106 protein-coding genes, 2 pseudogenes and 1 riboswitch (1 of these 109 only partly in view) are annotated in these 115,343 nt (G+C 49.4%); of the genes and pseudogenes, 49 read left to right on the forward strand and 59 right to left on the reverse strand.

All coding sequences use genetic code 11. The annotated features are described in order from the left end of the window. Nucleotides 1-886: proprotein convertase P-domain-containing protein (locus tag C2M17_RS14085; protein WP_199776034.1), on the forward strand; the 886-nt coding region annotated here is incomplete at its 5' end. Here C2M17_RS14085 and C2M17_RS15875 read toward each other — a convergent pair. Further along, on the reverse strand, nt 883-1,056 hold the full coding sequence (locus C2M17_RS15875; protein ID WP_158684034.1) for a hypothetical protein: 174 nt from the start codon (nt 1,054-1,056) through the stop codon (nt 883-885). The two genes, C2M17_RS14085 and C2M17_RS15875, sit on opposite strands and share 4 nt — an antisense overlap. 912 nt (nt 1,057-1,968) lie before the next feature. Between C2M17_RS15875 and C2M17_RS14090 the strand changes: the two genes are divergently transcribed. Both C2M17_RS14090 and C2M17_RS14095 read left to right on the forward strand, forming a co-directional pair. Continuing rightward, on the forward strand, nt 1,969-5,466 hold the full coding sequence (locus tag C2M17_RS14090; protein WP_105201360.1) for a S8 family serine peptidase: 3,498 nt from the start codon (nt 1,969-1,971) through the stop codon (nt 5,464-5,466). A 125-nt stretch (nt 5,467-5,591) separates the two neighbouring features. After that, nucleotides 5,592-6,599 (forward strand): proprotein convertase P-domain-containing protein, encoded by a 1,008-nt coding sequence (locus C2M17_RS14095; protein WP_158684035.1) that lies wholly within the window; start codon nt 5,592-5,594, stop codon nt 6,597-6,599. A 22-nt stretch (nt 6,600-6,621) separates the two neighbouring features. Here the strand turns inward: C2M17_RS14095 and C2M17_RS14100 are convergent, their stop codons facing one another. The 12 genes from C2M17_RS14100 to C2M17_RS14155 form a co-directional block, all read right to left on the reverse strand. After that, on the reverse strand, nt 6,622-9,768 hold the full coding sequence (locus C2M17_RS14100) for an HD domain-containing phosphohydrolase (protein WP_105201362.1): 3,147 nt from the start codon (nt 9,766-9,768) through the stop codon (nt 6,622-6,624). Between the two features lie 117 nt (nt 9,769-9,885). After that, complete coding sequence (locus C2M17_RS14105; protein WP_158684036.1) at nt 9,886-10,677, reverse strand: substrate-binding periplasmic protein; 792 nt, start codon at nt 10,675-10,677, stop codon at nt 9,886-9,888. A 180-nt stretch (nt 10,678-10,857) separates the two neighbouring features. After that, a complete protein-coding gene (asd, locus tag C2M17_RS14110) occupies nt 10,858-11,967 on the reverse strand; it encodes an aspartate-semialdehyde dehydrogenase (RefSeq protein WP_105201364.1) in 1,110 nt (369 codons plus the stop codon). 242 nt (nt 11,968-12,209) lie between these two features. Then, entirely contained in the window at nt 12,210-14,909 is a 2,700-nt protein-coding gene (locus C2M17_RS14115) for a TonB-dependent receptor plug domain-containing protein (protein WP_105201365.1), read from the reverse strand. Nucleotides 14,910-15,005: 96 nt separating this feature from the next. Then, nucleotides 15,006-16,607, reverse strand: a complete 1,602-nt coding sequence (locus C2M17_RS14120; RefSeq protein ID WP_105201366.1) for a hypothetical protein — start codon at nt 16,605-16,607, stop codon at nt 15,006-15,008. A gap of 253 nt (nt 16,608-16,860) precedes the next feature. Beyond that, nucleotides 16,861-18,174, reverse strand: a complete 1,314-nt coding sequence (locus tag C2M17_RS14125) for a tetratricopeptide repeat protein (RefSeq protein WP_105201367.1) — start codon at nt 18,172-18,174, stop codon at nt 16,861-16,863. A gap of 46 nt (nt 18,175-18,220) precedes the next feature. Then, entirely contained in the window at nt 18,221-18,826 is a 606-nt protein-coding gene (locus C2M17_RS14130; protein ID WP_105188932.1) for an energy transducer TonB, read from the reverse strand. A gap of 10 nt (nt 18,827-18,836) precedes the next feature. After that, on the reverse strand, nt 18,837-19,247 hold the full coding sequence (locus tag C2M17_RS14135; RefSeq protein ID WP_105201368.1) for an ExbD/TolR family protein: 411 nt from the start codon (nt 19,245-19,247) through the stop codon (nt 18,837-18,839). 48 nt (nt 19,248-19,295) lie between these two features. Continuing rightward, nucleotides 19,296-19,823: a MotA/TolQ/ExbB proton channel family protein gene (locus C2M17_RS14140; protein WP_105188934.1), complete on the reverse strand. Its 528-nt coding sequence runs from the start codon at nt 19,821-19,823 to the stop codon at nt 19,296-19,298. Nucleotides 19,824-19,826: 3 nt separating this feature from the next. After that, nucleotides 19,827-21,146 carry a MotA/TolQ/ExbB proton channel family protein gene (locus C2M17_RS14145; protein WP_442792612.1) on the reverse strand — a complete coding sequence of 440 codons (1,320 nt, stop codon included), beginning with the start codon at nt 21,144-21,146 and terminating at the stop codon, nt 19,827-19,829. Between the two features lie 61 nt (nt 21,147-21,207). Next, on the reverse strand, nt 21,208-21,963 hold the full coding sequence (locus C2M17_RS14150) for a DUF3450 domain-containing protein (protein WP_105201370.1): 756 nt from the start codon (nt 21,961-21,963) through the stop codon (nt 21,208-21,210). A 258-nt stretch (nt 21,964-22,221) separates the two neighbouring features. Beyond that, nucleotides 22,222-22,614, reverse strand: a complete 393-nt coding sequence (locus C2M17_RS14155; protein ID WP_233998006.1) for a DUF3592 domain-containing protein — start codon at nt 22,612-22,614, stop codon at nt 22,222-22,224. Between the two features lie 272 nt (nt 22,615-22,886). Here C2M17_RS14155 and C2M17_RS14160 point away from each other — a divergent pair, with 272 nt between their 5' ends. Beyond that, entirely contained in the window at nt 22,887-23,816 is a 930-nt protein-coding gene (locus tag C2M17_RS14160; protein WP_105201371.1) for a hypothetical protein, read from the forward strand. A gap of 248 nt (nt 23,817-24,064) precedes the next feature. Here C2M17_RS14160 and C2M17_RS14165 read toward each other — a convergent pair whose 3' ends face one another. Beyond that, on the reverse strand, nt 24,065-25,336 hold the full coding sequence (locus tag C2M17_RS14165; protein WP_105201372.1) for a sugar MFS transporter: 1,272 nt from the start codon (nt 25,334-25,336) through the stop codon (nt 24,065-24,067). A gap of 234 nt (nt 25,337-25,570) precedes the next feature. Here C2M17_RS14165 and C2M17_RS14170 point away from each other — a divergent pair, with 234 nt between their 5' ends. Next, nucleotides 25,571-26,020 carry a hypothetical protein gene (locus tag C2M17_RS14170; RefSeq protein ID WP_105201373.1) on the forward strand — a complete coding sequence of 150 codons (450 nt, stop codon included), beginning with the start codon at nt 25,571-25,573 and terminating at the stop codon, nt 26,018-26,020. Between the two features lie 75 nt (nt 26,021-26,095). On the opposite strand, the gene C2M17_RS14175 is transcribed toward C2M17_RS14170, so the two are convergent. From C2M17_RS14175 to C2M17_RS14185, 3 genes are all read right to left on the reverse strand, one after another. Then, the gene (locus C2M17_RS14175; protein WP_105201374.1) at nt 26,096-26,593 is read right to left on the reverse strand and encodes a YcgN family cysteine cluster protein; all 498 of its coding nucleotides are present in this window, start codon (nt 26,591-26,593) and stop codon (nt 26,096-26,098) included. 48 nt (nt 26,594-26,641) lie between these two features. Next, on the reverse strand, nt 26,642-27,631 hold the full coding sequence (locus C2M17_RS14180; RefSeq protein WP_233998018.1) for a lytic murein transglycosylase: 990 nt from the start codon (nt 27,629-27,631) through the stop codon (nt 26,642-26,644). 91 nt (nt 27,632-27,722) lie between these two features. Then, on the reverse strand, nt 27,723-28,004 hold the full coding sequence (locus tag C2M17_RS14185) for a YcgL domain-containing protein (RefSeq protein ID WP_105201375.1): 282 nt from the start codon (nt 28,002-28,004) through the stop codon (nt 27,723-27,725). Nucleotides 28,005-28,185: 181 nt separating this feature from the next. Here C2M17_RS14185 and minC point away from each other — a divergent pair, with 181 nt between their 5' ends. Genes minC through minE form a run of 3 tightly spaced genes read left to right on the forward strand, consistent with a single transcriptional unit; the run spans nt 28,186 to nt 29,973 of the window. Further along, nucleotides 28,186-28,896 (forward strand): septum site-determining protein MinC, encoded by a 711-nt coding sequence (gene minC / locus C2M17_RS14190; protein ID WP_105201376.1) that lies wholly within the window; start codon nt 28,186-28,188, stop codon nt 28,894-28,896. A gap of 5 nt (nt 28,897-28,901) precedes the next feature. Next, nucleotides 28,902-29,711 carry a septum site-determining protein MinD gene (minD, locus tag C2M17_RS14195; protein ID WP_105201377.1) on the forward strand — a complete coding sequence of 270 codons (810 nt, stop codon included), beginning with the start codon at nt 28,902-28,904 and terminating at the stop codon, nt 29,709-29,711. A 1-nt stretch (nt 29,712) separates the two neighbouring features. After that, nucleotides 29,713-29,973 carry a cell division topological specificity factor MinE gene (gene minE, locus C2M17_RS14200; protein WP_105201378.1) on the forward strand — a complete coding sequence of 87 codons (261 nt, stop codon included), beginning with the start codon at nt 29,713-29,715 and terminating at the stop codon, nt 29,971-29,973. A gap of 119 nt (nt 29,974-30,092) precedes the next feature. Here the strand turns inward: minE and C2M17_RS14205 are convergent, their stop codons facing one another. After that, the gene (locus C2M17_RS14205) at nt 30,093-31,265 is read right to left on the reverse strand and encodes a tetratricopeptide repeat protein (RefSeq protein ID WP_105201379.1); all 1,173 of its coding nucleotides are present in this window, start codon (nt 31,263-31,265) and stop codon (nt 30,093-30,095) included. Nucleotides 31,266-31,514: 249 nt separating this feature from the next. Between C2M17_RS14205 and C2M17_RS14210 the strand changes: the two genes are divergently transcribed. Then, on the forward strand, nt 31,515-31,994 hold the full coding sequence (locus tag C2M17_RS14210) for an acyloxyacyl hydrolase (RefSeq protein WP_105201380.1): 480 nt from the start codon (nt 31,515-31,517) through the stop codon (nt 31,992-31,994). A 174-nt stretch (nt 31,995-32,168) separates the two neighbouring features. Here the strand turns inward: C2M17_RS14210 and C2M17_RS14215 are convergent, their stop codons facing one another. The 4 genes from C2M17_RS14215 to C2M17_RS14230 form a co-directional block, all read right to left on the reverse strand. Continuing rightward, nucleotides 32,169-32,786: a DUF1294 domain-containing protein gene (locus C2M17_RS14215; RefSeq protein ID WP_105201381.1), complete on the reverse strand. Its 618-nt coding sequence runs from the start codon at nt 32,784-32,786 to the stop codon at nt 32,169-32,171. A gap of 13 nt (nt 32,787-32,799) precedes the next feature. Beyond that, nucleotides 32,800-33,942: a ribonuclease D gene (gene rnd, locus C2M17_RS14220; RefSeq protein WP_105201382.1), complete on the reverse strand. Its 1,143-nt coding sequence runs from the start codon at nt 33,940-33,942 to the stop codon at nt 32,800-32,802. 47 nt (nt 33,943-33,989) lie between these two features. Then, entirely contained in the window at nt 33,990-35,654 is a 1,665-nt protein-coding gene (fadD, locus tag C2M17_RS14225; protein WP_105201383.1) for a long-chain-fatty-acid--CoA ligase FadD, read from the reverse strand. A 213-nt stretch (nt 35,655-35,867) separates the two neighbouring features. Then, on the reverse strand, nt 35,868-36,734 hold the full coding sequence (locus tag C2M17_RS14230) for an alpha/beta fold hydrolase (RefSeq protein ID WP_105201384.1): 867 nt from the start codon (nt 36,732-36,734) through the stop codon (nt 35,868-35,870). 81 nt (nt 36,735-36,815) lie between these two features. Between C2M17_RS14230 and C2M17_RS14235 the strand changes: the two genes are divergently transcribed. Further along, a complete protein-coding gene (locus tag C2M17_RS14235; protein WP_105201385.1) occupies nt 36,816-38,108 on the forward strand; it encodes an alkaline phosphatase in 1,293 nt (430 codons plus the stop codon). A gap of 94 nt (nt 38,109-38,202) precedes the next feature. Here C2M17_RS14235 and C2M17_RS14240 read toward each other — a convergent pair whose 3' ends face one another. The 4 genes from C2M17_RS14240 to C2M17_RS14255 all read right to left on the reverse strand — a co-directional run bounded on the left by C2M17_RS14240 (nt 38,203) and on the right by C2M17_RS14255 (nt 43,285). Next, entirely contained in the window at nt 38,203-39,369 is a 1,167-nt protein-coding gene (locus C2M17_RS14240; protein WP_105201386.1) for an EAL domain-containing protein, read from the reverse strand. Further along, complete coding sequence (locus C2M17_RS14245) at nt 39,369-40,286, reverse strand: hypothetical protein (protein ID WP_105201387.1); 918 nt, start codon at nt 40,284-40,286, stop codon at nt 39,369-39,371. The genes C2M17_RS14240 and C2M17_RS14245 overlap by 1 nt, the downstream gene beginning before the upstream one ends. Nucleotides 40,287-40,685: 399 nt before the next feature. Next, nucleotides 40,686-41,372, reverse strand: a complete 687-nt coding sequence (gene tsaB, locus C2M17_RS14250; RefSeq protein ID WP_105201388.1) for a tRNA (adenosine(37)-N6)-threonylcarbamoyltransferase complex dimerization subunit type 1 TsaB — start codon at nt 41,370-41,372, stop codon at nt 40,686-40,688. 2 nt (nt 41,373-41,374) lie between these two features. Further along, nucleotides 41,375-43,285: an ATP-dependent DNA helicase gene (locus tag C2M17_RS14255; RefSeq protein ID WP_105201389.1), complete on the reverse strand. Its 1,911-nt coding sequence runs from the start codon at nt 43,283-43,285 to the stop codon at nt 41,375-41,377. A gap of 168 nt (nt 43,286-43,453) precedes the next feature. On the opposite strand from C2M17_RS14255, the gene C2M17_RS14260 reads away from it, so the two are divergent. The 11 genes from C2M17_RS14260 to C2M17_RS14310 all read left to right on the forward strand — a co-directional run bounded on the left by C2M17_RS14260 (nt 43,454) and on the right by C2M17_RS14310 (nt 52,340). Continuing rightward, the gene (locus C2M17_RS14260) at nt 43,454-43,855 is read left to right on the forward strand and encodes a hypothetical protein (RefSeq protein ID WP_105201390.1); all 402 of its coding nucleotides are present in this window, start codon (nt 43,454-43,456) and stop codon (nt 43,853-43,855) included. Between the two features lie 485 nt (nt 43,856-44,340). After that, a complete protein-coding gene (gene hisG, locus C2M17_RS14265; RefSeq protein WP_105201391.1) occupies nt 44,341-45,240 on the forward strand; it encodes an ATP phosphoribosyltransferase in 900 nt (299 codons plus the stop codon). A 6-nt stretch (nt 45,241-45,246) separates the two neighbouring features. Next, a complete protein-coding gene (gene hisD / locus C2M17_RS14270) occupies nt 45,247-46,542 on the forward strand; it encodes a histidinol dehydrogenase (RefSeq protein WP_442792608.1) in 1,296 nt (431 codons plus the stop codon). Between the two features lie 26 nt (nt 46,543-46,568). Next, complete coding sequence (hisC, locus tag C2M17_RS14275; RefSeq protein ID WP_105201684.1) at nt 46,569-47,639, forward strand: histidinol-phosphate transaminase; 1,071 nt, start codon at nt 46,569-46,571, stop codon at nt 47,637-47,639. 26 nt (nt 47,640-47,665) lie between these two features. Beyond that, entirely contained in the window at nt 47,666-48,727 is a 1,062-nt protein-coding gene (hisB, locus tag C2M17_RS14280; RefSeq protein WP_105188956.1) for a bifunctional histidinol-phosphatase/imidazoleglycerol-phosphate dehydratase HisB, read from the forward strand. Beyond that, nucleotides 48,724-49,314, forward strand: a complete 591-nt coding sequence (hisH, locus tag C2M17_RS14285; protein WP_105201392.1) for an imidazole glycerol phosphate synthase subunit HisH — start codon at nt 48,724-48,726, stop codon at nt 49,312-49,314. Before hisB ends, hisH begins: the two co-directional genes overlap by 4 nt. A 9-nt stretch (nt 49,315-49,323) precedes the next feature. Beyond that, nucleotides 49,324-50,058: a 1-(5-phosphoribosyl)-5-[(5-phosphoribosylamino)methylideneamino]imidazole-4-carboxamide isomerase gene (locus tag C2M17_RS14290; RefSeq protein ID WP_105201393.1), complete on the forward strand. Its 735-nt coding sequence runs from the start codon at nt 49,324-49,326 to the stop codon at nt 50,056-50,058. Further along, a complete protein-coding gene (gene hisF, locus C2M17_RS14295) occupies nt 50,040-50,819 on the forward strand; it encodes an imidazole glycerol phosphate synthase subunit HisF (protein WP_105201394.1) in 780 nt (259 codons plus the stop codon). The genes C2M17_RS14290 and hisF overlap by 19 nt, the downstream gene beginning before the upstream one ends. Then, nucleotides 50,810-51,418, forward strand: coding sequence for a bifunctional phosphoribosyl-AMP cyclohydrolase/phosphoribosyl-ATP diphosphatase HisIE (hisIE, locus tag C2M17_RS14300; protein ID WP_105201395.1), 609 nt, complete (start codon nt 50,810-50,812; stop codon nt 51,416-51,418). The genes hisF and hisIE overlap by 10 nt, the downstream gene beginning before the upstream one ends. 144 nt (nt 51,419-51,562) lie before the next feature. Further along, entirely contained in the window at nt 51,563-52,069 is a 507-nt protein-coding gene (locus tag C2M17_RS14305; protein ID WP_105201396.1) for a hypothetical protein, read from the forward strand. A 73-nt stretch (nt 52,070-52,142) separates the two neighbouring features. Then, a complete protein-coding gene (locus C2M17_RS14310) occupies nt 52,143-52,340 on the forward strand; it encodes a hypothetical protein (protein ID WP_105201397.1) in 198 nt (65 codons plus the stop codon). A 3-nt stretch (nt 52,341-52,343) separates the two neighbouring features. Here C2M17_RS14310 and C2M17_RS14315 read toward each other — a convergent pair whose 3' ends face one another. Then, entirely contained in the window at nt 52,344-53,120 is a 777-nt protein-coding gene (locus C2M17_RS14315) for a class I SAM-dependent methyltransferase (protein WP_105201398.1), read from the reverse strand. A 71-nt stretch (nt 53,121-53,191) separates the two neighbouring features. Next, nucleotides 53,192-54,079 carry a LysR substrate-binding domain-containing protein gene (locus tag C2M17_RS14320; RefSeq protein WP_105201399.1) on the reverse strand — a complete coding sequence of 296 codons (888 nt, stop codon included), beginning with the start codon at nt 54,077-54,079 and terminating at the stop codon, nt 53,192-53,194. 128 nt (nt 54,080-54,207) lie between these two features. Here C2M17_RS14320 and C2M17_RS14325 point away from each other — a divergent pair, with 128 nt between their 5' ends. Then, nucleotides 54,208-55,188: a TDT family transporter gene (locus C2M17_RS14325; protein ID WP_105201400.1), complete on the forward strand. Its 981-nt coding sequence runs from the start codon at nt 54,208-54,210 to the stop codon at nt 55,186-55,188. A 111-nt stretch (nt 55,189-55,299) separates the two neighbouring features. Here C2M17_RS14325 and C2M17_RS14330 read toward each other — a convergent pair whose 3' ends face one another. Then, a complete protein-coding gene (locus tag C2M17_RS14330) occupies nt 55,300-55,860 on the reverse strand; it encodes a fasciclin domain-containing protein (RefSeq protein WP_105201401.1) in 561 nt (186 codons plus the stop codon). A 173-nt stretch (nt 55,861-56,033) separates the two neighbouring features. Between C2M17_RS14330 and C2M17_RS14335 the strand changes: the two genes are divergently transcribed. Continuing rightward, nucleotides 56,034-56,870 carry a glycosyltransferase family 25 protein gene (locus C2M17_RS14335; protein ID WP_105201402.1) on the forward strand — a complete coding sequence of 279 codons (837 nt, stop codon included), beginning with the start codon at nt 56,034-56,036 and terminating at the stop codon, nt 56,868-56,870. A 210-nt stretch (nt 56,871-57,080) separates the two neighbouring features. On the opposite strand, the gene C2M17_RS15880 is transcribed toward C2M17_RS14335, so the two are convergent. The 3 genes and pseudogenes from C2M17_RS15880 to C2M17_RS14345 form a co-directional block, all read right to left on the reverse strand. Beyond that, complete coding sequence (locus C2M17_RS15880; protein WP_158683729.1) at nt 57,081-57,245, reverse strand: hypothetical protein; 165 nt, start codon at nt 57,243-57,245, stop codon at nt 57,081-57,083. 55 nt (nt 57,246-57,300) lie between these two features. After that, a pseudogene (locus C2M17_RS14340) lies at nt 57,301-57,525 on the reverse strand (IS1595 family transposase); the annotation flags it as partial. A gap of 86 nt (nt 57,526-57,611) precedes the next feature. Next, a complete protein-coding gene (locus tag C2M17_RS14345) occupies nt 57,612-59,384 on the reverse strand; it encodes a M61 family metallopeptidase (RefSeq protein WP_105201403.1) in 1,773 nt (590 codons plus the stop codon). Between the two features lie 193 nt (nt 59,385-59,577). Here C2M17_RS14345 and C2M17_RS14350 point away from each other — a divergent pair, with 193 nt between their 5' ends. The 7 genes from C2M17_RS14350 (at nt 59,578) to ilvN (ending at nt 66,422) form a co-directional block, all read left to right on the forward strand. Further along, nucleotides 59,578-59,904, forward strand: a complete 327-nt coding sequence (locus C2M17_RS14350) for a hypothetical protein (RefSeq protein ID WP_105201404.1) — start codon at nt 59,578-59,580, stop codon at nt 59,902-59,904. A gap of 25 nt (nt 59,905-59,929) precedes the next feature. Next, a complete protein-coding gene (ppnN, locus tag C2M17_RS14355) occupies nt 59,930-61,273 on the forward strand; it encodes a nucleotide 5'-monophosphate nucleosidase PpnN (RefSeq protein WP_105201405.1) in 1,344 nt (447 codons plus the stop codon). Nucleotides 61,274-61,287: 14 nt separating this feature from the next. Beyond that, nucleotides 61,288-62,091, forward strand: a complete 804-nt coding sequence (locus C2M17_RS14360) for a 5'-3' exonuclease H3TH domain-containing protein (protein WP_233998007.1) — start codon at nt 61,288-61,290, stop codon at nt 62,089-62,091. 60 nt (nt 62,092-62,151) lie between these two features. Then, nucleotides 62,152-62,544, forward strand: coding sequence for a DUF3192 domain-containing protein (locus C2M17_RS14365; RefSeq protein ID WP_105201407.1), 393 nt, complete (start codon nt 62,152-62,154; stop codon nt 62,542-62,544). A 308-nt stretch (nt 62,545-62,852) separates the two neighbouring features. Then, nucleotides 62,853-63,860: an isocitrate dehydrogenase gene (locus C2M17_RS14370; protein ID WP_105201408.1), complete on the forward strand. Its 1,008-nt coding sequence runs from the start codon at nt 62,853-62,855 to the stop codon at nt 63,858-63,860. Between the two features lie 340 nt (nt 63,861-64,200). Further along, the gene (locus tag C2M17_RS14375; protein ID WP_105201409.1) at nt 64,201-65,925 is read left to right on the forward strand and encodes an acetolactate synthase 3 large subunit; all 1,725 of its coding nucleotides are present in this window, start codon (nt 64,201-64,203) and stop codon (nt 65,923-65,925) included. After that, the gene (gene ilvN / locus C2M17_RS14380; RefSeq protein WP_105201410.1) at nt 65,925-66,422 is read left to right on the forward strand and encodes an acetolactate synthase small subunit; all 498 of its coding nucleotides are present in this window, start codon (nt 65,925-65,927) and stop codon (nt 66,420-66,422) included. Before C2M17_RS14375 ends, ilvN begins: the two co-directional genes overlap by 1 nt. 154 nt (nt 66,423-66,576) lie before the next feature. On the opposite strand, the gene C2M17_RS14385 is transcribed toward ilvN, so the two are convergent. The 17 genes and pseudogenes from C2M17_RS14385 to C2M17_RS14465 form a co-directional block, all read right to left on the reverse strand. Next, a complete protein-coding gene (locus C2M17_RS14385; RefSeq protein WP_158684038.1) occupies nt 66,577-66,957 on the reverse strand; it encodes a hypothetical protein in 381 nt (126 codons plus the stop codon). Between the two features lie 104 nt (nt 66,958-67,061). Continuing rightward, entirely contained in the window at nt 67,062-67,280 is a 219-nt protein-coding gene (locus C2M17_RS14390) for a hypothetical protein (protein WP_105201412.1), read from the reverse strand. Nucleotides 67,281-67,666: 386 nt separating this feature from the next. Next, the gene (locus C2M17_RS14395; protein ID WP_105201413.1) at nt 67,667-68,641 is read right to left on the reverse strand and encodes a transposase; all 975 of its coding nucleotides are present in this window, start codon (nt 68,639-68,641) and stop codon (nt 67,667-67,669) included. A 256-nt stretch (nt 68,642-68,897) separates the two neighbouring features. Continuing rightward, entirely contained in the window at nt 68,898-69,173 is a 276-nt protein-coding gene (locus C2M17_RS14400; protein ID WP_105201414.1) for an HU family DNA-binding protein, read from the reverse strand. A gap of 122 nt (nt 69,174-69,295) precedes the next feature. Then, nucleotides 69,296-69,814: a DUF3833 domain-containing protein gene (locus tag C2M17_RS14405; RefSeq protein WP_105201415.1), complete on the reverse strand. Its 519-nt coding sequence runs from the start codon at nt 69,812-69,814 to the stop codon at nt 69,296-69,298. Next, a complete protein-coding gene (locus C2M17_RS14410) occupies nt 69,811-70,311 on the reverse strand; it encodes a chalcone isomerase family protein (protein WP_105201416.1) in 501 nt (166 codons plus the stop codon). The genes C2M17_RS14405 and C2M17_RS14410 overlap by 4 nt, the downstream gene beginning before the upstream one ends. Nucleotides 70,312-70,325: 14 nt before the next feature. Next, nucleotides 70,326-70,835, reverse strand: a complete 510-nt coding sequence (locus C2M17_RS14415) for a DUF2878 domain-containing protein (protein WP_105201417.1) — start codon at nt 70,833-70,835, stop codon at nt 70,326-70,328. Continuing rightward, nucleotides 70,807-72,072 (reverse strand): SAM-dependent methyltransferase, encoded by a 1,266-nt coding sequence (locus C2M17_RS14420; protein ID WP_105201418.1) that lies wholly within the window; start codon nt 72,070-72,072, stop codon nt 70,807-70,809. Before C2M17_RS14420 ends, C2M17_RS14415 begins: the two co-directional genes overlap by 29 nt. Then, a pseudogene (locus tag C2M17_RS14425) lies at nt 72,072-72,784 on the reverse strand (DUF1365 domain-containing protein). The gene C2M17_RS14420 and the pseudogene C2M17_RS14425 overlap by 1 nt, the downstream one beginning before the upstream one ends. Nucleotides 72,785-72,842: 58 nt before the next feature. Continuing rightward, nucleotides 72,843-74,099 (reverse strand): NAD(P)/FAD-dependent oxidoreductase, encoded by a 1,257-nt coding sequence (locus tag C2M17_RS14430; protein ID WP_105201419.1) that lies wholly within the window; start codon nt 74,097-74,099, stop codon nt 72,843-72,845. Further along, a complete protein-coding gene (locus C2M17_RS14435) occupies nt 74,096-74,803 on the reverse strand; it encodes an SDR family NAD(P)-dependent oxidoreductase (protein ID WP_105201420.1) in 708 nt (235 codons plus the stop codon). The genes C2M17_RS14430 and C2M17_RS14435 overlap by 4 nt, the downstream gene beginning before the upstream one ends. After that, nucleotides 74,800-75,228 carry a nuclear transport factor 2 family protein gene (locus C2M17_RS14440; RefSeq protein ID WP_105201421.1) on the reverse strand — a complete coding sequence of 143 codons (429 nt, stop codon included), beginning with the start codon at nt 75,226-75,228 and terminating at the stop codon, nt 74,800-74,802. The genes C2M17_RS14435 and C2M17_RS14440 overlap by 4 nt, the downstream gene beginning before the upstream one ends. Continuing rightward, nucleotides 75,221-76,618: a deoxyribodipyrimidine photo-lyase gene (gene phrB, locus C2M17_RS14445; RefSeq protein ID WP_105201422.1), complete on the reverse strand. Its 1,398-nt coding sequence runs from the start codon at nt 76,616-76,618 to the stop codon at nt 75,221-75,223. The genes C2M17_RS14440 and phrB overlap by 8 nt, the downstream gene beginning before the upstream one ends. Next, on the reverse strand, nt 76,618-77,568 hold the full coding sequence (locus C2M17_RS14450; RefSeq protein WP_105201423.1) for a YbgA family protein: 951 nt from the start codon (nt 77,566-77,568) through the stop codon (nt 76,618-76,620). The genes phrB and C2M17_RS14450 overlap by 1 nt, the downstream gene beginning before the upstream one ends. Beyond that, nucleotides 77,568-78,257, reverse strand: coding sequence for a ChrR family anti-sigma-E factor (locus tag C2M17_RS14455; RefSeq protein ID WP_105201424.1), 690 nt, complete (start codon nt 78,255-78,257; stop codon nt 77,568-77,570). The genes C2M17_RS14450 and C2M17_RS14455 overlap by 1 nt, the downstream gene beginning before the upstream one ends. Then, nucleotides 78,250-78,807 (reverse strand): sigma-70 family RNA polymerase sigma factor, encoded by a 558-nt coding sequence (locus tag C2M17_RS14460; protein WP_233998019.1) that lies wholly within the window; start codon nt 78,805-78,807, stop codon nt 78,250-78,252. Before C2M17_RS14460 ends, C2M17_RS14455 begins: the two co-directional genes overlap by 8 nt. Nucleotides 78,808-79,279: 472 nt before the next feature. Beyond that, on the reverse strand, nt 79,280-79,552 hold the full coding sequence (locus tag C2M17_RS14465; protein ID WP_105214120.1) for a hypothetical protein: 273 nt from the start codon (nt 79,550-79,552) through the stop codon (nt 79,280-79,282). Between the two features lie 305 nt (nt 79,553-79,857). Between C2M17_RS14465 and trhA the strand changes: the two genes are divergently transcribed. Further along, nucleotides 79,858-80,484 (forward strand): PAQR family membrane homeostasis protein TrhA, encoded by a 627-nt coding sequence (gene trhA, locus C2M17_RS14470; protein ID WP_105201427.1) that lies wholly within the window; start codon nt 79,858-79,860, stop codon nt 80,482-80,484. Between the two features lie 3 nt (nt 80,485-80,487). On the opposite strand, the gene C2M17_RS14475 is transcribed toward trhA, so the two are convergent. Together C2M17_RS14475 and C2M17_RS14480 are read right to left on the reverse strand one after the other, a co-directional pair. Beyond that, nucleotides 80,488-80,796 (reverse strand): MGMT family protein, encoded by a 309-nt coding sequence (locus tag C2M17_RS14475; protein ID WP_325050679.1) that lies wholly within the window; start codon nt 80,794-80,796, stop codon nt 80,488-80,490. Next, complete coding sequence (locus C2M17_RS14480; protein WP_105201428.1) at nt 80,783-81,667, reverse strand: LysR family transcriptional regulator; 885 nt, start codon at nt 81,665-81,667, stop codon at nt 80,783-80,785. Before C2M17_RS14480 ends, C2M17_RS14475 begins: the two co-directional genes overlap by 14 nt. Before the next feature lie 122 nt (nt 81,668-81,789). On the opposite strand from C2M17_RS14480, the gene C2M17_RS14485 reads away from it, so the two are divergent. From C2M17_RS14485 to C2M17_RS14495, 3 genes are all read left to right on the forward strand, one after another. Further along, a complete protein-coding gene (locus tag C2M17_RS14485; RefSeq protein WP_105201429.1) occupies nt 81,790-82,875 on the forward strand; it encodes an efflux RND transporter periplasmic adaptor subunit in 1,086 nt (361 codons plus the stop codon). Then, nucleotides 82,876-85,932 (forward strand): efflux RND transporter permease subunit, encoded by a 3,057-nt coding sequence (locus tag C2M17_RS14490; protein WP_105201430.1) that lies wholly within the window; start codon nt 82,876-82,878, stop codon nt 85,930-85,932. It begins immediately after the preceding gene. Between the two features lie 266 nt (nt 85,933-86,198). Then, nucleotides 86,199-87,302: a glycosyltransferase gene (locus C2M17_RS14495; protein WP_105201431.1), complete on the forward strand. Its 1,104-nt coding sequence runs from the start codon at nt 86,199-86,201 to the stop codon at nt 87,300-87,302. 112 nt (nt 87,303-87,414) lie between these two features. On the opposite strand, the gene C2M17_RS14500 is transcribed toward C2M17_RS14495, so the two are convergent. Genes C2M17_RS14500 through C2M17_RS14520 form a run of 5 tightly spaced genes read right to left on the reverse strand, consistent with a single transcriptional unit; the run spans nt 87,415 to nt 91,903 of the window. Next, nucleotides 87,415-87,774 carry a 5-carboxymethyl-2-hydroxymuconate Delta-isomerase gene (locus C2M17_RS14500; protein ID WP_233998008.1) on the reverse strand — a complete coding sequence of 120 codons (360 nt, stop codon included), beginning with the start codon at nt 87,772-87,774 and terminating at the stop codon, nt 87,415-87,417. 52 nt (nt 87,775-87,826) lie between these two features. Next, the gene (locus C2M17_RS14505) at nt 87,827-88,414 is read right to left on the reverse strand and encodes a GDSL-type esterase/lipase family protein (RefSeq protein WP_105201433.1); all 588 of its coding nucleotides are present in this window, start codon (nt 88,412-88,414) and stop codon (nt 87,827-87,829) included. Nucleotides 88,415-88,424: 10 nt separating this feature from the next. Continuing rightward, on the reverse strand, nt 88,425-89,480 hold the full coding sequence (rluF, locus tag C2M17_RS14510; protein ID WP_105201434.1) for a 23S rRNA pseudouridine(2604) synthase RluF: 1,056 nt from the start codon (nt 89,478-89,480) through the stop codon (nt 88,425-88,427). Between the two features lie 42 nt (nt 89,481-89,522). Next, nucleotides 89,523-90,677: an ABC transporter substrate-binding protein gene (locus C2M17_RS14515; RefSeq protein WP_158684039.1), complete on the reverse strand. Its 1,155-nt coding sequence runs from the start codon at nt 90,675-90,677 to the stop codon at nt 89,523-89,525. Between the two features lie 50 nt (nt 90,678-90,727). Further along, nucleotides 90,728-91,903: a DUF418 domain-containing protein gene (locus C2M17_RS14520; protein WP_158684040.1), complete on the reverse strand. Its 1,176-nt coding sequence runs from the start codon at nt 91,901-91,903 to the stop codon at nt 90,728-90,730. Between the two features lie 450 nt (nt 91,904-92,353). Here C2M17_RS14520 and C2M17_RS14525 point away from each other — a divergent pair, with 450 nt between their 5' ends. From C2M17_RS14525 to C2M17_RS14535, 3 genes are all read left to right on the forward strand, one after another. Next, nucleotides 92,354-94,507 carry a M3 family metallopeptidase gene (locus C2M17_RS14525; RefSeq protein ID WP_105201437.1) on the forward strand — a complete coding sequence of 718 codons (2,154 nt, stop codon included), beginning with the start codon at nt 92,354-92,356 and terminating at the stop codon, nt 94,505-94,507. Between the two features lie 144 nt (nt 94,508-94,651). Further along, entirely contained in the window at nt 94,652-95,560 is a 909-nt protein-coding gene (locus C2M17_RS14530) for a hypothetical protein (RefSeq protein ID WP_105201438.1), read from the forward strand. Between the two features lie 53 nt (nt 95,561-95,613). Further along, nucleotides 95,614-96,486 (forward strand): mechanosensitive ion channel family protein, encoded by an 873-nt coding sequence (locus C2M17_RS14535; RefSeq protein ID WP_105201439.1) that lies wholly within the window; start codon nt 95,614-95,616, stop codon nt 96,484-96,486. On the opposite strand, the gene C2M17_RS14540 is transcribed toward C2M17_RS14535, so the two are convergent. Continuing rightward, on the reverse strand, nt 96,483-96,911 hold the full coding sequence (locus C2M17_RS14540) for an Lrp/AsnC family transcriptional regulator (RefSeq protein WP_105201440.1): 429 nt from the start codon (nt 96,909-96,911) through the stop codon (nt 96,483-96,485). The two genes, C2M17_RS14535 and C2M17_RS14540, sit on opposite strands and share 4 nt — an antisense overlap. Nucleotides 96,912-97,071: 160 nt before the next feature. Here C2M17_RS14540 and C2M17_RS14545 point away from each other — a divergent pair, with 160 nt between their 5' ends. The 8 genes from C2M17_RS14545 (at nt 97,072) to C2M17_RS14580 (ending at nt 107,181) form a co-directional block, all read left to right on the forward strand. Beyond that, entirely contained in the window at nt 97,072-98,280 is a 1,209-nt protein-coding gene (locus C2M17_RS14545) for an aspartate aminotransferase family protein (RefSeq protein WP_105201441.1), read from the forward strand. Between the two features lie 24 nt (nt 98,281-98,304). Continuing rightward, on the forward strand, nt 98,305-99,339 hold the full coding sequence (gene astA, locus C2M17_RS14550) for an arginine N-succinyltransferase (RefSeq protein WP_105201442.1): 1,035 nt from the start codon (nt 98,305-98,307) through the stop codon (nt 99,337-99,339). 9 nt (nt 99,340-99,348) lie between these two features. Next, complete coding sequence (gene astD, locus C2M17_RS14555) at nt 99,349-100,809, forward strand: succinylglutamate-semialdehyde dehydrogenase (protein ID WP_105201443.1); 1,461 nt, start codon at nt 99,349-99,351, stop codon at nt 100,807-100,809. Nucleotides 100,810-100,848: 39 nt separating this feature from the next. Further along, entirely contained in the window at nt 100,849-101,652 is an 804-nt protein-coding gene (locus C2M17_RS14560) for a DUF1338 domain-containing protein (protein WP_105201444.1), read from the forward strand. A gap of 301 nt (nt 101,653-101,953) precedes the next feature. After that, entirely contained in the window at nt 101,954-103,324 is a 1,371-nt protein-coding gene (locus C2M17_RS14565) for a sigma-54 dependent transcriptional regulator (RefSeq protein WP_233998009.1), read from the forward strand. A 33-nt stretch (nt 103,325-103,357) separates the two neighbouring features. After that, entirely contained in the window at nt 103,358-104,167 is an 810-nt protein-coding gene (locus C2M17_RS14570) for a DsbA family protein (RefSeq protein ID WP_105201446.1), read from the forward strand. 615 nt (nt 104,168-104,782) lie between these two features. Beyond that, a complete protein-coding gene (locus C2M17_RS14575) occupies nt 104,783-104,962 on the forward strand; it encodes a hypothetical protein (protein ID WP_105201447.1) in 180 nt (59 codons plus the stop codon). 89 nt (nt 104,963-105,051) lie between these two features. Continuing rightward, the gene (locus C2M17_RS14580; protein WP_105201448.1) at nt 105,052-107,181 is read left to right on the forward strand and encodes a hypothetical protein; all 2,130 of its coding nucleotides are present in this window, start codon (nt 105,052-105,054) and stop codon (nt 107,179-107,181) included. Between the two features lie 103 nt (nt 107,182-107,284). Here the strand turns inward: C2M17_RS14580 and C2M17_RS14585 are convergent, their stop codons facing one another. Continuing rightward, nucleotides 107,285-110,377: an NEW3 domain-containing protein gene (locus C2M17_RS14585; RefSeq protein WP_158684041.1), complete on the reverse strand. Its 3,093-nt coding sequence runs from the start codon at nt 110,375-110,377 to the stop codon at nt 107,285-107,287. 88 nt (nt 110,378-110,465) lie between these two features. Continuing rightward, nucleotides 110,466-110,552, reverse strand: a riboswitch (cyclic di-GMP riboswitch). A 528-nt stretch (nt 110,553-111,080) separates the two neighbouring features. Next, on the reverse strand, nt 111,081-112,046 hold the full coding sequence (locus C2M17_RS14590) for a ribonuclease Z (RefSeq protein WP_199776036.1): 966 nt from the start codon (nt 112,044-112,046) through the stop codon (nt 111,081-111,083). Nucleotides 112,047-112,124: 78 nt separating this feature from the next. On the opposite strand from C2M17_RS14590, the gene C2M17_RS14595 reads away from it, so the two are divergent. The 4 genes from C2M17_RS14595 to C2M17_RS14610 all read left to right on the forward strand — a co-directional run. Continuing rightward, entirely contained in the window at nt 112,125-112,382 is a 258-nt protein-coding gene (locus tag C2M17_RS14595; protein WP_105201451.1) for a DUF3081 domain-containing protein, read from the forward strand. A gap of 134 nt (nt 112,383-112,516) precedes the next feature. After that, nucleotides 112,517-114,115 (forward strand): AbgT family transporter, encoded by a 1,599-nt coding sequence (locus tag C2M17_RS14600; protein WP_105201452.1) that lies wholly within the window; start codon nt 112,517-112,519, stop codon nt 114,113-114,115. A gap of 50 nt (nt 114,116-114,165) precedes the next feature. Next, complete coding sequence (locus tag C2M17_RS14605) at nt 114,166-115,146, forward strand: Solitary outer membrane autotransporter beta-barrel domain (protein ID WP_158684042.1); 981 nt, start codon at nt 114,166-114,168, stop codon at nt 115,144-115,146. Between the two features lie 34 nt (nt 115,147-115,180). Then, nucleotides 115,181-115,343, forward strand: the 5' end (the start) of a protein-coding gene (locus tag C2M17_RS14610) for a DUF2254 domain-containing protein (protein WP_105201454.1). 1,217 nt of this gene lie beyond the right edge of the window; only the first 163 of its 1,380 coding nucleotides appear in the window; it begins with the start codon at nt 115,181-115,183; the stop codon falls past the right edge of the window.

A 115,343-nucleotide genomic window follows, 5' to 3' on the forward strand; every position in this document is an offset into this window, starting at 1 on the left:
CCTACACACCACAGGCTCGTCAATCGGCTCACAATGGCAACTTAGCAATCCTCTTTTTTCAAACAACCCATTGCGTCTCGCCTCTCGCACCCAACTGCCCTATGCGGCGAAAAGCATCGATGCCTTGGTTAGCGAGAACATATCCGGTGGTACACCAACGGCCAATGGCGCAGCCAAAACGGATAAGCTAGACCCTAAATTTAATTTGCAGTGTGCCAGTTCGGTGCTCACCATCAACGCCGGTGATACCGCCAAGTTCAATTGCGAAAGCCGTATCATCGATGGTTTTAATGGTACATTGCGTCTTTCCTTAGCCTCCTCACTACCTGGGGCCAAACTATCGCACCGCGAAATCAACGCCGGCATGCCCTTTACCCTGGAAGTGCCAACCAAAAACAAAACCCAGTGGGGCGATTATGTGTTTACGATCACCGCCCATAAAGACAACCAGTTAAAACAACAGTCGGTGACCTTAAAGATTCTGCCTCCAGGCGTGCAACCCTACAGTTTCAACAATGACGAGCCGATGAGCATAGTCGACAATGGTGCCGTTGCTCAAGAAAGCGAGATCTTTGTGCCGCAACAAATGAGCACCTTTTCGTTGGCTGTGGAATTGGCGGTACGCCATAGCTGGCGCAGCGATCTTGCCATCGAGCTGGTCTCTCCCGGCGGCAGTGTGCATAGCCTGCATAACCGTAATGGCGGCTCAGGTGATGATATAAATCAAATCTATAAAATAGACACCTTTAACGGCGAGAATGCATACGGCCCCTGGCGGCTGCGTATTATCGACAAGGCTCCGGGCAATGTTGGTGAACTGCGCAACTGGAAGCTGCATTTAGACGGCTTCAGCAGCCTGCCTCATGGACAGCGCCTACTGCGCTAATCGCACAGGCAGTCGTTGATATCTATGGCATCTATTTGCTCGGACAGTAAAAACTGTTCTGCATAGGCCAGGTAAACGTTTTCGGTTAGGAACACGTTAAACAGGGCCCGGTCGATATGCTCATCGGCTACCATAAAAGCTAGAGAAAACGACGGTACCAAAATTGCCATTGTAGCCAACAGCACTCTGCACAGCGATATCTCTGACGCTAGGTAAGCGGCACCCTCACCTCTGAGGCCTGTGAGCAAGGCCCACAGAATGTGCTGCTGAGCAAATGTTCTCTTTCTAACCTGAATAAATCAATTTACAGTCGGACCTTAAGCAGAGCGCATCCCATGGTCTCTACTTTTTCTTTGTATACAGCCTATACATATGCTCTGCACACTCCCCAAGTAACACTCGAGAAATTAACAGCTATAAAACGCATACAAGCAGAGCGCTACGTGCCCGACGCAAACGACAGATGCACCATTAAAATTCCGTATATTGACATCGGGAATGGATCAGAGCCCGCCATAACGGCCGTTTGATGGTGAATCTCTACCAAGAACGAGAGTTCCCCCCCTCTCTGTGCGGCTTTGCTCTACATACTTTGTATACAACATCCTTATAGGGTGGACGCCGCCACCCAGGCTGCCCGTACATAACCCATATACAATTAAGCTTTTTAATCGCATTCCTAAAGAGAAGAAACGCACCCAGGCATCAGCGCATAAATATCACAAAAAACTGAATAACCATTGGTTTTATTGCACTTTTTTCCTGCCAACAAATCCATTGCAAATTGCACATCAATACATAAGAAACAAAAAAGCCTTCGAAAAACTGAAATTATTTTGCCATCACCCCGTAATAAAAACCCCTTTTAAATCATGCAAAAGTATGTATTTACACACCAATTATAAATAAATGTGAATTTTTTGTTTATTATTTATTGATCATATGCAAATAAAGGCATATAAATATATGCATATGGATACAATAAGTGCGAGCGTGCGACGACTTACAGGGAGAATGAAAATGAAGTGGGTGCGTACAAATAAAACAACCATAAGTTAAATTTACACACAACAGGAGATCAGATGATGAAAACGCCCAAGAAGTCATCTTCCAAATTAATAAACGCCCTAGTAGGTACAACACTACTAGCTGGTATCAGCCCTGTAGCCCTAGCGGTTGCTAAAGCACCGTTCAAAGCAACACCTGACTACGATCAACAATCAGTTATCGTTAAGTTCAAACAAAAAGTAGATAAAAAAGATCGTAAAGACCTTACTCGTAATCTAGGCGTATCTTTCAAAGATAAAAACAACGACGGTGTTGATGACCGTTTACGTAACATTGCCAACGGTCGTCTAGCGGTGCTAGAGCTTGGTCAAGGCCGTAAAGTTGATGCGGTACTTGCCAGCCTTCAAAACCACCCACTTGTAGAATACGCAGAGCCTAACTACATAGTACACACTACTGCAGTTCCAAATGATACTTCATATGCAAGCCTTTACGGCATGCAGAAGATTCAAGCTGAAACAGCTTGGGACTATGTAATCGGTGATTCTTCTGTTGTTGTTGGTGTTATCGATACAGGTTTCGATTTCAACCACCCAGACTTGGCTAACAACATCTGGACCAACCCAAATGAAATAGCCGGCAACGGTATCGATGATGACGGTAACGGTTATATCGATGACATCCACGGTATCTCAGCCATCCTAGACAATGGTAACCCGTCTGACACAGGTTCTCACGGTACTCACGTATCCGGTACTATCGGCGCCAAAGGTAACAACAACCTGGGTGTTGTCGGTGTTAACTGGCAAACCAGCATGGTAGGTTGTAGCTTCCTTGGCACAGGCGGCGGTACTCTAGCCGACGGCGTACAGTGTATCGACTATATGATCGGTCTTAAAAATGCCGGTAACAACGTTCGCGTTCTAAACAACAGCTGGGGTGGCGGTGGTTTCACGCAAACGCTTAAAGATGCAATCACAGCAGCCAACAACGCCGATATGCTATTCGTAGCAGCAGCGGGTAACGACTCTGCTGACATCGACAACGGCGGTTTCTACCCTGCGGGTTACGATGTACCAAACGTAGTAGCAGTAGCTTCAACCGATAGCGCCGACAACCTGTCTGGTTTCTCAAACTATGGTGATCAGCTGGTTCACTTGGCTGCACCTGGTTCATTCATCCTGTCAACTACGCCTAACAACAGCTACGACACCTTCAGCGGTACGTCAATGGCCACACCTCACGTAGTTGGCGCTGCAGCCCTGCTCCTTGCGGGCAACCCGAACCTGACTACATCACAGCTAAAAAGTGTATTAATGAATACAGGTGATACGCTTGCGGCTTTGGCAGGTAAAACCATCTCTGGTAAGCGTTTGAACGTTGCCAATGCACTAATCGATTCGGGCGGCGCGGGTCCTTCTTTCTTCATGGAAGCAACGCCAAGTAAATCAACCATCAACCAAGGCGACAGCCAGGCTTACTCAATCGACCTAGTTGCAGCAGGCGGTTTCAACGGCACAGCAACTATGAGCCTGACCAGCATTCCTGCGCTTAACGCTGACGTGGTCTTCGCACAAAACCCGGTTGCGGGCGACACCACGAACACCATGACTATCAATACGACAGCGCAAACTGCGCCTGGTACGTACAATTTGACTGTCAATGCCACTGATGGCAGCGTGTCTAAGAACATCAACCTAGAGCTGAAAGTATGGCCTCAAGGTACAGTTTCTACTATGCTGACCAACAACGAAATCGTGCCTATCAGCGATGACGATCCTTCAAACCCAGCAACCAGCAGCATCAATGTTCCTTACGACATGACGCTAACTCAGGTTGAAGTGTTTGTTGACATCACACACACTTGGGCATCAGACATGGTAGTGTCTGTCATTTCACCAGCCGGCGAAGAAGTTATTCTGCACGACCGTGCGGGTGGTAACGGCACAGGCCTTGTTGGTAACTTTATTCCTACCGAATACGAGTTGGACAACGCACTGGGTGAGTGGCAACTGAAAGTCGTTGATGAAGTTGCAGGCGACACGGGGGCTATCAACAGCTGGTCACTAAAACTAACTGGCGCACCTACAGCTGGCACAGACTTTGCGCCAAACGTACAGATAGCAACTCCTGCTAACCAGGGCGCATTCTTGAACGGTGAAACTATCAGCTTCAGCGCAAGCTCTAACGACACCGAAGACGGCGACCTGACAGCTGGCATCGTTTGGACGTCAAGCATCGACGGTGTAATCGGTAACGGCACTTCATTCACTAAGTCCGACCTTTCTGTAGGCGACCACGTGATCACAGCGACTTCAACAGACTCTGCCGGCCAAAGCAGCAGTGAAACGGTTGAACTGTCTGTTGCTAACGCTAACACTACGGTAAGCGGTGCAAACAACACAGCAATCGCTATGCCTGAGATGGGTGGTAAAGTCTTTACTGAAATCGACCTGCCTACCGGCGTTGCTATCGATGCAATTGAAGTAAATGTTGATATCTCATTTAACTCAGTTCAATACTTGAACGTATGGCTACAGTCTCCAACTGGCACCACGGTTAAACTGGTAACTTGGCGTCAATTCTGGAACGCAGACCTGGTACACACCTTTACACCGGTTGAGTTTGCAGGCGAGTCAAGCATGGGTACATGGCGTCTGTTTGTTGAAGATACGTCAAGCTACACCATGAACGGCGTACTGAACAACTGGAGCATCTCGGTATCAAACGGCAACGCGGTACTTCCGCCTCCGGCTGAAAACCAAGCCCCAGTGATGACTATCAATGCACCTATGGGTGGCACTAGCTTCAACCTAGGTGACAGCATCACCTTCGACGGTACGGCAACCGACGCTGAAGACGGTGACCTAAGCGCAGGTATCAGCTGGTACGATAACTTCAACGGCCTAATCGGTACTGGTGCTCTATTCAGCATCAACACACTAGGCGCTGGTGACCACATCGTGACTGCTATTGCGACTGACTCACAAGACGCGTTCGACCAGGCACAAGTAAGCTTCACTATCGTAGACGCGCCAGCTAACCTAGCACCTGTAGCTGACTTCACGTTCGCCGCTACTGACCTGGACGTACAGTTCAGCGACCTATCTGGTGACACTGACGGTGCGGTAACAACTCACTCTTGGGACTTCGGTGACGGCGCTAGCTCAACTCTAGCTAACCCTTCACACAGCTACACAGCTGCGGGTACTTACACTGTAACCCTAACTGTAAGCGATGATGACGGTGCCCAGCACTCAATCACTAAAGACGTAACTGTGACTGAGCCTGTACCAGTGCCAACTATCTTTGTACAAGGTACAGCTGAAACCGACGGTAACCGAGTAACAACGGATCTATCTTGGACTGCACAAACTGCAACTGAGTTTGATGTATACCGCGATGGTGCCCTAGTTGCCTCAGCTGTGAGAAAAACAGACTACACAGACCGCTTTAACTCAACCGCTACCAGCTTCACTTACCAAGTATGTGAAACTGGCACTGCCAACTGTTCTTTAGAAGAAACCATCGCGGCTTCTCCTAAGTCAAAAGGCAACGGTAAACGTAAGTAAGCTGTAACCCCTGGAAGGCTCTCTAGAGCCTTCCTTTTTCTTCTTAATTTACGTTTATCTCTAGAGCGTAAATCAACAAGAGAAAATAGGGATTGTATTAATGTTCGAAAACCCGGAGCTTTATTGTGGCTAATCTTTCAACCCTGATCCGCTATCCACTGATAGCAACCGCAACCCTAGCTTGTATGCTGGCAAGCGACGCTGACGTTTATGCGGCACACAATATCGATATCAATGACAGCTATGCGCTACACACCACAGGCTCGTCAATCGGCTCACAATGGCAACTTAGCACTCCTCTTTTTTCAAACAACCCTCTACGTCTCGCCTCTCGCACCCAACTGCCCTATGCGGCAAAAAGCATAGATACCTTGGTTGGTGAGAGCATATCCGGTGGTACACCAACGGCCAATGCAGCTGCCAAAAAGGATAAGCTGGACCCTAAATTTAATTTGCAGTGTGCCAGTTCGGTGCTCACCATCAACGCCGGTGATACCGCCACATTCAACTGTAACAGCCGTATCCTTGATGGTTTTAGCGGTTCCTTGCGACTGTCACTTGCTTCTTCGTTACCTGGGGCCAAACTATCGCACCGCGAAATCAACGCCGGCATGCCCTTTACCCTGGAAGTGCCAACCAAAAACAAAACCCAATGGGGCGATTATGTATTTACGCTCACCGCCCACCAGGATAGCCAGTTAAAACAGCAGTCGGTGACCTTAAAGATTCTGCCTCCAGGCGTGCAACCCTACAGTTTTAACAACGACGAGCCGATGAGCATAGTCGACAATGGTGCCGTTGCTCAAGAAAGCGAGATCTTTGTGCCGCAACAGATGAGCACCTTTTCATTGGCCGTGGAATTGGCGGTACGCCATACCTGGCGCAGCGACCTGTCCATCCAATTGGTGTCACCAAGCGGCAATGTGCATAGCCTGCATAACCGTAATGGCGGCTCAGGTGATGACATAAATCAAATCTATAAAATAGACACCTTTAACGGCGAAAATGCATACGGCCCCTGGCGCCTGCGTATTATCGACAAGGCCCCAGGTAATGTTGGTGAGCTGCGCAACTGGAAGCTGCATTTAGACGGCTTCAGCAGCCTGCCTCCTGGACAGCGCCTACTGCGCTAATCGCTCAGGTAGTCATAAATATCTATGGCATCAATTTGCTCGGGCAGTAAAAACTGCTCCGCATAGGCCAATAAACGTTTTCGGTTAGGAACAAATTAAACAGATCCCGATCGATATGCTCATCGGCCACCATCCTCTTCATGATCTTAAGCGCCTGGGACAAGGTTTTCGCCTGCTTGTAAGGCCTGTCATTGGCCGTTAATGCCTCGAAGATATCGGCAATGGCCATGATCTTTGCCGGCAGCGACATTTGCTCGGCGCGCAGTCCTCGCGGGTACCCCTTGCCATCGAGTTTCTCATGATGACCACCAGCATATTCCGGTACCCGAGCCAGCTCCTGGGGTAAAGGCAAGGTTTCCAACATGCGAATGGTGGTGGTGATATGCTCGTTAATAATGTATCTGTCCTCATCGGTTAAGGTACCGCGCGTGATACTCAAATTGGTGAGCTCGCCGAGGTTTTGCTTATTTTCCGGAACCTTCATATTAAAGCCAAAACCCTTGTCGCGAGCGGCGATATCGCGTTGGCGTTTATAAATGTGCTCAGGTTTATCGCTTAACACGGCTTCAAACCCCGGAGTAAAGGGGGCAAAGTCTTCCATATGACGTTGCTCCGCCGGTGACAATCCCACTCGATCGCTTAGCGTGCGATACCAGGTGCGCTCACTGATCTTGTGTAAACGGGCGATATCTTCCTCGGCCATAGCCTCGCCGCCAATATTGCAGCGGGCGATAAACTCGAAATCATCCATGATCTCTCGACGCTGGCCTTGCCACTTTGACGCCAGTTTCTTTTTGTCCTCTGGAGCTGCTTGTAATGCGTGTAAATAGCTTATTTCGGCGTCACGTAACAGCACCTCAAAACGCATACGTAATTCATGAATGCGGTTGTAGATACACTCAAGCTTTGAGCCCTTATCAACTATGTGCTCGGGCGTGGTGATCTTGCCGCAATCATGAAGCCAGGCTGCCACTTCAAATTCGCGCCATTGCTCCTGGGAGCGAAAGCGAAAGTCGGCGAACACCTGGGTTTGACTCTCATGAGCGTGGTGCGCCAGCATCAGAGCCAGCTCCGGCACCCGGGCACAGTGGCCGCCGGTATAGGGAGATTTTTCATCTATGGCCTGGGCTATCAACTGTATAAAAGAGTCGAGCAGTTCTTTTTGCCCGGCCTCGAAGTCACAAATGGACTCGGACATATTGACCAGAGATTGCGACAGCTGGTGGATTTCTTCTATGTGTGAGGAGACATAATGCACTTCGTTATAGTTGCGATGACTGATCTTTTGGTTTTCTTCGATCAATCGTTGGATCGGACTGGCCATGGCTCGGGCCAATTGGGTGATCAGCAGAAGCACCAGGGCTAACACAGCGAGAGTGATGATAATAGCGTTACGCACATAGGTGTTGAGCTGAGCAAAGGCCTGACGCTCGCTCACCAAAAACGCCAGATACTCACGGCTGTTGCTCTTCATCAAGCCAGTGATGGCGCTAACATATATCAAATGCTGTTCGCCGTTAAGGCTAATGCTGTGCAACTTATTATGGCTGTTAACGTCTTTTGCCAGGGCAAGTATTTTTGGCGATGGTACCTGGGTTAAGGCCTGGGTACCTTGGTGATCTTGGCCGTCAAAGCGCAGCCATTTTTGCTCTAAAGCGGTTAGAATTTGCGGCTCCAGCTCTGCTTGCGCCTTATCTATCAGGGGAATGAGCTCGGCCAAGTCCTGGCGCACAAAATGATGTAAACCAAACTCGGTTCGGCCCTTAAACTCTTCCACTTCGGCACTGCGATGCAGGGTATCGATAAAAAAGTACTTTTCGATATATTGCAACACCACTTTTAGGTCGAACACTGCATCGACCTCACCGCGCTCTAGGGCACGCATGGCCGTCAGCGTATCCTTGTATTCGATAAACTCCGCCTGCGGCAGTTGCTGGCGCAAAAAGCGAGTTATGGCATAACCTTTTTGCGCGGCAATACGCTTGCTTGCCAAGGCCGAAAGTTGCGGCGTCGCTGCCAAGGCAGGATCATCGGTGGCAAACACCACTTCGGGCGCATAATAAGGCCCGGCAAAGGCACCAAACTCTAAGCGTTGTTCGGTCTTCATCAGTCCCAGCAGCATATCAATTTGCCCCTGCTGTAGCTGTGTAATTAGCTCCGGAAAGCTATAGCCGTTGATCAGTTGCAGTTCAATACCGAGCATGGCGGCGATCAACTGCATATGTTCTAGGCCATATCCGCGCGGTTGCCCTGACAGGTTATATTCAAACGGCGGATAATCGTCCATCACCCCGACTCTGAGCGTGCCTATGCTATCCATTACAGCTAGCTCGTCGACCGACAAGGGTATTTTTTCACTCGGGGCAATAACCGGCTCTTCGCTGCCAAGACGCTGCGCTCGCAGTACCCCATTGCCATCGAACATATAGGCCTGCGCGCCCTGTTGGTAACCTTCAATGGCCATATATTGCGCCAACGAGGATAAAATAATGGTGGTGCCAAATACATCCCCTTGCTCACTTCTAATCGAGTAACTGCTGCCCGGCTGGCCGACAAAGCTAAACATGTAGGGTGGCATTTTATGCACGGATTGGCTGCCCGCCTCCTTAAACCAAGGCCGAGCCGTGGCATTATATTGAGTGCTCTGAACCTCACTGTGGCGGATACTCAGGTCGCTGTTAAGATAGCTAATGGTTTGCTCGCGCCCTGCGGCTGCGTCTGTCACCCGTAACAACACCCAGCGGTCACTGGGCGCCGCGCCCCATAGCTGACGCAAGTTCCGGGCCGACTCTAAGTTCGACAGCTCAAGATAATCGCCGTTGGCAAAACCGATAAATAAAGAAAAGACCTTGGGATTGCCCTCCAACAAGCTACTAAAAGCCAACAATTGCTGCTTACTCAGGTGTACGGCACTGAGCTCCCGGTTACCGAAACTATGCTTTAGGCTACGAGCCAGGCCCAGGGCACTTTGCTCCTGCAGCAGTGCCTGCTCGCTGCTATTAGCGGCAATACCCTGAAACTTTTCCTGGGCGCTGCTCTTGGCCAGGTTGTTACTGAATACAAACTGCAGACCAATGGCCACCAAGGCGGTGAAGGCGCAGGCCACGACAAAGGAGGTGATCAGGGTGACACGTATGGTGAAACGGGTTCGTTTGGGAGCAACATCCATAAGTTTGAGCAGTCACACGATAAAAAATTAGCTAGTTCAAGCTTAATACAAATTTGGATTTTTTCTTTAAGATCAGAGCGTCCCAAGGGGATTTGGGCTGAAATCAGGGCAAAAGGATTAGTGCGAGTGGTTTATTTGGCTTGTGCTGTATTTACCTATGATCTCCTCAAGTGCACCGCTGGATTGCAACTGGCCTAACAGCCTGTTGGTGTACATCATGTTTATTTTGCCGTTATCGTTACGGGGAAAACGAAACTGATAGGGCGCGATATGAACCGCAAAGCTCGACTTTATCAGGCCCTTTGTCAGCTCGGGATGCTTGACGGCCAAATAATCGAATACCAGCGCCGACATCACCACCGCCTCAACACCACTGTGCTCGGCGTTTTGCAGTGCTTTAATCATATTCAAATCACTGTAAAAGTTTTTTCGCCTTAACTTGGCTTTATCGAACAAGGGCTCCAGGCTCGGATAGGTATATTCATAGCGTCCCGCTACCAGCAGGGCCTGCTCCCGAGCTTGGGAAAATGCCACGAGCTCATCCAGGCTCTTAAACGCCTGCTCTGAATTGGCGCGCATCACCAGAATATCCTTAACCTCGGCAATAGGCTCACTCCAGTAATAGTTATCACCGTCTTTACACCAGGTTTGCGAGTCAAAAAGGAAATCCAATTGTCCTTCGGCGAGGAGTTTTAAGGAATGGCGGGCATAGGGAGTAGCAACATAGGCGTGATCGCTGGTTCGGTTCATGGCCTTAAGCATATCGGGAATAATGCCCTGCATGGGCTCACCGGTAATGCTAAAAGGCGGAAAATGATCCGGAAAAGCGCCCTTGAGTTCATGGGCAAAACTGGTGTGAGTGGCCAGTACCACCAGCGACAAAAGCAGCGCACTTAACACCTTAGTCATCCTTTCCTTCTTGCCTTCGAGAAAGCGCATCAATTTACCAGTCATAGACAGAGTATATCCCTATGTATCAGACTGTTACCTAGATTTATGCTAGGCGACAATGGGACGATTGTCCACCGCCATCGGGCATTATAAGGCACTAAAAAAGCGGCACTCAGGCCGCTTTTCGGGATTCATTGTTTATCCGCAGATGATCCGCAACATGCGACGCAGCGGCTCGGCGGCTCCCCACAAGAGTTGGTCGCCCACGGTAAAGGCGCTGATGTACTTTGGCCCCATGCTCAATTTGCGAATACGGCCTACCGGAATACGCAGGGTCCCCGCCACATTTACCGGCGTAAGCTCCTTGCTCGATGTCTCGCGGTCGTTAGCAATTACCTCAACCCAGTCGTTATGGGCACCAAGGATCTCTTCAATCTCGCTGACGCTGATATCTTCGCGTAACTTGATGGTTAGCGCCTGAGCATGGCAACGCATCATGCCGACACGCACACATAAACCATCGACGGGAATAGGCTGTTTGCTGGAGCCTAGAATTTTATTGGCTTCAACCTCGGCTTTCCATTCTTCCTTGCTTTGCCCCGACGGCATGGGTACATCAATCCAGGGGATCAAGCTGCCAGCCAGCGGCACACCGAACTGGTCGCAGGCCAAGGAGCCGTCTTGCATTTTAGTCGCAACCTTTTTATCTATATCGAGAATAGCGGCACTTGGGTCTTGCACCTGTTCTGCCACCACATCATGGAGTTGCCCCATTTGCACCAGCAGCTCTTTCATGTTGCGGGCACCGGCACCGGAAGCCGCCTGGTAGGTCATGGGGCTGACCCATTCGATCAAATCGCGTTCAAATAATCCGCCCAGGGCTAATAACATTAAGGAAACGGTACAGTTACCGCCGACAAAGGTTTTAACGCCCTGCTCCAGGCCTTGCTCGATCACATCCTTATTTACCGGGTCGAGCACAATAATGCTTTCATCGCTCATACGCAGTGCCGAGGCGGCATCGATCCAATAGCCCTGCCAACCCTTATCACGCAGGCTTTGGTAAACTTCATGGGTGTAGTCGCCACCCTGACAGGTCAATATGATGTCCATTTGCGCCAGCGCTTCAAGATCATAGGCACTTTGCAATGGCTTAGGGGTACCGGCAATGTCCGGACCCAACTGGCCGGTTTGCGAGGTGGTAAAAAAGGTCACGTCAATATGCGCAAAGTCCTGCTCTTGTTGCATGCGCTCAAGCAGTACGGAACCAACCATACCGCGCCAGCCGACTAGGCCTACTTTATTCATTACTTTTTCCTTTTGAAAAATAAGTTCAACATATTGCGTGAGTCCCCTAGATCCAGAGCTAAGCTCTGAGATGAGTACAGACCTAGGTATGGGCTGACAATAACACTGCTTAGCGCTTTACTCTAGTGGCAGGACTACAACTTAAATTTATTTCATATATTGGGCGGTTTTTTACGCCTGTGACAAGGCTAGGGGCATAAAAAAACCCGGAACTTCCGGGTTTTTAATTTAAGAGTTAAGGGTTAGAACTCGTAAGAGTAACTCAAGCTAAACTCAACGCCTTCGTCCTTAGAACGAACGATAACGTCAGATTGCGTTACTTCAACGTCTTCATCTAGCAGGTTCTTCACCTTAAACTTCACTTTAGAATTAAAGTCTGGGTAGAAGGTGTAAACCAAATCCAATGAGTGGAACGGTTGCTCATAAGCATCATCACGACCATTCACACCGGCTGCCAGAATACGCTCGCCAAACACGTTGTACACCAAGGAAGCACTGTGCATGCCATCGAGTGAATCATAGTTCAGCTGCATATTGACCACGTATTCCGAGTGACCCGTCATACGCTTGGTAGGATTGGTCAAGGTACCCGCAAAGGCCGGATCAATCGAGGCTTCCGAATCACTCAAGGTGATGTTACCACTGGTGAATAGGCCATCGGTAACAAAGGTCAGATCCTGTAACCACTCCGCTTCGATACCATAGACTTCCGCGGTTTCACCGTTTACAAAGGTAGCTGAATAATCTTCATCACCAATCTTTAAGATGGTTTCGATTGGCGCATCGATATCCTTATAGAAGGCCGCCACACTTACCGAGTTACCGGCTTCGCCGTAATACTCGTAACGTAAGTCGAAGTTCTTGATTGGGCTACTCTTTAACCCGGTACGACCAAAGGTACGTATATCCGTTAACGGGTCATAATAGGTGACCGGTACGATTTCACGGAAATCCGGGCGAACCACGGTTTCACCGTAACCGGCACGCACCTGGTAGCTGTCGCTGCCGATATAAGTAAGTGACAGTGCTGGATACCAATCATCTTCGATAATGGTACCTGCTTCGATTTTTTCCGGATCGTAATAGGTATTAAGATCGTCGGCATCGAAGATCAGGCTCGAAGTACCGATTGAGCTTTGCTTAAACTCTTCGTAACGTACACCACCGCTGATACGCAGCCATTGATCATAGAGCACATCGAATGAGGCATAACCGGCATCGATTTTCTGCGCGGCAATATAGTCATCCGCATCAGGCGCTGTTGGCTCGTTAAAATCAACCAGGATAGCGTTATCGTCGATAAAGCCATCGCTTAGGTATGAACTGTTATCAAGCGGACTTTGTGAGCCATCGTTGATTTCAATACCGGCGCCGGCACTGTTGTTGATGGCAAAGCTTGAGGTGTTGAAAACACGGGCACGATCAGAGAAGTCATAACCGGCTTTAAGCTCAACGTCCATTGACTCAAAGCTCAGCGGCAGCGTGAGGTTACCGCCATATGATTTAACGCGTTCTTCCATGTCGGTGTAGGACATGATCACACGGTTATCATCACCGGTAATTTCAGAGCCTGTATAGGCGCCATTGCTGTCATAACGGTCGCGGAATTCAAAGTCGACATTGGTTGGGATGTCCGTAGTCGCTTTTGACTCTGTGTATTGCCAATCCGCGCCAATGCCCCAGTAATCCATAAAGGTATGCTGGCCGATAAACTGAGTCACGTTAAGCTGACGCTCTTCGTAGTTAAACTCATGATTACGGTTAGCGATGCCGTCACCGACTATGGTGTAGGTCGAACTACCCGCCGGGCTTTGTGAAATAGCGATTTCAGACTCGTCTTCGTTATCGACGATGTACATCTGCTGTGCCGACACACTGTGCGTGCCCAAGGTGTAACCAAGACTGAAGGTACCATTGTAACGCTCGTTCTCTATGGTCACTTTTGAGTCTTTAAAGGTCTCAAAGCATGAGCTTTTAACATCGTCGGCACTTTCGAGCTTAGTACTACAATCGCTTTTTACTTCCTTGGCGATAACAGAACTAAAACGCTCTTCGAAATCCCACTCATTGGTATAACCACCAGAGAGCATAAAGCCGATGTTGCCGCCAAAGAATGACTCTTCAAAGCTATCTCCCCAATGAGCTTTAACATTGTACTCTGGGTCAAGAGATTCATCTTTTAGGGCATAATCACGGGGCAATGACTTTAGCAACATATTGTTAATTGCCGTGGCCTGCTCGGCGCGAGAAAGGTCGCCGTCAACCAGGTTATCGCGGTCAACAATATTGCCAATGCTGAAATCACCATGGTAGCGCACAATCGCGTCTTTTAACGCTTGTGGTACGCCATTTTCATTGCGGTTATAAGTGTAACCATCGTCCGCGGCCGTGTTGTAAGCAACACCCAGTTCGATACCTGCGGTAAACTCGCTCGGGGCCGACTTGGTACGAATATCGATATTACCGCCACCAAAGGCTGCCGGCATATCCGGCGAATACGCCTTTTGTACCGCCATACTTTCGATAATGCTGGCCGGGAAAATATCCAAAGGAATAACGTTACGGGTTAAGTCCGGGCTTGGAATATAAGCGCCGTTTAAACGTGCACTTGAGTAACGCTCACCCAGGCCACGTACGTAAATAAATTTACCATCAACCAGGGTCAAGCCGGTTACTCGGCGCAAGGCCGAAGCCGCATCGCTATCACCTGTGCGTGATAATTGCTCGGCACCCAGAATATCGGCAACGAAGGCTTGGTTTTTACGCTCTTCGATCACCGCTGCCGCACTGCCTTGCAAACGCGTACCAACGGCAACCACTTCTTCTAGTTCTTGGTTGTCGGCGCTCTGCACTTCTTCTGCCGCCACTAGGGCGCTAGATTGTGCCAATAAGCCAAGGCCAACAGCCCAAGCTAATTTATCTAGCCTATGTTGTTTTGCCATGTTCTACATCCTAATCAGTTTATACAAAACAGGCGCCCGATGCTTGTTATGCAAGCCCCAAGGCGCCTTCGCTTAAATGTTCAAGGGGTGACTAAATTAGTCTTCAGATGACGCTGTAAGAGCCGCTTCTACCCACTTGTACCAGCTTGAGTCTGTATCTTGATCAGATACCGCGCCGATGTAGTCAACTGAATCGAAGAAAGCACCTAGTTCGCTTAAGTCGTTCGCAGTTACAGTTACGTCTGTTGATGCTGTGTTAGTCGCAAAACCGTTGTCAGCAAGTAGCGCTACGTCATCGGTTAGGATTTGGCTAGCACCGCCGTTTTCGAACCAAGTCGCCTTGCTTTGTGCTGCAAGAGGGCCACCAACAAAGGTGTCAGAGTCAGCAAAGTTTGACGAACATGCCATTACTGAGCTGGTGAAGCTGATCTTGTCTGCTTCTTTTTCACCATCGCTTGAGAACTCGATACAGCTGGTGTTAACAGCGTTTTGCTTAACGATAACAGTATTGAATAGGCGCGCGTTGAACTGGTCGTCGAACTTAAACGCCTGTGAAGGGTCATCATCACGTACCGAGCTAGCATCAGTAGTTACTACAGTTACGTTAGCAATCGTTGGGTTAGAAGGTGCAACCTGGGCAGAAGATGAACCTTTCACACCGTCAGATTCAAAGCCGTTGTTACCCATGTTTACCACGGTACCATCGTTTAGAGTCACTGTGCCGTGCTTAACGAATAGGTACTGAGCCGCACCCTGCCAGCCAGCGTCAAAGTCGAATGAATCGTCTTGCGTGTCTGTTACTACGATGTGCTTAAGCGTTGTTGCACCACCGAAGATTTCAACACCATCGTCGAAGCCCTGGTGAATGTGAATGTAGTCAAACGCAGAGCCTGAGCCTACCGCGTTAAGCGTTAGTGAGTTAAGGTCATCACCTTCACCACCGACACGTGGACCTGAACCGGCATACCAGATTTTCGCCCACTTGATGCTACCACTTGAATCGGCATTGTTGTTACCCCCGTAGTAGCTGGTGATACCTTCAGAAGCAACGTTACAAGTACCGCCATCACGCTCAGCGTCGGTACAGTGGTCGGTGATACCCTGACCATTGATGATGATGCCACCCCAGTCCGCGTAACGTGCGCCGTTACCTGCGCTATCGAAACGATCGAAAGCGTTAGCTGAAGTGAAAGTGATTGGTTTTTCTTCTGTACCTATGGCTTGGATTTTCGCGCCACGAGCGATACGGATAATGGCTTCACCAGATTGGAACGCAAGCGTTGCACCCGGCTTAACTGTCATTGTTGGGCCGTTTGCTGGAACTTCAAAGCCATTTGAAGTATCACCATCTGCACCGATTTGTAGTGCATCAGCAAAAAGGTGAACACCACCTTCAGGCAGCTCTTCAAAGGTAATGTTGCTGGTGATAGAGATTGTTTTGCTTGCGAATGAGTCATTGTATACACAGTCATTACCGCTAGCTGTACCTTCTACCGTACCCGCAGCTGTTTCATAGCTAGCACAAAGAATTTCGTCTTCGCCAGTACCGCCAGAGTTATTATTTGAGTTGTTAACACTGTTGTCGGTATTGGTGCTGTTATCGTTAACCGTAGGGGTGATCTCAATATCGCCACCACAAGCTGCAAGTGTTACAGCAGAAGCCACAAGGCTGACTTTGAAAAAGTCTGAAAGTTTCATCATAAACTCCGTAGTTCAAAAATTTTATATTGTTAGCGCAGTTATTTAGCTGATGGTTAAGATACGGAAGGTTTATGACACTCGGGTGACACAAATTTAAAGAAATGGTTACATTATTAATTTTTATAACTCATTGTAAAAACGAAAAAAGCCACCCTTAGGCGGCTTTGGTGTTGCGATTATATTTCAAGAAAAGGTTATTTTTATTCTAAAACAAAGAAATAGAAATAAAATAATCAAACCCATTTATAGATTATAAAAGCGCTTGTTTTAATGTCTCTGCGTGTAATTTTTCGTTCTTCACGTATTTGATCCATTGTTGGGCTAAACGCTCAGAGCGCTTGTGCTTTTCAGCCTGCTCGAATGCCAAAATAGAGGCATCGAAGTTTTGCAGGTTAAATTGCGCCATCCCCAGGGCCACATAGGCGTTCGACTCAAAGTCCAGTCCACCCTTATCCAGCGCCTCACGGGCGGCATCGGCTGCCTCGGAGAAAAGCTCAAGGTTGATATACACCTCAGCCAGGCGCTGATCATAAATACCCGACCGCTCGGCTGCTGCGGCTTTCTCAAAGAAGCCGATGGCCTTGCGCTCTTCCTTGGCTTGCACATAGGCTTCGGCGATAAAGGCATTGTTTTTGACATTGTCTTCAACCACGCCCTTAGCCTGGGCCTGTTTCATCACCTTGGCCGCTTTGTAGGGCAAGCCGTTAAACATATAGATTTGTGCCAGGTTGCGCAGGTCGCCCTTGGTTTTGAGATAACCCTGCTGATAGGCTGCCTCTATGGTGTCCAACTGGTCTTTTTCGCGCCCTACTTCACCGTACATACCGCTTAGCTGTACCCAGTATTCCGGCTTGTTATATAGGGCTATCATCTTTTCAAGAACGCTGACCACCATTTCCGGCTGCTGCAGCGAGTAGTAAAGAGCACGTTGCAAGACCAGCCAGTTTTCTTTTGGGGTTTTGCCATCTTTTTCGGCCAGGGTAATGGCCGTGTTGATGGCGCCCAGGGCGTCATCATACTTGTTCATCTGGTAGAAGGCCTGAGACTTAAGCACATAATAGCTGTCCGGCTTGGGCTTGGTATTGACCTTATCCCATCTGTTTAAATAGGCAACCGAGCCCTGGTAGTCTTCATTGGCCATAGACAACTGCGCCAACGAGAACAAGGTGCTCAACTGCAACGACTCGGGAATGGCGTCTTCGGCAACCACCTGCTCAAACGCCTTAATGGCTTCGGGCAAACGGTTTTCGTTGTAATAGATAAAGCCGTAGAAGTTATACATCATGGCTTTTTCATAGGCGTTCATGCTTGATGAGCGCTCTTTCACCGAATCCAGTGCCGCCAGACCGCCGGCCACATCGCCGTCATCGGCCATTTTTTGCGCCCGCGCCAGTTGGCTGTACACCTTATCGCGCAGCGCCGGTACGCGCTTGGTTTTAGGCTCGCCTTGCTCGGCATGGGCAGAGGCCAGGGCCACACCCGGGATCATGCTGGCCATGCTCGGCAGCACTAAGGTCGCCGATGTTAAGCCGGCAAAAAGAAACAGTGAGTTCAACGTGTTCATAGTAAACCTCTAAAATCGCAACCTGTGCCCCGCAGGGCACAGTTTATTAACCATTAATCTCGAAGCTGATGCGGTTTTGTACACCGCCTACTTCCACCGCTTCGCCATTGACGATGCGCGGCTTATATTTAAACTTGAGCGCGGCATCCATGGCGGCACGGTCAAAGATTGACTCGGGCTCGGCCTTAAGTACCTTGGGGTCGCGCACCGTGCCCTGCTTGGTTACGGTGAATTCAACGATCACATAGCCTTCAATACCCCGCGACAGGGCACGACGCGGATACACGGGCGACACCTTAACGATAGGCAGGTATTCGCCGTCGCTGCTTTCCAGTGCCAAACCATTACCTAGGTCGACATCGGCGCTGATATCGGCGCTAAAGTCGAAGTTGGCATTGCTGGCATTGGCGTCGCTACTTTGTGTTTGCGGTGACTCAAGCGGCGGTGGTGGCTCTTTGGGCGTAGGTGGCTTTTGCGGTTTACGCTCTTTTTTCTCCACCGTTTCTTCTTGCTTCAGGCGCACGAAGTCAAGCACGTTGCCTTTGGCCGGTTCGGTCATCGCGCCTTCACCGCCGTTGATCAGCGCCTGCATGCCCAAAAACAGCATAAAGGTCACGACCGCGGCGATAATTAAAGCGATTAAATAACGCATCTATCGCTCCTTAGGCTTCTTGCGCGGCGATGGATACATCAAACACACCGGCGGCGCGGGCGGCGTCCATTACCTTGATCAGGGTGTCCGTGGTGGCCTTTTTATCGGCCTGGATCACTACACTGCCCTGTGGGTTTTCCGCTTTTAGGCGCTCGATATTGGCCTGTACCGCACGTACGTCTACCTGGCGCTTGTTGATCCAAATTTCGCCTTCATCGGAAATGGCTACCAAGATGCTGGCACGTTCCTTCTTCACCGCGGTGGCGGCTTCAGGGCGGTTTACATCGATACCCGCTTCTTTAACGAAGGAGGCGGTAACGATAAAGAAGATAAGCATGATGAAGACCACGTCGAGCATGGGCGTCATGTTGATTTCTTCGGCTTCGTCTTCTTGAAAAATTTTACCTAATGGGGCTCTCATTTTACTCTCCTTGCCTGCGCCAAAGCGCAGGCAGATAATCATCGCAACTTAGTGGTCCAGGACCATCTTGTCTTCTAACAATTCGACTTCTCGTTTGGCGCGGCGCTGTAAAAAGGTCGAGGCAAATACCCCGGATAGCGCGCCAACCATGCCGGCCATGGTAGGGATGGTCGCTTTGGACACCCCCGAGGCCATGGAGCGAGCACTGCCGGTGCCGGTAACCGCCATCACATCGAATACCTCGATCATGCCGGTAACCGTACCTAACAAACCAAGCAGTGGACACAAGGCCACCATCACGTTGATCAAAGCCAGGTTGGTGTTTAGCTTCATCCCTGCTCTTGAGATCATCGCTTGGCGAATTTGCTCGGCATTCCAGCTATTGCGCTCCGGACGGTTGTACCAATCGGACCGCACCGATTTTTTGTACTTCACATAACCACCGAAGAAGTACATAAAGCGCTCAAGTATTAGCAACCACATGGCGAAGATGAGGATGCCGATGACCAGGAGAACCTGGCCACCTGTGTCGAGAAAATCACGAATTGCATTGATCCAATCAATCAATAGCACCATGATTTACGCTCCTTTTTCGCTGCGCTCAGCAATCAGGCCGGCACTTTGCTCTTGTAGAATCAACAGCAGGTTCTTAGAGCGCGTGTTCAATAGCGTGTAAAGGAATACAGTCGGAATAGCCACAACCAGACCCAATACCGTAGTTACCAGGGCTTGCGAGATACCGCCGGCCATGAGTTTAGGGTCACCGGTACCAAATAAAGTGATGGCCTGGAAGGTGTTGATCATACCGGTTACCGTACCCAGTAGACCCAGCAGTGGGGCAACCACAGAGATGATCTTAATGAGCGTCAGGTTACGAGTGATCTTCGGCATTTCACGCAAAATGGCTTCCGATAGCTTCAGCTCTAATGTGTCGTGAGCAACATCGGGATATTGATCTTTAACCTTCATCACACGGCCAAGCGGGTTGTCATCACGAGCTACGCTGTCTTTAAGCTGACGACGGATTTTGCCACCGATAAGCATCAGCGAGATAAAGCGCTCAAGGGCGATGATCAGTGCCAAGGCACCTACCGCAAGGATCACATAACCTACCGTGCCACCTTGGTGTACACGCTCTTCGGTATCCGGGGCTTGTACCAATAGGCCCAGGATTGAACCACCTGTTGGGTCAAGGGCGAACTGCACAAAACCGTCTTTTGACTGTTGTAGCTCGGCGGCACTTGAGGTGTAACGGGCAACCGGCTGACGCGTTAGCTCAGACAAGGTGTTGGTTACATTGTTGTATTCAAGGTATTTGCCATCGGCAACCAGGTTAAAGGCACCGACACGCAACACTTCTTTGCTCTCTTTGGCGCCACCGGCGACGATCACTTCGGTGTTAAAGCGTGATACCTTGCCCTGCTCTGTCATTTCGCGCTGTAGTTCGAACCACACCTGCTCGATGTCTTCGATAGAAGCAAGCTTGGAGGTTGAGCCCATTTGCTGCGCGAGATCATCCATAAATACATCACGACCTTGCAGCTCGGCGGAAACCACAGAAGTAGCAAACTTGTTTGAGCTGTCACCGGCCACCTGTTGCAGCACACCGAATAGCTCTTTTAACGTACCCATGCGGTTTTGCAGGGTGTCGCTTAGCTGTGCCAGTTTCACTTCATTGTCTTCAAACGCGGTTTCTAAACGCTCAGACTCTTGCAGCTTGGCGTTACGTGTTTGCTCGGCGCTGCGCAACATTTGTAGTTGCTCGCTTTGACGGGCCAGGAAGGCCTTTTCACGCTCCTCGTTTTCTTGAGACTGAGCAATCTTGCCCTGCTGTAGGGTCTTTAATAATGCGTCCAGGTCCATGGCGTCATTGGCCATCGCCGCGTGCGACATTGCCATAGTGGCCACTAATGCGGCGCTTTGGGTAAATTTTTTCACTAATTTCATCGTCAATACCTTCTTATTCCGCAGCTTGAACAGGCAGGGTTAACATGTCTGGGGCTAACTGCTTACGAGCAATGCGTAAGCCTTTGCTGATTTGGCTAATGCTTGAGTCCGGCAGGTTAACAAAGGCTTTTTGCTCTTTGTCCCAGGCACCGGCTTGCTTGCCATCGCGGGTAAGGTAAATAAGCTCAAGACGACCGATGCGTAGGAAGTCCACTTCACGCTCGGTGCCATTGACATCCAATAAACTGGTGTAGGCTTCGATCGTACGGCCATAGTCCACTTCCACCTGGTAGGCTTCCAGGACACGACGGAATTTTTCGCTCGATGTGACATCGGCGCGATCCATCATTTCGCTCAACTTGGCAATGCGCTCACTACGTTCTTGTGTAAGGAAAGGCACATCCAGAGCAACAAACTGCTCAAGGCCTTCGATCATGCGCAGCATCAGCGGCGTGATTTGACGCTCAATCACCGATACCTGATCCATAGAGGCATTGATATTGGCCATTTCTTCGACCTGATTGGCCACTTGCTTGGTTAGCTGAGCGTTGTACACGCTAAGGCCATCGATCTCTTTATTGAGTGCCTTGAACTTTTGCAAACGGGTTTGCATGTTGTCGGCAATCGTGTCTATTTTTGTTTGAGATTGCGTGGCTATTTGGTTGATCTCACCACTTTTTTGTTTAACTGTCTGAAGTTCATTGGCCATTACCTGTGAGCTGCTCGCAGCCACCAGTGAAGCCAATATCAGGGGTTTAACGCCTTTCATCGCATACACCTTATTTTGAGCTTAATGCTGTACCGGATTTCCGGCACGAATGTAAGATGGGCGAAAGTCTAGAGAACAAAAGTGACAGCCGTGTTGCGCAAATAATACACTTTAGTTACAAATGTCATACAAATGTCTTATACGAATTTGTAATGGCAGGACGGGTGCGCTATTTCCGTATGGGGGACAACTTCTGGCGTCGTCAGGCGCTGAGCGGCGGAAGTAGATTTAGGCGCTTTACTGAGGCGGCGGCTGTGCTTAGCCACCGAGTCCAAAGTATAAGGCAGGAGCCGAAAGGCCAACAAAGATAAGGCCTAGCAGGTAGCCATGGCCCTTGGCCAGGCGGCCATTGGCTTCATCCCCCCGTAGGTATAACACCTCGGCCATATGCCCCACGGGGATCACTTTGCTGTTAAATGACGCTTTTGAGATAACCACAAAACGCTGGCCATTGACTGAATACTCAAAATGCGGCCGATATTGCATGCGTTTGTGTCCATCCGAGTTCTTGCTGAGATACTCATCATAGGCAATTATTTTGCCCTGTGTTTTAAGCGCACTTTTATTAAAACGGTAGTAGTCGAAGAGGATATACGCACCAACGGTAGCAAAGATAAGACCGCCAAATAATGGCACCGGATTAATATTCATCACCTTTTCCCTTTATTATCACGATCAAATTTATATCATTATTTTACAAGCATATGAATTATAGGGGATAACTAGTTATTTTATAATTTAGTATCGTGACAGTGATTTGCACCCTGCTCTCCTTGCCACTATATTCTCTGAGGCTTAGCTCAGCCCTAGAGCTGAATCATTTAAAGACGTATACACATAATCGACGTATTTCTTTATGAGCAGCATTTTCGTTGTTGCGCCTTTGTTCGTTGTTAAAGAAACCAATTCCTAAAGGATATGCAATGAATAAATTAACTATGGTGAGTGCTGCCCTCTGTTTAGCTATGGGAACTTCTGTCTACGCAACTCCTGGAGAGGGTGAGCAAGGCAGTTCCAATGGCCAACCCTTTCAAACCATCAACGAGCGCATCGATATTCTTGAAATGGAATTAGGCGATGCCATTGCCCTTATTAACAACCGCCTGAGTCTCATTGAGCAAGAGCAAATCGAACAGAATATAAAGATCGCCTTTTTAGAATCGAGCATTGCCGCCTTGGAGGTACGCGTTACCACCAATGAAAACGATATTGCCACCTTGACGGTGATTCAAGATTTGCAGGGACAGTTGATTGATGCCTTAAGAACCGATCTGACGGCATTAGAAATTCGCGTAGCGCAAAATGAAAATGATATCGCCGCCTTGGTTTTAGCGGATGCGGCCATGCAGGCACTGATCACCGCCATCCAAGGAGAGATAGTCACCATCAATGCCCGCATTGATGCAAACGACGCCGATATTGCGGTACTGCAACAACGAGCTGACGCCCTTGAGCAACAGTTAGCCCAAGTCACCGCCGAGTTACAAACAAAACAAGCTCGGGTAACGGGTATCTGCGCAGCGGGTTCATCGATTCGTGAAATAGATGCCAATGGCAACGTGACCTGTGAAGCGGATGACGCCAATGCGACCTTCGAGACCTATAGGAGCAGCGGTACGGTGGACGTTGATAGCAGTATTTTCCTTACCAAAACTGTCACTAACAACAGAAGTTGCCTTAGCGGCTATCGTGCCGTAGGCGGTGGCCACTCGGTCAATGGCTCTCTTGGTGTAGGTAACGTTCGTGCGTCCTTCCCAACATCTGACACCAACTGGCGAGTGATTGGCTATTTCGACTCTGCAGGCTCACGCACCCTCACCACTTATGTGGTTTGTGCTCGCATCATGCCATAAGACACGTCATTACCAAGCAGTGTTTCGGTTACAGGAAGACCGCAAACGCGTCATACTCAGTAAAATGCCGGTACATTTTGTACCGGCATTTTCGTGTGCACTTATTAGCTCCCCGCTTTCGCATAAATGGAACGTTCCATTTAATTGTTGCACTATCAGCCTATGAATACGTATTCACAACCGGGTACAAAAAAGCCGACAAGGTTAAACGCTTGTCGGCTTTTTAAGCATATACGCTGGGCTCAAAATCAACTCGCTATCTTGGCGCGCCACTGTCCTAGCAGCTTCGGCAGGCTCATGGCGTACCAAGCAATAAATACATAACAGACCAAAGGCACGTAGAAGCTGGTTTGCAGGCCTATGGTATCGGCCATATAACCTTGCAGTAGGGGCACCAAAGCACCGCCGACTATGGCCAGGCACAACCAACCCGAGCCACGGCTGGTCAAGGAGCTCAGTGAGTCGATAGCCAGGGTGAAGATGGTCGGGAACATAATTGAGTTAAACAAACCAATGGCCAGCACAGACCACATGGCCAATTTGCCGCTACTGTTAATACTGATCACCAATAACAAAATGGTGGCGCAGGCGTTGAATAGCAGCGCCTTATTGGCGGCCACTTTTTGCAATACCGCCGAGCCGATAAAGCGCCCGACCATGGCACCGCCCCAGTAATAGGCTAACAGGTGCGCCGCATCATGCTCTTCCAATCCGGCAATATGGGCTTCACCAAAATAGTTCACCAGGAAGCTGCCAATGGCTACCTCACCACCGACATAACAAAAAATGGCCAGTACACCGAATACCAGGTGTGGCGCCTCGGTCAATGAATGATCCTTGGCTTTGCAGTCATGCTCTTCGCTGTGTGATTCGATACTAGGTAACTTAAGCACCGCAAACACCACAGCAATAGTTAACAATGCAGCGGCCAGCATAAGGTAAGGCACCTTAACACTGTCGGCTGTGGCGGCTTCAGCAGCCAGTGCGGCGCTGCCGCCAAAGAGTAAAAACTTACCAACGATAGGGCCGACCGTGGTGCCAAGCGAGTTCAAGGCCTGTGCCAGATTTAAGCGGCTGGGTGCGGTTTTCGCCGGACCTAAGGCGGCAACATAAGGATTCGCAGAAACCTGTAAAATGGTTACACCCGAGGCCAACACAAACAAGGCGCCTAAGAACAACCAGTACTCATGTACCGCCACCGCAGGGTAAAACAGCAAGCAGCCGGTTGAAGCAATTATCAAGCCGCTGACCACGCCATTTTTATAGCCAAAACGCTTTACCAGATAACCTGCAGGCAAAGACATAATAAAATAGGCACCAAAGAAGCAAAACTGGATCAGCATGGCTTCCGTATAGCTGAGATCGAACACAGCTTTTAGGCGCGGAATAAGAAGGTCATTTAAAACCGTAATAAAACCCCATAGGAAAAACAGGGTGGTCATGGCTGCAAGAGGCAAGGTGTAATTGCTATTTTTTTCTGCCGTTGCAACGTAAGCCTGATTGTTGTTTATCTCACTCACGAATCATTCTCCGTCTACTTGTTGATTTTGATTCTACACAGCAATTTAACAAGGTCACAAAAAAATAACTGGAACGTTCCATTTCAAAAATACAGGACTTGCATCCTGTATTAACCTAAAGCCTAGCCGAGCGCAAATTTGTTGCAGGCTAAAAAACAAGCAATTACAGCTATGCCACCTATACTTGAAAGCGTTTCTTTGCACCGATGCAAAAAACGCAACAGGAGACATAAGATGAACAGATATGCCTTATTATTAAGCGCCATGCTTACCTTTGCCGCCAGCAATGTGCAGGCTGAGCTCGAAGTCTATAAAGATTACGACCTGGGCACATCGATTCTTGAGGTCACCACAGTCAAAGTGGATCCCAATATGGGTGATGTTTACTTAGAAGGGCTGCGTGACACCTGGGTCAAAGCAGTAAAAATGCAAAAAGAGCTTGGATACATTAAAGATTGGAAAATTTATGCCAGTGATTTACCCATCAGTGGCGATTTCAATTTAGTGTTGGTGGTGTGGTTTGAAAATGCCGCCGACCTTGAACCAAACAAGGAAAAGTATCAGGCTTTTATGAAGAAATGGGGCGAGGAAAACCAAGAGAACTCCCGCAAAATTTCCAAAGAATACCCCAAAATCAGATCGCTGACCGGTCAATATCGCATGCGTGAAGTCATTATGAAGTAGGTTAGCATGTCTCGGAAGTGAAGGCCTGCTCCAGCAGGCCGCTTTTCTTTAGCAAAAGGCTTTTAACTCTGTGCCTTAATCGCAATCATAGGTGGGCCAATCGGCGATATGATCTTCAAATTCTTCCAAAGGCACATCCGAGTCTTTAACCGTTTTATTGCGCACGCTTATCCCTGCCGCATGCATTTTCGACTTTTTGCCCTTGTTTAACAGCGGGTGCCAACTGGCAAGCCCCCGTCCCTCTTGCAGGCGACGGTAGCTACAGCTTTTAGGCATAAAGAAGATGTCGGCAATATTGTCCTTGGTCAGCTTAACGCATGAAGGCACTAAGGTTTGACGCTGCTCGTACTGCGTACAGCTACAGGTTTTATTATCCAGATACTGGCAAACGATATTGGTGAAGATCAGCTCTTCGCCGGGACGCAATTGATCCGTGGGGCTAAAGTCATCTTCATCCTCACTGTCGATAAAGGTGTTCAGACAACACTTGCCACAACCATCACAAATGGCTTCCCATTCCTTGTCGCTCATTTGCGCCAAGGTTTTAGTCTGCCAAAATTTATCATCTACCATAAAAAACGCCCCAGTTAATCGGGGCGTAGTATAACAAAGTCGACAGCCTTAGTTAATGGCAGGATAGCCGATACGATCCGATAAATAACCGACGCTGGTGGCGAAGTAATATGAACGGTTCCAGTTCATCAGTGCCTTGTAATTGTCATAGGCCAGATACATGCGACCATTGATATCGTCGGGCATAACCAGAGCAGCGGTGATATCACGCTGTGGTAAATCCTTACCATCCATGCGTCTTAGACCTAACTCTTGCCACTGACTTAGAGAGCGCTCCGAGTCGGACCAGTGCTGCAGCCATTGTTTATGAGTGCGGGTACCGCGCTGCAACACGGCTTGGGTATCGAAATTCGCTGGCAACTTTACTTGGCGACCCCAGGTCAGCTCGTCATTCCAGCCAACGCTCTTCAAGTAATTGGCAATAGAGGCAAAGGCATCTTCTTCGGTAGTCCAGATATCCTTGCGGCCATCGCCGTTATAATCCACCGCGTAGGCATTAAAGGAGGTTGGCATAAACTGGGTTTGCCCCATGGCACCGGCCCAGGAGCCCTTAAAGTGTTCCAGGTCGATATGCCCTTCTTTAAGGATATCGAGTGCCGCCCATAACTGGCTCTTATACAGGGCTTCACGACGGCCATCAAAGGCTAAGGTAACCAGGCTGGAAATCACCGGATGGCCACCCTGAATGCGACCGAAGTTACTCTCAAGCCCCCATAAGGCAACGATAAAGCGCGCTTGTACACCGTATTCTGCGGCTATCTTTTCCAAGGTATCCTGGTGCTTTTTATAGAGCTCACGAGCTCGGTCGATTTTCCACTGAGGTACACGCTTAGGTAAGTAAGTCTCTAAGGTTTCCTTCACCTCGGGCTGGTTTTTATCGGCGCTGATCACCTTAGGCTTAAACTTGATGGTGGCAAAGGCGGTATCAAGCAGCTCCTGGCTGTAACCCTTCTCCAGGGCTTCACCTTTTAACTTAGTAACATAAGCATCGAAGGCAACTTGTTGCTCTTCAACACTTTTTATCTGCGAGTTTGCCAGAGTGGGATAAGATAGCGTCGCCGCCACCGCCAGGCTTAAGCCGGACAAGGTTGCGGGTTTAAAGGCGCTGGCTAAGTACTTGCTGATTTTTTTAATCACTCTCTACTCCATTTTGTTTTCTTAGTTCGTCCAACATGTTTTCGGTTGGCGGGGGTAGCTGTAAATAAAACCCCTTCTCACTTAATTCATCCTTAACCTTAGTAATATCCGCCAAGGCTAGCTGTGTTTTTGTGGCCAGATTCAGCAAAATCACAAATTGCGGCTTGCCGAACATGTCCATAAGCGGCTGTGGAACAGCAGAAAAATCATCTCGTTTTGGCAAATAAAGGTAGGTATCTGGTTTTTTCTTACTCTTATATACTGCGCACAGCATGGTTAGGGCCTTTAAGTTGTTGCGAAACACACCTTGACACTATACCATGAGAGCTAAATCATGTGGTAAGTTTAGTGGCCAATGCTCAACACCAAGGCCTAACCAAAGTCAGCCTCATAGCAAGTTTGTACCGACTTTTCTTGGTGATAATTAATAACAGGCCACACAAGTATGAGCGCTTATGTCGGAACAATTATTCGAATTAAAAGGGAACCTCTTCACTCTATCGGTGTTACGTCTGTTAACAGCTGATTTGGTTGCATTGAGCGAGCAGCTTGATGCCAAAATTTCCCAAGCACCAAAATTCTTCGCCGGTGCCCCTATCGTTGTTAATCTTGAAGCGCTTGATGGCGCCGAACTCGACTTTTCTCAACTGCACGCCCTGTTACAACGTTTAGCCTTTAATCCCGTAGGCGTGTGCAGCGGTACAGATGAGCAACATCAGCAGGCCAAAGCGGCTGGTTTTTCTGTGCTTAATTACGCCAAAGACAACCAAGCGGCCAAAGCGCCAGCCAAAGCCACGGTTTCGCCCGCAGTTGCAGCGCCCGCAGCGCCGGAGCCAACCATGGTGGTTGAAGGCACGGTACGCTCCGGGCAACAGGTCTATGCCAAGGGTCGGGATCTTATCGTCCTTGGTGCGGTAAGCCACGGCGCCGAAGTCATCGCCGATGGTCATATTCATATTTACGGCACCTTGCGTGGTCGTGCCATAGCCGGCGCGCAGGGTGATAAAAACGCCACAATATTCTGTCAAAAGCTCGAGGCCGAACTGGTTTCCGTCAATGGCAGTTATTGGATCAGTGATTCACTGCAAGGTGAACTATGGGGGCAAGCCGCCTGCATTCGCCAACGCCAAGACTCACTTCATATATCAGCTTTGGTTAAAGGATAAAACTCATGGCAAAAATTATTGTCGTTACTTCTGGTAAAGGCGGCGTAGGCAAAACAACCTCTAGCGCTGCAATTGGTACTGGCCTAGCCCTAAAGGGCTTTAAAACCGCGATTATCGATTTCGATATCGGCCTGCGTAACCTGGATCTGATCATGGGCTGTGAGCGTCGAGTGGTTTATGACTTTGTTAACGTTATCAATGGCGAAGCCAATCTTAACCAGGCACTGATCAAGGACAAGCGTGTCGATAAGCTGTATATATTACCGGCGTCGCAGACCCGTGATAAAGATGCACTAACCAAAGAAGGCGTTGAAAAGGTTCTCAACGACTTAAAGAACGATTTCGACTTTATCGTGTGTGACTCGCCAGCGGGTATCGAAGCCGGTGCCATGATGGCCCTTTACTTCGCCGATGAAGCCATAGTTACCACCAACCCGGAAGTTTCTTCGGTACGTGACTCAGACCGCATCCTTGGTATCTTGCAAAGCAAGTCACGCCGCGCCGAAGAAGGCCTGGAGCCGGTTAAAGAGCACCTGCTACTGACCCGCTACAATCCAGAGCGTGTGCAGCGCGGTGAAATGCTTTCGGTAGAGGACGTTAACGATATTCTTGCCATCGACCTGCTCGGTGTTATTCCCGAGTCACAGGCGGTACTTAATGCATCAAACCAGGGTCAGCCTGTAGTGCTGGATAACGAGTCTGATGCCGGCCAAGCTTATCTTGATGCCATTAACCGCTTGCTTGGCGAACAAGTTGAGTTCCGCTTTTTGGATGTAGAAAAACGCGGCCTGTTCAAACGGATTTTTGGAGGATAATGTGTCTTTACTCGATTATTTTCGTTCGCAAAAGAAAACCAGCGCCTCGATGGCGAAGGAGCGACTACAGATCATAGTCGCCCATGAACGTTCGCAGCGCGGTACACCGGATTACTTGCCACTACTAAAACAAGATATTCTTGATGTGATCCGAAAGTACGTGGCCATAGACGCCGATGCCGTACAGGTACAGCTGGAGCAAAATGAAGACGATTTAGCGGTATTAGAGCTAAACGTGACCCTACCCGACGAAGACAGATAATCGTTTTCGGGTGCAAAAAAAAGGAAGCCAAAGTGCTTCCTTTTTTATTGCTAAAATTCCAACGCAGTTAGCACGATATTTAGCCCGCTAGAATGATAAGCTATTTAAGTGAATTGGTATTAGTCTTCACTCTCACTCAACTTTGCCTGATAGGCCTCAAGGCGCTTTTGCAAATTATTCTGATGCCACAGCACCATGTTCTTGGATTTCTCGACCGCCGTAGTTTGCAGTGCTATGGCCTTGTTAATTTGCCCAAGGCTTTCGTAGGCTGAGGCCAAGTCCGCATAGGCATAGGCGGAGTCCGGATAGAGATCAATTACCTTATGATAAATGGCCAGCGCTTCGGGCGCGTCATTCTCAAGCTTAGATTTGGCCAATGCTTTCAACGAGCTTTGCGCCGAGACATCAAAGCCATATTTGCGTTTAGACAAGTCTTGATAATGGGCAATAATGGCGTCAACGCCCTGCTGTGAAATGACCGAGTCTGGCGCCAGCGGAGTATGGTAATCGGCAAATAACAGCTCTATAGCTTCGACAAGAGTCACAATCGGGCGGCTCATATAATGGCGTTTATCGTCTAGATTGGCATGCCATTGGAGCTCGCTCGGCGCATAGTCAGTAAGCGCTTGAGCAAATGCCTTAGTATTATCAATGTGCGCCTGTTCATAGGTATGCTCGCCTATGGCCAAATACACAAAGCGCATTTTATCTTTAAGCTTAGGCAGCTGGGTTTTCGCGCTTGAGCTTACCGCCAAAAAGTCATCCGCTAAAGAGGGTGTCGCAATAATATAAGCGTCGAACAACTGCGGGCGATTAAGCAACACATAGAGGCCAAATGCACCATTGCCCATAAAGCCACTAAAAATCCTAAAGTCATGAGTACGATAGTTTTTGTCTACCTGAGCCAATAAGTGAGATTCGAAAAACGTCAGTAACTCATGATCATCCGGGTCCTCAGCTGTTTTTTCAAATAAAGCGGCATATTCCTTGTGGTAGGTCGCAGGAGTTACCACTATGGTTTCCAGCCAGGGCCACTGCCCATTATGGCTCAGCCAATCCTGTATGCCACTGAGATGAGGCTGGCTACGAGGATGCGGGTCAAACAACACCAGGTAGCGCTTATCCGGCTCACTTGCATAACTGGCCGGCAAGGTAACATTAAACTGCATCGGCTCTTTAAAACCCGCATAGGCGACAGTGAGCTTTTCTATTGGCGTCAATGTGGTGACATCCAAGGCCCAGCTTTTAGCTGCCACAAACAGCAAAATGCTTACTAACAATAATCTAATCATCTGATACCCCTGCTCTTTATTATTTTTGACGTTTAAACATACAGACTAGAATTCACCTAGTCGAGTAATTAATCAACACAGAGCTTTAAACCGATGAGGCCCATCTTGTCTTTCAACGCTGGACAAGTTGCCCAATAGCGACAACACTAAATTAAAGGACCAATCTGGCTAGTGCGGTATTAGCCGATAGTAAACGCATGGACAAAGGACATTTGGCTAAAACCTAATAAATTTACGGATACCGCTTTGATGAAACGAACTATCCCTAGTGTTGCTTTACTCGCTTTAGTTACCTTACCAGCGTTCGCCGATGATGATACCTCCTCGGTGAGCATAGGCGTTGCCAGTTGGGCAGTTTTTGATCAATTCGACATATTTGCTGTACATGCAGATTATGAACACAGGCCCTTGCAGGGTTTATGGGATCTGCAGCCCCGAGTACTGGTTATCTTGGCCGAGCATGATCAAAAGTATTACGGTATAGGTGCCGCTAAGGCCTTTAAAATCAATGATGATTGGAGCTGGGGCGTTGCCAGCCATGTGGGGTACGCCCATAATCTGGACTCGCTCGGCTATGACCTGGAGTTTTATAGTTATTTATTCACCAAGTATAAAATCACCCAAGAGCACAGAGTTCGCGCAGAAGTAGGCCATATTTCCAATGCTGGATTTGGTGAGACTAACCCGGGCTCAGAAAGCATAGTAATGAGCTACTCATATCACTTCTAAATAGCTTGTAGGTCGGGATTTTATCCCGAAAAAGATGCCCACTTGTTAGCATGTCGGCGCAAAGCACCGACCTACAGGGTAAGCAATGTTGTAACCCTTTTGCCGCTAGGGCTGTTGTAGGTCGGGATTTTATCCCGACAAAAAATGCACTTATTGCCGATGAAAAACATCGCTCTACAGAGCGTTAAGCTTGCTTAGCCAGATCTGCCCCTCACTGCCGCATAACCAAGCCACGGCGGCAAGATTCACCAGCACACAAAACCAATAGCCAAACAAAAACGAGCCTTTTTTAGACTTATGCCTGAATTTGTTTTGTGCCATAAAAGCACCGGGCCAACCGCCAAGTAAGGCAAATAGATGCAAGGTACTTTCCGGTGTGCGCCATTGATTGTTCTTGGCCTTGGCTTTATCACGACCATAAGCGATAAAGGCAACTAGGCTCAGAACCAGGTAAAGCGGGACAAACCACAGGGGTAACTTGCCCAGCACGATTGCGACAGCAATAAACAAACAGCCTATCGTTACTGTGATGGTGCCAATTGTCCTCGCTTGTCCGGGCTGCTTTGTTGCCTGACGTTTATGATCCGAAGCAAAACTGATATCCACCGCCTGCCCCCGTCCTTGCTTGTCACGGACGCCTTGGTAGACGATTAAATCGCCATTTTGCGGTCGTCGGTTACGTTTTTTAAAGGCCTTGATATGTACAAATAAGCGCTCGCCGCCTCCATTAGGCTGCACAAAACCAAAGCCTTTATCGTCATTCCATTGTTCAATCTTTCCCTGATACTTCATCTGCTCTGTTTCCCTACTTTTGTGCTCCAGGTATCCATTTTTCCAATGCTTCACTTAAGTATTCACTACGCCAAGGCTGCAAGATATCCGGCGCCATTAAAATTTGACGCTCATCGTCCGTCAGCTTCCAATTCCAGCTAATAAGCTGGTTGATTTGCTTTTTACTGGCAAAGACATCAGCGGGAATATGAGTGGCTTTACTCACCGCGGTGATCTTTTGCTTAATCTCCTTGGCCGCCTGCTTATAGCCGCGATAGTCCATCAAACGCATCACCCGCGGCGGTAGTTGCTCGTCGCTAAGTTCCTTGGCGCGCTCAATACAGGCCAGAATTTCCCGGCCCGAGCGATTCACTTCCATGGCATCCACGCCTGGAATATTGCGCATGCTGTTCAAAGAGCTGGGACGACGTTTGGCAATTTCCACCATGTTCGCCTCTTTGACGATAAAATTCAGCGCCAGGTTCTTACGCTGGGCTTTTTCTCGTCGCCACATGGCCAGCTCACGCAGTGCCGCCAAATCCCTTGGCGATAATTGCCAGGCACCCTTCACGTCGCGGTACAAAAGATCATCAGGGGTAGAAAAGGCGCGCTTTTGCGAAATAAGTTGAGACTCGGCAATAACAATATCGAACCAGCCCTTGGCATTGATCTCTTCAACTATTTGCTCGAAACAAGGCAGCAAGTGGGCAACATCGGCGGCGGCATAAGTCAGTTGGCTTTCGCGCAAGGGCCTTTGCAGCCAGTTGGTGCGCGACTCGCTTTTATCAATTTCAATCCCCAGGCGCGCATTGACCATGGCGGCAAAACCCATGCAGTTGCCTGAGCCTAAAAGCTGCAGGGCAAATTGGGTATCGAATAAGGGGGTGGGCACAAAGCCGGCAAAGTTTTGAAATACTTCGATATCTTCCGAAGGCGAGTGCAAGACCTTTAACACCTCGGGCTTTTGTAATAATGCCCACAAGGCACTGAGGTCTAGCTCCGCCAGTGGGTCGATCAACGCCAGATGCTGACCGTCAAACACCTGTAAAAGTGCTATTTCTGGGTACAGTGTACGCCTGCGCATAAACTCGGTGTCTACGGCGAGCACCTTAGCCTTGCTGATTGCGCCGACAAAAGTGTCCAACGCCCCTTGCTCAGTAATTAACTGATATTCCACCTGTACTCCTTAAAAAACAAACCGGCTATTTGCCGGTTTGTTCATCGCTATTTTTGTTCGTCTTTTAATGCGCGTCGCAGTATTTTCCCGACGTTGGTCTTTGGCAATTCATCACGGAATTCAACCAACTTGGGTACCTTATAATTAGTCAGGTTATCACGACAATGCTTTATTATATCTTTTTCCGTTAAAGACGGATCTTTTTTAACGACAAATACTTTAACTTGTTCACCGCTGACCTCGTGGGGCACGCCCACAGCGGCCACTTCCAGCACGCCTTCGTGATCGGCGATCACTTCTTCAATTTCATTCGGGAAGACGTTGAAACCGGAAACCAGGATCATATCTTTTTTACGGTCAACGATATAGAAGAAGCCTTCGTCATCGTAAGTAGCGATATCACCGGTGGCAAACCAACCATCCTTTAAACACTCGGCAGTGGCATCGGGACGATTATAATAACCCTTCATTACCTGCGGGCCTTTCACCCAGAGTTCACCGGGCTCGCCCTTAGGCGCTTCTTCACCATTATCCAGCATCAACTTGATGTCGGTGCTAGGAGCAGGCAGGCCAATTGAGCCATTGTAGGCTTCAAGGTCGTAAGGACTGACGGTCACTAAAGGCGAACATTCGGTTAACCCATAGCCTTCCACTAGGCGGGTGCCTGTCACTTTCTGCCAGCGCTCTGCCACCGGGCGTTGCACCGCCATACCGCCGCCTAAGGACATTTTTAGGCTTGAGAAATCGATATCGGCAAAACCATCTGTGTTAAGCAGACCATTGAACAGGGTATTTACCCCGGTCACCACGGTAAACTTGTTGCTTTTCAGCTCCTTTACAAAGCCCTTCATATCACGCGGGTTGGTGATCAACAGGTTCATACCGCCGTACTTCATAAAGGTCAGGCAGTTCGCCGTTAGCGCAAAGATGTGATACAGCGGCAAGGCGGTAACCACGATTTCTTTACCGCGCTCTAAAATATTATCCAAACAGCCGGATACCTGCTCCAGGTTGCCCACCATGTTGCCATGGGTCAGCATCGCCCCTTTTGACACACCGGTTGTACCACCCGTGTATTGCAAAAAAGCCAGGTCATCCAAGGTCACATGCGGGCGTTGATAAGTAGCCGCATTGCCCTTTTTCATCACCTCGGTGAAAGCAATGGTGTTTTTGAGCTGATAAGCCGGCACCATCTTCTTGATATATTTGACCACAAAGTTAATCAGATGCTTTTTCAGACCGCCGACCATATCACCCACTTCGGTGACGATCACATGCTTAACCTGAGTATGCGCAATGGCTTTTTCCAGGGTATGGGCAAAGTTGGCAAGAATGAAAATGGCGTCTGCCTCTGAGTCATTCAACTGATGCTCAAGCTCGCGCGCAGTATAAAGCGGGTTAACGTTGACCACTACACAGCCGGCGCGTAATACGCCAAGAATACTCACAGGTGTTTGCAGCAGGTTGGGCATCATCACCGCGACTTTAGAGCCGGGTTTAAGACCTAGGTCGTTATTAATGTATGAGGCAACCTTCTTGGTCGCTTCGTCAAGCTGCTGATAGCTCAGCGCCACACCCATGTTTTTAAATGCGGGTAGGTGGGCAAAATCATTAAAACTTTTTTCAAATAGTGTCAGTAAAGAGTCGTAATGAGCGGGGTCTATGGTTTCTGGACAACCCTTTGGATAACGCTTAAGCCAGATTTTCTCCACACTAGGCTCCTATTAATTTGTTCTTATAATGGTTTATCTTAGAAGTCATGAGTCTCGGCGTGATCAGGCACGACGCCAAACTGAATGTGCGTCTAGCCCCCCTCTTCGGAAGTGACTTATCGCACTACTAACCTTAATCTAAGTTGTAATTTTTAACAATTGAGCAAAAGCTCTAATTTTTGCGATATTCCCATAATTACGGCAAAGTTACAATTATCTTGCGCCACTTTGACGCAAGTGTGCACCAATAAGCTGCGCGCACTCAGAGGCGCTCTGCATATGACAATGGTGGCCGCCAGCTACTACTTTAGCACTTAACTGACTGTAATGATGAGCAAATTTATGCTCATTTTGGTGCACCATAGAATAGCCCGCGGTGCCTTTAATAAGCAGAGTCGGTACCTCTATAATATCGAGCAGAGCATGGGCCTGAGCCTCACTGTAGCGAAAAGCGGAATAATGCTTAATACGCGGGTCGGTGCGCAGCCGCACTCCCCCTTTGGGGCCTGGCTCCATATTACGGGCCATCAACTCATTGCCTACCGACTCATCAAAATCGCTCATTGCCAGGCGTCGGGCTATTAAGTCAGCGGCACTTGGGTATTCACGTATCTTTTCGCCCCGAGCCCGTTGTGCTAAGGCGCGTATTAGCAGAGCCTTGGCCTCTTCGGGCTCGGCATACACCAGGCCGATACCTTCAATCAGGGTCAAGCTACTGATGTGCTCTCCAAAGCAGGCCGCATATAAAGAAGCCACCATGGCGCCTAAAGAATGGCCGACAAGATGCACCCTTCGTGCCTGACACTGACTTATTACCTGATGTAAATCATCCACATAATCAATAAAGTAATAGTGTGCCTGAGGGTGGCGCCACTGGGATAAACCATGCCCGGCCCAGTCAAAGGCATAAAATGGCAGGTTCAAAGATAACGCCCGCATCAAGGGTGCAAAACTGCCGCTGTTATCCTGCCAGCCATGACAGGCGATCACTACATCGTCCTGATGCAAGCCCATGGCCTGTTGGCTATTGCTCAGGCCGCACAGGGTCAGAGCGCGGGTATTTATTGAAAATGTATGCAAAACAGCTCCATTTCACCGCAAGGCGGTTTATTTTCATAATCTAGGGTATAGAATGGCGGCAACTGACAATAGGACTTTGACATGAAACCAACATTTTCTTTGGCTGCCCTTTCCTTCGCCAGCTTTTTTGCCAGCGCCGATGCGCCAACACCAAAAAATATAATATACATGATTGGCGATGGCATGGGACCTGCCTACACCACAGCTTACCGCTACTATCAGGACGACCCAAGCACAGCCGCTGTTGAGGCCACCGTCTTTGATTCTATGCTCACAGGTATGGCGCACACCTACCCGGATGATGACACTGTGGTGACCGACTCTGCCGCCGCTGCCACCGCATTGGCAACGGCAACCAAGACGTATAACGGTGCGGTTTCCGTAGACGCCCAAAAGCAAAAATTAAAAACCATGCTCGAAATCGCCAAGGAAAAAGGCATGACCACGGCTTTGGTGGTGACATCGCAAATAAACCACGCGACGCCCGCCAGTTTCACCGCTCATAATGAAGCCAGATACAATTATGACGCCATAGCCAACGACTATATCGATAATAAAATCAACGGCAAACTACCGGTAGATCTTATGCTTGGCGGCGGCACCCAGTACTTTATCCGTGAAGACCGAAACTTAGTCAATGAGTTTATCGCCGCCGGTTATCAGTACAGCGACAGCTTTGCCCAACTAGAGCAAATCGAACAGGTACCGGCCCTGGGTCTGTATGCCGCCAAAGGTCTGCCCTTTGCCCTTGATAGTGACCCGCTACGTTTATCTAAGATGGCTCATAAGGCCCTGTCTTTGTTAGAGCAAAACGAGCAGCCATTTTTTATGATGATCGAAGGCAGTCAAATCGACTGGTGCGGCCATGCCAATGATATCGCCTGTACCATGGCGGAAATGCACGACTTCGCCGAAGCCATCAAGGTCGCCAAGGACTTTATAGCTAAAAACCCCGATACCTTATTGGTGGTTACTGCCGATCACTCCACCGGTGGTTTAACCATAGGAGCTAAGGGTCAGCGTAAATGGCAGGCGGATGTGATTAAGGGCGTACAAGCCACCGCCGAGGTGATCGCCGAGCGCCTCATGACCAGCGACAATATGCAGGAGCAATGGCAGGCCGACACAGGCATGGCCTACACCAAAGATCATGAGGTGTTACTCACTCACGCTAAACAAGTGGATGAAGAGGCACTGGTGTTGACGGTGAAAAAACTTATCAACGAGGCCAGCTTCACCGGTTGGACAACCTCAGATCATACCGGCGTAGATGTGCAGGTGTTCGCTCATGGTGTGGGTCGCGAGCAATTTAACGGCTCACAAAATAATGTTGATATCGCCATAAAGTTAATATCATTTATTAACAAACAATAACAATGTTGATATCTATGTAATATTGGGTTACTGTTGAACTTGCTTGTTAACATAGTTTAACAACCCTACTGAAAACTGAAGACTCAAAAGCCGCTCATAGAGCGGCTTTTTTACTTTCGGTGGCAGGTAAATCCTGTTTGATTGGCACAGGAGTCGCCGAACCCTGCTCGGCAAACTTAAGTATTGCCTGCTCCAACGTCAGTGGGCGATCAAAGTAATAGCCCTGTAACTGCTTGACCGGTAAAGGGGTAATAAAATTGGCATGAAAGTCTGTCTCTATGCCCTCGGCCACTACCTCAAAACCCAGCTTATGACACAATTGCGTCAGGCTTTGATAAAGAATAATGGCCGGATCATTCTCATCAGTGGGTAACAGGCTACGATCGAACTTAATGGTGTCGACATTGAGTTTACTGAGCAAACTCAAACAGGAGTAGCCGGTGCCAAAATCATCCACTGCGCAGCGGATCCCCTCGCTACGCAATTTCGCCACTATCTCCTGGGTGCGGCTAAAATCATCTACATAGGAAGACTCCAAAATCTCCACTTCCACTTGTTCGGGAAACTTGCTGAAAGCGCGGATCACCCGCTTGTAGCGACGATAGATCAGGTTGCGCGGAGAAATATTAAAGCTGATTTTAGGCGCCAACTGGTAGCGATGAAATTGCTGCAGATCCAACTCCAATTGGTCAATTACAAAGCTGTCGACCACATCCATCATTTGAAAACGGTCCAGCACCTCGATAAACCAGGGGCTGATAATGGTGCCATCGCTTTGTTTATGGCGCAGCAGCGCCTCAAAGCCAAGGATGCGCTTGCTCCGCTTACAGATTTTAGGCTGATAATACAGGCATAAGGCACCCTCTTTCAGGGTTTCTATGACCTCGGTCAGGCGCTTTTGCTCGGCAAATTTTTCGCTGTCTCGTTTGGCAAAATGAGTCTCCGCCTGGCGCTCGAGTTGGCGCCCGGCACTCACCCTTTTAACCAGCATATCCAGTTGTCGACCACTGACATTGTGCTCTCTATTGGCCTTTACAAAGGGCAGATAGATTAACGTGCTTAACGCAATAAGCAGCGCCTGCCAAAGTACCCCAGTTATACTGCCGGTGGCCAAATAGCCACTCATAAACACAGGTGTAAACCAGGGAATATCCGCCCCGGCAACCAGAGGCAACCAGCCTTGGCCGATCATCAGGTTACTCAGCAAGGCATTAACCAAGGGCACCAGGATAAAGGGCACAACAAAATAGGGGTTTAACACTAAAGGCAAGGCGTAAACCAGGATTTCGCTAAGGTTAAACAGGGCCAGCGGCGAGCCGGCCTGGCAATACTGGCTTCATGAGTACCCCGCCCCTGCATTAGGCAGGCAATCAGCAAACCCCAGATACAACCGGAGCCACCGAGCAAAACAAAGGCATTGAGATAACTTTGCCCGTCCATAGCAAAGCTCAACATATAGTCGCTCATCTGCGGCGCTGCCATAATCTGATAGGCATGGTCGCCATGAATGCCAAATAACCACAGCACATGGGCGCTCAACAGCTGCATGGTGAGCTTTTCATTGCCGCTCCACTGACTCTGCAGCTCGTTGAGCTGACTAAGTGCCGAGCCAAGCATGGAATCAACCATGGGGAACAGCATAAAGGTGGCAAGCACCACCAGAATATAGGGAAACATTAAATTCAGGTGCTTGACCAAAAACAAGCTGATATTGCCAACGGGCATAATACGCAACCAGCGCGCACGCAAAATGGCACGCATGGTATAGCAACAAAAAATGGGCATTACTATGGTGTAGAACACACCGGCACGATTGTTAATCCCTATGCTGCCATCATCGAGCACATAAATATAACCTGTGGCCAGGGTAAAACAGGTAAGCACCAAAATAGGCACGGCTATGCTGTTTAGCTTGAGGTTTTTGGCCAGGTAATAACTAAAGGAAAGCAAGGTGGTCAGGGGAAACAAGGTCCAGACCAAGACATTAAACGTGCTCAAAAATGCATAGCGAGCGCCCAGGTCTTCATAATTCAACCAGTGCGTAACCAGGGTTACCAAAGCTGCCATCACAAAAAATGGGATCAGGGCAATATACCCCTCTCGCAAGGATAAAATGACCGTATTGGCGGCTAGTTTGGCTGCTCCACGGGTAAACACGGCAAATACGCGTTGGTGCACAATAGTACTAACTTATTATTATTTTTTATTTGTTCTTAAAGTAACCCTTTATGGTGATATTGTCCACATATTAACAATGTATTATCACAATTCGCGAAATGTAAATATGCTTAAGTGATAACCGTTGCCATCGGTGAAAAGCCGACGTTTTGAACTTACATGCACAGAGGGTCCAGGGCTTGTACTTCTGCACGGCCTTGTAAAAAGACATATTCAGGGTAAGGAACAATGGCGACGCTGTTACGCGCCCCACTTTATTGGTGCACAAGAATGCGCGCACCTGGGGTTAAAGCTGATGCGCACTTGGTGAAGCTTGGCTGATAGGGCAAATGATCTGTGTTGGCTTATGACAAAAACCAGTTTTTAACAGTGATCAAGAGCCCCTGGTTAGCGCAATAATTATTCTCGACCCGGTAACTTCTTCCAGGTTACTGTGTCGCGTACATACACTGGCTGCGCCGACGCCGCATCGGCGACATTGCCCTTGGCGAATTCACTCGCCAACAGAGGCAACATATAGCGGCTATCGGGCAAGGTGATCTCCTTATCCACTTCAACCTGGCTCAAACTTCCGGCCAGCTCAGTATAGGTTTGCCACCCCGTACCCACGGCCACTGCAGCGCTAAATGGGCTGGTCACGGCAGCAGGTTCTAGCACCTGTTGTTCACCAACTAACTGAGCTAAACCGTCTTTTTCCTCATAGGCACCAAGATATACCTCACCCATGCGCGCATCTATGGCCGCCAATACTTTGCTGGCACCACGCTCGCTAATTGCCTGCTGCGCCATCATAGCCAGCGATGAAACACCTATCACCGGAGTCTTGGTAGCAAAAGCCAAACCTTGGGCAACAGAAACACTGATACGAACCCCGGTAAAACTGCCTGGACCCTGACAATAACCAATCACATCCACATCCTGAATATCGCAATTTGCCTGTTTGAGCAGCGCATCGATTTCATCGAGAATACGCTGGCTGTGCTGCTGCGGGCACACTTCAAAAAAGTGATAGAGTTTATCCTGATGCGATAAGGCAAGCGATAAGGCTTCGGTCGAGGCGTCAAGGGCTAGGATGGTTTGGCTCATAGTTACTCTATAGTTTGTAAAAAGGCGGTCACTTGATTCATGTCGCGACAACGACGCATATTGGGCAGGCTTTGTAAAAACACCTGGCCATAGTCTCGGGTCACAACGCGGTTGTCACATAATACTAAAACACCACGATCTTGGCTATCGCGGATCAGACGGCCAACCCCTTGTTTTAGGGCGATCACCGCCCGTGGTAATTGAATTTGCGCAAAGGGATCGCCGCCACCACGTTCGCATTCCTGCATGCGTGCCTGCAACAGGGGATCATCCGGGGCAATAAAGGGTAGCTTATCGATCACCACACAGCTAAGGGCACTGCCGCGCACATCCACCCCTTCCCAAAAAGAGGCGGTGCCCATTAATACCGCATTACCATGGCGGGTAAAACGTTCCAGCAACAAGCGCTTCGACATCTGCCCTTGAACAAAAACAGGATACTCCATTTGCTGGCATAACACCTCGGCCACCATGTACATCACCCGGTAGGAGGTAAACAACAAGAAGCAACGGCCCTTGGCCGCCTTAATCACCTGCTGGCAAATTCCCACCAAGGCACGCGGCATTTCCGGGGAATTGGCAGGTGGTAAATAGCGAGGCAAACAAAACAGCGCCTGTTGCTGATAATCAAAGGGACTGGCCAACATCAACTGATGCGATGGGGACAAGCCCAGGGCATCGCTAAAATGGGTCAAATTATTGTTGACCGACAGGGTTGCCGAAGTAAATACAAAACCGGCCTCGCGCTCGGCCAGCATGGCTTTAAACTTGGCAGCAATATTTAAAGGCGTGATATGAATACTGACATGGCGGCGGCTGGCCTCATACCAGTAGCTATAACCGCTTGGGGCAACATCGAACACCCGTTCGAATTGTGCTATCAGGCTCATCAATCGCTCTAACAAGGGCTCCACCAGCTCACTGCGTTCCAGGCCAAGTTTAAGCACCTGGTTTAAAAACTGCAGATCTTTACTGACTCTGTGCACCGCATCACACAAGGACTTGTTGCTTAACGCCTGCCGCCAGTCGCCGCGTCCGCCGTCATGGGGTAATTGCAGGCGCAAATCCAGGGTTGCCGCTTCAAGCTTATCCAGGGTTTTACCCAGTTGCAGCATATCCCGTAATTCGGTGCGATAGAGCATGCGGGCGTCGGTGATAAAGGCAAACACCTTTTTCGTTGATACACTTTCGCCAAAATAATCGCTGGCGATATCCGCCAATTGATGGGCTTCATCGAAGATATAACCATCGGCGCCGGGTAATAATTCGGCAAAGCCGCTTTCTTTGACCGCCATATCGGCAAAAAACAGGTGATGGTTAATGACCACAATATCCGCCTCGGCGGCACGCAGGCGGGCTTTGCGAATAAAGCAGGCATCGAAGTCCGGACATTCCTTGCCCAGACAATTATCTGCGGTGGAAGTGACATAGGGCAGCACCTTGGCATCGTCCTCTATGCCCGGGCAGTCGGCGATATCGCCGCTGCGGGTTTCCCCGGCAAACTTAGCCACCATGGCCAGTTGATGCATAATGTCAGTGTCATCGCTGGGCACATGAGCGACATGCTGGTTCAGACGATAATGACACACATAGTTGCTGCGCCCCTTAAGCAGAGCTTTTTTCTTGGCACTGCCAAGGGCCTTGTAGACCGTGGGTAAATCGCGGTGATAAAGCTGCTCTTGCAGGGCCTTGGAGCCGGTGGAAATGATGTATTTGCCCTTGTTGGTCAGTGCCGGCAGTAAATAAGCAAAGGTTTTGCCTGTACCTGTTTCCGCTTCAACCACCACCTGCTCAGCATTTTTAAGCGCCGAGTCACACACTCTGGCCATATCAATTTGCGCCTGGCGGGGACGATAGCCCTTAAAGGCCAGCGCCAAAGGGCCTGTGGGTGAAAAAAGCTGCTCTATGCTCATAGTGGGATTAAATTAAAGGCGCCAGCAAAGACAAAATAGGCGCCGATCATAGCCGAAAATTAAATCTACTCCAAATTGCGTCTCAAGACTTGGCTTTGTACCTGTTTTTATGTACCCTAGCGCATGTTCAATTTATAAACTAACAGTCTGAACTAAAAGGATTTATCTATGAACAAAATGACTATCACCTGTGCCCTTGCGGCGGCAATCACTTTAGCTGGTTGTGGCAGCACTCCTCCTCGTGTGGCACAAGAAAAAGTGGTGACCATCAATGGCGCCGAGATGACTTTTGGCGGCGTCTACAATGTCGATAAAAATAACCTGGAATTAAGCATTAACGGCGAGCCGGTGATGAAAGGTCGCTTCGCTCCTTATACCCCAACGCTTAACCTAAGCACAGATTATCAAGGTGAAGATATCAGCAGCTATTGCTACTTTGGCTCTGTATTACAAGAGCGCGGCGGCAAGTTTGGCATGATAGCCGGTATGATCCAGGCCTCGCAGCAAAAATCTGGCGACAAATGTGAGATCAAAGTAGCCGGTGAAATCAAAGAGCACCTGTACTTCTAGGCGCTAGTTACGCCCAGACATCAAGGCGAGGAGAAACATCCTTGCCTTACTCCCGCCCCCATGTACATCAAGTCGCTTTCTCTCATTCAAAAACCTTAGCAAACTGCTCATCCTTAACCTCGAAAAGATCAAATAAACCCTGGCGTTACACTCCTTATCACTTTGATAATACTGGTTATATTATCAAAGGTTATAGATTAGACTTTAACGCTATAAAAAAATTAGTTGCAACAAATGCAAACTCTGTGCTTATCTATAAGCGAACTCAATCACCTTATTTCAGTTTAGCAACAACACGAGCGCAAACATGACTTATACACTGACAACTACTATTCATCATCATCGCCACATCATCGAATAGCCTGTCAGGTATTTCGCTGGGGGGTTATTCCTAAAAGGAACCTCCGGCGCGACTAAAAAACCAGATTCATTTTCGCCCCGAGGATCCCTCGGGGTTTTTAGTTTTTTAACTTAGGAAATGAATTATGAGCAACACCAACCGTTTACGTATCGCAATCCAAAAATCAGGGCGCTTGTCTAAAGACTGCCAAGAACTGCTTAAACAATTAGGCATCAAATTAAATCTGCGCGAACAACGCCTTATCGCCCACGCTACCAATATGCCCATAGATGTACTAAGAGTACGGGATGACGATATTCCGGGTTTAGTAATGGATGGCGTTTGCGACTTGGGGATTGTCGGCGAAAACGTACTCGAAGAAGCCCAGGCCGAGCGTGCCCGCGGTGGCAACAAAGGTTCGGTGAAAAAGCTGGCCAAGCTCGACTTTGGTTACTGTCGTCTGGCGCTGGCCTGGCCACAGGAGCTTGGTAAACAGGATAAATCCTGGTTTGCCGGCAAACGAATTGCCACCACCTACCCCGAGATCCTAAGCAAATACCTCGAGCGCGAAAACATAGATGCCAGCGTGGTGATGCTAACCGGCTCGGTCGAAGTCGCCCCACGTGCAGGTCTGGCCGATGCCATTTGCGATCTGGTCTCGACCGGCGCCACCTTGGAGGCCAATGGCCTGATGCAGGGCGACACCATTTTAGAGTCCAACGCCTGCTTGATCCAAAACGAAAACCTAGCGGATGCAGACAAGCTGGCACTAATCGACAAACTCATGCCTCGCCTTCGCGGTGTAAAACAAGCCAAAGAAAGCAAATACATCATGATGCACGCCCCTAAAGCCAGGCTTGATGAGGTGTGCGCCCTGTTACCCGGCACGGGTCAACCTACCCTACTGGCTTTGGCCGGCAGCGAAGAGTACGTGGCCCTGCACATGGTCAGCAGCGAGACTCTGTTTTGGGAAACCATGGAATCGCTAAAAGCCCTCGGCGCCAATTCCATCCTGGTTATGCCCATAGAAAAAATGATGGAGTAACGGCCCGTGATTGACTGGAATACCCTTAGCCCAGCAGCACAAAAAGTGATGCTACAGCGCCCGGCGGTGAGCGCCGCCGATGACGTACGCCCCGTGTGCGAGGAAATACTCAAGCGCGTACAAAGCGATGGCGACAGCGCACTTCGCGGCTATGCCAACCGCTTTGATGGCCGTGCAACCGATGCACCGCTGCTTTGCAGCGACCTTGATTTTGCCGACGCCGAGCAAGCGCTCGATCCCGAACTAAAGGATGCGATAAAACAGGCGTACAATAATATTCGCCGTTTTCACTTGGCCCAGGTGCCAAAGAACATCAGCCTAAGCACCCAGCCCGGAGTGGCCTGTGAGTTGCGCTACCAGGCCATCGACGCCGTCGGCATATACGTGCCAGGCGGCAGTGCGCCATTGCCTTCCTCGGTATTGATGCAAGGTGTGCTGGCGCAAATTAGCGGCGCGCAGACTGTGGTGCTGGCCACCCCGGTCAAGGGCGATGCTGCTATTGCCCCGGCCATCCTCTACGCGGCAAGCCTCTGCGGCATTAAGCTGGTGCTGCAAATCGGTGGCGCACCGGCCATTGCCGCCCTGGCCTACGGCACGGAGACCGTGCCCCAGGTGAATAAGATTTTCGGCCCGGGCAATGCCTATGTGACCATGGCCAAGCAATTGTGCGCCCAGCAGGTGCCCGGGTTAGCCATAGATATGCCCGCCGGACCTTCGGAATTGTTAGTCATCGCCGATGCACGCGCCAATGGCGAATTTATTGCTGCGGATCTGCTATCTCAGGCGGAGCACGGCCCAGACTCTCAGGTTATTCTCCTTAGCGACAGCGCCGAGGTGATCGCAGCGACAGAAAAGGCACTGGCAGAGCAATTAAAAACCCTGCCACGCGCCCAGATTGCCAAAGCAGCCCTTGAAAACTCAGCACTGTTCAAGGTGCAAAGCATTGCCCAGGCCGTGGAAGTCTCCAATTTATACGGGCCTGAGCACCTGATCCTGCAACTTGGCGAAAGCGCCGAGTTCTTGCCTAAGATTAAGAATGTCGGCTCGATTTTTGTCGGCGATTACACCCCTGAATCGGCCGGTGATTATGCCTCTGGCACCAATCACGTCTTGCCTACATACGGCTACTCAAAGGTGTATTCAAGCCTGAGCCTGCTTGATTTTTATCGCACCTATACGGTGCAAACCGTCACCAAAAGTGGTTTGGCCGATTTGGCAAAAGCAATTATTCCCATGGCTGCAGCAGAAGGGCTCGACGCTCACGCCAATGCCGTTCGCATCCGTTTAGGAGAAAAACAGTGAGCACCGACGTAAAACAAAGCGATACCCTGACGTTGCCACAAGGCCTACTGCCGAAAAATATTGCCGACCTCAGTGCCTACAGCTCGGCAAAGAGTGAAAAGCTCAGCGGCTCAACCTGGCTCAATGCCAACGAAAGCCCTTATAACCGCGAATATCAACTCAGTGGTCAGGCTCTCAACCGCTACCCGGATCCGCAGCCGCAGCAGGTGATCCAGGCCTACGCTGACTATGTGGGCTTAGCGCCAGAGCAGGTGGTGATGACCCGAGGCGCCGATGAAGGCATAGAGCTGCTGGTACGCACCTTCTGCCAGAGCACAAAAGACAGCATCGCCATTTTTGCACCCACCTATGGCATGTATAAAGTCACCGCCGACACCCATAATGTCGCGCTCAATACCCTGAGCCAGGAATTATTGCTCCAAGGCGAGGTGGATGAGATTTGCACCCAGGTTGGCGATGCCAAGCTGGTGTTTATCTGTAACCCCAATAACCCCACCGGCGCCTTGGTAGGCCAAGATAAAATCGCCGCCATTGCCACGCGCCTAACAAGCAGCGCTCTAGTGGTGGTTGATGAAGCCTATATCGAGTTTTGCCCTGAGCAAAGCGCGGTTTCTTTACTGGCTGACTACGCCAATGTGGTGGTGCTACGCACCCTGTCCAAAGCCTTTGCTCTGGCGGGTCTGCGCACAGGTTTTACCCTGGCCAACACCCAGGTCTTGGCACCACTGCGCAAGGTCTTAGCGCCCTACCCGGTTTCCACCGTGGTGGCCGACATCGCCGCACAAGCGCTGAGCACTGCAAACATAGCGTCAATGCGCCGTCAGGTGGACACTTTAAATGCCCTTAAATCACGCTTGCAACAATGGCTGGAACAAAGCGATGCGGTCACACGGGTGCTCAAAGGTGAGGGTAACTTTGTCACCTTGCAGCTAAAAGACAAAAACGCCATTGCCATTGCCTATCAGCGGGGCCTGGTCATGCGCCCCTTTACCCTTTATGGCCAGGACGATTGGCTGCGTATTTCCATCGGCAATGAGCAGGAGCTCGGTGAGGTCAAAGCCTGGCTGGACTCATTAACCGACTCCACTGCAAACTAATAACAAGGCACTTTTTAGGAACTAATATGAGCAACCCCTATTTATTTATTGACCGCGACGGTACCCTGATTGAAGAGCCTATCAGCGATAAGCAAGTCGACAGCCTAGAGAAATTAGCCTTGTTACCCGGTGTTATCCCAGCGATGCTCGCCCTGCAAGCGGCCGGCTATCGCCTGGTGATGGTGTCTAACCAAGATGGTTTGGGCACGGACAGTTTCCCGCAGGCGGACTTCGACGCGCCGCACAACAAAATGATGGAACTATTTACCTCCCAAGGCATTCACTTTGAAGACGTGCTGATCTGCCCGCACTTCGATGGCGACAACTGCCAATGCCGTAAACCAAAAACCGGTTTGCTGGTCGACTTAATGCGCTCAGGCAAGGTCGATATCGCCAACTCCTATGTCATTGGCGACCGTCAGACCGATATTCAACTGGCCGAAAACCTCTGTATGCAGGGCATCTTGTATCAGGATAACTGGGCGCAAATAGTCACTCGCTTGACTACCGCCGACCGCCAAGGGGCCGTCAGCCGCGACACCAAGGAAACGCAAATTGCCGTGGCGCTGAACCTGGATGCCAATAAAAGTGGCGAAATCAGCACTGGGCTGGGCTTTTTCGACCATATGCTGGATCAGATCCGCACCCACGCCAATATTTACCTGGATATTAAGGCCAGTGGCGATTTGCACATAGACGAGCACCACCTGGTCGAAGATGTGGGCATCGCCTTGGGTCAGGCGCTACGCCAGGCTCTCGGCACCAAGTCGCAAATTGCCCGCTATGGCTTTGCCCTGCCGATGGATGAATGTAAGGCCGAAGCGCAAATCGACTTATCAGGTCGCGCTTCGTTTGTGTTAAATGCCGATTTTAGCCGTGAAAAAGTCGGCGATATGGATGTACAAATGGTCGAACACTTTTTCAAAAGCCTCAGCGATAACGCCGCCCTGTCGCTGATTTTAAGTGTCACGCCTGGGAATTGTCACCACCAGGTTGAGGGCCTGTTTAAGGCCTTCGCCCGGGCGCTGCGCATGGCCATCAGCAAAGACAGCTCGCAACAAATGGCCAGCTCCAAGGGGGTTTTATGATAGCCATAATCAACACCGGCTGCGCCAATATCAATTCGGTGCGCTTTGCCTTTGAGCGTTTGCATACTCAGGTTGATGTGATCACCGACGCCGAGCAACTAAGCCGCTATGAGCGCGCCGTATTACCGGGAGTGGGCCATGCCAAGGTTGCCATGGCGCGCCTGATTAACGGCGGCTGGCAAGAAGCCATTAAGGAATACCAAAGGCCATTACTGGGCATATGTTTGGGCATGCAGTTGCAGTGCGAGCACACGGCCGAGGGCGACACCCCCTGTTTAGGCATCATTCCCGGCGCCGTCGGCGAGCTTGAGGTGGGGAATTTAAGTGCCCCGCACATGGGCTGGAATACCCTAAAGATCACCAAAACGCACCCACTGACCAAGGGTGTTAAGGATGACGATCAGGTGTACTTTGTGCACAGCTTCGCCCATGGCTGTAACCAGGCAACCCTGGCCACCAGCGAATACGGCCAAACGTTTTCGGCCATGGTCGCCCAGGACAACTACGCCGGCATGCAATTTCACCCGGAGCGCAGCGCCAAAGTGGGCGCGCGCTTACTGCAAAACTTTATTGACTGGCAGCTTTGAGGACGCATTATGATTATTCCAGCATTAGATGTATTACAACAACAAATCGTGCGTTTATTTCAGGGCAAATACGACACCGCCCAGTTCTATCCCTTTGACTTGGCCGAACGGCTCATGGAATACCAGCAACAAGGCGCACAAAAGCTGCACCTGGTCGATTTAGAAGGGGCGCGAGATCCAAGCAAAAAGCAATGGCGACAAATTCAGGCAGCCACCAAGGCGCTCAAGGTCGGCTATCAAGTCGGCGGCGGTATTCGCACCGGCCAGGATGTCGAGCAGTGGCTCACCGCCGGCGCCGCACAGGTGGTGATTGGCTCAAAAGCGGTCAATAACCAAGAGCAAGTGGCAAGCTGGATAAACCAATACGGTGCTCCGAAATTTGTCATTGCCCTGGATGTGAATAACACCGAAAAGGGCTGGATGCCCGCCACCCATGGCTGGTTGGAAAGTGGTGATGTCTCCTTGTTTGAGCTTATCAACTTTTACACCGAAATTGGGGTGAAAGACTTTTTATGCACCGACATCAGCAAAGACGGCACCATGAGCGGCCCTTCCTTTGCTTTGTACGAGCAACTGCAGGCGCATAACCCCAGTCTGCGCATTCAGGCCTCCGGTGGCGTCAGCTCAATAGCGGATATTCGTCGCTTAAAAGAAATTGGCACCCAAGGGGTGATCTTGGGCAAATCCCTGCTTGATGGCGCCTTTACGGTTGAGGAGGCACTAGCATGTTGTCAAAACGCATAATCCCTTGTTTGGATGTGAAAGACGGCCAGGTCGTTAAAGGCGTACAGTTTAAAGGCCATGAAATCGTCGGCGATATTCTTGAGTTGGCCAAGGCCTACAGCGATGCCGGCGCCGATGAGCTGGTGTTTTATGAAATCAGCGCCAGTGTAGAAAAACGCCTGCTTGATGTGAATTGGGTCGAGCATATAGCCCGACATATCGATATCCCCTTTTGCGTTGCCGGCGGCATCAAGTCCGTCGCCGATGCGGCGCGGGTGCTTGAAAGCGGCGCCGATAAAATCAGTATCAACAGTCCGGCCATTGCCCGTCCCGAGCTTATTCGCGAGTTACACGACGAATTTGGCAAACAATGCGTGGTAGTCGGCATCGACAGCTTTTTCGATGCCCAAACAGGCGAGTATCTGGTCTATCAGCTTACCGGCGATCCCAACAGTTCATCGCGCACCCACTACAATACTCTGGAATGGGTTGAGCAAGTGCAGGCCCTCGGCGCCGGTGAAATCGTACTAAACTGTATGAACCAAGATGGTGTGCGCAAGGGCTATGACATTGAACAATTAGCCAAAGTACGGGATATCTGCCATGTGCCCTTGATTGCCTCCGGCGGCGCCGGAAAAATCAGCGACTTCAGTGAGGTCTTTAAAGAAGCCCAGGTAGATGGGGCCCTAGCCGCCAGTGTATTTCATAAGAACTTGATAAATATTAACGAATTAAAACAACACCTAGCCTATAACAAGATAGCGACTCGATTATGCGAATAGATATTAGCAATGTAAGCGATGTGAATTTTGCCAAGTGCCCTTTGATCCCCGCCCTGGTGCAGGACTTTATTACCGGGCAAATTCTTATGCAGGGATTTATGGATCAGGCGGCACTCACCCACACCCTGGAGCAAAAGAAAGTCACCTTTTACTCCCGTTCAAAACAGCGTCTGTGGACCAAGGGCGAAAGTTCCGGTCACTTTTTACAGGTTGAAGCCATCTACACCGACTGCGATCAGGATTCCATTCTGGTCATGGCCTACCCCCAAGGCCCCACCTGTCACCTCGGCACCCAAAGTTGCTTTGGCGATGCCAAGCCGAGTTTGGGCTTTTTAGCCGAGCTGGAGCAAATCATTATCGATCGTAAGGATGCGGATCCACAAACGAGCTACACAGCATCACTGTTTGCCAAGGAGCTTAGCCGCAGTTGCCAGAAGGTAGGCGAAGAAGGGGTGGAGGTCGCCTTGGCAGCGATGAAAAACGACAATAACGAGCTCACCGATGAGGCCGCCGATCTCCTGTATCACTTAATTGTGTTGCTGCAGCGCCAGGGTTTATCCTTAGGAGATGTGGTAGCGCGGTTGCAGTCTCGGCATTAGCCGGGTCAGCGCCCCAAAAAGGGCCGCACTTGTAAGTAAATAGCTGTTTAGGTGGGCAATTATTCACTCTCTGGGTGTTTTACATTGCCACACCGCCCAGAGATTTTGTATGCTTAGGCTACTACAAATAAGGACCTGTTTGCCATGAAAGCAATTTACCCAGCATTAGCGGCCGTTATTCTCCTCGCCGGCTGCGCCAGCCCAGCGCAAAAACAGCAACAAACCTATGTCGATAACCTTTCTTCCTGCGACAAAATCCAAGCCTTGATGTCGGCCTATGACAATCAGTTTGATGGTTTGAAAATGGCACGCACCCAGTCCAAGTTTATCGACAGCTGGCAGGCCCGTTATCACCTGGTGGGCGACAGCTGCCACATCAGCGCCCTGCACGAGCGCACCTATGCCTATAGCTGCCAGCAAACCTACGCGGATAAAGACGGAGCCCTGGCAATCCACCAAAAAGCATCGGATTTTACTCGCCAATGCTTAGGCGAAGGCTGGTATGAGCAACAAAAAGAGTCTGAAAACTCACTGCGCACCACCTTCGTAAAAGACGACGAGACTCCGTCTGTGTCCATCCATACCGGCAAGTCGCTGTCGCGCAAAACCCCTTGGATGACGTCGTACGATATCGGCAAGGTAAAGAAATAACGCCTAAATGCACAACAGAAAAAAGCCGAAGTCAGTCTTCGGCTTATCGAAATAACAAAGGAAGTGTTTCAGGATGAGAAAGGATATCTACAATAACGGCAAGCATGCATTAGTCATTGCTGCAGGCACGGCCATTTACCAAACCATAGTTGCCACGCACACACCCATCGATTTCTATCGCCCCATCTATATCGGCCTTATTGCCTTTATTCTGCTTAGTATTGGCAGCATCATTAAAACACTGCTACTTCAGCGAGCGTCGCGACCATAAGCGTTATTCCGCAATTTTACGAGCCTTGACCCCATACACCAAGGGCACTTGCTGGCCGTTATGTAACTTCTGATAACCACGACCGGGCACCGGCTCTAACCCCTCAAAACAATTGTAGGGGCTGTAGGGATATTCGTTAAAGGCTTCGATGCTTAGGCCCGCACCTATTAAGGCGCTCATCACCTCGCTGAGCGAATGCGACCAGCACACGGTCGTTGAGGTGGTGCCATCACAATTTTCCGTGTAGGTGCCTTCTTCCTCCACATCGGGCTGCTCACTTGGAAAATAGGCGTAGCCGCTAAGCACATCGTTAATGGGATGAAACTCTACCAGGTGAAACTCCCCGCCTACTTTCAAGGCTGCGGCTATGGTCTGGGCCCACAGGGTTAAATCCGGTAACCAGCAAATGGTGCCGTAGGAGGTAAACACCAGATCGTACTGCTGGGTATTTTCCTGGCCAAAGCGATAGATATCCGCTTCGATAAACTGAGCGTCCAGCCCTAAGGCATGCTTCAAGGCGTTGGCCTGGGCGATGGCTTGCGAGGATAAATCGACCCCGGTCACCTTTGCCCCTAGGCGTGCCCAGGACAAGGTATCTTGACCAAAGTGACATTGCAGGTGAAGCAGAGACTTACCGGTCACATCACCTACCTGTTCACGTTCAATGGGATTAAGGGAACAGCGGCCATTTTTAAAAGCCTCAACGCCGTAAAATTCAGACGCTATATGCACCTGAGTTCTTTTATCCCAAGCGGCCTTATTAATTTGCAAATAATCCATGGTGTTTCCTGTTGTTATATTTTCACCCGTTTGCTTGCCTCAAATTAGCTCGCTATCGACTCAAGAGTTTTTTACTGTGCGGACCAACTCTCACAAAAGCGCATAAACTGCTTAAGTAACGGGCTTTGATATTTTTCTTTATGGTATAACAGCCAATAATCCCGTGTAAGTGTGATTGGCAAGTTCAATATGCTCACCCGCTTTAACTGTTCAGCCTGGCTCAAGGCTCGGCGTGACAAACAGGTAATGCCGAGCCCGGCGGCGGTGCTGTTAATAATGGCCGAGGTGCTATTGAGCTCAAACGCCAGTTGCCACTTGCTTAATCGGGCGCCAAGGTGATTTAGAAAGTATTCCCGGGTACCTGAGCCGGGCTCACGTAACAACCAATGCTGCTGCTCCAGATCCGCTAGCGTGGGTGCCGACAACTGCGCCAGTGGATGCTGCGGATGGCAGGCCACTACCATCTCATCGCCCAGCCAGGGAATACTATGGAGCTCACCATGATGAACCCTGCCCTCTACCAGGCCGATATCGAGCTCAAACTCACACAACTTCTGGCATATCTGCGCGGTATTGGCGATATACAAGCTCTGCTCAAGATGACCCGAGGTGGCACGAAAATCTCGCAATAAAAACGGCGCGACCTGATTGCCTAGGGTATCACTGGCACCGATGTTTAACTTGCCGGTGATCGCGCCCTGTTGACTAAACAAATGCTCAATATCCTGGCTGCGCGCCAGCAATTCATCCGCAAGGGGCAATAAACGCCGCCCCTGCTCATTGATCAGTAAGCGGTTATTGTGACGATCAAAAAGCTGCTGTCCCAGTTGCTTCTCAAGCTCACTCAGCGCCATGCTGACCGCCGGCTTAGATAAACATAGCTTGTCGGCGGCGCTGGTGATACTGAGTTCCTGAGCCACGGCCACAAACACCCGCAATTGTCGTAACGCAATATTCATGCGCCCCCTGTTAAGTATTACTTAAAGATATGCTAAATATTTTAAAATATATTAAACCAACATTTCCCCTTACACTAGTGCCCAAATCGCGCGACTCGCCGATGGAATAAACACTCAAAGGGCTAAGCATGACCATAAGTGAACGACAATCCAGGTTAACCAAGGTACCTACTCCCTTATCAGGGTTAGCCCTGGGGATAGCCTCATTGGGCTGGTGTTGGGAGAACGCCGCCGCTTTGAACGGCCTGGCGCAAGCCTCGGGGGCCTTAATCGCAACGGCGTTATTGCTGCTGGTACTGGCCAAGTTTCTCACTCATCCCCTTACCTTGCGGGAAGACTTGCGTCATCCGATGACAGGGAGCGTGTTGCCCACCTTTACTATGGCCACCATGGTGGTATCGAACGCCTTGGGCGCGCTCACCCCTGCGCTCGCTCAAGGACTCTGGCTAGTGGCCGTGCTGTTGCACTGCGTGTTCTTCGCACTGTTTGCGTACCACCGTTTAAGCGACTTTCAACTTCAGCACATGGTGCCAAGCTGGTTTATCCCGCCCATCGGCATTATTGTTGCTGACGTCACCTTTCCCGGCGGCACGCTGCGCCCTTTAGCAGAAGCTTTACTGATTTTTGGTATGGCCATGTATGCCCTGATGCTGCCGCTTATGCTCTATCGCTTACTCTTTAAAGAACAGGTTGCCGATGCCGCCAAGCCCACCCTGGCCGTGCTGGCGGCACCTGCGAGTTTGTCACTGGCCGGTTATCTTTCCTTGGTTCACGGTCCTTCGCCGCTGGTGATAGGTGTGTTGCTCACCCTGGCGGTACTGATGACATCCGTGGTGTATCTGGCATTCTTTAAGCTCCTTCGCCTGCCCTTTAGCCCAGGTTACGCTGCCTTTACCTTTCCGCTGGTGATAGGTGCCACGGCGCTGTTTAAAGTCGCGGATTGGATGACAGTCACAGGCTGGCAAGCAAAAGAAATTGGCTGGGTAATATCCTTGGCCCAGATTGAATTAATGGTAGCCACCTCGATTGTTGTGTATGTCTGTGGCTGCTATTTACACCATTATCGCCCCCAGGCAAGCGAGGTGAAATCTAGCGCAACGCCCATTTAATGCCCGTCATCGGGAAGCGCCATGGCGCTAATAAACGTGGGTGGTGAACAGCACTAAAAAAAGCGCTCCTAAGAAAAGGAGCGCTTTAACTGAGGACAGTGATTACCACCACTAAGGAATAAGTACGGTGTCTATAATGTGCACCATGCCGTCTGCCAAGCGATTGTCTATGTTCACTAGGCCGGCTTCAGAACCATTGGCAATGATCAGGCCACTGTCGAACATAATGGTGTTGCCATCGAGCATGGTTAACTGTTTCGCTCTCACTACCGAGCGAGAATTACGCACCCCATCGGTCACATGATAGGCAAGCACCCCGGCCACCCCTTCAACACCCAACAAATTTACCACGGCGTTGTAAGCATCCTCGTCATTGTCCGTGTTAGTGAGGTTGTAAAATGCCTGGTCGTTTGGCGCAAATACGGTGAAGTCGGTGCCATCGAAAATTCCTATGGTGTTGGTATCGATCAGCGCTGCAACCAGGATATCGAAATCACCACCATTGTCATCAAAGTCAAACGGGCTGCCAGAAGCGCCAACTGCAAATTCAACTATGCTGGCTGGCGACTTATCGGCCCACTTGGGGGTATCGGCCATAGCCGGCGACGCCAAAGTAGCGCTCAGCGCTGCGGCAATAAGGGTGGTGTGTAAAGAGCGGGCTAGAGAATTCATGGTCTGAGTCCTTATACATGTCTGATAAAGGGAGATTCACATTCACTACAGCCATCTCTACGTGTCTATTATTCAATCAGATCACATTTTTCTTTTAGACCTGCTTCCCCCCCATAACACTATGGACACTCAGACCTTTAACGTAACCACCCTGTCATCTCGAATACACAGCTATGACTTATTCCTATCCCATACTGGCGCCAAGACAATCGGTGGAGAGCATGATGATCCCCATTTATGTGATTAACCTCAAAGGCAGTGACAATAGACTGCAACGGGCGACGCAACAGCTAACCGCACAAGGGTTAACCTTTGCACGCATTGATGCGGTGAACGGCCGCCAACTATCTGCAGCGCAAAAGCGTGAAGTGGTGGATGACAAAGCCAATCGCAACAAGTTCTACCGCCCTTTAAGCGATGGCGAAATCGGCTGTTACCTTAGCCACAAAAAATGTTGGCAAACCCTGCTCGATAGCCAAAGCGAGTATGCCTTGGTGCTTGAAGATGACTTTTCCCTGGTCGGGGATCTTAAGTCCAGCCTGGCGTCGGTGTTAAATCACAAGTTCCCGGTAGACATCATCAAGCTTTGTAATTATCAAGGGCGAGAGCGCACCAACAAGTTCAGCACCGAGCTGGATAGCACACACAAATTAGTGATCCATGATAAGCCGTTAAGCGGCTGCTGTGCCTATGTGATCAGTCGCTTCGGCGCAAAGCAGATGTTGGCTCATGCAAATAAGATTTATCGTCCGGTGGACACGGACATTCAGCATACCTGGGAGACCGGCGTTTATGTTGGTGCCCTGCATCCCTACCCCATAGCCCAGGACAACTATTTTGACAGCGATATAGCCAGTAAGGGACGAAATAAGCCCAAGGCCTATCCGCTGCAAAAGCAGTGGCTGGCCTTGCACAATTGGACGCCTGCTTACAGGGCACGACGCCATTTGGTTGCCCTGCTGAGAAAGCAGGGCCGTAGAGCTTACCCTATCTCTGCAACCACCGCCTAAGTGCGTTTTAAAGGAATAACCCTAGGTGTCGGTGCTCTACGCCGACACCTCAACAACGAAAAATAAGCTAGACACCCATTCTAAAACAACCTCTAAGGTAGGTGTCTAGGTAAATACTAAGGTGGGTGTCTAGGTAAATAATTGGCTCTATTATCGTTAATTGTTGAATAAGTAACTATGTAGGTGTAGATATCCGTATCGACGTAAATCTTACTTAGTAAAAATAGCTTTGAAGAACTCTTTAATTAAGTCAAACATACCAACGGTAGTGTTTACTGGATCAATAATCTCTGAGCCGTTTTGACTTTGTTTATCTTTATTTTTATCTGGAACGGTTGTAGGTTTCGGTTGGTTGTTTTGTATATTGGTTTCCATGTTTAGTCTAACCTCCTGTTTTTTTATTTAAATAATAAATGACTGAGCCACATTATCAATCAGCATAAACCCCATGTGGATAAGCTAGATTTTCATTAACTAAGTAGTCTATTTTGATTTCCTTATATTTATCAAGTTTGCTATCCATCATTCTCATCCACCCAAGGTAATTTGGTAAGTATTCTGTTCCAACGCCATTAAATCTGCGCATCCAGCCCCTTAAACGACTCATATAGCCATTTACGTTCTGTATATGGAACTGACCACCGATCACACGCTCACCCTTACTTACAATGAAATAACCAAGACACCCACTTTAATTTAAGGTGGGTGTCCGCCTAATTATTAAGGTGGGTGTCCGCGTAATTAGTCGCCTAATTCAACGCCCATCCAGGCTTTGAATAGCGCCTGTTGCTGCTGTGTAGGTGCCTTCACCGGCTGTACTTTGGCATCCTTATCATAATCCTGCCCAAGGATAAGGTTCACTTGTTGTAAACGGTCGCGACGGAAGAAGCTCACCGATACCTTATCACCCGCACTATACGCACTTAAGGTGGTCGCCAGGTCGGTACTGATGCGACGACCATCAATGGCAACGATCAGGTCGCCTGCTGTCAATCCGGCCTGCCAACTTGCGCCGCCACGACGCACATGATCCAGCTTAAGCAAGCCCTTGTCGGTGCTGGTATTTACATCCAACGAGGCAATCTGTTTAGCATCTTCAGGATACACGCGCTCCAAGCCCACGCTAGTGAGTAAGGCGTCAAAGTCCAAGTTCATAGGCGCTTCCACATTCTCGGCCCACCATAAGGAGTAATCCTGACCGCTCAGCTCGTTCAAGATGGCAATCACGTCTTGCTCATTAAAGCCCTTGGGCAATTTATGCCTGTTAAAGAGCTGACGGTGTACATCGCGGTAGCTCACCTGGCCGTTTGAATCACTCAGGAGTTTTAAATCCAATGCCATAGACAGCAAAGAGCCCTCCGAGTAAATATTGGTGCTGTAGTTGCGACCATGATCACCGCCTTGATTGATCCATTTGTCAAAGCTGGTATGGGCGGCACTTTGCACCTCACGTCCCGGCGTCTTAAGGTGGGTGTTAATACGTTTACCCAGGTCCTTAAAGAATTCCTTCTTGGTCATTAAGCCCGAGCGTAGCAAAAGATGATCTTCCAAATAACTGGTGGAGCCTTCCGCCAGCCATAATAAACGCGTGTAATTCGGCGCGACATAGTCATAGGGCACCATGCCTTCGGGGCGATAGGCTTTAACGTTCCAGGTGTGAATAAACTCATGCGCGGCGGTGGCAATAAAGCCCAAATAGTCTTCGCGCTTGGCAAACTTATCACGGTGGCGCTGAATAATGGTGGAGTTAAGATGCTCGGTAGCACCACGCGCGCCAGAGGTGGCATGTACCATAAACACATAACGCTCATAAGGGTAGTCATCCCATACCACATGACCGGTTTTTACCAGGGTTTTCAGGTCGGCCACCATCTTGTCGCTGTCGAAGTTGCCTTCGCCCCAAATAACCAGCTCATAATCGCGGTTATCGACCGAGAAGGAGTGCAGCTCATTGATACCCGTTTCTATGGGTGAGTCCACTAAGACATCGTAATTTGGAGCAACAAATTGATGTTGGTTCTTGCCCTTGTTCATTCCCGACACCGAGCGCCACCCCTTAGGTACTTCCAGCTGTACAGTCACAGGCTCATTGCGCGTCGCCTCGCTGTACATAAAAAAGCCGGAGGCATCGATAAAGGCATGGGTGTCATCGATATGGCGGGCACGTAAGCCCAATTCATTGGCATAGACCTGATAACTCAAGGTCACGGCGGTGGGCTCGTTTAAGAAAATACGCCAGGTGCTTTTATCAATTTTTTGCCATTTCAGGGCTTGGCCCTGCGCGTCGGTGGCGTTGAAGTAACGCACGCCGTTAGCCAAATTGAGGATGTCATAACGCCCGGTGCGCCAGGCCGGGAACTTGGCATCTATATAACTTTGCCCGGTTTTGGCAAAGCTGACACTGACATCACCTAAGTGATGAGCACCCTGGTCGATGGAAATTTGATAATTTGTGGCGGCCTTTGCCACCGAGGAAACCAGCAGCATAGCCGCCGCAACTAGGATTTTTTTCACTGCACACCTGTTGTCTTGGTAGTTTGCGCGCAGCCTAACAAAGCACCGAGGGCGCCACAAAATTTTGCGTTCAACTGCCGGAAAACTATTGCTTATTCACCCAAAGACTTTGCCCCTACACAAACCAAAGCCAAGCCATTAACCCCTAAATTTTCGACAAAAACCTGATACATAATCAGTATTTGCAATAATTATGTTGTACACTGGAAAATATAATAACGAAAAAGGATTGCAGGGCGTGTCACTACAGTTTGAGACTATAAAAAGAAAGTCACATTCAGCTATTTCAGAACACCAGACCATAGAAATGACGCGGCAGGAACAGGCCGTCACCCTTGCACAATTTATCGCGAAGTTATCGCTCACCTGCAAAGGAATCGCTCGCGAGCTGGATTATCCATTAGCCAGTATTCGTGAGCAGTTGCAGCCCGACGACCGTATTCAGGAACTCGGCTCCATTATTTCCGAGCTCACCGCCCTAAAAGCCTTCGGCCACGATCCTTTAGTGGTCAAGAAATAGCCAAGTTTAAGTAAAGGAGTAGGCTATGAAAATACAGCTCAACCCAACTGGGGTACTCAACTTACTTTCGCAATTGGAAGTAGATTTACTGGAACAATCAACCACCGACCGCTATCGGTTGTTTCGCAACTGTGCGTTGGCGGTGCTTAACGTGGGCAGTCATACCGACTCCAGCGCCGAGATTTATGACAGCTATAAAGACTTTAATATCAGTTTGGTGGTGCGCGAGCGCGGCATTAAAATAGAACTAACCAATCCACCGCAGACGGCGTTTGTCGACGGTGATATTATTCGCGGTATTCACGAACATATTTTTTCTGTTATCCGTGATATTTTGTTTATTTGTCAAAGACATCACACTATGCACGAAGCCGATCCCAGAGCCATCACGCACATGGTCTTTGATATGCTGCGCAATGCCAACGCCCTGGAAGTAAACACCGACCCTAACATGGTAGTGTGCTGGGGCGGCCATTCCATTAATGAAGTGGAATATCATTACGCCAAGGAAGTAGGTTATCAGCTTGGTCTGCGCGGCCTGAATATTTGTACCGGCTGTGGCCCAGGTGCCATGAAGGGGCCGATGAAGGGCGCCACCATAGGCCATGCCAAACAAAGGATCTCCAACCCACGTTACTTGGGGTTGACCGAACCGAGCATTATCGCCGCCGAGCCGCCCAATCCTATCGTCAATGAACTGGTGATCCTACCTGATATCGAAAAGCGCCTTGAGGCCTTTGTACGCGTGGCGCACGCCATTATTATTTTCCCTGGAGGCGCCGGTACCGCCGAAGAACTGCTTTATTTGCTCGGTATCTTGCTGCATCCGGAGAACGACAAACAACAATTGCCGGTGATCCTCACCGGGCCCGCAGAAAGCCGTGCCTATTTTGATGAAATCGTTACCTTTGTCGGCGATACCTTAGGTCCGGAAGCGCTGGACAAATTCGAGGTGATCATCGACGATCCTGCGCTTGTCGCCCGCACGGTGAAACAAAGCATGCAGGATGTGCGCGACTACCGCCGCCAGCATGGCGATGCCTATTATTTCAATTGGACGCTGCGTATCGACCCCGAGTTTCAGGCACCCTTTGTGCCCAACCATGACAATATGGCGGCATTGAACTTGCACCTCAACCAACCCAAACAGCAGTTGGCAGCGAATCTTCGCCGCGCCTTCTCGGGCATAGTAGCTGGTAACGTTAAGGACGAAGGCATTCGCGCCATAGGCCAGCATGGGGTGTTCGAGCTATGCGGTGACCCTGAGCTTATGGGTAAAATGGATGCCCTGCTTAGCGCCTTTGTGGCTCAGGGTCGAATGAAGCTGCCCGGCAGTGCCTATATACCCTGTTACACCATCCAGACTTAGGCCCAAACCTGACAATGCAATTATTACTGATCGATGCGCTGAACCTCATTCGGCGCATATACGCCGTATGTGAAAGCCAATACGGAGCCCATAGTGAACAAGCCATAGAGCAGGCCATTATCCGTGTGGAGCGAGCGTTAGCCAAACTAAAGGCCCAGCACAAGCCCCAGTATGCGTTGGCCGCCTTTGACGGCGACAGCAGTTGGCGCTATGAGTTTTTCTCTGCTTACAAGGCCTCTCGTAAACCCATGCCCGAGGCACTGAGCAAACAGCTGCCGCGCTTTATGAATGCCATTAACGCCCAGCAAATAGCCGTGGTGCGCGCCATCAACGAAGAGGCGGACGATGTCCTCGCCACCTTGGCCGCCAAGGCCAATAAACAAGGTATCGAGGTGGTGATAGTCTCCACCGATAAGGGCTACCTGCCACTCATTGAGCAGGGGGTTATGGTGTTCGACTACTTTACCCAAGCCGAGCGCACCGTCGCCGAGGTGCAACAAAAATACGGTATAGATGCCGCGCGCCTGTGGCAGTATTTCGCCCTGGTGGGCGATAAAACAAATGATATTCCCGGAGTCAGCGGCATAGGCGCCAAGTCGGCACAGGCACTGCTAAGCCAATATCCCAGCGTCGCCGATGCCCTAAACACTGAGCCCGATGGTAAGATTCAGCAGCTTTTAGCTCGGCATTTGCCAGACTATGTACGCGCCTTGGCCCTGGTGTCACTGCGTACAGACATAGATTTGGGTATCTCCTTAAAACAATTACGCCTAAGCGCGGATGCGCCACAAATTACGCTGCATACATCGCAAATTTAGCATTGCCAAAATGAACTAGGTATACTGGCCCAAGGTGTTCGGCTTTAAGGGTAAAAACTGATGTGGACTAAGGTCTTAAAATACATAATTCTCGGTATCGGCGTATATGCGGCAATAGCCACCTTGGTGATGAGCCTGTATAAGGATGATCCCGGTTCCATGGTGTGGCAAGACAGAGAGGCCTATAACAAACGTTTTATTGCCAAGCTCGACTCCACCTCGCCTATGCATATCGAAGAAGTGCTGGCCACCTTGGGCACCCCAGATCTTACCTTTGTAAAGCGCCGCGGTGAGGATATCTACCAGATAGTGTTTTATCGCACCCAGCATGTAAAAGCCGATGGCATTACCACCAAAGACGAGTGCACCGGGTTGTTGTTTAAAAACAAAAAGCTGCTCGTTTGGGGGCAACAGGCCGAGCTGGCCTATGACAAAGTCGACTTACAATCCTAAGCAGGACCAAGGCGAGCTGAGCACCTAAAATTGTTTGTTCGCATTCTTCCCTATAACTAGATTCAGCCCTTATTTTTAATAGCTGAAAAGCGGCTGTAACCCCCAGTACAATTCATCTTATTTATAATGGAAATAACATATATTTAAATGCCATATACTGGAAAATTAGGGGTTTAACTGCTATAAATCGCCCTGAATTCTCACGTAAATTTCCGCCACCCTCATCAGCTTTCTAATTACCCACAACAGCTTTGTGCGGCTATGCTATTGGTGTCGGACTCATCTATCAGTTTTAAGGAAATTGTTAAATGGCTAAGCAAACCATTACTGTCATCAAAGGCGATGGCATAGGTCCCAGCATTATTGATTCAGCTCTGGAAATTCTAAACGCCGCCGGTTGTGACTTTGACTACGAATTTGTTGATGCCGGTCTGGCCGCACTGGAAAAAACCGGTGAGCTATTACCGCCAGAGACGCTTGAAGCCATTGAACGCAACAAGATCACCCTAAAAGGTCCATTGACGACTCCGGTTGGCGAAGGCTTTACCTCAATCAACGTCACCCTGCGTAAGCAATTTAACCTGTATGCCAATGTGCGTCCGGTTAAATCATTTGCCGGCACCAAAGCACGCTATGAAGACATCGACATCATCACGGTGCGTGAAAACACTCAGGGCATGTACTCGGGTCTTGGCCAGGTAGTATCGGACGATGGCAACGAAGCGGAAGCCATGTCAAAAATCACCCGCGAAGGTGCAGAGAAGATAGTCACTTTCGCTTATGAACTTGCCCGTCGCGAAGGCCGTAAGAAGGTGACCGCGGTACACAAGGCCAACATTCTAAAATCGACTTCCGGCCTGTTTTTGAAAGTCGCCCGCGAAGTAGCAGAGCGTTACCCGGATATCGAGTCGGCTGAGATGATCGTTGATGCCGCCTGTATGAAGCTGGTTATGAACCCGGAAGAGTTCGACGTAATAGTTACAACCAACCTGTTCGGCGACATCCTCTCTGATCTGTGTGCCGGTCTAGTAGGTGGTTTGGGTATGGCACCAGGTGCCAATATCGGTGAAAATGCCGCTATTTTCGAAGCAGTTCACGGCAGTGCGCCGGATATCGCCGGTAAAAACCTGGCCAACCCCACCTCGGTGATCCTAGCGTCTATTCAAATGCTTGAATACCTGGATATGGGTGAGACCGCAGAGCGCATTCGTGCGGCCGTGGCCGATGTGATCAAATCAGGTGACCGCACCACGCGCGATCTAGGTGGCGAACACGGCACCACAGACTTCACTGCGGCTGTGATCGAACGCCTATAACCCCGCATTCAACATAAAATATCTAAGCCAGCGTCAGCTGGCTTTTTTTCGTTCCAAAATCGGCACAAAAAGCAAGAAATAACCCTAAAAGGCAGATTAATATTCACTATAAGAATATTTTATCCAAAAACCCATTCATCAGGGTTGACATAAGTTGCCCAAAAAACTAACAATAACTAGGTCACCTTTAATTTATATCTAGGTAATACTATGTCGTTTATGTTGGTTCTCGTGGTTCTACTCGTGGTGGTCTTTAACCAGACTGCGGGGTAGGCGTGAGCCAACGTCTAGGCTAAACAACCCCCGCCCTTATGCGGGGGTTTTTTTTTGAGGAATGAGGATGAGTAAGCAACAATACAACGGCGGTGAGCTGGTTGTCGAAGCACTAAAGGAGCTAGGCGTTAACTATATTTTTGGTTACCCCGGCGGCTCGGTGCTGGATCTCTACGACGCACTGTTCGAACAAAATGATATCGAACATATCCTGGTGCGCCATGAACAGGCAGCCACCCATATGGCCGATGGCTATGCCCGCGCCACGGGTAAGGTGGGCGTGGTGCTGGCCACCTCAGGTCCAGGTGCCACCAACTGTGTTACCGGTATAGCCACCGCTTATATGGACTCCATCCCCATGGTGGTAATCTCAGGCCAGGTCCCCACTCACCTTATTGGCGATGATGCCTTCCAGGAAACCGATATTGTTGGTTGCTCTCGCCCCATAGTGAAACACAGCTTTAACTGCCGTCGCGCCGAGGAGATCCCCACCCTGCTTGCCAAGGCCTTTTATATTGCCAGCAGCGGCCGCCCGGGCCCGGTCGTGGTTGAGCTCCCCAAGGATGTACTTAACCCGGCGGCCAAGTTTGATTTTAAAATGCCCCAGGATGTGGCCATCCGCACCTATAACCCAAGTAAAAAAGGCCACCCGAAACAAATAAAAAAAGCGGTCGAGGCCTTGCTAACGGCACAAAAACTGGTGATTTATTCAGGTGGCGGGGTGATCCTCTCCAACACCAGCGAACAGTTGACCGAACTGGTGGAAACCCTTAATGCCCCCTGCACCAATACCTTGATGGGGCTTGGTGCGCTGAGCGGTGAGCACCCGAACTTTATCGGCATGCTCGGCATGCATGGTACCTTAGAAGCCAATAAGGCCATGGCCCATGCCGATGTTATATTGGCCTTGGGCGCCCGTTTTGATGATCGTGTTACCAATAATGTGCAAAAGTTTTGCCCCAACGCCACCATAGTGCATGTGGATGTCGACCCCACCTCCATTTCCAAAACCATCAGCGCCCATATTCCTGTGGTCGGCAGCCTGGACATGGTGTTGCCGCAACTATTAAGCGCCATCGCCAAGTCGGGGCAAAGCATTGACCGCCATGCCCAGGAAGACTGGTGGCGACAAATCAATCGCTGGCGCGAGCAAAAGTGTTTGAGCTACAGCCCGGGTGAAGAAAAAATCAAACCGCAAACCGTGATCGAAAAGCTCTATCAGGCCACCAATGGCGACGCCTATATCAGCTCGGATGTGGGCCAGCACCAGATGTTTGCCGCCCAGTACTACCCCTTTAAAAAGCCGCGTCAATGGATCAACTCAGGCGGTTTAGGCACCATGGGCTTTGGCTTACCGGCAGCCATGGGCGTGAAGCTGGCGTTTCGCGACCAAGAATCAATCTGCATTACCGGCGATGGTTCGATTCAGATGAACATCCAGGAGCTGTCCACCTGTTTGCAATATAACCTGGCGGTTAAAATCGTTTCCTTGAACAACCGCTCTTTAGGCATGGTCAGACAGTGGCAAGACATGCTCTACAGCGGCCGCCATTCCTCTTCTTACATGGAATCCTTACCGGATTTCGTCAAGCTTGCCGAAAGCTATGGCCATGTGGGTATTCGCGTCGATCACCCCGATGAACTCGATGCCGCCATCGCAAAAATGATGAGTATTACTGATCGCCTGGTGTTTCTCGATGTCCGCGTCGATGAGCTTGAACATGTTTACCCAATGCAGATTAAACTCGGTGCCGTTGATGATATGTGGTTGAAAAAAGGAGTAAAAGCATAATGCGTCGTATACTTTCCATCTTACTTGAAAACGAACCCGGCTCCTTGTCACGTATCGTCGGCCTGTTTTCCCAGCGCGCCTATAATATCGACAGCCTGGCGGTAGGCACCACGGATGATGCCTCGCTCTCGCGCATCACCATCACCACTCAGGGGGGCGATCGGGTGCTGGAGCAGATCCTCAAACAGGTGAATAAGCTGGTCGATGTACTTAAGGTGATAGATTTAACCGAGCAAAGTCATATCGAACGCGAGCTGCTCTTGGTTAAGGTGATAGCCCAGGACGAAAAAACTCGCGCCGCGGTGACCCGGGTTGTGGATGTTTTTGGTGGCGCCATCCTGGATATGGGCCGCATCAGTTATTCATTGCAACTGGCGGCGAGCACGGAAAAGCTGGAGTCCTTCCTCGATACCCTGCGCCATGAAACCGATATTATCGAAATGGTGCGCTCCGGCGCCATCGGCTTAGGCCGAGGCGATAAGGCATTAAAAGGGTAGGTAAAAATCGAAGCGGTACGTTCTGTGCCGCTTTCTATATGGCCAATGTCGAAGAGGTATACAGTTTCATACCTAAACTGTGCTAGGGGCTGTTTATAAGATCAGCTCTGTGTCATTTTTGGACGGTAGTAACACCCCATCCATAATTGCCTTGTTAGGTATTTTTTTTACCAAACGAAATTAGTAGAGTATAGAAAACAACTATTAAGCCAGTATTAGCTAGAAATATATTCTGCACTGTAAAAGTATTTAAGAATATCAAAAAATAAGCTGATACCGCTGCGAGCAAGGCTAGGTAAAGCTTTGTGAACCTAATATTTCTTTCGCTTACTTTTTCCTTTCTGGCATCAAAGGCTATACCGAAATAGAGACTCCAATTAAACACAAATACAATCCCTGCTAATACGTACTTACTTCCTTTACCATGTTTTAAATATTGAAAAACCGGGTCTATAGTCTCTGGGCTATAAATCATTAGTAAATAAGGAATAGCAGGAATCAATAAATAGACTAAATATCCTTTTAATCTACCCATAATCATAAATACCTAACGCCCCAAGCAGGGGCAATAACACGTAGGCTAAAATACGGAACGAAGTGACGGGAGCCTACGTATTAGTGTCCCGCTGACTTGGTTTGTTAGGTAACCTTTAATACTTCATTTGCAACTTTAATAAAGTCATTTAGCTGTGCAGGGTCAGCACTGGAACCGTCTTCGAGTAAACCAATAAAGCTAACTAAATCACCAGTTAAAAGTACACCTCGCTCATGAAACTGAAGTAGAAACTTTTCCATTATTTCATAGGCTTGCTTTAAAGATACTTTTTCTTGAAATTCCGTATCATTTACAGTTTTCACTTAACTTCCTTGGCTTACCTAACAATTTGATATCGAGCGATTGGGTCGTTTTTCTACCGCAACCTGTCTCGTTTTTGTACTATGACCATTGATAGCAGATTCAGGAAGTGTTTGCCAGAACTTAAGTTTCTCGAAGTTTTAGAGGCGTGAACAAGACAAAAACGACCCATTGGTTCGTTTTCTTGACTATAAAATAACCAAGACACCCACTTGAAAGATTAAGTTTTTGCAACGGAATGAGGGGAGATAGATTTTAAAGCGAGTATTGCCCAGTTTGAACGTTTTTCGACGATTTACCTTTCGTTATTATTATTTTCGTGAATTTTTGACGTACGAAGCCTGCTTCTCGCGAACCTGGTCAAGAATAGAGAGGAAAGAAGCGTTGCCTAAGCAAACAGCGCTTGGCTGTTGCTTAAATCCACACGTCGTTGTCGGTGTTGATGCTGGCAATAGGTTGTTAATGCTTGCTCCTTACCCACCGCACCGTGAAAAACCTTAGTGAATGAGGTGGTCAGGGACAGCCAATTTACTGGGCTAATATCGAGTCGTTCAAGTATTGGGGTTGCGTCAGATGCAATATAACCTGGTTTATCTTCTCGCATACAGCGGCCCGTCCATTCAACCAGCTCTAAGTAACTGCGTAGCTCAAAAGGCAGGCCTTTCGGCATAGGCTTACGAGGGTGTCCAACAAAACGCATTAAGGTAGAGGGTTGCTTACCCTTCTTTGCTGATTCGATTCGGGCTTTCACGCTCGTATAATCGGATTGCTCGGGTAAATCAGCAGCCTTGGCGCGAATCGGGTTTAAATCCACATAGGCTAAGCAGGCAACAAGGGCTGCTTCATCAAGAAGCGCTTGAGATTTAAATCGGCCCTCCCAGAATCTGCCGGTGCATTCATCTTCGCGATTAGCTTGACGGGCAATCCCTTCATTGAGCACTCGCATAAACCAGCTGATATCACTAAGGCGCTCCCGATAAATCAAGATTCGACCTTGTAGGGCAGCCAATTCGGCCGTATCTAACGACTCCCCTTGCACAAAACGTTGACTGAGCAAGGTGCCTTTAAATAGTTTATGCCAACGCAGCACAATGGCTTTATCCGTTAAGCGCTGGGCTTTGCGCCTATCCACATGCAGCACCACATGGGTATGGTTGCTCATCACCGCGTAGGCACACACATCTATGCAGAAAATACGGGCTAACTGTAATAATTTGCTTTCAACCCAATCGCGGCGATGTTCATAAGAGCGGCCGGTCAGTGCATCTTCACCACATAAAAAGGCGCGCCGTACACAGCGAGAAATACAGTGATAATAAGGGGTGTCAGCCAGACTGATTTGGCTTTTCCGAGGCGTTGCCATGATTCACTCCTCCTTGAGTAGAATCCTCAAAGTGTAGTCAAGGAGTCCGGAAGTGTGAAATCTTGGAGTGGGTGTCTTAGTCAATTTTTTTGAAATGGGTGTCTTAGTTAATTTGCTGTATCTGCCACCGTCAGTTATTCGCTCTCAGCAGCCTTGGATTATAAATATGAATACTGACCCATAACAGTCTTGTTTTGCCAAAAAACAGGCATAAAAAAAGGGCGTTAACGCCCTTTTTCAACAGTATTCTTTACTATTAAGAATTAACTGAATCTTTAAGACCTTTACCTGGCTTGAAGCTAGGAATGTTCGCAGCCGCGATTTGGATTTCCGCGCCTGTTTGCGGGTTGCGGCCTGTACGAGCTGCACGCTCTTTTACAGTGAAAGTACCGAAACCAACTAGCGCAACAGAGTTACCGTCTTTCAAAGAGTCAGTTACTGCACCAGTGAATGCATCCAGCGCACGGCTCGCCGCTGCTTTTGAGATTTCAGCATCGTTGGCGATTTTTTCGACTAATTGAGCTTTGTTCATTGTTTGATTCCTATTCGTTATTTTTTTTGCCTTAGCAAGACCTATATTTAAGTATTTTTATTGACTTGGCAACTGCAAACCACACATTTTTGAGAAAAAACTTCATAAAAATGGGCTATTTGTTAACGTTTTTCGATAACTAGCGTGATTTCGCCAACTTCGACTCCAAACTTATCAATTGCGGTACGGTTGATCAACCTTGTTTCGGTGACAAGAAACATCCAGTCATCAAGGGCTACCGTGATGGTGTCATCGCCATAGGGGATACGCAAACTATACTGCCAGTGCAAGGCATTACCGACCACTTTCCCCTCGGCCTGCCCCACCACATCATCGGCGCGGCCAAAGACCTTTCCATTTTCGCCCAGTTCCAGATACCAGACCCGCGTGCTCTGTTCACCATCTTGGTAATAAAACTGCTCATCAAGAATGCCCTTATTGCCATCCCATGAGCCCTGCATATCTACTTTGAAACGCCGGGTGACCATACCGCTGTAGTCCTGGACTATGCCATAGGCCACCAGCTCGCCGTTAAAAAAGCGCTTAAAGTCGAATTTCGGCTCTGTGCCTTCATAATCCTCTATGCTAACGCTGCAGGACACTAGCAGTATTAACAGTGGCAGTAATACTAGGTGTCTCATGGACGCCCTCCCAATAATTGCGCCCTAAGCCCGGGCTCTGTTGTCTGTGGCGATAGCCAGATTGAGGTAAAAGCGTCGCTAAACGCTGGGTCGTCAACCCGCTGCAATAACTCACCATTGAAGTAAAAGGCCCCCTGGCCGTTGGCATCGGTAACAAAGCTTAGCGTATCGCCCGAGCGAACATCAGGCCATAAGCCTTTGAGTAGCGTTTTGTAGGCCCGCACATACTCGGGTCTATCGAGCTTACGCCATTGGTCCAGTGTGGCTTTGGTGATGTCGTCGCCTTCAATATCTCGCAAATAGGTCAGCGACAAACGCATGGGGTGCTGCCCCTGGCGATAGTCACCGGTATCTGTCGCCAGTTCGGCGCGGTAAATATCCCAAAATAGGTAGCGCATCACGCCTTCGCCCACACCCTGCCACTTATCTGTGGTCGCCGTGGCCGGAAGCGCAAGCACAAAGGCCGATAACAGGATTACACTTTTCCAAGCATTCATAACGGTGCTCCTTATCAACTCGTATGTGTCACTACGTGTTTAAGGTGCCGATTGATCACTACCATAAGGGTAAAAGTAACGGCCCAGAGGCCACCATAAAGAAGATAGAACTGCCACCAGGACACCCCTAAGGCAAAGATCTCAAAGTGCGCGGCGGTAATATAACTGGACGGGGCACAGAGCCAGCACAGCAGCAAACATTGCCACCAAGGCAGGCGTTTAATAAAGGCCAAGGAATGATTGATGGTGAGGATCAGGGCCAGCCACAGTAATAAAAGCCAGGCCGGAACTGTGGCGTCGGCAAATTGCAGCAGCCCAAACCATTGGGCCAGTGCCTCACAGACAAAGGCCAGCACCAGGGTGCTACATAAATAGAGGTCGCGGCGGCGATCTGACGACAGCCACAACATGATGAGCAGACACAGCGCCATTACCGGCAGTGCCCGCTGCTGAGCATAAAAAGCTGCCCACCAGCAGGTTTGAAACAATAAAAAGTTAGTAATGCAAAGCCAGCGCTGCGTCATTGGTTTTAAACCCTTGCTTGCGGGCAACTAGGTGCACAGTGCTGATAGCCCGCTGACGAAATGCGCCTTCACAATAGCCCAGGTAGTAGTGCCAGAGACGGTAAAATTGGGCATTAAATTTTGCCCCCTGTAATTGTGGCCAGGCTTTATCGAAGCGCTCACGCCAATCGGCCAGGGTGCGAGCATAATGCAAACCAATATCGTGCAGTTCGTGCATCACCAACTCGGTGCCTTGGCGCAAATGACGACTCATCTCATCAATACTGACCAGGCAACCTCCGGGGAAAATATACTGCTGGATAAAGTCGGTCTGTTTGACGTAAGTATGATAACGCTGATCGTTGATGGTGATGGCTTGAAGCAGCATGGCACCATCGGGCTTCAGCAGGCTGTTACATTTAGCGAAGAAACCACCGAGGTATTGATGGCCCACTGCTTCAATCATCTCGATGGATACCAGCTTGTCGTACTGCCCCTCGAGTAAACGGTAGTCCTGTTTCAGCAGGGTGATCTTGTCTTCAAGGCCCAAGGCTTTAATCTTATTCGCCACATAATCGTGCTGCTCTTCGGAAATGGTGGTGGTGGTAACATGCACGTCATAGTGCGTGGCGGCATAGATAGCAAAGGCGCCCCACCCGGTACCAATCTCTATGACTGTGTCGCCATCTTTGAGCTGCGCGCGCTCGCAAATCAGCTTAAGCTTATGCTGCTGCGCCTGCTCCAGACTCGCTTCCTTGTGCGGATACACGGCACAGGAATAGAGCATTTCATTACTTAAAAAGGACTCGTACAGCTCGTTGCCTAAATCGTAATGAGCGACGATATTGCGCTTTGAGCCAGCACTGGAGTTACGGTTGCGCACATGCTTAAGGCGGTACGCAAGTCCGCTCAGCAGCGCAAAGCGACGCTCAAAGGCATCCAGCTGTGCCTGGTTTAATACAAATATTTCAATGAGTTTGGTGAGATTGTCACATTCCCAGTGACCTTCAATGTAAGACTCCGCCGCGCCTATGCTGCCGGAAAACGCAAAGGCCTGATACATCTTGGCGTCAACAACCTTGACCACAGCCTTAGGCTGCGCTGACTTATCTCCAAAAGCATGCACCGGCTCGCCACGCTCATGAATCTCAATACAGCCGTTTTCCAGCGTATTGAACGCGGCAAACACCAAACGCTTGGCTAACTTGGTTTTCCAGCTTAAATTTGAATTTATTTTTACCTCGGTAACTCTATCCATCATTCTTTCCCAGGGTGAGCGTAAAAAGGCACTCGTTTCAAAAATAGTTTAACTGCTTGCCAGTAGATCCCTTTGACTATGCTCAGGCTCATCGCTGGAAAGCGCTTGAGCAGACACTCACCGCCTGTTTTTCCAAGGCTCGGCGTTGCAGTCGCATGGTGGCATCGAACAACAGGGTTTCCTGGCGCTTGTTCTCAATATGGATAAGCAAGGACTTGGGTAGCACTTTAACCACCCAGTGATAATGCATATCCAAATTCATAAAAGGAGATACGTGAAAACATTTCTTAAAGTTCACTTTAGTCTGGAGATCAACTAAATAATAATGGCGCTCGTTCCAGGGCGTATTACTGACCTCTGCCATCATATGGGTGAACCCACTGGCGCCGCGCCGTTGAAAGAAATAGAAATTGGCTGGCGAAAAATACACCCCAAAACAACGCAACTGCCCAAGCAAAAACACGGTTTCAACCTCGATACTGCTATCTAGCGTATGCAGTTGCTTGATTGCCCGGGTGGCTATGTCCCCTTGTTGCAATGGCACATAATCACTTTGCTTAAAGCGCAGTAACTTGGCTCTGCCCGAGCCCAGTAGAGGATGAACGCCGTCCAGTTGCTCCGGGTGAGCGAGGTCGACCCACATCATATAAAGCGGATAAAGAAATTGATGAGACTTGGGCTCAAAGCGCCGATGACGTATATCGCCCAGCATAATGGCGCTTTGCCACAAAGCCTGCTGCGTTAATTCGGTCGTATCAAACGCCAGCGCGCTAGTCAAAATCGACTCCTAGTGCTTTGGCTACATCCACGGCGCTGCGCACGCCGTCTTCATGAAAGCCGTTATACCAATAGGCACCGCAAAAATACGTGTGCTGTTTACCATTGATCTCGTCACGACGTTGCTGAGCACGCAAACTCTGTTGGTTAAACACCGGATGATGATAAGTAAAGTGTCGCAAAATATGTTCCTCGGCGATAACCTCATCACCATTTAAGGTGACACACAGAGGTTGCTCAGAGCTAAGCCCTTGAAGAATATTCATATTATAGGTTACCACCGCAGCTCTATCGACATTATTGTCTAAGCGGTAATTCCAACTGGCCCAGGCCGCAGGGCGTTTGGGCAACAAGGAGCTGTCGGTGTGCAGGACCACGGAGTTGGCGGTATAGGGTATAGCGCCGAGCACCTGCTGCTCTGCCTCGCTGGCATCAGCCAGCAGGGCGAGTGCCTGATCCGAATGGCAGGCAAAGACCACGGCATCAAAGTGCTCGCTACGGCCATCATTAAGGTGAATGACTACCCCCTGCTCTTTGCGCTCTACCCTGTCTATATGGGCACCGAGTTCTATCTGCTCTTTAAAAGACTCGGTTAAAGGCGCTATATATTCGCGGGAACCACCGGGGATCACGTACCACTGGGGTCGGTTGGTGATATCCAACAAACCATGGTGGTAGAAAAAGCGCACGAAAAAGTCGATGGCAAAATCATTCATCTGCTTCAGGGAAGTGGACCAAATTGCCGCTCCCATGGGCAAAATATAGTGCTGGCGAAAGAAGTCATTAAAGCCGTGGCGATCCAAAAACTCCCCTAGAGTATCCCCCTGCTGAAAATCGCCCGACTTATACATGTCCTTACAAATGCGATTAAAGCGCACTATTTGCCATAACAAATGCCAGAACTTGGGGCGCAACAGATTGCGGCGCTGGGCAAACAAGGTGCTCAGGGTGTGACCATTGTATTCAAATCCCGTGTCGCAATGATGCACGCTAAAGCTCATTTGCGTCGGCTGCCGACCAATGCCTATCGAAGCCAGCAGCTTTTCAAATTTTGGGTAGGTGCGGTCGTTAAATACGATAAACCCGGTATCAACGGCCAGCGTTTGGCCGTCAATGGTTACATCCACGGTGGCCGTATGTCCGCCTATATAGTTATTTTTTTCAAACACCTTTACCTGGTGTTTTTTGGCCAACAAGTGGGCACTGGTTAATCCGGCAATACCACTGCCGATGATGGCGATATTTTTCACCGTACCATTCCTTTTGCTATTCGTAACCACAGCGATGTGGGCAAGGCCCGCAGCGCTTTCAAAATAAGGGTAAAACGTTTGGGAAAATGAATCTCCGCCTGGCGCTTGTGCAGGCCGCGAACAATGCGCTTAGCCGCTTCTTCGGAGCTGATGGCCATGGGCATGGCGAAGTCGTTTTTGGCCGTTAAGGGCGTATGCACAAACCCAGGGTGGACCACACTCACATCAATATCTGGTAAATCAACGGCCAAAGTGCGGGCTAAATAGGTGGCCCCGGCCTTGGCGGCGCCATAGGCCTCGGAGCGGGTAATGGGTAAGTAGGTCACACTGGAAGAAACTATGGCCAGCTGACCACCGGATTTAATCTTGGTCAGCAGCGCCTCCAAACAATAACCCAGGCTCAGCAAGTTGCCGCGGATCACCCGCTCAAATAGGGCGCTATCAAAATGTCGGGCATCGTCTATGTATTCGCATACCCCGGCATTGAGCACCACTAAATCCAGATCTTGGACGTCGGTGGTGACATCGGTGATTTGCGCCAAGTCCGTAACGTCGAAGCACAGCGGCGTAATCGATTCATGCTCGCCCAAACGTTGCAGTGCCTCGGCGTTGCGACCACAGGCATAAACCTGATGCTCCTTGGCATATAACAGCGCCAGGCTTTCGCCAATTCCCGAGGTAGCACCGGTGATCAATATCTTCATACGCCACTCGCTCGCTTTTCAATAAACTTAATCAAACCGCCTATCACCGGCAGGTTGCGATAAAGCAACTGGCCGACATCAAAGTAGTCGCGATGCATAATCACCTGCTCACCTTCAAATCGCAGCAGACTATGACCATTTACCAACACCTCGCGCCCGCCGTTGATACGGGGATGGCTAAACGCCATGGTCCAGTACAGGAAGGCCTGCTCTTCGCACTCAAAGCTGTCGCTGATGGTAAAGCTGCAGTCCTTGATATTGGCGTACAGATTGGCGAAGTATTGATGTAATTGGTCGCGGCCATGCAGCTCATGGAGCGGATCGATAAAATGAATATCCTGATGATAAATCGTATCGAGTAACGCCAGGTTATCTTTATCCAGACGCTGGTACATGGCGATAAAATCGGCAATGCGCTTACTCATGCTCAACCTTAAACCTTGCGAGTGCACGCGCACGCGCACTTTGGTGATCGACGATTGCCGGCCAGTAATCAATCCCTCCCACTTTTGCCATATACTGGTGCGGGAAATGGATCTCTTTAGTCGGCACCTTTTCTAGCTCTGGTAGATAGTTACGAATAAACTCGCCGTCTGGATCAAAGCGTTTGCTCTGGGTTATGGGATTAAAAATACGAAAGTAAGGCTGCGCATCGCAGCCGGTACTGGCCGCCCATTGCCAGCCGCCGTTGTTGGACGCCAAATCGCCATCGATCAGATGACGCATAAAAAATGCCTCACCACGACGCCAGTCGACTAACAAATGCTTGGTTAAAAAGCTTGCCACCACCATGCGCAAGCGATTGTGCATCCAGCCGGTACGCAGTAACTGGCGCATCGCCGCATCGACCAGGGGATAACCTGTTCGGCCCTCACACCAGGCCTTAAATCCGGCGTCATCATCCTGCCATTGCAGTGAGTCATACTTGGTGTTGAAATTTTTATACTTACAGAGCTGTGGGAAGGCGACCAGTAAATGGCGGTAAAACTCACGCCAAATCAACTCGTTAACCCAGCTAAATAAATTGCTTTTTGCGCTTTGCAAAATATCAGGGTGCCGTGATTGCAGTTGCACCAACAATTGCTTAATGCCCACTATGCCCAGGGCTAAATAGGGGCTCAATCCGGAGGTGCCTTTGATGGCGGGGAAATCCCTGTCCTCACTATAGTGTGGTAACTTCTCAGCGATAAAACGCTCGACGACTCCGGCAAGCGCCTCATCGTCCACCGGCCACTTGTGCGAGCTGCCATCCCAAGTTAAGCACTCGGGTCGCTGCCATTGGCCTTGAGTCTCAGTGCGAGGCCAAGCGGGCAAGCTGAACTGAGTGCATTCGTACTGCCGTAACCACTGGCGTTTAAAGGGCGTAAAGACCTTAAACATCTCATTATTTTGCGTCGTGACCGTGCCCGGCGGGGCAATCACATCGCCATCAAAAAAGTGAAATGCCACATCCATCTGCGCCGCGGCATCAACGCAGGCCCTGTCTCTTGCGCGCTCATTGACTTCATACTCGCGATTGGCATACACACTGCTGCAAGACAAGGTTTGGCAAAGGTCCATTAACGCCGATGGCACCTCGGCAAACGCGGGGACGGCCAATACATGCAGTTGCACGCCATAGCCGCTCAGTTGCTGACCCAGGTAATCGACCCGACGCAATAATAAGTCACGCTGTATGGGTGCCATGTCGTGCGCTTGCCATTGCTGTTCGGTGACAAAAAAAACCGCATGCTCGGCACCTTGTTCGAGAGCGGCTATCAGTGCTTCATTACTAAATAGGCGCAAGTCGCGCCGAAACCAAAAAAGAGGTGTCATTAGATCCCGTATCTTAGTTTTAAGTCGTTGGGGTGAGGGTTAAAGTACACCTGCTGTGCCAAATAGGGGTTGGGATGCACGTTAAGCTGGTGTTTCAATAACGTCAGTGGCACATACAAGGGCACCAAGCCCTGGCGATAATCCTCGATGGCAGCACGCAACTCCTCTTTTTCGCCCTTACTGAGGTGACGCTTAAAGTAACCCTGCAAGTGCATCAGGGTGTTGGTGTGCGCCTTGCGACTGGCCGGCTTTTTCAACGCCGCCATCAGACCACTGATGTATTGCTCGGCGATGGACTCCAGTCCTTCACCTTGATGATGCCCAAGCAGTCGGCCTAAATCACGATAGGCCTGATAGTTGTGACTCATCAACAAATACTTATGCATGCCGTGAAAGCGCGTCAGCCGGTGCACGCTCAAGGGCTCGCGGCATAACTGCCGCCAGCTGTGATAGACATAAACGCGCATTACGAAATTCTCTCGCAGATGCATATCATTAAGGCGGCCATTTTCCTCACAGGGCAGTAACGGATTTGCTGCCATTATTTGGGCAGCAAAAAAGCCCACGCCCTCAGCGGTGTTGCCTGTTCCCTCTTCGTTAAACACCTTAATGCGCTCCATGCCGCAGCTCGGACTTTTGGCACAAAAGATAAAACCGTCGAGCTCAGAGCCATATTTGGCGCCGATACGCTGACCGTACTCGGTCAGTTTATCGCCTACATCACCTGTGCCATCGGGACGGCACACAGTGATTACGTCCCCTTTACGCACCTGCCTAATCGTCGGTCTGGGTATGGGCAGACCAATGGCAACCTCGGGACAAAAAGGCACGTATTGCACATGCCTGGCCAGCTCATCCATACAAAAGTTAGAACGTTTATGGCCGCTATCGAAACGGACTTTTTCGCCGCTTAAGCAGGCACTGATGCCAATTTTTATGTCTTGGTTCATTAGTAGATCAGCTCACCAATAGGATTCAATAACTTACTCAGGCCCTTATTGAAGTGCAGCGCACTGTTCACCACAGCCAGACACAAACAACCGTGCTCTGTGTACGGAGTGTGCTGATGCCGGTGATCAAGCCACATAAAATCGCCGGGCTCATAAGTCCCCTGCTCATCGCTAAAACTGCCATCGAGCAGCAAAGTCAGCTCGAACCCGGTATGGGTATGTTCGGGAATAGTGCCGCCGGGGGCGATATACAACAGGCTGGTGCGCATGCTGCCCTCGTCCAGTTCCAGGCGAGAGCGCGCCAGTTTACCCGCTTGCATAAAACGACCCATGCCAATATGGCTTAATGCCCGCGGCAAGGTGATGGTTTTGTCGCCAAAGCGCAGCTCCTTGGAGCTGGCAATACTGAAATCGTCACGCAGATCGTCGGCGGTGATGTCCGCTAGCATGGCGGCGTACTCGTCGCCCAGCGCATCCTCATTATGGCTTTGCTCATACGCGAGCTCCGACGCCTCAATTTGCTCATCGGCAAACGCACTGTGGGCACATTGCTGCTCAAGGGTGTCAGTGTGTTCGGCGCAGTGAGCACAGAGCTCCAGGTGCGCCGCAATCGCCACGCTGATGGAAGCCGGTAACGCCCCTTGCACATATTGCAGGAGTAATTCTGAGTTGGGGTGATACTTAATCATGCTCTGCTCCAAGGTAAGTTCTAAGCTTAGCTAAAGCCAATCGTAACCGTGATTTCACGGTACCCAACGGGACGCCTAGCTGCTGCGCCATTTGCTCTTGAGAGAGCTCTTGAAAATAAATCCCCTGCACCACTTCGCGCTGCGCCAGCGGTAGTTTGTCCAGGTGTTTTAGTAACAACTGAGTTTCGAGGTGGTCATCAAATTCAGCTGGCTCGATGCTTTGCAAGGTCGGCCAAATGTCTTCACTGAGGTTATCTTCCTTGTTGCTACGCATCTTACGCAAAGCGTCGAACGACGCGTTACGCATGACGGTATAGACCCAGGTGGTCGCCGCGCCCTTGTCTGGATGATACAAGTGCGCCTTACGCCACACCGCGGTCATGGTGTCCTGCACCAATTCCATGGCCGCCGCCTCGTTATTAAACTGTTTAAAGCCAAACCGCTTAATCTTGGGTGCAAAATATTCAAACAAGCTGGCAAACGCGGCTTTATCGCGCTCAACGGCTACCTTGACCAAGGCATCGCTTAGATGCTCGGTTGACGACATCATGTTTTGTCCTTCACCTTGGCTTTCTTCCACCTTGTGGGAAAGCAGTGAGTATTGCCGCCGATTCGGGACATTGGACGTTATTTGCAAGGCCATCTGCTATCTCAGTTAAAGGATTGATAGCGACCAATACGTCCACTGGCGAGCAATGGATCACTTATTTATTAGATACTTACCAGTATGGCGAAGAAGCTGATATTGAGCAAAGGCAATGAACAAAAAATCCATTGTTTATTGTTAGTAATCAATAAGTAGGAAATTTAGAAAGGATGTGAGTAAGGCTTGGTTTGACTATAATTGTGCTCGGCCTAGAGGCAAAGGGGCCGCCCTATAGAAGACACAAAGGATTTGCCGAAAAGGGCTCGGTGGTAGGTACTACTTAGCCCACCAACCGAGTTGACGACAGAAGCTTAAGCCCAGGTAAGTGCCAAATAAGCTGGCTACGGGCAATAACATCAAGCCTAACAGTGCCAAATTAAGCGTCATGGTCATCACCTTTTTTTGGCGCTTCAGGTTGCGCTTGTGATTTCGCTTCGCCTTGACTTTGCAGCTCTTGCACATTGCTTTCAAACATGGCTTGAGTTGCTTTACTCAGCGCCGCCTTTTGCGTGCTGATCAGAGTTGCAAATGCCTCGTTGGCCGCCTCTTTAACCGCACGTTCAATATCGTCGGTTAGGCTGTTGGCATGAGCGCCCATACTTAGGGTTAAACTTGCTGCTAGGATTGCTGCTTTAGTAAATGTGTTCATAATGGTTGTCCTGTTGTGTGCCTGTTAACGTGTCATTAAGTTAGTCGCAATATCTATTTCAAAGGTTGTGCCAAGGTAAAAATATTTTTTATCTTGTTGTTTTTTAATAATTTAAATTTATTTTTCTAAATACGCGGAATTGACAACCAAACTGAATTGACCAAAAAATAGCTTTTTTAACAGGTGACTTTGTGTTTTTAACCACAGTGGATTTGCAATAAATTTTCGGTGTACAAGTGTACGCTCAATAGTTATAGTCTGGCTTGTACCCATCGAACCCAGCGAACAAAAGCAAAGTGAGCCCTATGCAAATAAGCAGCTACTCAGCAGCAGAAGAAAAAATTAACTGGCTTAGTCATGGACTTGGCGCCCTGTTAGCCTTGGGCGCCCTGGTGGCCATGTTGATGATCAGTGAAAGCACCACGGCAATCATCTCCTCGACCATTTACGGCGCCAGCTTATTGTTGATGTTTGTCAGTTCCACCTGCTATCACGCCATCAGTCGCAGCAGCATTAAGGCAATTTTAAAAAAGCTGGATCACAGCGCCATTTACCTATTAATTGCCGGAACCTATACGCCCTTTTTGCTGTTGGCGCTGGGTGGCTATTGGGCCTGGGCGGGAATGTTGTGTATTTGGGGTCTGGCATTATTCGGGGTGATCTTTAAGCTCTGCGCCAAGGTGCCGCGCCCTCGGGTGTCACTGGCCACTTACTTGATCATGGGCTGGATAGCACTGGCTTTCGTCTACCCCTTGTATCTGGCCTTGCCGGGACCGGCACTGTGGTTGCTGGTACTGGGTGGGGTGATCTTTAGTCTGGGCACGGTATTTTATAGCGCCAAGCATCGCCAATACAGCCACGCTATTTGGCATGTTTTTGTGCTTGCCGCCTGCCTGTGCCACTTTCTCGCCATTTATTTATATGTGATTTAGGGGTTATAGCTTCCAGGCGAATTTGGCCATGCTCACCTTGCCATTAGTAACCAGCACACCTTCGGCCAACAGCGCTTGTTGTTGGCGCATAAAACCATCGCTGCCTTCTGGAAATGAAATCTTACCCTGGCTATTGAGCACCCGGTGCCAGGGAATACGTGAACCACAGGGCAATGTCTTTAGCGTATGACCCACAAAGCGGGCATAACCGGGTAAACCCGCCCTTTTCGCTACCTCGCCATAGCTGCATACTTTGCCCTTTGGAATGGCAGCCACCACCTGATAGATCATGTTTTTTTTATCCATGGGCAATGGCCTCCAAACGTTGCCATAGACTGCGAGCCACCGGGCCATGATGCGCCGAGTGACGTCGAAAGGCGCGGATCTGCGCTCTAAAGGAGTGCTCCCTGTCACTGAGCGTCAACACCTGTAGTTGCCCTGAATCTATTTCCTGACGGCATAAATCCAAGCACATCAGCGCCCAACCAGCGCCGTTAAGCAAGAGCGAGCGCAGCGCGAAAATGTCATCAACCTTAAGCTTGGCGACCTGGTTTAAAAACGGCATGCGCCCATGCTCAAAGGGCATATCGCTTTCATACATGGCGACACAAGGGTATTGCTGTAATTGTTTGTAGCTAAGGCGCGGCTCGCTGATAAGCTGTGGCGAGGCCACCAGCCCCACCTGAATTTCTCCCACGGGTATGCTTTCCAAATCGCCAGTGGCATGGAAAATATCGAACCAAGGGCCGATACCCAAATCCGACTGACCGCTGTTGACCTGCTCCAGGGCACTGAAACGCTTACCACTGTCGATGGCAAAATCGGTGTGGGGGAATTCATGGTAACAGGCTTTAAGTATGGCACTAAGGTCCTTGCCGACACACACCTGCTCGTAGCTCAAACGAAGCAAGGGCTCATTGCCATTGGCCAGCTCACTGCCAAATGCACTGAGCTCCTGTAAATCGCGCAGCAGGTACTGGGCACGGCGACAATAAGCCTGTCCCTGCTCGGTCAGAGAAAACCTATACCCGCTTCTGTCAACCACGGCAAAGCCCACCGCTTCTTCGATTTTTTTGACCGTCATGGTCAAGGCTGGTTGGGTTTTATGTAATTGTTCCGCCGCCTCGCTTAAAGAGCGGCTGCGCGAGAGTACGTCAAGAACCTGGAGCCATGCTAACTTCATAAGTAAATCTAATCTTGTTCAAAGATATTTATAATTTTAATTTTATCTTATCCTGCAGTAGTCTGTGTAGCAATAATGGCCACAATTCCAATCATTAAGATCATACTGGGAGTCTAAAATTTATGCGGCGTATCCTTTCTTTCACCCTGCTAGCCCTTAGCGCAGCACTTGTTGGCTGTAGCGAACCGACCGAGCAAAGCAAGCAACCCGCGCCTGTGCGTCCAGTTAAACTACTTACGGTGGGTCACAGCGATGAGAGCATGATGCGCAGTTTCCCCGCCGAGGTGGTGGCACACCAGGGCTCTTATCTGGCCTTTCGCGTAAACGGCGAACTGTTAGAGTTTCCTGTGCTGGCTGGTCAACAGGTGCAAAAAGGTGAGTTGCTGGCCAAACTCGACCCTCAAGACTTCCAACTGCAATACGATGAACGCAAGGCCCGTTATGATCTGGCAACTTCGCAATTAGAGCGGGTGCAGGCCTTATTCGACAAAAACATTGCCAGTCGTGCCGAGCTCGATCAGGCCGTGGCCAACGCCCGGGTGGCCGAGTCGGCTTTTAATATTGCCAAAACCAATTTAGAGAATTCCGAGTTAAGGGCGCCCTTTGCCGGCACAGTGGCCAAGGTGTTCGTAAAAAACTTTGAAAACATTCAGGCCAAACAGAATATTTTACGCCTGGAAACTCGGGATCTGATGGATGTGGAAATTCAGGTGCCGGAAAAGCTGGTCGCCCGAGTCAATAAAGACACTCTCTATCAGCCAACGGTGATTTTCGATGGCTTCCCCGATAAATCCTATCAACTGAGCATCAAGGAATACGATACTCAGGCGGATCCTGCCACCCTCACCTACAAGGTGGTGTTTTCACTGCCGGTGCCAACAGACTTTAATCTGCTGGCGGGCATGACGGGGCACGTGTATATCGATGTCAGCAAGATCACCAAAGAAGTGAAAGCCTGGCATAAACTGCCCGCCGAGGCGGTGTTCTCAGACCCTGAGCAGGAAGCCGAGGACAACAGTTATGTTTGGGTTTATAACAGCGAAACCGCACAGGTGCATAAGCGTGCCGTGGTAGTCGGACAAATGCACCGCGACGGCATAGAAATTCGCTCTGGCATTGCATCCGGTGAGCAGGTGGTCGCCGCAGGCGTGCACTACCTGCAAGAAGGCATGCAGGTACGCCCTTGGCAAAAAGAGCGAGGGCTGTAAATGAATCTGGTTGCACTGGCCATCGAGCGCAAAGTTATCAGTTGGATGTTTGCGCTGTTTTTGCTGCTTGGCGGCATCTTTTCCTATTTATCTCTGGGGCAATTGGAAGATCCGGAATTCACCCTGAAAAAAGCCATGGTGATCACCGCCTACCCGGGCGCTTCCCCTCGTCAGGTGGAAGAAGAAGTCACCTACCCCATAGAAAATGCGATTCAAGAGCTGCCCTATGTGGATTATGTGACCTCCATTTCCTCCAATGGCAAAAGCCAGATCACGGTGGAGATGAAAAGCACCTACCGCAAGGAAGACCTTAAACAGATTTGGGATGAGCTACGCAGAAAGATCAATGACTTATCCTCATCCATGCCACCGGGTGTATATCCCAGCAAGGTGATCGATGACTTTGGCGATGTCTACGGCGTAACCCTGGCCTTAACCGGTGATGGCTATTCCTACGACGAGCTTAAAGACTATGTCGACTTCTTAAAACGTGAACTGGTGTTGGTGGAAGGCGTGGGCAAGGTAACGGTTGCCGGCGAGCAACAAAGCCAGGTGATTGTCGAGATGTCGACCCATAAACTGGCCCAGCTTGGACTTAGCCCCAATCATATTTACTCCCTCTTGCAGGCGCAAAATACCGTTTCCAATGCTGGCCGCGTTATGGTCGATGGTGAGTCTATTCGCCTGCACCCCACCGGCGAATTCGATGATGTCGCCGAGCTTGAGCACCTGCTTATCTCCAGCCCAGGTGCCAGTGAGCTTATTTATCTTGGCGATGTCGCCCGGGTGTACCGCGAATATGCCGAAGTGCCCAGTCATATAGTGCGTTACAACGAGAAACAGGCGCTGCTTATTGGCCTTTCTTTTACCAGTGGTGTCAATGTGGTCGATGTCGGCGCGCGTATTGAGCATCATCTGCAAACCCTAGAATACCAGCGTCCACACGGCATGGAAATCGATGCCATCTACAATCAGCCGGCAGAGGTTGAAAGCTCGGTCTCAAGCTTTATTCTCAGCCTGTTTGAAGCTGTGGTCATAGTCATAGTGGTGCTGCTGGTGTTCATGGGCGTAAAAAGTGGCCTGCTGATCGGTGGCATCTTGCTGCTTACCGTACTCGGCACCTTTATTTTTATGGCCCTGTTCGACATTAACCTGCAACGCATTTCCCTTGGCGCCTTGATCATTGCCCTCGGGATGCTGGTCGACAACGCCATAGTGATCACCGAAGGCATTCTGATTAACCTTAAACGCGGACAGACCAAGTTGCAGGCGGCGGTTAACATAGTCGGTCAAACCAAGTGGCCCCTGCTTGGCGCCACCATAATCGCCATTACCGCCTTTGCGCCTATCGGTCTGAGCTCGGATGCCAGCGGTGAATTTGCCGGCAGTTTGTTTTGGGTCTTGTTTATCTCCTTGCTGCTTAGCTGGGTAACCGCCATTACCCTAACGCCGTTTTTCGCCGATATGATGTTTAGACAAAAGCAAAGTGACGATAATAGCGCCGATGACCCTTATCAGGGTGTGCTCTTTAGCGCCTATAAGTTTGTTCTTAGCCGCGCCATGCATTACGGTAAAACCACCATAGTCTTAATGTTACTCTTACTGATAGCCGCCTTGGTGGGCTTTAAATCGGTTAAACAATCCTTCTTCCCGGCCTCGAATACACCCATGTTTTATATCGACTATTGGCACTATCAGGGCGCCGATATTCGCACCACAAGCCAAGGGGTGGCCAAGTTGGAGCATTTCCTGCGCAGCGATGAACTGGTCAGCGAAGTTACCAGCACCATAGGTCAAGGTGCGCCGCGTTTTATGCTCACCTATGCGCCGGAAAAACAATACCCGGCGTTTGCCCAGTTAATCGTGCGCGTGCGTGACCGCGACGCGGTCCTCACCATGATAGACAGGGTGCGTGCCTATGAGCAGGCGCATATTACCGATGCCAAGCTTAAACTTAAACGCATGGAAATCGGCCCCTCCACCGATGCTAAAATCGAGGCACGCTTTTCCGGGCCCGACCCTGTAGTGCTGCGCCAACTAGGCGAGCAGGCCAAGAGCATCTTGGCGGCAGATGGCGGTGCCTTCCATATTCGTGATGACTGGCGTCAGCGCTCCAAGTTGATCCGTCCTATTCTGAACGAACAAAAGGCGCGCCGCCTAGGTATTAGCAAAAGCGATCTCGACCAATTGCTGCTGACCAGTGTCAGCGGTAAAACCGTGGGCCTGTATCGCGATGGCACTCAACTATTGCCAATTATTGCCCGCAGCCCCGCGGAGGAACGCCTTAATGTGGAAAGCCTGCGCGACCTGCAAATATACAGCCCGGTACTAAGGGTGTTTGTGCCCATCACCCAGGTGGTGGACGACTTTGTGGTGCATTGGGAAGATCCCTTGATCATGCGCCGCGACCGCAAGCGCACCCTGACCGTGATGGCGGATCACGATCTCCTTGGCGATGAAACTCCGGCCAAACTCTTTACCCGTATTCGCGGCGACATCGAAGCCATTGCGCTACCTAAGGGCTATGAACTGCAATGGGGCGGCGAGTTTGAGTCTGCCAGCGATGCTCGCAGCGCCATCTTCGGCTCCTTGCCGCTGGGCTATTTGGCCATGTTTGTGATCACGGTTTTATTATTTAACTCGGTGCGCAAGCCCCTGGTTATTTGGGCCACTGTGCCGCTTGCCATCGTCGGGGTCAGTGCCGGATTGCTGAGCATGAATGCATCCTTTGGCTTTATGTCCTTGCTCGGGTTATTAAGCCTGTCTGGCATGCTGATTAAAAACGGTATCGTGCTGCTCGATCAGATAAATTTAGAGCTGGCCTCGGGCAAAGACCCTTACCAGGCGGTATTTGACTCCGGCGTCTCCAGGGTTCGTCCGGTAGCCATGGCAGCGATCACCACCATATTGGGCATGATACCTTTGCTCTTTGATGTGTTCTTCAAGTCCATGGCGGTGACCATAATGTTCGGCCTTGGTTTTGCCACAATACTCACACTGATAGTGATCCCCGTGTTGTATTGCAAGTTCTTTGGCATCCATAGCCATAAGCGCTAAACACGATAAAGCCAGCCCTCGGGCTGGCTTTTTAATTGCGCTGGCGTTTTTCCGGCGTTACTTGAGCTGGCTCAGCCCTGCGGCAATGACCCTTCCCAGCCAGCATTTTTACAAAAAAATACACAATATTCTTGTATTAAACAGGTGTTCTTGTTGTATAAGAGCTATATAATTCAGACATTAAGCCAATTAATTTCATCAAGGATTATTTGTTTAATTGACGTTATAAGATTTAAGCCTAAATTAAATAAATTACTTTTATTTATATGAAAAAAATAAAACTGTTAGCGGTTACACACCACAATCGAAAAAACATTAATCCTATTCGCCCTGAAGCGTCACAAATAATTGGCCTGCACCACAGTGGCGCTGTTGATGTAACGGTTCTGTGCAACCCAGGCTCAACATTAATCCCTTACTTTGAACAGCACGGGATCAAGGTCATAACCAACGCTTTAGATAAAAAAGTATCTTTAGAGACTATCAAGTTAATCAGGGAATATATCAAGGCTAACGATATTGATATATTGCATTTGTTTAACAATATTGCCTGTAGTAATGGCGCCACAGCAGCCATTGGCACTAAGGCCAAGGTGATAGCCTATCGCGGTCAGACGGGCAACGTTTCACGTTGGGATCCGACTGTCTACCTCACCATGCTTCACCCTCGGCTGGATAAAATTATCTGTGTCGCGAATGCGGTGACCGAAGATTTACAGCAACATGTATGGGGAAATAAAGACAAGGCGATCACCGTTTATAAGGGTCATGACCAGTCCTGGTATCAAAACACTCCGGCGGATCTCAGTGGCCTGCCATTGCATGACGACAGTTTTAAGATATCTCTGGTCGCCAACCTAAGACCTAGAAAAGGATTGCATGTTTTAATGGATGCGGTTCACTTACTGCCCGATGACTGTAATCTAGACATCCTGTTGGTGGGTGCCGACCCCGAATCGCAAGCGATTCAAGAGATGATAAAACGAAGTGGAAAGCCGCAAAGAGTCCATGCTCTAGGCTATCGTGAGGATGCGCCCGAAGTAGCAGCAGCCTGTGATGCTGTGGTATTGCCAACAACCAAGCGCGAAGGCCTATGCCGCGCCGTGTTAGAAGCCAATTCCTATGGCGTGCCAGCGATAGTTTCGGATACCGGCGGCAATGCTGAGCTGGTAGCAGATGGCGTTACCGGAATCGTTGTACCGCCGTCGGAGCCGCAAGCCTTGGCAGACGCCATTATGACCCTGTATAAAGATCGCGCTCTGTGTAGCAAATTTGGTGTTGAGGCGAAAAAGCGCGTTATTGAAAAGTTTAATGTGCAGCAAGGTGTCGATAAGACACTGGAGATTTATCGAAGCCTACTGGAAGATTAATAGTGCCCTTCATAGACATCACGGCAATGCACTTGATGTCTATGAATCGCAAAGTCCAGCGATGGCTTTAGCAGGTCTTGATAAAGCAAAAATGCCAAAGCAGCTGTTGTATTTAAACTACTTTCTTGCGATAGCTATTTCGGTCTATATCTACCACTTCTATTGTTATAGACGCATTAACTAATGGTATGGACTCCAACTTAGACATCACACTGCTAGATAGCAATTCTTTATCACTGTCGCTGCGCCCACAAAGGATGCGTAATGTTACATGGATAAACGCGTCTTTAGCCGTTCCGGTCTGATAATGCTCATAAGCAATACTTCTAACTTTTATATCGCGGCCATCCGTCTCGAATAAACGAGACTCTAAAGCACCTAAAAATACTTTTTGATTCAGATCTTCTACCTCGATAGAAGAAGAATGCTCAATAATGCAATGAGGCAAATTTTTCTCCTTTAATCTATGCAACGGCTTCGGCTCCTGCGCCGCTATGCAGGCAACAATTTGGCTGGCTATAAAGTTATCTTGCTACCTTAATCTTATCAGCGATGGCCTCGGCCAATAGCTTGTAACCCTTGTCGTTCAGATGAATTTTATCCGACTTATATTGGCTGTCGCCGAGCAAATCACTAAGGGTCTCGGCAACCAAGGCGACCTGATATTGCTCTGCCAGCTCTTGATACAGGGGCGCATCGCTAAGAAAGAGCGATTTTTGTGGCACCGCCACCAAGATCACCTCTATACCCTGCTGATGTGCCAATTCAATCATGGCCGCCAGGTTGCTTTTAACCGAATGCGGCTGTTTATTACGCAGAAAATCATTACCGCCTTCGAGCAACACCAAAACCCGGGGCTGATGTGTAGCCAGGGTATCACCAAGGCGAGCCAGACCCTGATGGGTTTGCTCACCGGAGACGCCACTGGCTATCACTTCTAAACCGGTAAGTTGCGCCAATTGCTCAGGATAACTGCTGTGCCTGGCTCCCACCGACACGGTGAGGCTATCGCCAAAGGCCAACACCTTGGCATCGCTGTTTAGCTCGAGTCGCGCCGGCTCGGAGCAAGCGCTAAGCAGTAATAAAAATAAGGGCACGAGCCAAGGTTTCATGTCTATATCCTTATTTCTTTAAACTGAGCGTGCCGCCTACACGACGCTTTTTCGGCGCCGAGCCCGCTCCGCCTTGATTGGTTTTGGCGCCATTTGCTGGCTTTCCGGCAGGCCTGCCTGTTGGCTTGCCAGATGACTTACTAAGAGGCTTACTGGGCGATTGGCCATAGGGCTTACCTTGAGATCTGTTTTTCCCACCGGGCTTTGTATCGTGAGAAGACTTTGCACGGGGGGCTTTTTCTCCCTCGCGGCGCTGCTCTTGGCGTTGTCGCGCAGGCCTTTGTCCTGACTCGGCCCTTACTTCTTGCTTTGGCTGTTGTTGAACACTTGAAGCATGCAGAGAATGCTCTTCGGTTTTACCCGAGTCGGCGATCAGGGCATTGATTGTCGCCATTTCGCTCTCGCTTAGGTGGCGCCATTGGCCGGGCTTAAGACCGCTCAAAGTCACGTTCATTATGCGGGTGCGCTTAAGCTTGGTCACTTCATAACCCAGGTACTCGCACATACGGCGAATTTGTCTGTTCAGGCCTTGGGTGAGGATAATACGAAAACTCTGAGTGCCGGTTTGCTCCACCTTACACTTTTTGGTCACAGTACCAAGAATGGGAATGCCCTGTGCCATACGCTCGACAAAACGCTTATTCAGTGGCTTGTCGACCACCACCTCGTATTCTTTTTCATGATTGTTGCCCGAGCGCAAAATCTTATTGACTATGTCGCCCTCGTTAGTCAAAAAGATCAAGCCTTCCGAGGGTCTGTCCAAGCGGCCAATGGGAAAAATGCGCTCGGGATAATTAATGGCGCTAACGATATTGCTTTTGATCTTACGCTCTGTGGTGCAGGTCACTCCCACCGGTTTATGGTAGGCAAGATAGACCCGCTTAGGTTTGGCTTTAAGCGCCTTACCGTCCACCAATATGTCATCGGCATCACTGACCTTATCGCCCATTTGCGGCTGCCGACCGTTAACGGTTACGCGTCCTGCAGCGATCAGCGCATCGGCCTCACGGCGCGAGCAAAAACCGGTTTCACTAATGTATTTATTAAGGCGGGTAGCTTGGCTCATGTTTACTTCAATCTAGCTGATATTGCCCCTATTGTAATCGACTCACCGCGAAAAATCCGAATTAAAGTAGTGCTCAAGCAGGCTTTGTACAGCAAAGGGATAGCTTTCCAACTCCTTATGCTCGCTGCGGCTGAAATCCTTAAAATCTACATGCAGCCAATTGCTCGGATCGACCAGGGGTTTAATTTGCGCCACATTGGTTTCATCGGCTATGGCCAGCTTAAAGCGAATATGACGCTCCAGCAGCTGCGGCTCGGCGAGCCGCTCATGGTCGTAAATCACCACCAACGCCCAGGCGGCCATTAAAAAGTGACCGCCTACCGAGGCACTTAACTGCTGGGTTTCAATGCGTTCTAAGGCCTCGGGTAACCAGTCGAAACCTCCGATAAAAACATTGCGATTAATACTGCGCCCGGCCAATACGGCGGCCTGGGCCGCACCCATGGCCATGCCATCCGAGGCGCTCCAAATCACCTTGGCATAAGGATAACGACGCAGTAGTTGCGCCGTTTGCTGCGCCGCCCGTTCACTTTGCCACTGCGCATGCACCAGTTGCTGCAGCGCTATTTGTTGCGCGCCAAGATAATCATTTAATCCCTGCACCCTGTGGTCGGTTTCGGCGCCATAATGACCGCCTATAGCCAGCACATCGGGTCTGGCTATCCCACGTTTACGGGCCATGGCAATTAAGCTTTGCGCCAATTGGTAACCGGCATCCCGGTTATCATGGCTGATCTCATACAACCAATATTTAAATGAGCTGCCAGGCTCGCCTAAGGCGGCACGCTCGTTAACCGATAACGTTTGCTCTAAGGTAATAAAAGGCACCTTGGCGGCTTCTAGAATGCGCATGGTTTCGCCGTTGCCACCGGGGTAATTAATTAAAATGGCATAATCCGGGGCGGCATCACGCTTGAGGTAAAGGCGCAGATTTTGCTGTTGATATTCACGATGGGCATCGCCGTAAATCACATTCAGCTGTATGTTTAAATCCCTTGCGGCATACTGGGCGAAGGTTTGCACCTGATGCCAAAAAGGATCTGTTTTTGTAGACGGGTTGATCAGCAAGACCCTGGTTTGCGGCTTTGCCGCGTGTTGCATCGGTGATTGTTTCAATAACTGCGCAGATACCTGCGCGGAAAACACCATAGCTGTCAGCCATAGCGTTACCCATAACACTGATTTTAGCCAGTTCATCTCACCCTCCCTAGTCGATTTGCGCCGTATGGCTGGCATTCCTTGCCATACTAATTAGTATTTATTTTCTTATTCTTATCTCGATACCAATGCCGCCACAGCCACTCCGCAGGGCCTTGCTTAAAGGCGCGCAGATACAGGGGGCAAATTATCAAACTGACCGCGCTCACTAAGGCGGACAACAACAAATAATCCCGCAACTGAAATTCGGTTGCCATTTCGCTCCCGAAAAAGTGGATCAACACCACCATAAACAACGACTGGCTTAAATAACAGCTCAGGGACATTTTCCCAACACTGGCCAGCGCCCGAGTCAAAACATTATCGGCAAACGACCAAAGGTACAAGAGATGCACCGCAATCAGCGCGGTGCAAAAACCACTAAAAGAATTGGCAACCAGAGCCAACACATCGTTAAAGGCGCTGACATCATGCCATTGCCGCGAACTTAAATAGGCGCAGCCAAGTAGAGCGCTGATTAATGCCAGGGTATGCACCAGCGGCCAGGGTCTTACCAGCCACCCGCTGCGCCAGGCGGCGACGACTAACAACACCATGCCCAATTGCTGCCAAAGAATCGCCAGCATTAACGCTAGCAGCATCAAGACGCTGTTGCCGGCGTTAGCTCCCCGCGTGCGCCAAAAATTGCCATCGAACTGAGCTAAATAGGCCTGATAGTGAGAATCGGTAAACTGCACCTGGGGCTCATTGCTTAAAGCGGCCAGCACCAACAGCATGGCACTGCCAAAGACCAGAAATGCAATGCCCTGTAGAGTGAGTTTATTTCTCGGGTTAGCCAGCATGGGCAGGGCCAGCAAACCGGCAATCGCATAACCGATAAGAATATCGCCGGCCCAAATAAACAGGCTGTGGGCGAAGCCAAAACCCAGCAACACCAATAAGCGGCGCTGTAATTTAGGAATGGGCGCTTCATGTTCATAACAGCGTTGCCACTGGATCACTAACCCTAAAGCAAACAACACCAAGAACAGGCCACGAAAACGCCCTTCCAGCGCGATATCTGAAAGTCGAGTCAGTATCGCATCGCCCTCGGACAGTGGCAGCGGTGGTACATAACCATTGGCAAAGTCGATAAAATACGGGGCATTAAGAAAGAAGATCCCCAAAATCGCAATGCCCCTGAGGATATCCAAATCGGGGCGGCGCCCCTCGCCTACCAGAGCATGATAGGGCCCAGAGGATTGAAATAAACTCGATGCAAACACAGCTAACTCCGACGCCATTATCTGGTATATAAGAATTAAACTAAGGCTAACATAGGCTTATGCCTATTCAGTAGTTAAATTTAGTGTGATATTAAGTGGCGTCTTGCAGTGCATAAAACCACCTATTTAGCCTCAACTCATGCCTAACCTTGCGCAAAATTGTCTTTAAAAGAGCTAAAAAGTGACACAGAGCCGAGGTATTTACGACAAAATGCCCGTAAATACGGCCAAGTCACTTGTTGTTGGGCGTTATCCGCAGTAATGTGGTGGTTTTAGTGCATGGATGTCGGCGCCATCGAAACTATGCTTTCTTAGCTGTTTCCTCACGCAACTGACACGGTCATTATTGCGGGCATAACCGGGCCTTAATCGCGATTTATCGCCTACCGCCATGCACCGCTGTACCAGCGCACCATAACAACACAACCTTAACAACATTTGGAGTAAACAATGCGTTTATCCGTTATTGCTGCCGCCCTGAGCGCGACAACATTATTGGCCGCCTGTAGCGAGCAACCTAGCAACAACCAAACTCAAGCCGCGGCTAAAGCTCCGGTAACACAGCAAGTAGCTCAAGAAAACCTATTCCTAAGCAAAAGCCCATTGCCTTACATGGCACCAGAATTTGATAAAATTGGCACCGAGTTATACGAGCCGGCTTTCGATGCCGGTATCAAAGAGCAACGCATTGAAATCGATGCCATTGCTAACAATCCAGATGCGCCTACATTTGAAAATACACTGGTGGCGATGGAGCAATCGGGTACTATCCTAAAGCGCACCCGTGCTGCGTTTTCTAACCTGTCTGGCCTTATCTCTGACGACGAATATCAGCGTATCAACACCAAAATGGCGCCTATTTTCGCCGAACACCGCGACAACATCTTCCTAAACAAAGCCCTGTTTGATCGCGTTGCCGCTGTACACGACGCTAAAGACGCACTCTCAAAAGAAGATCAGCGTCTGGTTGATTACTACTACAAGCAATTTGTACGCGCCGGTGCCAAGCTAAACGAAGAGCAAAAGCAGCGCATGCGTGAAATCAACGGTGAGCTATCTAAGCTAAGCACACAGTTCTCGCAAAACATCATGAAGTCGTTTAAAGAAGACACCATTTTGGTGAGCGACAAGGCCGAACTTGCAGGCTTAAGCGAAGATGATATCGCCAGTCTTAAAGCGGCGGCGGAAAAAGCCGGCAAAGAAGGCTATATGATCACCCTGGTAAACACCACACGCCAGCCTATCCTTACCAGCCTTGAAAACCGTGAGCTACGTGAAAAAGTATGGCGTACTTCGTCTGAGCGTGCACAAAAAACCAATGGCCCTATCGCCATCGAAGAAGCGCAGCTACGCGCAGAAAAGGCTCAGCTACTTGGCTTTGAATCTTGGGCGCATTATCAGCTTGACGATCGCATGGCAAAAACACCTGAAGCCGTGTTCACCATGCTGGATGACCTGGCACCAAAAGCTGTGGCCAAAGCCAAACAAGAAGCCGAGCTAATTCAAGCGGCAATTAAGAAAGACGGTAAAGACTTTGAACTACAGCCTTGGGATTGGGCATACTACGGCGCCAAGGTACGTGCCGAGTTGTACGATATCGATGCCAGCCTGGTTAAACCGTATTTTGAAATGAATACAGTGATCAACGATGGTTTGTTCTTCGCCATGAACAAGCTATACGGCATCACCATGAAAGAGCGTAACGACCTACCTACCTATCACGAAGACGTGTTCGTATGGGAAGTATTCAACGAAGACGGCAGCTCTATCGGTCTATTCTACCTTGACCCTTATGCGCGTGAAGGTAAGCGTGGCGGTGCCTGGATGAGTGCTTATGTAGGTCAAAACCACCTGCAAGGCACCAAGCCAGTTATTTACAACGCGCAGAATATTCCTAAGCCTGCCGAAGGCCAGCCTACGCTGATGACCTTCTCTGAAGTAACCACCATGTTCCATGAATTTGGTCACGCTATTCACGGCCTATTTTCTGACGTGAAATACCCGTCATTGGCCGGTACAGCGACCGCGCGCGATTTCGTAGAGTTCCCATCACAGGCGAACGAAGACTGGAATATCGAGCCTAGCGTGTTGGCCAACTATGCCAAGCACTACCAAACAGGTGAGCCAATTCCTCAAGAGCTGTTAAATAAGCTATTGGAATCACACACCTTTAACCAAGGTTTCGATACCACAGAATACCTTGCTGCAGCCCTGCTTGATATGGAATGGCACTCAATCGCCCCAGGTACCAAAATCGATGATGTGGCCGCCTTTGAGAAAAATGCACTGGCCCGTCACGGCATCGACTATTACCCGGCCCCGGCACGTTATAAGAGCTGTTACTTCAGCCATATCTTTGCCGGTGGCTACAGCGCTGGTTACTACGCCTACCTGTGGACCGAAGTATTTGCGGCCGATTCATTCGCCCATATGCAAAACGAAGGTGGCCTAAGCCGTAAAAACGGTGATCACTACCGTAAAGAAGTGCTATCACGTGGTAACAGCCGCGACTTGATGCAAAGCTACATTGAGTTTCGTGGTCAACAACCAACCACTGACGCACTACTTAAACGTCGTGGCCTGGTTGATGGCAACGCCGAATAAGACCTAGCTCAGATGTTAGCTTGACAAGTAGCCAAGCTAAATTTACAAAACGCGGCCACCCGGCCGCGTTTTTTTGTATTTACCCACAAGCATATCCATCACCCTGTTGTTATACTATAGGGCGTTGATTCTTCTGGTGTTGTTATGCTTAAAAAGTCGTTCGTTTTTATCAGCATTATCTCCGTACTGGTCACGGGGATGATTGCCTCGTATCTGATTTATTATCTTTATCAGCACAAATTTGTGACCCTAGATCCGCAATTAAGAGAAGTCTCCGGCATCGAATTCGATAAGCGTGGACGCTTGTGGGCCATCAATGACGGCGGCGACGGCCCATTTTTATATCAGGTCGATGAACAGGGTAAGGTGCAGCAACGCATCGAAGTCACCAATGCTAAAAATATCGACTGGGAGGACATGACTCAAAACGAGTTTGGTCACTTCTTTTTAGGGGATTTTGGCAATAACGAACATAACCGTCGTTGGCTGACCATTTATAAAATTGAAAACCCTATCGACATCAAATCCGGTAAGGCCTTTGCGGAGATCATTAAATTCACCTACAAGGAGCTGTGGGAAGAGCCGCTGACCCCGGAGCGGAAAAACTTCGATTTAGAGGCATTTGTCGAATACAAACATAAGCTCTACTTATTTACCAAAAACCGTACCCAGCCTTTCGATGGTAAAACCAATCTCTATCGCATCGGCAATCATGCCGACAATTACGAGGCTGAGCTTATCGGCTCCTTTAAAACCTGCACCACGGCGGAGAAACTCTGTTGGGTCACCTCGGCGGCCATGAGCCCGGATCGCTCTACCCTGGCCCTGCTCGACTCGACCGATCTTTGGTTGTTTAGAAACTGGCAGGGAGATAATTTTTTCTCCGGCGAGGTAGAAAAAGTAAACCTCGGCATAGTCACACAAAAAGAAGCAGTCACCTTTTACGACAACAACACGGTTGTAATAGCCGACGAAGAGTTTAAGGGCATAGGCCGTAATATCTATATATTTAAGCTCGATGAGCAAAAACTTGAACCCATGGATATAGACTAATAAATCGGCTTGGCTCTTATTGGCCTATAATACAAAAATAAAAGGATACGACTTTGTTAAATAGCCCTTTTTTCGAAAAGCTCACACAGGCGCTAGAGACCGTAGTCTTTAGTTACGGCGGCTCAGAATTCACTCTGGCCAAGCTGATCCAAATTCCACTGATTATTTTAGTGGTGTGGGTTTTGGTACGCTATATCGGCAAGCTGCTACAGAGAAAAATCAGCAATAAGCGTATCGGCCCGGATGCCGCACTGCTGTTTAAACGTATCTACCTGGTGCTGTGCGTTGTTATCATCGTTTTCACCACCTTGGAAGTGCTCAACATTCCGCTTACCGCTTTCGCCTTTGTCTCAGGTGCGGTGGCCATTGGCGTCGGTTTTGGCGCCCAGAATATCATTAACAACTTTATCAGCGGCTGGATTTTGATTTGGGAGCGCCCCATACGCATCGGCGACTTTCTAGAGGTGGGTGATGCCAAGGGCGTGGTGGAAACCATCAATACCCGCTCTACCCGTATTCGTCGCAGCGACGGCGTGCACATGCTGGTGCCCAATAGCCAACTGCTTGAAAATACAGTGACCAACTGGACGCTGATCGACACCATGGCCAGAACCCATGTACGAGTCGGTGTAGCCTATGGCAGCGATGTGGTTCTGGTCGCCAAGTTGCTCAATGAAATACTAAGTGAAACCGAGGCGGTGCTGCAAACCCCAAAACCCACGGTAATTTTTGCAGACTTTGGTGACAGCGCTTTGATATTCGATGCGGTGTTCTGGGTTAACGCCGAGGCCGAGGCCAGTGTACGCAAGGTAAAAAGCGATATTCGTTTTGCTATTTGCGCCAGTTTTGCGGCCCATAATGTAGTGATCTCTTTCCCACAAAGGGATCTGCATATCGACGGTGAGCTAACCCTCAAACGCCATTAGCGCTTAAACTTGGTCTCCAAAATCACCGAGGAGGTGGTGCGCTCTACACCATCAAGATTGCCGATATCATCAAGCAGGTGACTCAGTTTTTCTAAACTTTGCGCCTGCACCAGGGCGATAAGATCGTATTCCCCACTGATGGCATAGAGTTCGGTAATGGCATCAATATGCTTAAGTTCGATATTGGTTTTGGTGGTGAGCTTTTGTTTGACCTTGATAGACACATGGGCGGACACCATGGACGATAAATAGGCATCACCATATTCGACACTGTAGCCCTTAATTACCCCGCTTTCCTCAAGTTTTTGCATCCGGCTTTGCACCGTAGAGCGCGACAAATCTAAGGCGCGGGCGAGATCTGAGATGCTGGCACGGGCGTTGGTTCTAAGCATGGCCAGGAGCTTCTCATCTTGTTTATTTATCATTATGGTTGCCGATTTCGTCATTTTGATAGAGATTATACGCAAATTTATCAATATGACACTGCAAATTTAATGCTTAAGTAGTCAATATAAGGGCCATAATAATCGACTATAATTAGCGGCCATCCATTTTCGAGCCGCTCTCTCATTTTAAAGGTGTGTCATGCAAGTAAACCGCGAACTATTTAATGAAGTAATGGTACCTAACTACAACCCGTCTGAGGTTATCCCGGTTAAGGGCGAAGGCTCTCGCGTATGGGATCAGCAAGGTAACGAGTTTATCGACTTTGCCGGTGGTATCGCCGTTAACTGTTTAGGCCACTGTCATCCAGCTTTAGTTAGCGCCTTAAAAGAGCAAGGCGAGAAAATCTGGCACCTGGCTAACGTGATGACCAATGAGCCTGCGCTGCGCCTGGCTAAAAAGCTAACCGATGCCACCTTTGCCGAAAAAGTGTATTACGCCAACTCAGGTGCCGAAGCGAACGAAGCGGCGCTAAAACTGGCTCGTCGTTGGGCACTGGATAAATTCGGCGCACAAAAATCTAAGATCATCGCCTTTAATAAAGGCTTCCACGGTCGTACTTTCTTCACCGTAACCGTAGGTGGCCAAGCCGCTTACTCTGACGGCTTCGGTCCTAAGCCAGGCGATATCGTGCACTGTGATTACAACGACCTGGAAACATTCAAATCACTTATCGATGACAACACCTGTGCGGTGATGATGGAACCACTACAGGGTGAAGGCGGCATCATTGCCTCTGAAGCAGATTTCGTTAAAGGCGTGCGTGAACTGTGCGATAAGCACAATGCCCTGCTTATTTTCGATGAAGTACAAACCGGTGTTGGCCGCTTAGGTCACCTATACGCTTACCAAGGTCTAGGTGTAACGCCTGATATCCTAAGCACGGCAAAAGCCTTGGGCGGTGGTTTCCCTATCGGCGCCATGCTGACCACTACCGATATCGCCGAGCACCTAAAGCCAGGCACACACGGCTCTACCTACGGCGGTAACCCGCTGGCCTGTGCCGTTGCTGAAGCCGCATTCGACACAGTAAACACCCCAGAAGTGCTCGAAGGCGTTAAGGTACGTGAGCAACTATTCCGTGACGGCTTGGCTGCCATCAACGACAAATACAAGGTCTTCAGTGAAGTACGTGGTCAGGGCCTATTGCTAGGTGCAGTACTGAACGAAGATTACAAGGGACGCGCCCGTGATTTCCTTAATGCCTCTATGGACAACGGCCTAATGAGCCTGGTCGCTGGCATGGATGTGGTACGCTTTACTCCTTCTCTTGTTATTCCAGAAGCGGATATCAAAGAAGGTCTGGCGCGCTTTGAAAAAGCGGTTGCTCAGGTTGTTGCTGCTAAATAACAGTAGCTGGCGACGACTAATCTTATGCTAGTTTTACGACCTATATGCGGTGATGACTTCGCCGCTTTAAAACAAATTGCCACCGAGTCAGGGCACGGCTTTACCTCCCTGCCAGTGGATGATGAGCAGTTACAGGCTAAAATCGCCCGTGCCGAGGCCAGTTTCAACAAGCAGGTCAATGGCCCTGGGGATGAAGGCTATTTGTTCGTGTTAGAAGATACCTACAGCGGCCAGATAGTTGGCACCACGGGCATTGAAGCTGCGGTGGGCATGTCTGTGCCCTTATACCACTATCGGCTGTCAACCTCAGTGCATCACAGCCCCAGCCTAGGTGTTTACAACTCGGTTGAAACCCTGTCCATGTGTAACGATTACACCGGCTGCTCGGAAATTTGTACGCTGTTTTTGCGCGAAGATCACCGCAAAGGCTTAACCGGGCGTTTTCTATCGCGAATTCGCTTCTTATTTATGGCCGAGCACAGTGACCGCTTTAGCGACACCATAATCGCCGAGATGCGCGGGGTGAGCGACGAGCAAGGACATTCGCCGTTTTGGCAATGGCTACAGCAGCACTTTTTCTCCATTGAGTTTCCTCAGGCGGATCACCTGGTGGGCTTAGGGGATAAAACCTTTATCAGTGAGCTGATGCCGAAATATCCGATTTATGTCAGCCTGTTAAGCCCAGAAGCACAAGCCGTGATCGGTGCAGTGCATGAAAACACAGCCCCTGCCCTGCGCTTATTGCAGCGCGAAGGATTTGAGCACCGCGGCTATGTTGATCTGTTCGATGCGGGTCCAACGGTAGAAGCCAAGCTAGGCAACATAGCCACGGTGCGCCAATCCAAGGTGTGTCCGGTATTGATCAAAGAAGATTTGCGACCGCAAGGCATCACCTGGGCGATATGTAATGACAAAGTCAGCGAGTTCAGGGCTATATTTAGCGATGCCGTACAGTATTGCGATATCAAACATCAACTTTATTTAAATGCGCAAACCGCACAAGCGCTTGGGGTGTCCCAAGGTGATTCAGTGCGCTTTTTCGCGCTCTCTAGTCGTTAAGGAATGACTATGCAAGTGCAATTAATTAATAACCAATGGGTTGCGGGTCAAGGCCCGGCGTTTTCATCCATCAACCCAAGTAAAAATACCGAGATCTGGCAAGGCCAAGGCGCCAGTGCCGAGCAGGTAGACGCAGCGGTAAAAAGCGCCCGTGCGGCGCAATTCGACTGGGCACAAACCGAGCTTGGTGAGCGTATCGCGCTACTAGAGCGTTTTGTCGATCAGCTTAAAGCAAACAGCGAAGAGTTAGCGACCACCATAGCCGAAGAAACCGGCAAGCCACTGTGGGAAACACGCACCGAAGTGGGTGCTATGGCAGGCAAGATTGCTATCTCAATCAAGGCTTATAACGAGCGTACCGGTACGGTTGAAAACCCCATGCCTGGCGCTCAAGCCTTTATCCGCCACAAGCCTCATGGTGTGGTTGCGGTATTCGGCCCTTATAACTTCCCAGGCCACCTGCCAAACGGTCATATTGTACCGGCTATTCTTGCGGGCAATACCGTGGTGTTCAAGCCTTCAGAACTGACTCCTAAGGTTGCACAGCACACGCTTGAATTGTGGCTCAAGGCCGGCCTTCCTGCAGGTGTGATTAACCTGGTTCAAGGTGAGATAGAAACGGGTAAGGCCCTGGCCTCACATCAGGATATCGACGGCCTCTTCTTTACCGGCAGCTCGCAAACCGGTCACTTACTGCATCAGCAGTTTGGCGGTCATCCGGGCAAAATTCTGGCACTGGAGATGGGCGGCAATAACCCGCTGATCATTAAAGGGGTGAGCGACATTGGCGCCACGGTACACGATATTGTGCAGTCTGCCTTTATTACTTCTGGCCAGCGTTGTACCTGTGCTCGTCGTCTGTTTATCGAGCAAGGCGACCAAGGCGATGCCATTCTTGAGCGCTTGGTAGCAGTGACTAAAAACATCCAAATTGGCGACAGCTTTGCCGAAGAGCAACCATTTATGGGTGCCATGATCAGCAAAAAAGCGGCGGCGGGCATGCGCTCGGCCTACGAGCAGCTAGTAGCCCAAGGTGCAACATCACTACTAGAGATGAAACATCTAGATGAGAACACCGGCTTTGTCAGCCCAGGTATTGTCGATGTCTCTAACATCACCCTGGCCGATGAAGAACACTTTGGCCCACTGTTAAAAGTGTATCGCTACAGTGATTTCGATGCGGCCATTGATGAGGCCAACAACACCTCATTCGGTCTATCTGCGGGTCTGCTTGGCGACTCGCAAACCGACTATGACTATTTCTTAAAGCGCATTCGCGCCGGTATTGTTAACTGGAACCGTCCAATCACTGGGGCCTCAAGTGCCGCCCCGTTTGGTGGTATCGGTGCCAGTGGCAACCATCGTGCGAGTGCCTACTATGCAGCAGATTACTGTGCTTATCCTGTGGCTTCTGTGGAAGCGCCGAAAAGCACTCTACCAGAAAAATTAGCGCCGGGCTTAATGCTTTAATAGAGAATAATTCACGCGCACATGCGTTAAGGAAAAAACATGCATAACGATGTAAATACATTATTTGAAAAGCTGTGGGACAACTACTTAGAAGTAACGCCTTCAGCGGTAAAGGTTCACGAGCTATTAGGTTCAACGCAGCAAGATGATGTGATCAACGATCATATTGCCCTGCGTACCTTCAACCTGCCTAAAGTAGGCCTGGAAAAACTAGCCGCCCATTTTTTAGCCGTGGGTTACAAGGAGTGTGGTGAGTATCACTTCGAAGCGAAAAAGCTGTACGCTAAGCACTTCGAACATGAAGACCCAACTCAACCTAAGGTGTTTATCTCTGAGCTATTAGTTGAACAGTGCTCTGAAGAGCTGCAAAAAGTCGTTCATGAGATGGTTGAGCAAATCGATGAAGCCGCCGTGACCGCCGATAACTTCTTGTACTCGGGCACTCATTGGCAGGTAAGCCATGAAACATACAAGGCGCTGCTTGCCGAAAGTGAGTATGCGGCCTGGATGGCGGCCTGGGGCTATCGTGCCAACCACTTCACCGTCAGCATTAACCACCTGGCTCAGTTCGACACCATTGAACAGGTGAACCAGAAACTAAAAGATGCAGGCTTTGCGCTTAACACCTCAGGTGGCGAGATCAAAGGCTCTCCGGAAGTGCTACTTGAGCAATCATCCACCCTTGCCGATGATGCCAAGGTGCAGTTCAGTGATGGTGAGTTCGCGGTGCCAAGCTGCTTCTACGAGTTTGCTTTGCGCTATTTGCAGCCAAACGGTGAAATCTACACGGGTTTTGTTGCCGCTTCTGCGGACAAAATCTTTGAGAGCACCAACGCTCGTTAATTCAGACGGTAATATGCAGACTTCAGAAAGCCCCATTAGGGGCTTTTTTTATGATCTACATCAATATTTGTTACACCGTATTACAGCTTCTTGTGTCAAGGTGCTCACCTCATCCTGGGCATAAATCCTCTGTAAGTCAGTATAAACAAAGCCTAAGGAGAAAGTATTAACTTTAATACCCATTATAGAAACTTAAAAATGCGCTAACGCCCATCAAAGCTGGCTTGCGAATAGTCCCAGCTCTTCTAGACTTTAAGCTAATCACCTCACAAATGCATGGTCTCATAGCTAAGGGTTTAGTGTGAGTAAGCGCAATACAACAACGATCCACATGGAGCGTGATGTATTGGTATTAAATTTTACCGATGAAACATGCTTAAATAACTCACGGACGAACTTACCCAACTGGCATTTTATCCATGCCAACAGCTTGGATTGTGCCTATAAAATCCTCGAGCAGCATAACTGTTACGTTGCTATAGCCTTGGTCGGACATAGCCAACAGCAAGCGGTGCTCAAAGCCGTAAAACAGCTGTCGGCCAGCCAGGACTCACTGTTATGGTTAGCGCTGTTTCGCGACGGCGACAATCTGCTAGACAATATCAGTTATTGCTTTACCGACTACTTTCTTGATTATCATCACCTCCCTGTAGACTGGGCACGGCTGGATCACACCTTGGGTCATATTTATGGCATGGCGCAACTTAAATTGCGCTCAAAACTAGGTACGGCAGCGAGCAAAGCCAACAGCATCTGCTTTGGCGAATCCAAAGAAATGCAGCGACTAAAAGAGACCCTGGATAAGGTTGCCTGTACCGATGAAACCATATTAATCGGCGGTGAAACCGGCACAGGTAAGGGCTTGTGCGCCCAATATATACATTCCTTGTCGCCACGCCGCAATGGCCCCTTTATCACGGTAAACTGTGGTGCACTGCCGCCCACCCTGATCCACTCTGAGCTTTTTGGCCATGAAAAAGGCGCGTTCACCGGTGCCAATAAGCAATATATAGGACGTATAGAGCGGGCCCATAAAGGCACCTTATTTCTCGATGAAATAGGCGATTTATCATTGGAATTACAGATAAATTTACTGCATTTTCTTGAGGAAAATTATATTGAGCGCATAGGTGGCAATCAAACGACCGAGGTAGATTGTCGCATTATTTTTGCCACCCATGTAAATTTAGAAAATGCCATCGAAGAAGGCCTTTTTAGAGAAGATTTATACTATCGAATTAACATTATTCAGTTGGAGATCCCAAGTCTTAGAAAACACATTAGTGATCTTCCCCTTCTTGCCAACGACTGCCTCACAAAACTGACGCCCCCGAATCATCAATTCAGCTTTAGTGATCAGGCATTACAGGCAATGGAAGCCTACTCTTGGCCTGGCAATATCAGGGAGCTTAAAAACCGTATCCAACGTGCCATTATCATGAGCGAAAACGATATTATCACCGAGCAAGACCTGGGTATAAGGCTGCCAAAAAAATCTGACTCAAAGTCAGAGGTAATAGATTTAGTAAAACATAGATCAGAGATAGATACAGAGTTAATACTTACGGCCATTAGAAATAATGGCTACAACATCTCAGCAGCGGCAAGAGAGCTGAATATTTCGCGAACGACTTTTTATCGCTTAATTAAGAAGTGCAAAATAAAGCTGTAACTAAACCTAAGTTGCAATCCAGAGGACCACACAATGTCAACATTTATACCCAAGTATATAGTTTTAATAATTGCCTTATTCTTACTCAATGGCTGTGATGCTGAGGCACAAGACACCAAAGAGAGTAAGCTTGAACAGGAACTAAGTGCACTAAAACAAGAAGTGAGTGAGTTAAAAAAACAACTGGCGACCATAGGCACTCAGGTCAAAGAAATTCACAATATCGCCACGGCCTCACAACAGCCGAAACACAAGACCCTGACAACACAAGAAAACTTTGCTGGCGATGAGGCATTAGCAAAACTCGGTGATGCGAGTGCCGGCCTAGCCATTGTCGAATTTTCTGACTACCAATGCCCTTATTGCAAACGATATGTAGACACCACCTTCAGCAAGCTTAAAACCAACTTTATTGACAGCGGCAAGGTAAAGTATATTGCTCGCGACTTCCCACTGGGTTTCCACAAACAAGCAAAAGGCGCGGCGGTAGCCGCCAACTGCAGCTTGCAACAAGGAGCCTATTGGCCCATGCGCGAACAGCTGTTTAACAATATGCGCCAGCTTGGCGACGAGTTATACCAAAGCAGCGCCGAGAAACTTGAGCTGGATATGGATAAGTTTGCGAAATGCCTTGAGGATGAAACGGTACTGGCCAAGGTAGAGCAGGATATGAGTTATGGCTCATCTTTGGGTATTCGCGGAACGCCCAGCTTTTTGGTAGGCAGAGTTGAAGACGGTCATCTAGTTAACCCAACCTTGCTGGTCGGTGCCCAAAGTTATGAAACCTTTGCCGCGGTGCTGAACGAACTAGCTAGCGCCCCTGCCGAGCAGTCCGGCGAATAATCCATCCCAGATAGTGCGACCCGCCAACCCAGGCCAAGGTCGCGCTATTTTTACTTTACTTAGCCTTACCTGAAAATAATCACATCACGCCTGTGTAAGCCCTCTGTATTTTATTCTCTTTCTTTATGCCAAGGCCTTGCTACACAGGCCTAATTGTCGATATCAACCTACTGCTATCGAGTCTCACGCTTCGCGAAAAAGTGTTCGTATCTGTTCACCACCGGTTGAACAATGACAAAAAAAATAACATATTGATATTTATAATATTAATTTAATTTTGTGAGACTTTGGAAGATGATTTTTTAAGCAAAGTGTTACACCTGTGCAACACCCACCCCGGAAAAGCCCCCATAAATAAGATCAAAAACATTTAAAAACAACTAGATAGCACACTGGCACAAAGCATGCTCTATAACGCTACTAGATAGGATTCTGCGCTATGGACACCACTTAAATATGGGCCGCCATAGACAGTAGCTAGACACGGCAAAAACGCCGAAGCAAGTAGTAAAAAGCAAAGTGGACACTTGAGAGAAATCCAGCCTTATTCCGCAGTTAAAAGTGCCGCACTTACATACGTTTTATCAATATTAACGATTGACTGAGGTCATGATTATGAAACGATTTAACTGTAAGCAGCTTGTCAGAGCCCTGGGTGTCGCCCTGATAAGCACCGCTAGCCTATATGGCATTAGCACCACACCCGCACACGCATCCTTCTTCCCGCAGCAAAATAATGAGGCCTGTATGGCCGAGCAAGCGGGATTTGCCCTTAATTTACCGCCAATGACGTAAGGGTCAGTAAGGTAGACAATGTTAAAAACCTCGATGGCACCACACCTGTCACATGTGAACTCGGCGGCGAATTCACCTTCATAGCGGATGTGACCATCACCACAACGGCCACTAAACGATACGACTACTCGGTTTATTTGCCTGAGGGTGCCTGGAGCGCCCAGGAGTTTAACACCTCCAACACCTGTTCTGTTCTGCTTGGTCAAAATGATGATCCAGGGGTCGACCTTGAGGACGGTCTAGATGCCTGTGCCGATATCGGTAAAGGCAAAGGTTTAGATGAGACCCATTTGTATGAAGAAGAAGTTATAACTATGTTTTGCCGCGATGATGATGACTCCGGTAAGGCCGAGTTTAACTATTGTATGGCCTGGCACAATAAAGAAGATGCCGATTGCTCAATAAATGATCCCGCAGCACCTGGCACCCCATCCAAATGCCGTTGCGATTCCTTCGATATTGATGTGTTTATCAAACCTAAAGCTCCTGCCATCCAAAAAACGCTTGTTGGCACCAGCACACATACTGAACCTGGCGGGGTATTTACTTATACCCTTAGTTTTACCAACCCTAATACCACACCGGCACCTGGGCAATCTATATTCCTAACTGAACTTTCAGACTGGATAGACAAAGATGCCGACGGCAGCTATGAAACAGAGATTGACCTGTGGGGTGCTACCACTACGGTTGATGGCGATACTGCTGAGGGTGTTTACCTGACAAGTAGCACTTGTCAAAAGCCGGCAGAAGGTGAGAGTGAAGTTGAAGTGTTCCCAGGCAGCACCTATAGCTGTGCATTTAGCGTGCATATTGTTGACGGCAGTTTGCCGACAATTCCAACAGCTCAAAAGTACAACGATCTTATCGCAGCTAGCTTGGAAGACAAAAATGGCGCGGTCATAACCGATGGTGATGAAGATCCCACCAATGACTCTTGCTATGACAAGCTAGCTGCTGCGCAATATGCTGCTGGTGATCACTGTAGCCCAGAAAGGCAGGTGACCATAACTAACCTACCTCCGACTATCAATGTCACTAAAACAGCAGATGTAGAGCAAGTGCCTGAGTCAGGTGGTGATGTTGTATTCACTGTGGTGGTTAGCAACACCTCAGATGACTGGGATTCTCCGGTTACCCTAACCTACCTCGTAGACGATATGTTCGGCGACTTGAATGGTAAGGGCGATTGTGCAACCGGTGGTACTATTAGTAATACCACAGATTACACTTGTAGCTTTACCGAAAATCTCGATGAACTTGATGCTAACTCAGATGATGGTGATCCTCTTGCACATACCAATGTGGTCACGGCTAAGGCAACAGATGATGAAGGTGACGAAGCAACGGATTCTGATTCCGAAACTGTGATGATAAGTAATGTTCCATCAGAGGTCGACCTGCAAAAAGATGCCAACCCAGAGACCGTTGCCGAAACGGGTGATGATCCCACCATCTTTAGAGATATTGATTACACCTTTACATTTAGCGTTGCTGCGAGCGGGAATGATACCGTGACCTTCGACGAGTTAGACGATGACATGTTCGGGGATCTCACCGATAGCTGTATTGTAGATATGTTTGATGATGGTGAGGGTGGTGGTCTACAACCCATTGCTGACGATGCGTTGAACGACGGCTTCGATCTAGCGCCAGGACAAAGCGCCAGCTGTACTATAACTCTACAAGTACAGGGTCTCGATGGTGACTCTCATGTAAATTTAGCAACCATATATGGTACCGATGAAGATGGGGACGATGTGAGTGACTCTGATGATGCAACCGTTACCTTCACCCCACTTGATGCAAGTGCGGCTATGAAGTTTGTCACCAGTTCGCTAGTTGTCGTTGAAATTAATAATGGTGGTGTTCGTAATGCCAACCTTACTTCTCTGCAAATCTGGGATGGTACAGATATAGCTTCTAAAATGTCAGTCTTTGCCAATCCGGACGTAGTAGATGAATTCAGAGTACTTAATAATGGTGGTTCACACTTTGGACATGTTTACCTTCCTTGCGTCTCGAATACTCTACTAGGGTACTCCGGTATAGCTACAGGGACTGATACATACACATGTGCCTTTACCATCGAATGGTATCCTGATCTCGAGGACGCAGCGGCAATTGACATAACAAAAGCTATCGAGGCCGTTCTTACCGACACAGCTGGCGACACTGCCGAGGCGCAAGTCAGCATCAAAGTTATCACTGTACAATAGGAGTATTAATAGCAGTTTTTAATAAAAGATAAGAACAGCCGAGGTTCACTCCTCGGCTGTTTTTTATGTTTATTCCTCAGTACTACCTTAATAGTGGCAGAGATTAATTCTTACCCTTCCCCTTATTACCACCACCGCCAGTGCTGCCGCCAGCCAAGGTTACATTTACAGTCGCCGTTGATTCTAGTTGCCCATCGCTAATGGTGTAGCTAAAGTTATCGCCGTTTTTAAAGTTTTTTGCCGGCGTGTACTTGATACGGCCATCGCTCAGTACCTGCACACTCCCCTTGGCACCTTGAGTCGCGCTCTTAACTACTAGGGTATCGCCATCGATATCCTTATCGTTACCAAGCACATTAATGTAAATGGCCGTTTTAGACGCCATGCTTACACTGTCGCTATAGGCAACCGGCGCATTGTTTTGTTGCTGTGCCACGCGGTAAACCAAGGTACTGGTGCTGCTGTAGGCGGTATTTGCTACGTCCTTAGCCGTCAAGGTCAAATTATAGCTGCCCGCATTGGCGCTGGTCGCTGACATTACACTGACACTGACCGTCGTAGTCGTGCCACTAGCCAGGGTAACCGAGCTGTTGCTAGCGCTCCAGCCGCTTGGTGTAGCAATGCTCAAGTTATAGGTCGCATCGCCGCAGTCCTGATTCTGGTTAGTGATCTCGACGTTATAGCCTTGTACTGTGCCGGCATCAACTTCAGCACCTTGTGCATTAGCTACAACAAGTTTTGGTGCCGCTAATTTACAACTGGCCACCGGTGCCGCAACCTGATAAGTGGCGCTGGCCGAGCTTTGGTAACCGCCGTTATTACGATTGACGGCAACCAGGCTAAAGTCATACACACCGGCATTGGCATCCGCCGCCGAAGTAACACTAACGTTTAAGGTTTGTGATTGACCCGGCGCCAGAGTTGCACTTGGGCTAGTTGCTTTCCAGCCTGCAGGGAGGCTTGCCTTCACATCAAAGGTCGAAGCCGCACAGCTATCCGCATCCTTATTGGTCAGTGTGCCTTGATAAGTCACAGTTGTGCCCGCCGCTACCTGAGTTGAGCTGGTGTTTTGCAAGGTCCATTGTGGATTTGCCGATACACAGGCAGCCACTGGCGCTTCAACCACATAAGAAGCCACAGTGCTTGCTTGATAGCGACTATCGCTGGTATTCACACCCTTAATGGTGACATCGTAGAAGCCCTCTGTAGCGGTAGTGCTTGAGGTTACGCTCAAACTAACCGTGGTGCTTTGACCCGGTGCCAGGCTTACGGTTTGCTGTGTGCTATTCCAACCTGATGCGACTTGCGCAGACACGTTATAGTTGCTGCTGCCACACTCGGCACTGTCGTTATTGGTTAACGTGGCACGATAAGATACAGTTTCACCAGCCTCGGCCCACACACTGCTGCTTGATGCCAGCGCAAGGCTTGGCTGGGCCGCAGTACAAGTTTGATGGCCTGAGTAGCTGATATTCACACCCACGCCTGAGCTATCGGCCCACTGCGTGGTAATAGTGACACCGGCTACTGCATCGTTATAGCTCTTACCCGCGACTAAGGCAGCATCATCCTGATCATATATAGAGCTGCCAGGGGTCATATCCATCAAGATACTGCTATTAATATCATCTTCCGATTTATTGTAGTGCATCAAGACCCCTTCGGTAATCGGCTTGCCCGCTAAAAAGCTATCAAAACCAGTGCCTTGGCGGTACTCAAGGTAGTACCACAGAGGCTCGCCCGTGGCGGCATCGGTACCACGGCGTACCTTCAGACCCTTGGCCTGACCACTTGAGACTTGTTCATAAGGCTCCAACTGATAGCTACCACCCGCATTGGCGGTAATAATTTCACCGCGCTCGGCCGTCAACCAACCTAAGCGTTCCTTATTGAACACATTAAAGTGGCCTTCTGACCGGCCCATAATATCTAGGCTGTCACCATAGGTAAGAGCACTGCATAAGTCATTATTAACATCGTTGCCGCAATTGAGTCGTTTGGCATGTCTTAGGCCAAGGCCATGGCCAAGCTCGTGGCCAATAATCTTAAGGTTGAGCTCACCATTGATCCAAGCTTTTGATGGTGAGCCACCGACTGTACCCTGACCTTGCCAACTACAACTGTTATTCTTCGGTAGCATATAAACTAGACGCTTATACTGGCTCAAATCGATACCATTATCTTTGGCCGCCTGCATGGCATACTTATCCATACCTAAATAACTACAGGTGGTGTCAATTGGCATGGTGTAATAACCGCGCACATCACCGCTTAGCCAGGTTTGGCCGTATGAGGCTTCCTTGTAATAGTCGTTAACACGGCCAAACACCATCTCTTCGACTTCTTGGGTTGTCCAAGGCTTAACTGGGTTATCTTGGAAGTTCAGCATTAAGACCAGCACTTTTTGCTCACCTATGGTGCCGGTAAGTGCGGCCTGAGTAGAGGTGCTGGTACTGGAAGTATCACTACCAGCTGCAAGCACTTCTAAACTCGCCTGCTCTTCGCCAAGAACCAAAGCGGTTTGCACATTTTCCTGCTCACCATTGTCAAACTGCCAACCTTTAACGCGCACCTGGGCACCAGATTGCAAAAGTTCAGTGTCGATACTATCAGGCACAAAAAGCTGAACCTTGTTATTAGCGCTTGTTAGGTAGTAGCTTAGGCGGATTTGACCAGCTTGATCTGAGTCTTCATAAACGAATTCCAGTTGACCCACCAGCTCCGCTTGTTGGGCTAGTTTGGCTTCGATATGCGCAGGCATGCCGGTACGCTTGGCGTTTGGCATCACTGTACGCAATGCGGCATTGGCATCAAGCTGTAATAAGGCGTATTGGCTGGCCTGGCGGGCAGTCACTAATTCTTCTAGTTGTTGCTCAAAGGCAGGAGAAAATTTGTCTTTGCCACCCTTGCCGGCGCCCTTGTTAGCACGGCGAAGCTCGCCCATGGTGGCGGCAAGCGCTAGGGTTTGCTGTTCTAATTGATTTTTCTTAGCTTGAGTGTCAGCTTGATTTTGTTTGAATACTTGGCCACGGCCCGTATGCTCATGCTGCATCGCACTCTGTACGCCGTTACCGTTTGCAGCATAAAGGTTATTTGAGGTAAAGCCCAAAGTAGTTGCCAAAAGTCCTAGGCCACAGGCTTTTAAAACAGATGAAGAAAGTTTATTAGGCGTTACGACGCCTTTCGTTATAGTCACTACTAGAACCTCTCAAAGTTTGTACATCACTTCGAAAGCTCCCAGTTTTATGACCAAGTCAATAACCGAGCTCTATCAACGCGCCTCTTTCGGTAATCCAGCTGCCCACTGCCTTAAACAGTTAGGGCCTGTGATTTTGCGTACATTAGTTTCCTAATGTTTGCCGTTTCGAGAGTGCTTTCGAATCTTACTTCATGGACCATTGGGGCCCAAGCGAAGGCGCATTCTAACAAGGTGATTTAAGGATTCTCAATGATAAAATTGATCTTTTTTTGAGCTATTTTTGAAACTTTTTATAAATCAATGGACAAGAAACGAACAAAATTGTAACTGAACAAGGCGTTCAGGATAAAAATGCGGAGAAACAGCTCTTTTTAGATAAAAATATCAATTAATGCCAACTGAACAGCGGATTTAGCTAGATTTTTTATTTTACTTCGGAGCAGATCAAAGCACTATCCATGCTTGCCCAGTTTTAAAGTTGAGCACAAAAGTGCAAGTATACAATTTTCAACCTATTGTATTTCTGTGCTTTATTAATAGATTTGTTCATTTTTTAAACAGTGCGATACTTAGTCTTCCAAAAGACTATAAAATACAGCTAACTAACTATTGGCAAAGCCTTTTTCGAGTATACGCACTATTTTAGAATGATGACTTTCTGAAATTCAGCAAAAGACAAAGTTAGTGAACTCATACTAGGTTATTCCTTGTTAAAGTCACTTTGCACTAGCCTCACTTCGGTGTTTTTCTCCACCGCGACTACCATGCCGTCGGTTGCCAAAAACAAGCGTCCGCAATACACACCTTTAGCCTCATCGGCTATTGCCGACATGCCCTCTCCCGGGCCATATCGGGCACTAAAGTGACTCAGTAACAGCGCCGGTAGCGCCTGCTTTTGCGCATAGGCGCAGATACGCTGCACATCGCTGTGTCCTGTATGGGGGCCCACCTTTTGTAAGTCTGCGGCGAGAAAGGTAGCTTCATGAACCAGCAAATGCACACCGGCAATTACTGGGTCTAAACAACTGGGCGTCTCATTGTCACCACAGATAACAAGCACCCTGGGTTGCCAAGCGAAATAGGTATAGTCATCAGCGCGCAATAGGACGCCGTTATAGCTCACATCCTCACCACGTTGCAGAAGGTTGTAATGGGAGCCGCTGGCTATTTGCTCTGCCCTCAGGCGTTCAATATCCAGTTTGCGCGGAATTTGGGTTTCGATAAATTTAAAGCCCTGGCTTGGCACCCTGTGTTGCAGCGGGCAGCTTTGAACCTTAACCCAACCAAAGGTTTGCCCACTAAGTTCCTCAAAATCTACAAGCTCAAGATTAAAGGGTAAGGTCCATTCGCTCATTGCCATGGCGGCACGGACAAACTCCAGCACCTCTGACGGTGCCACTATTCGCAGTGTCTGGGTACGTCCCGATAAACCTGCCGAAGCAATTAAACCCGGTAAGCCATAGCAATGATCGCCATGCTTATGAGTGATAAACACAGCCTCAAGGTGATATAGCGCCAGCTTGGTTTTTAATATCTGATGCTGGGTTGCCTCGCCACAATCGACCAGATACCAGGGCTTTTGATCGTCACGAAACACCGCATAGCCGGACACATTTCGGCTTTTGCTCGGTGTTCCTGAGCTGCTTCCCAATACTTGAACTTGCACCTGTTTACTCCTATTTTTTGTGCTGTACGCCACATACCCAAAGATTATAACTTGTCCCTTATCGCAAGGATCTAGCTTATGAAAAATGAAATCGACAGTAAAACCCTGCTCCGTGCTTATGAGCGCATTCAGCAACATGGCGAACAAACCGAGCAAGGCAAGTTTTACCAAGGCTTGTACGCCTATTCTGATCTTGATGGCTATACCTTGTACCTGCAAGGCAGCGGCGTACTTTTACGCTTTGGCTTTCATAACACCTATCACCTTGATTATCAAAGTGAGAAGAACAAATCTGACTTTATGAACAAGCTACTGAGCATAGGTAAAGAGCCCTAATTTGCCTGTGCTTGCCATGCTGATTTTCCCCGCTATTCACCGCTTATAGGCGCGAGTTTGCCGAAACACCATGATCCCAAGGGCCATTAATGGTATCTTTGTCCGAATTTGTGACACCAAGGGATAATAAAGGTATGACCAAGGCTGTATCCTCCGCCGTACCGGAACAACAAGAACAACAAAAAGGCTGGTTTAATCGCTTTCTAGCGACCGTCGAGTTTCTCGGTAACCTGCTTCCACACCCCATTACATTATTTGCACTTTTCTGTGTTGCCATAGTGGTGATCAGCGGCATCGCCGACTGGGCCGGACTTAGCGCCATTGACCCTCGCCCAGAAGGCGCCAAAGGCCGCGATCCCGATGGTGTTATCGAGGTAGTGAGCCTGATGAGCGCTGAAGGCCTCAGACGTATTTTCGAAGGCCTGGTTACCAACTTTACCGGCTTTGCCCCTTTAGGTACCGTACTGGTTGCCCTACTCGGCGTGAGCGTTGCCGAGCACTCAGGTATGCTTTCTGCGGCCATGCGTGGCATGGTGATGGGCGCCTCAAAACGTCTGGTTACCTTTATGGTAGTGTTTGCCGCCATTCTTTCTAATACTGCTTCTGAGCTCGGCTACGTGGTACTTATTCCGCTGGCGGCGATGATTTTCCATAGCCTTGGCCGTCACCCCTTAGCCGGTTTGGCTGCCGCCTTTGCCGGTGTATCTGGCGGTTACAGCGCTAACCTGTTACTAGGTACTATTGACCCATTATTGGCCGGTATTACCACACCAGCGGCACAAATGATCGACCCAGATTATCAGGTCGGCGCCGAAGCCAACTACTACTTTATGTTCGTGTCCGTATTCCTAATCGCCATCCTTGGCACCTGGGTGACCGAGAAAATTGTCGAGCCGCGCCTGGGCAAATACGACCCGAGCGAAGCCAGTATCGACCTCGGCGAGAATAAAATTGAGCACCTTAGCCAGCGCGAAAAAAGCGGCCTAAAATGGGCAGGTCTTACCTTCCTGGCCTTGGGTGTATTACTTGCCTTTACCGTTATCCCGGACGACGGCATCTTACGCCATCAAGCCACCGGCGAAATTAAGGGCTCACCCTTCTTAAAAGGCATAGTGGTCATCATCTTTATCACCTTCGCCATTCCGGGCTTTGTCTATGGCCGCGTGGTTGGCACCATGAAGAATGACCGCGATGTCATTGATGCCATGAGCAAGAGCATGAGCTCCATGGGCATGTATATTGTGCTGGTGTTCTTCGCCGCCCAGTTTGTTGCCTTCTTTAAATGGACCAACCTTGGCACCATATTAGCCGTAAACGGCGCAGCCCTGTTACAGGCGCTGAATCTGACCGGCCCCGAGGTGTTCGTGTTCTTTATCCTGATGTGTGCGCTTGTTAACCTTAGCCTGGGCTCTTCATCGGCACAGTGGGCGGTCACCGCACCTATTTTTGTGCCCATGCTGATGCTAATTGGCTATGCGCCGGAGACCATTCAGGCGGCCTACCGTATCGGTGACTCGGTAACCAACCTGATCACCCCTATGATGAGTTATTTCGGCCTGATATTGGCGGTGGCCTGTAAATACAAGAAGGACATGGGCATAGGCACACTGGTCGCGACCATGTTGCCGTACAGCATGATCTTCTTCGTTGGTTGGGTGTGCTTATTCTATCTTTGGGTATTCGTACTGGGTATGCCGGTGGGTCCGGGCTCACCAATCTATTACCAACCTTAATAACATCCTCAGCCGGCCTTAGTTGCCGGCTTTTTGTTAGCTGCTATAGTGTGACTATTCAATTGGTTATTAAGATAACTGTGCGTATTTTCTTCCTTATAACCCTGATTTGCCTGCCCTGTTACAGCATCGCCGGCGCAGCAAAGCTGTTGGAGCAAAACTTCGCCACGGCCATGGTGCTCACCAATGGCGAGTCAGTAAGCCTGGGTTATGGTCATTTCAGTAGTCCGGCGGCACTGTTTGATAACGACTCGCAAAGCGGCAATGAATTACGCCAAGACCTCAATGTGTTTAATGTGCCGTTTGGTATCAAAACCACCAGCCCGGAAATATTCAGTCAATATAACAGTGAGTTGCATCTGCAAGGCAGCTACATAGACCAAAAAAACAGCCTAAATCTTTTTAACCAAGAGCGCGCCGATAGCTTCGAAGAAAGCATCTATGGGTTTGGCGCCAACTGGATATTTGAGCGGCCAATCAGCTCTAAATGGTGGTTCGGTTTTGGCGCTCGTCTGCAGGGTTTTCGTTATTACAACGACTACGACTATAACTCTCAGCTCAGCAGACAGGTATTGGCGCCAGCCCTCGATGGCAGCGTAGTTAACATTAGTGCCAACGCCCTTGTTGCCAGCCCGCATGTAGAGATGATGTATCGCCTACCTCGCCATTGGGGCTACTATGAATATAAAACCAGTTATAGTTATTACTACGGCACCACACTGGTGGAGCCTTCAGCCTTGGGTAAAATAAGGCCGGAAGGCTGGCGTTATCAAAATGGCATTAAGGCGCGTTTCGATACCGCGCATATAGGCCAGTTTACTCAGGCCATCTATATTAAGGCCCATCGCGTCGACCTAGGGGGAGACAGCGCCAGCGCCTTTGCAACTAATCATTTTTATGAATATGGCGTAGGTGTATTACTCGATACCAGCACCTGGTCTTCCTGGTTGGAAAATATCGGCATTGGCCTAAACTATCATCATGGCAGCGCCCTCGAAGGGGGCAGCATTGTGCTGTATTTTAACGAGTAGCTCGCTGACAATAACATAGAATAATGAGGTATTTATGCGCACGCCCCGGAAAATAGCAGATCAATACCGCGCCATTGTCAGCAGCATTGGCTTCTACCCTGCGATTATTATTACCCTCTTTATGTTGTTCGCCATGGTACTGGCCAATATAGAATACCAAGGCTGGGTAATGCGCATAAAGCAGGCCTGGCCGGTGC

Source organism: Pseudoalteromonas sp. T1lg10 (assembly GCF_002964545.1).
Classification (GTDB): Bacteria; Pseudomonadota; Gammaproteobacteria; order Enterobacterales; family Alteromonadaceae; genus Pseudoalteromonas.

Coding starts and splice junctions, on each gene's coding strand:
- C2M17_RS15875 (WP_158684034.1), bottom strand. CDS start 1,056: ATGGCAATTTTGGTACCGTCGTTTTCTCTAGCTTTTATGGTAGCCGAT.
- C2M17_RS14090 (WP_105201360.1), top strand. CDS start 1,969: ATGATGAAAACGCCCAAGAAGTCATCTTCCAAATTAATAAACGCCCTA.
- C2M17_RS14100 (WP_105201362.1), bottom strand. CDS start 9,768: ATGGATGTTGCTCCCAAACGAACCCGTTTCACCATACGTGTCACCCTG.
- C2M17_RS14105 (WP_158684036.1), bottom strand. CDS start 10,677: ATGACTAAGGTGTTAAGTGCGCTGCTTTTGTCGCTGGTGGTACTGGCC.
- asd (WP_105201364.1), bottom strand. CDS start 11,967: ATGAATAAAGTAGGCCTAGTCGGCTGGCGCGGTATGGTTGGTTCCGTA.
- C2M17_RS14115 (WP_105201365.1), bottom strand. CDS start 14,909: ATGGCAAAACAACATAGGCTAGATAAATTAGCTTGGGCTGTTGGCCTT.
- C2M17_RS14120 (WP_105201366.1), bottom strand. CDS start 16,607: ATGAAACTTTCAGACTTTTTCAAAGTCAGCCTTGTGGCTTCTGCTGTA.
- C2M17_RS14125 (WP_105201367.1), bottom strand. CDS start 18,174: ATGAACACGTTGAACTCACTGTTTCTTTTTGCCGGCTTAACATCGGCG.
- C2M17_RS14130 (WP_105188932.1), bottom strand. CDS start 18,826: ATGCGTTATTTAATCGCTTTAATTATCGCCGCGGTCGTGACCTTTATG.
- C2M17_RS14135 (WP_105201368.1), bottom strand. CDS start 19,247: ATGAGAGCCCCATTAGGTAAAATTTTTCAAGAAGACGAAGCCGAAGAA.
- C2M17_RS14140 (WP_105188934.1), bottom strand. CDS start 19,823: ATGGTGCTATTGATTGATTGGATCAATGCAATTCGTGATTTTCTCGAC.
- C2M17_RS14145 (WP_442792612.1), bottom strand. CDS start 21,146: ATGGCAATGTCGCACGCGGCGATGGCCAATGACGCCATGGACCTGGAC.
- C2M17_RS14150 (WP_105201370.1), bottom strand. CDS start 21,963: ATGAAAGGCGTTAAACCCCTGATATTGGCTTCACTGGTGGCTGCGAGC.
- C2M17_RS14155 (WP_233998006.1), bottom strand. CDS start 22,614: ATGAATATTAATCCGGTGCCATTATTTGGCGGTCTTATCTTTGCTACC.
- C2M17_RS14160 (WP_105201371.1), top strand. CDS start 22,887: ATGAATAAATTAACTATGGTGAGTGCTGCCCTCTGTTTAGCTATGGGA.
- C2M17_RS14170 (WP_105201373.1), top strand. CDS start 25,571: ATGAACAGATATGCCTTATTATTAAGCGCCATGCTTACCTTTGCCGCC.
- C2M17_RS14175 (WP_105201374.1), bottom strand. CDS start 26,593: ATGGTAGATGATAAATTTTGGCAGACTAAAACCTTGGCGCAAATGAGC.
- C2M17_RS14185 (WP_105201375.1), bottom strand. CDS start 28,004: ATGCTGTGCGCAGTATATAAGAGTAAGAAAAAACCAGATACCTACCTT.
- minC (WP_105201376.1), top strand. CDS start 28,186: ATGTCGGAACAATTATTCGAATTAAAAGGGAACCTCTTCACTCTATCG.
- minD (WP_105201377.1), top strand. CDS start 28,902: ATGGCAAAAATTATTGTCGTTACTTCTGGTAAAGGCGGCGTAGGCAAA.
- C2M17_RS14205 (WP_105201379.1), bottom strand. CDS start 31,265: ATGATTAGATTATTGTTAGTAAGCATTTTGCTGTTTGTGGCAGCTAAA.
- C2M17_RS14210 (WP_105201380.1), top strand. CDS start 31,515: ATGAAACGAACTATCCCTAGTGTTGCTTTACTCGCTTTAGTTACCTTA.
- C2M17_RS14215 (WP_105201381.1), bottom strand. CDS start 32,786: ATGAAGTATCAGGGAAAGATTGAACAATGGAATGACGATAAAGGCTTT.
- C2M17_RS14235 (WP_105201385.1), top strand. CDS start 36,816: ATGAAACCAACATTTTCTTTGGCTGCCCTTTCCTTCGCCAGCTTTTTT.
- tsaB (WP_105201388.1), bottom strand. CDS start 41,372: ATGAGCCAAACCATCCTAGCCCTTGACGCCTCGACCGAAGCCTTATCG.
- C2M17_RS14255 (WP_105201389.1), bottom strand. CDS start 43,285: ATGAGCATAGAGCAGCTTTTTTCACCCACAGGCCCTTTGGCGCTGGCC.
- C2M17_RS14260 (WP_105201390.1), top strand. CDS start 43,454: ATGAACAAAATGACTATCACCTGTGCCCTTGCGGCGGCAATCACTTTA.
- hisG (WP_105201391.1), top strand. CDS start 44,341: ATGAGCAACACCAACCGTTTACGTATCGCAATCCAAAAATCAGGGCGC.
- hisB (WP_105188956.1), top strand. CDS start 47,666: ATGAGCAACCCCTATTTATTTATTGACCGCGACGGTACCCTGATTGAA.
- hisH (WP_105201392.1), top strand. CDS start 48,724: ATGATAGCCATAATCAACACCGGCTGCGCCAATATCAATTCGGTGCGC.
- C2M17_RS14290 (WP_105201393.1), top strand. CDS start 49,324: ATGATTATTCCAGCATTAGATGTATTACAACAACAAATCGTGCGTTTA.
- hisF (WP_105201394.1), top strand. CDS start 50,040: ATGTTGTCAAAACGCATAATCCCTTGTTTGGATGTGAAAGACGGCCAG.
- hisIE (WP_105201395.1), top strand. CDS start 50,810: ATGCGAATAGATATTAGCAATGTAAGCGATGTGAATTTTGCCAAGTGC.
- C2M17_RS14305 (WP_105201396.1), top strand. CDS start 51,563: ATGAAAGCAATTTACCCAGCATTAGCGGCCGTTATTCTCCTCGCCGGC.
- C2M17_RS14310 (WP_105201397.1), top strand. CDS start 52,143: ATGAGAAAGGATATCTACAATAACGGCAAGCATGCATTAGTCATTGCT.
- C2M17_RS14315 (WP_105201398.1), bottom strand. CDS start 53,120: ATGGATTATTTGCAAATTAATAAGGCCGCTTGGGATAAAAGAACTCAG.
- C2M17_RS14320 (WP_105201399.1), bottom strand. CDS start 54,079: ATGAATATTGCGTTACGACAATTGCGGGTGTTTGTGGCCGTGGCTCAG.
- C2M17_RS14325 (WP_105201400.1), top strand. CDS start 54,208: ATGACCATAAGTGAACGACAATCCAGGTTAACCAAGGTACCTACTCCC.
- C2M17_RS14330 (WP_105201401.1), bottom strand. CDS start 55,860: ATGAATTCTCTAGCCCGCTCTTTACACACCACCCTTATTGCCGCAGCG.
- C2M17_RS14335 (WP_105201402.1), top strand. CDS start 56,034: ATGACTTATTCCTATCCCATACTGGCGCCAAGACAATCGGTGGAGAGC.
- C2M17_RS15880 (WP_158683729.1), bottom strand. CDS start 57,245: ATGGAAACCAATATACAAAACAACCAACCGAAACCTACAACCGTTCCA.
- C2M17_RS14350 (WP_105201404.1), top strand. CDS start 59,578: ATGTTGTACACTGGAAAATATAATAACGAAAAAGGATTGCAGGGCGTG.
- ppnN (WP_105201405.1), top strand. CDS start 59,930: ATGAAAATACAGCTCAACCCAACTGGGGTACTCAACTTACTTTCGCAA.
- C2M17_RS14360 (WP_233998007.1), top strand. CDS start 61,288: ATGCAATTATTACTGATCGATGCGCTGAACCTCATTCGGCGCATATAC.
- C2M17_RS14365 (WP_105201407.1), top strand. CDS start 62,152: ATGTGGACTAAGGTCTTAAAATACATAATTCTCGGTATCGGCGTATAT.
- C2M17_RS14370 (WP_105201408.1), top strand. CDS start 62,853: ATGGCTAAGCAAACCATTACTGTCATCAAAGGCGATGGCATAGGTCCC.
- C2M17_RS14375 (WP_105201409.1), top strand. CDS start 64,201: ATGAGTAAGCAACAATACAACGGCGGTGAGCTGGTTGTCGAAGCACTA.
- ilvN (WP_105201410.1), top strand. CDS start 65,925: ATGCGTCGTATACTTTCCATCTTACTTGAAAACGAACCCGGCTCCTTG.
- C2M17_RS14385 (WP_158684038.1), bottom strand. CDS start 66,957: ATGGGTAGATTAAAAGGATATTTAGTCTATTTATTGATTCCTGCTATT.
- C2M17_RS14395 (WP_105201413.1), bottom strand. CDS start 68,641: ATGGCAACGCCTCGGAAAAGCCAAATCAGTCTGGCTGACACCCCTTAT.
- C2M17_RS14400 (WP_105201414.1), bottom strand. CDS start 69,173: ATGAACAAAGCTCAATTAGTCGAAAAAATCGCCAACGATGCTGAAATC.
- C2M17_RS14405 (WP_105201415.1), bottom strand. CDS start 69,814: ATGAGACACCTAGTATTACTGCCACTGTTAATACTGCTAGTGTCCTGC.
- C2M17_RS14410 (WP_105201416.1), bottom strand. CDS start 70,311: ATGAATGCTTGGAAAAGTGTAATCCTGTTATCGGCCTTTGTGCTTGCG.
- C2M17_RS14415 (WP_105201417.1), bottom strand. CDS start 70,835: ATGACGCAGCGCTGGCTTTGCATTACTAACTTTTTATTGTTTCAAACC.
- C2M17_RS14420 (WP_105201418.1), bottom strand. CDS start 72,072: ATGGATAGAGTTACCGAGGTAAAAATAAATTCAAATTTAAGCTGGAAA.
- C2M17_RS14435 (WP_105201420.1), bottom strand. CDS start 74,803: ATGAAGATATTGATCACCGGTGCTACCTCGGGAATTGGCGAAAGCCTG.
- C2M17_RS14440 (WP_105201421.1), bottom strand. CDS start 75,228: ATGAGTAAGCGCATTGCCGATTTTATCGCCATGTACCAGCGTCTGGAT.
- phrB (WP_105201422.1), bottom strand. CDS start 76,618: ATGACACCTCTTTTTTGGTTTCGGCGCGACTTGCGCCTATTTAGTAAT.
- C2M17_RS14450 (WP_105201423.1), bottom strand. CDS start 77,568: ATGAACCAAGACATAAAAATTGGCATCAGTGCCTGCTTAAGCGGCGAA.
- C2M17_RS14455 (WP_105201424.1), bottom strand. CDS start 78,257: ATGATTAAGTATCACCCCAACTCAGAATTACTCCTGCAATATGTGCAA.
- C2M17_RS14460 (WP_233998019.1), bottom strand. CDS start 78,807: ATGATGTCGTCAACCGAGCATCTAAGCGATGCCTTGGTCAAGGTAGCC.
- C2M17_RS14465 (WP_105214120.1), bottom strand. CDS start 79,552: ATGAACACATTTACTAAAGCAGCAATCCTAGCAGCAAGTTTAACCCTA.
- trhA (WP_105201427.1), top strand. CDS start 79,858: ATGCAAATAAGCAGCTACTCAGCAGCAGAAGAAAAAATTAACTGGCTT.
- C2M17_RS14480 (WP_105201428.1), bottom strand. CDS start 81,667: ATGAAGTTAGCATGGCTCCAGGTTCTTGACGTACTCTCGCGCAGCCGC.
- C2M17_RS14485 (WP_105201429.1), top strand. CDS start 81,790: ATGCGGCGTATCCTTTCTTTCACCCTGCTAGCCCTTAGCGCAGCACTT.
- C2M17_RS14490 (WP_105201430.1), top strand. CDS start 82,876: ATGAATCTGGTTGCACTGGCCATCGAGCGCAAAGTTATCAGTTGGATG.
- C2M17_RS14495 (WP_105201431.1), top strand. CDS start 86,199: ATGAAAAAAATAAAACTGTTAGCGGTTACACACCACAATCGAAAAAAC.
- C2M17_RS14505 (WP_105201433.1), bottom strand. CDS start 88,414: ATGAAACCTTGGCTCGTGCCCTTATTTTTATTACTGCTTAGCGCTTGC.
- rluF (WP_105201434.1), bottom strand. CDS start 89,480: ATGAGCCAAGCTACCCGCCTTAATAAATACATTAGTGAAACCGGTTTT.
- C2M17_RS14515 (WP_158684039.1), bottom strand. CDS start 90,677: ATGAACTGGCTAAAATCAGTGTTATGGGTAACGCTATGGCTGACAGCT.
- C2M17_RS14525 (WP_105201437.1), top strand. CDS start 92,354: ATGCGTTTATCCGTTATTGCTGCCGCCCTGAGCGCGACAACATTATTG.
- C2M17_RS14530 (WP_105201438.1), top strand. CDS start 94,652: ATGCTTAAAAAGTCGTTCGTTTTTATCAGCATTATCTCCGTACTGGTC.
- C2M17_RS14540 (WP_105201440.1), bottom strand. CDS start 96,911: ATGATAAATAAACAAGATGAGAAGCTCCTGGCCATGCTTAGAACCAAC.
- C2M17_RS14545 (WP_105201441.1), top strand. CDS start 97,072: ATGCAAGTAAACCGCGAACTATTTAATGAAGTAATGGTACCTAACTAC.
- astA (WP_105201442.1), top strand. CDS start 98,305: ATGCTAGTTTTACGACCTATATGCGGTGATGACTTCGCCGCTTTAAAA.
- astD (WP_105201443.1), top strand. CDS start 99,349: ATGCAAGTGCAATTAATTAATAACCAATGGGTTGCGGGTCAAGGCCCG.
- C2M17_RS14560 (WP_105201444.1), top strand. CDS start 100,849: ATGCATAACGATGTAAATACATTATTTGAAAAGCTGTGGGACAACTAC.
- C2M17_RS14570 (WP_105201446.1), top strand. CDS start 103,358: ATGTCAACATTTATACCCAAGTATATAGTTTTAATAATTGCCTTATTC.
- C2M17_RS14575 (WP_105201447.1), top strand. CDS start 104,783: ATGAAACGATTTAACTGTAAGCAGCTTGTCAGAGCCCTGGGTGTCGCC.
- C2M17_RS14595 (WP_105201451.1), top strand. CDS start 112,125: ATGAAAAATGAAATCGACAGTAAAACCCTGCTCCGTGCTTATGAGCGC.
- C2M17_RS14600 (WP_105201452.1), top strand. CDS start 112,517: ATGACCAAGGCTGTATCCTCCGCCGTACCGGAACAACAAGAACAACAA.